The organism is Rubrivivax rivuli (genome assembly GCF_004016505.1).
Lineage (GTDB): Bacteria > Pseudomonadota > Gammaproteobacteria > Burkholderiales > Burkholderiaceae_C > Rubrivivax > Rubrivivax rivuli.
On sequence record NZ_SACR01000003.1, the window covers coordinates 621,794 to 732,874 of the forward strand.

105 protein-coding genes and 2 tRNA genes (1 of these 107 running past the window's edge) are annotated in these 111,081 nt (G+C 70.7%); 56 read left to right on the forward strand and 51 right to left on the reverse strand.

Annotated features, from left to right (window positions below):
• Positions 1-124 precede the first annotated feature (124 nt).
• From EOE66_RS11330 to EOE66_RS11345, 4 genes are all read right to left on the reverse strand, one after another.
• Positions 125-1,273: a branched-chain amino acid ABC transporter substrate-binding protein gene (locus EOE66_RS11330; RefSeq protein WP_128228778.1), complete on the reverse strand. Its 1,149-nt coding sequence runs from the start codon at positions 1,271-1,273 to the stop codon at positions 125-127.
• 164 nt (positions 1,274-1,437) lie between these two features.
• Positions 1,438-2,022: a hypothetical protein gene (locus EOE66_RS11335; protein WP_164885075.1), complete on the reverse strand. Its 585-nt coding sequence runs from the start codon at positions 2,020-2,022 to the stop codon at positions 1,438-1,440.
• A 28-nt stretch (positions 2,023-2,050) separates the two neighbouring features.
• Positions 2,051-2,491 carry a DNA polymerase III subunit chi gene (locus EOE66_RS11340; RefSeq protein ID WP_245479000.1) on the reverse strand — a complete coding sequence of 147 codons (441 nt, stop codon included), beginning with the start codon at positions 2,489-2,491 and terminating at the stop codon, positions 2,051-2,053.
• Between the two features lie 25 nt (positions 2,492-2,516).
• Positions 2,517-3,977 carry a leucyl aminopeptidase gene (locus EOE66_RS11345; protein ID WP_128228780.1) on the reverse strand — a complete coding sequence of 487 codons (1,461 nt, stop codon included), beginning with the start codon at positions 3,975-3,977 and terminating at the stop codon, positions 2,517-2,519.
• Between the two features lie 27 nt (positions 3,978-4,004).
• On the opposite strand from EOE66_RS11345, the gene lptF reads away from it, so the two are divergent.
• The 5 genes from lptF to EOE66_RS11370 are packed head-to-tail and all read left to right on the forward strand — an operon-like array spanning position 4,005 to position 8,774.
• Positions 4,005-5,123, forward strand: coding sequence for an LPS export ABC transporter permease LptF (gene lptF / locus EOE66_RS11350; RefSeq protein ID WP_128228781.1), 1,119 nt, complete (start codon positions 4,005-4,007; stop codon positions 5,121-5,123).
• The gene (gene lptG / locus EOE66_RS11355) at positions 5,120-6,229 is read left to right on the forward strand and encodes an LPS export ABC transporter permease LptG (protein WP_128228782.1); all 1,110 of its coding nucleotides are present in this window, start codon (positions 5,120-5,122) and stop codon (positions 6,227-6,229) included. Before lptF ends, lptG begins: the two co-directional genes overlap by 4 nt.
• Before the next feature lie 27 nt (positions 6,230-6,256).
• Positions 6,257-6,643 (forward strand): sirohydrochlorin chelatase, encoded by a 387-nt coding sequence (locus EOE66_RS11360; RefSeq protein ID WP_128228783.1) that lies wholly within the window; start codon positions 6,257-6,259, stop codon positions 6,641-6,643.
• Positions 6,640-7,596, forward strand: coding sequence for a CysB family HTH-type transcriptional regulator (locus tag EOE66_RS11365; RefSeq protein ID WP_128228784.1), 957 nt, complete (start codon positions 6,640-6,642; stop codon positions 7,594-7,596). The genes EOE66_RS11360 and EOE66_RS11365 overlap by 4 nt, the downstream gene beginning before the upstream one ends.
• A gap of 5 nt (positions 7,597-7,601) precedes the next feature.
• Entirely contained in the window at positions 7,602-8,774 is a 1,173-nt protein-coding gene (locus EOE66_RS11370) for a pyridoxal phosphate-dependent aminotransferase (RefSeq protein ID WP_128228785.1), read from the forward strand.
• A gap of 6 nt (positions 8,775-8,780) precedes the next feature.
• Here EOE66_RS11370 and EOE66_RS11375 read toward each other — a convergent pair whose 3' ends face one another.
• On the reverse strand, positions 8,781-10,889 hold the full coding sequence (locus EOE66_RS11375; protein WP_128228786.1) for a hypothetical protein: 2,109 nt from the start codon (positions 10,887-10,889) through the stop codon (positions 8,781-8,783).
• Between the two features lie 151 nt (positions 10,890-11,040).
• On the reverse strand, positions 11,041-11,826 hold the full coding sequence (locus tag EOE66_RS11380; protein WP_128228787.1) for a class II aldolase/adducin family protein: 786 nt from the start codon (positions 11,824-11,826) through the stop codon (positions 11,041-11,043).
• 105 nt (positions 11,827-11,931) lie between these two features.
• Between EOE66_RS11380 and EOE66_RS11385 the strand changes: the two genes are divergently transcribed.
• The 3 genes from EOE66_RS11385 to EOE66_RS11395 are packed head-to-tail and all read left to right on the forward strand — an operon-like array spanning position 11,932 to position 15,063.
• A complete protein-coding gene (locus EOE66_RS11385) occupies positions 11,932-12,636 on the forward strand; it encodes a Crp/Fnr family transcriptional regulator (protein WP_128228788.1) in 705 nt (234 codons plus the stop codon).
• A gap of 32 nt (positions 12,637-12,668) precedes the next feature.
• Complete coding sequence (locus tag EOE66_RS11390; protein WP_128228789.1) at positions 12,669-13,754, forward strand: phosphotransferase; 1,086 nt, start codon at positions 12,669-12,671, stop codon at positions 13,752-13,754.
• Positions 13,755-13,809: 55 nt separating this feature from the next.
• Positions 13,810-15,063 carry an acyl-CoA dehydrogenase family protein gene (locus tag EOE66_RS11395; protein ID WP_128228790.1) on the forward strand — a complete coding sequence of 418 codons (1,254 nt, stop codon included), beginning with the start codon at positions 13,810-13,812 and terminating at the stop codon, positions 15,061-15,063.
• A gap of 29 nt (positions 15,064-15,092) precedes the next feature.
• Here the strand turns inward: EOE66_RS11395 and EOE66_RS11400 are convergent, their stop codons facing one another.
• A complete protein-coding gene (locus EOE66_RS11400; protein WP_128228791.1) occupies positions 15,093-15,821 on the reverse strand; it encodes a hypothetical protein in 729 nt (242 codons plus the stop codon).
• A 141-nt stretch (positions 15,822-15,962) separates the two neighbouring features.
• Between EOE66_RS11400 and EOE66_RS11405 the strand changes: the two genes are divergently transcribed.
• A tRNA-Arg gene (locus EOE66_RS11405) sits at positions 15,963-16,039 on the forward strand.
• Between the two features lie 34 nt (positions 16,040-16,073).
• Positions 16,074-16,625 carry a hypothetical protein gene (locus EOE66_RS11410; RefSeq protein ID WP_128228792.1) on the forward strand — a complete coding sequence of 184 codons (552 nt, stop codon included), beginning with the start codon at positions 16,074-16,076 and terminating at the stop codon, positions 16,623-16,625.
• A gap of 58 nt (positions 16,626-16,683) precedes the next feature.
• Here EOE66_RS11410 and EOE66_RS11415 read toward each other — a convergent pair.
• Positions 16,684-16,760: transfer RNA gene (locus tag EOE66_RS11415), tRNA-Pro, on the reverse strand.
• A gap of 78 nt (positions 16,761-16,838) precedes the next feature.
• On the opposite strand from EOE66_RS11415, the gene EOE66_RS11420 reads away from it, so the two are divergent.
• On the forward strand, positions 16,839-17,771 hold the full coding sequence (locus tag EOE66_RS11420) for an EamA family transporter (protein ID WP_128228793.1): 933 nt from the start codon (positions 16,839-16,841) through the stop codon (positions 17,769-17,771).
• Positions 17,772-17,867: 96 nt separating this feature from the next.
• Here EOE66_RS11420 and EOE66_RS11425 read toward each other — a convergent pair whose 3' ends face one another.
• Together EOE66_RS11425 and EOE66_RS11430 are read right to left on the reverse strand one after the other, a co-directional pair.
• Positions 17,868-19,598, reverse strand: a complete 1,731-nt coding sequence (locus EOE66_RS11425; RefSeq protein ID WP_128228794.1) for a thiamine pyrophosphate-binding protein — start codon at positions 19,596-19,598, stop codon at positions 17,868-17,870.
• Entirely contained in the window at positions 19,595-20,821 is a 1,227-nt protein-coding gene (locus EOE66_RS11430) for an MFS transporter (protein WP_128228795.1), read from the reverse strand. The genes EOE66_RS11425 and EOE66_RS11430 overlap by 4 nt, the downstream gene beginning before the upstream one ends.
• Positions 20,822-20,884: 63 nt before the next feature.
• Here EOE66_RS11430 and nadA point away from each other — a divergent pair, with 63 nt between their 5' ends.
• The 4 genes from nadA (at position 20,885) to EOE66_RS11450 (ending at position 24,224) form a co-directional block, all read left to right on the forward strand.
• Positions 20,885-22,051: a quinolinate synthase NadA gene (gene nadA / locus EOE66_RS11435; RefSeq protein WP_128228796.1), complete on the forward strand. Its 1,167-nt coding sequence runs from the start codon at positions 20,885-20,887 to the stop codon at positions 22,049-22,051.
• An 87-nt stretch (positions 22,052-22,138) separates the two neighbouring features.
• A complete protein-coding gene (locus EOE66_RS11440) occupies positions 22,139-22,441 on the forward strand; it encodes a late competence development ComFB family protein (protein WP_245479001.1) in 303 nt (100 codons plus the stop codon).
• Positions 22,434-23,153 (forward strand): hypothetical protein, encoded by a 720-nt coding sequence (locus EOE66_RS11445; protein WP_128228797.1) that lies wholly within the window; start codon positions 22,434-22,436, stop codon positions 23,151-23,153. The genes EOE66_RS11440 and EOE66_RS11445 overlap by 8 nt, the downstream gene beginning before the upstream one ends.
• A 9-nt stretch (positions 23,154-23,162) precedes the next feature.
• Positions 23,163-24,224 carry a GGDEF domain-containing protein gene (locus EOE66_RS11450; protein ID WP_128228798.1) on the forward strand — a complete coding sequence of 354 codons (1,062 nt, stop codon included), beginning with the start codon at positions 23,163-23,165 and terminating at the stop codon, positions 24,222-24,224.
• Positions 24,225-24,246: 22 nt separating this feature from the next.
• On the opposite strand, the gene nadB is transcribed toward EOE66_RS11450, so the two are convergent.
• On the reverse strand, positions 24,247-25,941 hold the full coding sequence (gene nadB / locus EOE66_RS11455; protein ID WP_245479023.1) for an L-aspartate oxidase: 1,695 nt from the start codon (positions 25,939-25,941) through the stop codon (positions 24,247-24,249).
• A 107-nt stretch (positions 25,942-26,048) separates the two neighbouring features.
• Between nadB and EOE66_RS11460 the strand changes: the two genes are divergently transcribed.
• Complete coding sequence (locus tag EOE66_RS11460; RefSeq protein ID WP_205702678.1) at positions 26,049-27,335, forward strand: hypothetical protein; 1,287 nt, start codon at positions 26,049-26,051, stop codon at positions 27,333-27,335.
• Between the two features lie 3 nt (positions 27,336-27,338).
• Here EOE66_RS11460 and EOE66_RS11465 read toward each other — a convergent pair whose 3' ends face one another.
• Together EOE66_RS11465 and clpB are read right to left on the reverse strand one after the other, a co-directional pair.
• A complete protein-coding gene (locus EOE66_RS11465) occupies positions 27,339-27,998 on the reverse strand; it encodes a hypothetical protein (RefSeq protein ID WP_128228799.1) in 660 nt (219 codons plus the stop codon).
• 165 nt (positions 27,999-28,163) lie between these two features.
• Positions 28,164-30,752 carry an ATP-dependent chaperone ClpB gene (clpB, locus tag EOE66_RS11470; RefSeq protein WP_128228800.1) on the reverse strand — a complete coding sequence of 863 codons (2,589 nt, stop codon included), beginning with the start codon at positions 30,750-30,752 and terminating at the stop codon, positions 28,164-28,166.
• 144 nt (positions 30,753-30,896) lie between these two features.
• Between clpB and EOE66_RS11475 the strand changes: the two genes are divergently transcribed.
• Complete coding sequence (locus EOE66_RS11475; RefSeq protein WP_128228801.1) at positions 30,897-31,454, forward strand: hypothetical protein; 558 nt, start codon at positions 30,897-30,899, stop codon at positions 31,452-31,454.
• Positions 31,455-31,457: 3 nt separating this feature from the next.
• Here EOE66_RS11475 and EOE66_RS11480 read toward each other — a convergent pair whose 3' ends face one another.
• From EOE66_RS11480 to EOE66_RS11510, 7 genes are read right to left on the reverse strand one after another with little or no spacing between them, the layout of a single operon-like run.
• A complete protein-coding gene (locus tag EOE66_RS11480; RefSeq protein WP_128228802.1) occupies positions 31,458-31,934 on the reverse strand; it encodes a flavin reductase family protein in 477 nt (158 codons plus the stop codon).
• Positions 31,934-32,464, reverse strand: coding sequence for a molybdenum cofactor biosynthesis protein MoaE (locus EOE66_RS11485; protein WP_128228803.1), 531 nt, complete (start codon positions 32,462-32,464; stop codon positions 31,934-31,936). Before EOE66_RS11485 ends, EOE66_RS11480 begins: the two co-directional genes overlap by 1 nt.
• A 14-nt stretch (positions 32,465-32,478) precedes the next feature.
• Entirely contained in the window at positions 32,479-32,730 is a 252-nt protein-coding gene (gene moaD, locus EOE66_RS11490) for a molybdopterin converting factor subunit 1 (RefSeq protein ID WP_128228804.1), read from the reverse strand.
• Complete coding sequence (locus tag EOE66_RS11495; RefSeq protein WP_128228805.1) at positions 32,730-34,004, reverse strand: molybdopterin molybdotransferase MoeA; 1,275 nt, start codon at positions 34,002-34,004, stop codon at positions 32,730-32,732. The genes moaD and EOE66_RS11495 overlap by 1 nt, the downstream gene beginning before the upstream one ends.
• Positions 34,001-35,425, reverse strand: a complete 1,425-nt coding sequence (gene thrC / locus EOE66_RS11500; RefSeq protein ID WP_128228806.1) for a threonine synthase — start codon at positions 35,423-35,425, stop codon at positions 34,001-34,003. Before thrC ends, EOE66_RS11495 begins: the two co-directional genes overlap by 4 nt.
• A complete protein-coding gene (locus EOE66_RS11505) occupies positions 35,422-36,732 on the reverse strand; it encodes a homoserine dehydrogenase (protein WP_128228807.1) in 1,311 nt (436 codons plus the stop codon). Before EOE66_RS11505 ends, thrC begins: the two co-directional genes overlap by 4 nt.
• 39 nt (positions 36,733-36,771) lie before the next feature.
• Positions 36,772-38,004 (reverse strand): pyridoxal phosphate-dependent aminotransferase, encoded by a 1,233-nt coding sequence (locus tag EOE66_RS11510; RefSeq protein ID WP_128228808.1) that lies wholly within the window; start codon positions 38,002-38,004, stop codon positions 36,772-36,774.
• A 96-nt stretch (positions 38,005-38,100) separates the two neighbouring features.
• Here EOE66_RS11510 and EOE66_RS11515 point away from each other — a divergent pair, with 96 nt between their 5' ends.
• The 4 genes from EOE66_RS11515 to EOE66_RS11530 all read left to right on the forward strand — a co-directional run bounded on the left by EOE66_RS11515 (position 38,101) and on the right by EOE66_RS11530 (position 41,447).
• Positions 38,101-38,493, forward strand: a complete 393-nt coding sequence (locus tag EOE66_RS11515) for an Mth938-like domain-containing protein (RefSeq protein ID WP_128228809.1) — start codon at positions 38,101-38,103, stop codon at positions 38,491-38,493.
• Between the two features lie 115 nt (positions 38,494-38,608).
• The gene (locus EOE66_RS11520) at positions 38,609-39,085 is read left to right on the forward strand and encodes a peroxiredoxin (protein ID WP_128228810.1); all 477 of its coding nucleotides are present in this window, start codon (positions 38,609-38,611) and stop codon (positions 39,083-39,085) included.
• 125 nt (positions 39,086-39,210) lie between these two features.
• Positions 39,211-40,944: a PhoH family protein gene (locus tag EOE66_RS11525; protein ID WP_128228811.1), complete on the forward strand. Its 1,734-nt coding sequence runs from the start codon at positions 39,211-39,213 to the stop codon at positions 40,942-40,944.
• Positions 40,941-41,447: a hypothetical protein gene (locus tag EOE66_RS11530; RefSeq protein ID WP_128228812.1), complete on the forward strand. Its 507-nt coding sequence runs from the start codon at positions 40,941-40,943 to the stop codon at positions 41,445-41,447. Before EOE66_RS11525 ends, EOE66_RS11530 begins: the two co-directional genes overlap by 4 nt.
• Here EOE66_RS11530 and EOE66_RS11535 read toward each other — a convergent pair.
• The 3 genes from EOE66_RS11535 to acuI form a co-directional block, all read right to left on the reverse strand.
• Entirely contained in the window at positions 41,402-42,343 is a 942-nt protein-coding gene (locus EOE66_RS11535) for a DNA ligase (RefSeq protein ID WP_245479002.1), read from the reverse strand. The two genes, EOE66_RS11530 and EOE66_RS11535, sit on opposite strands and share 46 nt — an antisense overlap.
• A gap of 117 nt (positions 42,344-42,460) precedes the next feature.
• Complete coding sequence (locus EOE66_RS11540; RefSeq protein ID WP_259376395.1) at positions 42,461-44,428, reverse strand: propionate--CoA ligase; 1,968 nt, start codon at positions 44,426-44,428, stop codon at positions 42,461-42,463.
• Between the two features lie 69 nt (positions 44,429-44,497).
• Positions 44,498-45,487: an acrylyl-CoA reductase (NADPH) gene (acuI, locus tag EOE66_RS11545; protein WP_128228814.1), complete on the reverse strand. Its 990-nt coding sequence runs from the start codon at positions 45,485-45,487 to the stop codon at positions 44,498-44,500.
• A gap of 119 nt (positions 45,488-45,606) precedes the next feature.
• Here acuI and EOE66_RS11550 point away from each other — a divergent pair, with 119 nt between their 5' ends.
• The 7 genes from EOE66_RS11550 (at position 45,607) to EOE66_RS11580 (ending at position 53,463) form a co-directional block, all read left to right on the forward strand.
• Positions 45,607-46,269 carry a C40 family peptidase gene (locus EOE66_RS11550; RefSeq protein ID WP_128228815.1) on the forward strand — a complete coding sequence of 221 codons (663 nt, stop codon included), beginning with the start codon at positions 45,607-45,609 and terminating at the stop codon, positions 46,267-46,269.
• Between the two features lie 27 nt (positions 46,270-46,296).
• Positions 46,297-47,460 (forward strand): GTP 3',8-cyclase MoaA, encoded by a 1,164-nt coding sequence (gene moaA, locus EOE66_RS11555; protein ID WP_128228816.1) that lies wholly within the window; start codon positions 46,297-46,299, stop codon positions 47,458-47,460.
• Positions 47,461-47,662: 202 nt separating this feature from the next.
• On the forward strand, positions 47,663-49,183 hold the full coding sequence (locus EOE66_RS11560; RefSeq protein WP_128228817.1) for an acyl--CoA ligase: 1,521 nt from the start codon (positions 47,663-47,665) through the stop codon (positions 49,181-49,183).
• 127 nt (positions 49,184-49,310) lie between these two features.
• On the forward strand, positions 49,311-50,417 hold the full coding sequence (locus EOE66_RS11565; RefSeq protein WP_128228818.1) for a Bug family tripartite tricarboxylate transporter substrate binding protein: 1,107 nt from the start codon (positions 49,311-49,313) through the stop codon (positions 50,415-50,417).
• A gap of 7 nt (positions 50,418-50,424) precedes the next feature.
• A complete protein-coding gene (locus EOE66_RS11570; protein WP_128228819.1) occupies positions 50,425-50,928 on the forward strand; it encodes a tripartite tricarboxylate transporter TctB family protein in 504 nt (167 codons plus the stop codon).
• A gap of 1 nt (position 50,929) precedes the next feature.
• Positions 50,930-52,447: a tripartite tricarboxylate transporter permease gene (locus EOE66_RS11575; RefSeq protein ID WP_128228820.1), complete on the forward strand. Its 1,518-nt coding sequence runs from the start codon at positions 50,930-50,932 to the stop codon at positions 52,445-52,447.
• The gene (locus tag EOE66_RS11580; protein WP_128228821.1) at positions 52,444-53,463 is read left to right on the forward strand and encodes a 2-dehydropantoate 2-reductase; all 1,020 of its coding nucleotides are present in this window, start codon (positions 52,444-52,446) and stop codon (positions 53,461-53,463) included. Before EOE66_RS11575 ends, EOE66_RS11580 begins: the two co-directional genes overlap by 4 nt.
• 6 nt (positions 53,464-53,469) lie before the next feature.
• On the opposite strand, the gene EOE66_RS11585 is transcribed toward EOE66_RS11580, so the two are convergent.
• The 4 genes from EOE66_RS11585 to EOE66_RS11600 form a co-directional block, all read right to left on the reverse strand.
• Positions 53,470-56,544, reverse strand: coding sequence for an efflux RND transporter permease subunit (locus EOE66_RS11585; RefSeq protein ID WP_128228822.1), 3,075 nt, complete (start codon positions 56,542-56,544; stop codon positions 53,470-53,472).
• The gene (locus EOE66_RS11590) at positions 56,541-57,773 is read right to left on the reverse strand and encodes an efflux RND transporter periplasmic adaptor subunit (RefSeq protein WP_128228823.1); all 1,233 of its coding nucleotides are present in this window, start codon (positions 57,771-57,773) and stop codon (positions 56,541-56,543) included. The genes EOE66_RS11585 and EOE66_RS11590 overlap by 4 nt, the downstream gene beginning before the upstream one ends.
• A gap of 92 nt (positions 57,774-57,865) precedes the next feature.
• Positions 57,866-58,303, reverse strand: coding sequence for a ribonuclease HI (gene rnhA, locus EOE66_RS11595; RefSeq protein ID WP_128228824.1), 438 nt, complete (start codon positions 58,301-58,303; stop codon positions 57,866-57,868).
• Positions 58,300-59,184, reverse strand: a complete 885-nt coding sequence (locus tag EOE66_RS11600; RefSeq protein WP_128228825.1) for a class I SAM-dependent methyltransferase — start codon at positions 59,182-59,184, stop codon at positions 58,300-58,302. The genes rnhA and EOE66_RS11600 overlap by 4 nt, the downstream gene beginning before the upstream one ends.
• Between EOE66_RS11600 and gloB the strand changes: the two genes are divergently transcribed.
• Positions 59,183-59,953: a hydroxyacylglutathione hydrolase gene (gene gloB, locus EOE66_RS11605; RefSeq protein WP_128228826.1), complete on the forward strand. Its 771-nt coding sequence runs from the start codon at positions 59,183-59,185 to the stop codon at positions 59,951-59,953. The two genes, EOE66_RS11600 and gloB, sit on opposite strands and share 2 nt — an antisense overlap.
• Complete coding sequence (locus tag EOE66_RS11610; RefSeq protein ID WP_245479003.1) at positions 59,932-61,620, forward strand: transglycosylase SLT domain-containing protein; 1,689 nt, start codon at positions 59,932-59,934, stop codon at positions 61,618-61,620. The genes gloB and EOE66_RS11610 overlap by 22 nt, the downstream gene beginning before the upstream one ends.
• 7 nt (positions 61,621-61,627) lie before the next feature.
• Here EOE66_RS11610 and EOE66_RS11615 read toward each other — a convergent pair whose 3' ends face one another.
• Positions 61,628-62,131, reverse strand: coding sequence for a DUF1993 domain-containing protein (locus EOE66_RS11615; RefSeq protein WP_128228827.1), 504 nt, complete (start codon positions 62,129-62,131; stop codon positions 61,628-61,630).
• A gap of 117 nt (positions 62,132-62,248) precedes the next feature.
• On the opposite strand from EOE66_RS11615, the gene EOE66_RS11620 reads away from it, so the two are divergent.
• The 5 genes from EOE66_RS11620 to EOE66_RS11640 are packed head-to-tail and all read left to right on the forward strand — an operon-like array spanning position 62,249 to position 66,481.
• Positions 62,249-63,256 carry a D-2-hydroxyacid dehydrogenase family protein gene (locus tag EOE66_RS11620; RefSeq protein ID WP_128228828.1) on the forward strand — a complete coding sequence of 336 codons (1,008 nt, stop codon included), beginning with the start codon at positions 62,249-62,251 and terminating at the stop codon, positions 63,254-63,256.
• Positions 63,257-63,284: 28 nt separating this feature from the next.
• Positions 63,285-64,490: an MFS transporter gene (locus EOE66_RS11625; RefSeq protein ID WP_245479004.1), complete on the forward strand. Its 1,206-nt coding sequence runs from the start codon at positions 63,285-63,287 to the stop codon at positions 64,488-64,490.
• Entirely contained in the window at positions 64,483-65,079 is a 597-nt protein-coding gene (locus tag EOE66_RS11630) for a chromate transporter (RefSeq protein ID WP_128228829.1), read from the forward strand. The genes EOE66_RS11625 and EOE66_RS11630 overlap by 8 nt, the downstream gene beginning before the upstream one ends.
• Positions 65,076-65,654, forward strand: coding sequence for a chromate transporter (locus EOE66_RS11635; protein WP_128228830.1), 579 nt, complete (start codon positions 65,076-65,078; stop codon positions 65,652-65,654). The genes EOE66_RS11630 and EOE66_RS11635 overlap by 4 nt, the downstream gene beginning before the upstream one ends.
• A complete protein-coding gene (locus EOE66_RS11640; RefSeq protein WP_164885076.1) occupies positions 65,651-66,481 on the forward strand; it encodes an alpha/beta hydrolase in 831 nt (276 codons plus the stop codon). The genes EOE66_RS11635 and EOE66_RS11640 overlap by 4 nt, the downstream gene beginning before the upstream one ends.
• Positions 66,482-66,496: 15 nt before the next feature.
• Here EOE66_RS11640 and rlmB read toward each other — a convergent pair whose 3' ends face one another.
• The 4 genes from rlmB to EOE66_RS11660 are packed head-to-tail and all read right to left on the reverse strand — an operon-like array spanning position 66,497 to position 69,183.
• Positions 66,497-67,240: a 23S rRNA (guanosine(2251)-2'-O)-methyltransferase RlmB gene (gene rlmB / locus EOE66_RS11645; RefSeq protein WP_128228831.1), complete on the reverse strand. Its 744-nt coding sequence runs from the start codon at positions 67,238-67,240 to the stop codon at positions 66,497-66,499.
• 46 nt (positions 67,241-67,286) lie between these two features.
• Complete coding sequence (locus EOE66_RS11650; protein WP_128228832.1) at positions 67,287-68,063, reverse strand: acetyltransferase domain-containing protein; 777 nt, start codon at positions 68,061-68,063, stop codon at positions 67,287-67,289.
• A gap of 11 nt (positions 68,064-68,074) precedes the next feature.
• Positions 68,075-68,770 (reverse strand): RES family NAD+ phosphorylase, encoded by a 696-nt coding sequence (locus EOE66_RS11655; protein WP_245479005.1) that lies wholly within the window; start codon positions 68,768-68,770, stop codon positions 68,075-68,077.
• Positions 68,767-69,183: an MbcA/ParS/Xre antitoxin family protein gene (locus EOE66_RS11660; RefSeq protein ID WP_128228833.1), complete on the reverse strand. Its 417-nt coding sequence runs from the start codon at positions 69,181-69,183 to the stop codon at positions 68,767-68,769. The genes EOE66_RS11655 and EOE66_RS11660 overlap by 4 nt, the downstream gene beginning before the upstream one ends.
• Positions 69,184-69,284: 101 nt before the next feature.
• On the opposite strand from EOE66_RS11660, the gene EOE66_RS11665 reads away from it, so the two are divergent.
• Positions 69,285-69,782, forward strand: coding sequence for a thioesterase family protein (locus tag EOE66_RS11665; RefSeq protein WP_205702679.1), 498 nt, complete (start codon positions 69,285-69,287; stop codon positions 69,780-69,782).
• On the opposite strand, the gene EOE66_RS11670 is transcribed toward EOE66_RS11665, so the two are convergent.
• Both EOE66_RS11670 and EOE66_RS11675 read right to left on the reverse strand, forming a co-directional pair.
• Complete coding sequence (locus EOE66_RS11670) at positions 69,767-70,993, reverse strand: MFS transporter (protein ID WP_128228834.1); 1,227 nt, start codon at positions 70,991-70,993, stop codon at positions 69,767-69,769. The two genes, EOE66_RS11665 and EOE66_RS11670, sit on opposite strands and share 16 nt — an antisense overlap.
• Positions 70,983-71,486 (reverse strand): MarR family winged helix-turn-helix transcriptional regulator, encoded by a 504-nt coding sequence (locus tag EOE66_RS11675; RefSeq protein WP_128228835.1) that lies wholly within the window; start codon positions 71,484-71,486, stop codon positions 70,983-70,985. The genes EOE66_RS11670 and EOE66_RS11675 overlap by 11 nt, the downstream gene beginning before the upstream one ends.
• Positions 71,487-71,539: 53 nt before the next feature.
• Here EOE66_RS11675 and EOE66_RS11680 point away from each other — a divergent pair, with 53 nt between their 5' ends.
• The 4 genes from EOE66_RS11680 (at position 71,540) to msrA (ending at position 74,602) form a co-directional block, all read left to right on the forward strand.
• Entirely contained in the window at positions 71,540-72,094 is a 555-nt protein-coding gene (locus EOE66_RS11680; protein WP_128228836.1) for a PaaI family thioesterase, read from the forward strand.
• A 113-nt stretch (positions 72,095-72,207) separates the two neighbouring features.
• Positions 72,208-73,326: a S1C family serine protease gene (locus EOE66_RS11685; RefSeq protein ID WP_128228837.1), complete on the forward strand. Its 1,119-nt coding sequence runs from the start codon at positions 72,208-72,210 to the stop codon at positions 73,324-73,326.
• Positions 73,327-73,418: 92 nt separating this feature from the next.
• Complete coding sequence (gene msrB, locus EOE66_RS11690; RefSeq protein ID WP_128228838.1) at positions 73,419-73,934, forward strand: peptide-methionine (R)-S-oxide reductase MsrB; 516 nt, start codon at positions 73,419-73,421, stop codon at positions 73,932-73,934.
• The gene (gene msrA, locus EOE66_RS11695; RefSeq protein ID WP_205702680.1) at positions 73,931-74,602 is read left to right on the forward strand and encodes a peptide-methionine (S)-S-oxide reductase MsrA; all 672 of its coding nucleotides are present in this window, start codon (positions 73,931-73,933) and stop codon (positions 74,600-74,602) included. The genes msrB and msrA overlap by 4 nt, the downstream gene beginning before the upstream one ends.
• An 18-nt stretch (positions 74,603-74,620) precedes the next feature.
• On the opposite strand, the gene EOE66_RS11700 is transcribed toward msrA, so the two are convergent.
• From EOE66_RS11700 to EOE66_RS11710, 3 genes are all read right to left on the reverse strand, one after another.
• Positions 74,621-75,421, reverse strand: a complete 801-nt coding sequence (locus EOE66_RS11700; RefSeq protein ID WP_128228839.1) for a lysozyme — start codon at positions 75,419-75,421, stop codon at positions 74,621-74,623.
• Positions 75,422-75,520: 99 nt separating this feature from the next.
• On the reverse strand, positions 75,521-77,314 hold the full coding sequence (locus EOE66_RS11705; RefSeq protein ID WP_245479006.1) for a single-stranded-DNA-specific exonuclease RecJ: 1,794 nt from the start codon (positions 77,312-77,314) through the stop codon (positions 75,521-75,523).
• Complete coding sequence (locus EOE66_RS11710) at positions 77,311-78,249, reverse strand: hypothetical protein (RefSeq protein WP_128228840.1); 939 nt, start codon at positions 78,247-78,249, stop codon at positions 77,311-77,313. The genes EOE66_RS11705 and EOE66_RS11710 overlap by 4 nt, the downstream gene beginning before the upstream one ends.
• 117 nt (positions 78,250-78,366) lie before the next feature.
• Here EOE66_RS11710 and EOE66_RS11715 point away from each other — a divergent pair, with 117 nt between their 5' ends.
• The 4 genes from EOE66_RS11715 (at position 78,367) to EOE66_RS11730 (ending at position 82,892) form a co-directional block, all read left to right on the forward strand.
• Entirely contained in the window at positions 78,367-79,620 is a 1,254-nt protein-coding gene (locus tag EOE66_RS11715) for a lipoprotein-releasing ABC transporter permease subunit (RefSeq protein ID WP_128228841.1), read from the forward strand.
• Positions 79,613-80,290, forward strand: coding sequence for an ABC transporter ATP-binding protein (locus EOE66_RS11720; protein ID WP_128228842.1), 678 nt, complete (start codon positions 79,613-79,615; stop codon positions 80,288-80,290). Before EOE66_RS11715 ends, EOE66_RS11720 begins: the two co-directional genes overlap by 8 nt.
• Before the next feature lie 23 nt (positions 80,291-80,313).
• On the forward strand, positions 80,314-81,177 hold the full coding sequence (locus EOE66_RS11725) for a 3',5'-nucleoside bisphosphate phosphatase (RefSeq protein ID WP_128228843.1): 864 nt from the start codon (positions 80,314-80,316) through the stop codon (positions 81,175-81,177).
• A gap of 317 nt (positions 81,178-81,494) precedes the next feature.
• The gene (locus EOE66_RS11730; RefSeq protein WP_128228844.1) at positions 81,495-82,892 is read left to right on the forward strand and encodes a DEAD/DEAH box helicase; all 1,398 of its coding nucleotides are present in this window, start codon (positions 81,495-81,497) and stop codon (positions 82,890-82,892) included.
• 61 nt (positions 82,893-82,953) lie between these two features.
• Here the strand turns inward: EOE66_RS11730 and EOE66_RS11735 are convergent, their stop codons facing one another.
• The 4 genes from EOE66_RS11735 to EOE66_RS11750 all read right to left on the reverse strand — a co-directional run bounded on the left by EOE66_RS11735 (position 82,954) and on the right by EOE66_RS11750 (position 86,787).
• Positions 82,954-83,310, reverse strand: a complete 357-nt coding sequence (locus EOE66_RS11735; protein WP_128228845.1) for an FKBP-type peptidyl-prolyl cis-trans isomerase — start codon at positions 83,308-83,310, stop codon at positions 82,954-82,956.
• A 52-nt stretch (positions 83,311-83,362) separates the two neighbouring features.
• A complete protein-coding gene (locus tag EOE66_RS11740; RefSeq protein WP_128228846.1) occupies positions 83,363-84,715 on the reverse strand; it encodes a PEP-CTERM sorting domain-containing protein in 1,353 nt (450 codons plus the stop codon).
• 168 nt (positions 84,716-84,883) lie between these two features.
• A complete protein-coding gene (gluQRS, locus tag EOE66_RS11745; protein WP_205702689.1) occupies positions 84,884-85,804 on the reverse strand; it encodes a tRNA glutamyl-Q(34) synthetase GluQRS in 921 nt (306 codons plus the stop codon).
• Entirely contained in the window at positions 85,801-86,787 is a 987-nt protein-coding gene (locus EOE66_RS11750; protein WP_128228848.1) for a LysR substrate-binding domain-containing protein, read from the reverse strand. Before EOE66_RS11750 ends, gluQRS begins: the two co-directional genes overlap by 4 nt.
• Positions 86,788-86,908: 121 nt before the next feature.
• Here EOE66_RS11750 and EOE66_RS11755 point away from each other — a divergent pair, with 121 nt between their 5' ends.
• The 4 genes from EOE66_RS11755 to EOE66_RS11770 are packed head-to-tail and all read left to right on the forward strand — an operon-like array spanning position 86,909 to position 90,024.
• A complete protein-coding gene (locus tag EOE66_RS11755) occupies positions 86,909-87,631 on the forward strand; it encodes a pirin family protein (protein WP_128228849.1) in 723 nt (240 codons plus the stop codon).
• A 38-nt stretch (positions 87,632-87,669) separates the two neighbouring features.
• Complete coding sequence (locus EOE66_RS11760; protein ID WP_128228850.1) at positions 87,670-88,221, forward strand: flavodoxin family protein; 552 nt, start codon at positions 87,670-87,672, stop codon at positions 88,219-88,221.
• Positions 88,222-88,276: 55 nt separating this feature from the next.
• Complete coding sequence (locus EOE66_RS11765; RefSeq protein ID WP_128228851.1) at positions 88,277-88,996, forward strand: DUF599 domain-containing protein; 720 nt, start codon at positions 88,277-88,279, stop codon at positions 88,994-88,996.
• A 47-nt stretch (positions 88,997-89,043) separates the two neighbouring features.
• Positions 89,044-90,024 carry a Bug family tripartite tricarboxylate transporter substrate binding protein gene (locus EOE66_RS11770; protein ID WP_128228852.1) on the forward strand — a complete coding sequence of 327 codons (981 nt, stop codon included), beginning with the start codon at positions 89,044-89,046 and terminating at the stop codon, positions 90,022-90,024.
• 27 nt (positions 90,025-90,051) lie between these two features.
• Here the strand turns inward: EOE66_RS11770 and EOE66_RS11775 are convergent, their stop codons facing one another.
• Complete coding sequence (locus tag EOE66_RS11775; protein ID WP_128228853.1) at positions 90,052-90,264, reverse strand: hypothetical protein; 213 nt, start codon at positions 90,262-90,264, stop codon at positions 90,052-90,054.
• Between the two features lie 154 nt (positions 90,265-90,418).
• Here EOE66_RS11775 and EOE66_RS11780 point away from each other — a divergent pair, with 154 nt between their 5' ends.
• From EOE66_RS11780 to EOE66_RS11790, 3 genes are all read left to right on the forward strand, one after another.
• Positions 90,419-91,786 carry a sensor histidine kinase gene (locus EOE66_RS11780; protein ID WP_245479007.1) on the forward strand — a complete coding sequence of 456 codons (1,368 nt, stop codon included), beginning with the start codon at positions 90,419-90,421 and terminating at the stop codon, positions 91,784-91,786.
• 7 nt (positions 91,787-91,793) lie between these two features.
• Positions 91,794-92,567 (forward strand): LytR/AlgR family response regulator transcription factor, encoded by a 774-nt coding sequence (locus EOE66_RS11785; protein ID WP_128228854.1) that lies wholly within the window; start codon positions 91,794-91,796, stop codon positions 92,565-92,567.
• A 95-nt stretch (positions 92,568-92,662) separates the two neighbouring features.
• On the forward strand, positions 92,663-95,374 hold the full coding sequence (locus tag EOE66_RS11790) for a hybrid sensor histidine kinase/response regulator (protein ID WP_128228855.1): 2,712 nt from the start codon (positions 92,663-92,665) through the stop codon (positions 95,372-95,374).
• Positions 95,375-95,393: 19 nt separating this feature from the next.
• On the opposite strand, the gene EOE66_RS11795 is transcribed toward EOE66_RS11790, so the two are convergent.
• Positions 95,394-97,472, reverse strand: coding sequence for a M3 family metallopeptidase (locus tag EOE66_RS11795; protein ID WP_128228856.1), 2,079 nt, complete (start codon positions 97,470-97,472; stop codon positions 95,394-95,396).
• Positions 97,473-97,480: 8 nt separating this feature from the next.
• A complete protein-coding gene (locus EOE66_RS11800; protein WP_128228857.1) occupies positions 97,481-98,287 on the reverse strand; it encodes a hypothetical protein in 807 nt (268 codons plus the stop codon).
• A 179-nt stretch (positions 98,288-98,466) separates the two neighbouring features.
• Here EOE66_RS11800 and EOE66_RS11805 point away from each other — a divergent pair, with 179 nt between their 5' ends.
• The 4 genes from EOE66_RS11805 to EOE66_RS11820 all read left to right on the forward strand — a co-directional run bounded on the left by EOE66_RS11805 (position 98,467) and on the right by EOE66_RS11820 (position 102,762).
• Complete coding sequence (locus EOE66_RS11805) at positions 98,467-99,033, forward strand: YaeQ family protein (protein WP_128228858.1); 567 nt, start codon at positions 98,467-98,469, stop codon at positions 99,031-99,033.
• A gap of 2 nt (positions 99,034-99,035) precedes the next feature.
• Positions 99,036-101,174, forward strand: coding sequence for a prolyl oligopeptidase family serine peptidase (locus EOE66_RS11810; RefSeq protein ID WP_128228859.1), 2,139 nt, complete (start codon positions 99,036-99,038; stop codon positions 101,172-101,174).
• 1 nt (position 101,175) lies between these two features.
• A complete protein-coding gene (gene aat, locus EOE66_RS11815; protein ID WP_128228860.1) occupies positions 101,176-101,913 on the forward strand; it encodes a leucyl/phenylalanyl-tRNA--protein transferase in 738 nt (245 codons plus the stop codon).
• Positions 101,914-101,976: 63 nt separating this feature from the next.
• Positions 101,977-102,762 carry an arginyltransferase gene (locus tag EOE66_RS11820; protein WP_128228861.1) on the forward strand — a complete coding sequence of 262 codons (786 nt, stop codon included), beginning with the start codon at positions 101,977-101,979 and terminating at the stop codon, positions 102,760-102,762.
• 45 nt (positions 102,763-102,807) lie between these two features.
• On the opposite strand, the gene EOE66_RS11825 is transcribed toward EOE66_RS11820, so the two are convergent.
• The 7 genes from EOE66_RS11825 to EOE66_RS11855 form a co-directional block, all read right to left on the reverse strand.
• On the reverse strand, positions 102,808-103,032 hold the full coding sequence (locus tag EOE66_RS11825) for a hypothetical protein (protein WP_128228862.1): 225 nt from the start codon (positions 103,030-103,032) through the stop codon (positions 102,808-102,810).
• Positions 103,033-103,048: 16 nt separating this feature from the next.
• Entirely contained in the window at positions 103,049-103,555 is a 507-nt protein-coding gene (locus tag EOE66_RS11830) for a hypothetical protein (protein WP_128228863.1), read from the reverse strand.
• A 13-nt stretch (positions 103,556-103,568) separates the two neighbouring features.
• Complete coding sequence (locus EOE66_RS11835) at positions 103,569-104,642, reverse strand: hypothetical protein (protein WP_128228864.1); 1,074 nt, start codon at positions 104,640-104,642, stop codon at positions 103,569-103,571.
• A gap of 121 nt (positions 104,643-104,763) precedes the next feature.
• A complete protein-coding gene (locus EOE66_RS11840; protein WP_128228865.1) occupies positions 104,764-107,337 on the reverse strand; it encodes a hypothetical protein in 2,574 nt (857 codons plus the stop codon).
• A gap of 228 nt (positions 107,338-107,565) precedes the next feature.
• Positions 107,566-107,952 (reverse strand): ATP-binding protein, encoded by a 387-nt coding sequence (locus EOE66_RS11845; protein WP_128228866.1) that lies wholly within the window; start codon positions 107,950-107,952, stop codon positions 107,566-107,568.
• 71 nt (positions 107,953-108,023) lie between these two features.
• A complete protein-coding gene (locus EOE66_RS11850; protein ID WP_128228867.1) occupies positions 108,024-109,700 on the reverse strand; it encodes an MBL fold metallo-hydrolase in 1,677 nt (558 codons plus the stop codon).
• Positions 109,697-110,848 carry a CaiB/BaiF CoA transferase family protein gene (locus EOE66_RS11855; protein WP_128228868.1) on the reverse strand — a complete coding sequence of 384 codons (1,152 nt, stop codon included), beginning with the start codon at positions 110,846-110,848 and terminating at the stop codon, positions 109,697-109,699. Before EOE66_RS11855 ends, EOE66_RS11850 begins: the two co-directional genes overlap by 4 nt.
• A 78-nt stretch (positions 110,849-110,926) precedes the next feature.
• On the opposite strand from EOE66_RS11855, the gene EOE66_RS11860 reads away from it, so the two are divergent.
• Positions 110,927-111,081, forward strand: partial view of a hypothetical protein gene (locus EOE66_RS11860; RefSeq protein ID WP_128228869.1) — the beginning only. 634 nt of this gene lie beyond the right edge of the window; the window shows 155 of its 789 coding nt (coding positions 1-155); its start codon is at positions 110,927-110,929; the stop codon falls past the right edge of the window.

Consider the following 111,081-nt stretch of genomic DNA (forward strand, 5'->3'; position numbering starts at 1 on the left):
CACTCGAGAAACCCGCCGCTGGCGGGTTTTTTGTTGCCTGCTTCCTTGGCAGCGCGCTGGGCCGAGCAGGCATGAAAAAGGGGCCCGAAGGCCCCTTTTGCGGGAAACCGGAGACCGGTTGCGCTCAGCGCACCACGCCCATCGATTCCTTGTTGCCGCCCTTGTAGGTGTAAAGGGTCAGCGCGCCGTTCTTGATGTCGCCCTTGGCATCGAAGGCGATGTTGCCGGTGACACCCTTGTACTCGATCTTGGCCAGCACCGGCAGGTACTTCGCCGGCTCGGCCGAACCGGCCTTGACCATGGCGGCAACCATCGTGTTGACAGCGTCGTACACGTACGGCGCGTAGATCTGCACGTCGGCGTTGAACTTGGCCTTGAACTTGGTACGGAAGTCGGCCATGGCCTTGGAGGCTGCGGCGTCCTTGGGATCGATACCACCGGCTTCGGCGCAGACCACCTGACCATCGGCCATGGTGCCGGCAGCCAGCTTGGGCAGTTCGCCCGAGCAGATGCCGTCGCCGCCCATGAACTTGGCGTCGATGCCGAGTTGCTTCATCTGGCGCAGCATCGGGCCGGCCACGGCGTCCATGCCGCCGAAGAAGACGACATCGGGCTTCTTGGCCTTCAGGCTGGTCAAGATGGCGGTGAAGTCGGTGGCCTTGTCGTTGGTGAACTCGCGGCCCACGGTCTTGCCGCCGGCAGCCTTCACGCCCTTCTCGAACTCGTCGGCGACGCCCTGGCCGTAGGCGGTGCGGTCGTCGATGACGGCAATGCTCTTGCCCTTGACTTGCGTCACGGCGTACTTGCCCAGCGTGCCGCCCAGGTGCACGTCGTCAGCCACCACGCGGAAAGCCGTCTTGTAGCCGTTGCGGGTGTACTTGGGGTTGGTGGCGCTGGGGCTGATCTGGGGGATGCCCGCGTCGCTGTAGATCTTCGAGGCCGGGATGGTCGTGCCGCTGTTCAGGTGGCCGATCACGCCGTTGACCTTGCTGTCGACCAGCTTCTGGGCGGCAGCGGTGCCTTGCTTCGGATCACCGGCGTCGTCTTCGGCCAGCAGTTCGAACTTGACCTTCTTGCCGCCGATCGTCACGCCCTTGGCGTTGAGCTCGTCGATGGCCATGCGGGCGCCGTTCTCGTTGTCCTTGCCCAGGTGGGCGATGCCGCCGCTGGTGGGGCCCACGTGGCCGATCTTGACGACCATGTCCTGTGCGAACACCGAGCCGCCCAGCATCAGGGCCGCAGCACCGACGATCACATTGAGCTTGATCTGCATGAAAAAACCTCCGGTTGGAAATGTTGTCGCGTCAGCGAACAGTCGAAAACGCTAGCGAAACACGATAACGCAAAAAACAGGCCCACCCAAGACGGGCTGTTGCTCTGCGCGCCGCTGGAAAGCTGTGCGCCTGAGCCTCAACGCGGTGCACGCAGGCCCCGACATCAGGGTCTGTGCGGAGGCCCGAGCTCGGCAGCCGGCGTCTGCACGGCCTGGCGCTGCAAAGCGCGTCGCACGGCATCGTGCAGCAATTCGTTCAAGGCCGAGGCCAGTTCACCGCGGGCCTCGCGGATCAACCCTTCTGCAGCACGTGCCAGGGCAGGCGCCAGCGCCTCGCGCAGGCGAGCTTCGAGCAGCATGTCCAAGCGCGGCTGCAGTTCGGCCAGGGCCAGCGCCACGAGGGCGTGGGTGTCCACCGGCGGCGCCGGTTCAGGCATCCCCTGTCGTGGCAGGCCAGCGTCCCACATGGCGGCCTCAGCTTCGCCCACGTCGGCGGTTGGCGCGTCGATGCCCTCCCAGCGCACGACGGGTGGGACATCACCCTCGCCGTCCAGGGGCTGCGGCGCGAGCGGTGGCAGGGGCTCGCAAGGACCGGGCGGCATCTCCGGGGGCGAATCGCCTGCCGGGTTGTGCAGACGGGCCGCCTCGTCATCGGCCGCGCCTTCGTCCGGCCCAAGCGGCGGGCCGAACTCGGGGCCGATGTCCAGGGCCGGCACAGCCAGGTCCACCACTTCGGTCAAGGTGGGCACGCGGTCGGCGCTCGGTGGCGCAGCCCAGTCATTCACGGGCAGCCCCTGCGTTGTGGTGCTTGATGGCGAGGCCCGCGGCCTTGTAGCCCCGCCAACGCTGGCGGCCCGCGTCAACCTCGTCGGGGTCGGTGGCCACCACCTCGATCAAGCGCTCCAGCAGGGTCAGATCGCCGGGGGCCTCGGCGCCCAGGTTGAGCACCAGCCGCGGCGCATCGGCCACATGCGCGGTGCCCGAGAGCCAGATAGGGGTGCGCGCCGCGACGGCCGCCCGAGCGCCAGGCACGCGCACGTGCGGGATGAAGTCGCGCTCTTCGAAGGTCCAGAGCGCGCGGTCCAGTTCCCCCAGCAGCGGCTCAGGTGCGGTCACCAGCACGCGGGCGCCCTGCCGCGCGGCCTTGCGCAGCAGGCGGCAGGCGAAGCCGACCGGGTCGGCCACGCCCGTGTGGAACTCGACTTCGTTCAGCGCCACCGCCGCCTTGGGGCCATGCGCGGCGTCAGGCCGCGCGCGCGAGCACGAAGTGCGTCAGCAGCGGCACGGGCCGGCCGGTGGCGCCCTTGGCCGCGCCCGACTTCCAGGCCGTGCCGGCGATGTCGAGGTGGGCCCAGCGCATCGTGCCGGTGAAGCGCTGCAGGAACTTCGCGGCCGTGACCGAGCCGCCGGCACGCGAGCCCACGTTGGCCACGTCGGCGTAGTGGCTCTTCAGGGCCTCGTCGTACTCTTCGTCGAGCGGCATGCGCCAGGCCGGGTCTTGCGCGGCTTCACCGGCGGCCAGCAGTTCGGCCGCGAGCGTCTCGTCGCTGCTGAACAGGCCCGAGCGGTGGTGGCCCAGCGCGATGACGCAGGCACCCGTGAGCGTGGCGATGTCCACCACCACGGCCGGCTTCAGGCGTTCTGCGTAGGTCAGCGCATCGCACAGGATGAGGCGGCCTTCGGCGTCGGTGTTCAGGATCTCGATGGTCTGGCCCGACATGCTCTTGACGACATCGCCCGGCTTCACGGCGCGGCCGCTGGGCATGTTCTCGCAGGCCGGGATGATGCCGATGAGGTTGACCTTGGCCTTGGCCAGGGCCACGGCCTTGAGCGTGCCCAGCACGCTGGCGGCGCCCCCCATGTCGTACTTCATCTCGTCCATCTCGGCAGCGGGCTTCAGGCTGATGCCGCCGGTGTCGAAGGTGATGCCCTTGCCCACCAGCACGATGGGGGCGGCCGTCTTGGCGCCACCGTTGTAGCGCGAGACGATGAACTTCAGCGGCTCGTCCGAGCCCTGGGCCACGGCGAGGAAGGAGCCCATGCCGAGCTTCTCGCAGTCCTTGCGCTCCAGCACCTCGACCTTCAGGCCGTGTTCCTTGCCCAGCTTCTTGGCCTGCTCGGCCAGGAAGGTGGGCGTGCAGTGGTTGCCCGGGCGGTTGGCGCATTCGCGCGCCAGCAGTGTGCCGGCGGCCACGGCCGCGGCGCGCTGCAGCGCGTTGCCGAGCGCGGTAGCTTCGGTCTTGGCGCACAGCAGCGTCACGGCCGTCAGCTTGGGCGCGGGGCCGGCGCTGGGCTTGGTTTCGGTGTACAGGTAGGTGGCGTCGCTGACGGCGGCGACCACGGCTTCGGCTTGGGCGGACGTCCAGGCGCCCGCACCGGCCAGGGCCACGGCCAGCGACTTGCTGCCGCCGGCCTTCAGCAGGCCCACGGCGGCCGTGACGGCCTTGCGCACCGCCTTGGGCGAAGCATCGGCCACGGCGGCGAACACCACGCGAGCGGCCTTCACGCCGGCCACCTGGTGGGCATAGAGCGTCTGGCCGGCCTTGAAGGCGAAATCGCCGCCCTTGGCGGCGGCGGCGAGCGTGGCGGCCAGGGGGGCCTCCAGGCCTTCGGGGGCGGCAGCGCCGGCCACCAGCACCAGCAGCGCGTCGGTGGCCACGCCGGGCAGGCCGGCCGCAGCGGTCACTTGCGTCTTGAAGTCCATAATTACTTTCAACCCGAAAAACGAGAGATGTTATTCGACTCCACCGTCCGTCGTGAGCTCGCGCGGGGCTTCGGCGCCACCCTCGTGGTGATCCTGACCATCGTGCTGACGATGTTCCTGATCCGCACGGTGGGCCAGGCCGCCAGCGGTGCCGTGGCACCGCAGGACGTCGTGCTCTTGCTCGGTTATGTGGCGCTGGGCCACCTGCCCACGATGATGGCGCTGTCCCTGTTCATCGCCGTGGTGGTGACGCTGGGGCGCATGTACCGCGACAGCGAGATGGTGATCTGGTTCGCCAGTGGCGTGAGCCTGTCGCGCTTCGTGCGGCCTGTGCTGCGCACGGCCACGCCGGTGCTGCTGGTCATCGCGGTGCTGATCCTCGTGGTGTGGCCCTGGGGCAACCGCAACAGCCTGGAACTGCGCGACCGCTACCAGCAGCGCAGCGACCTCTCGCGTGTGACGCCCGGCGTCTTCCAGACCAGCAGCGACGGCCGCCGCGTCTTCTTCATCGAACGCGAAAGCACCGACGCGCTGCATGCACGCAACGTCTTCATCCTCTCGCGCCAGGACAACAGCGAGTCGGTGACCTCGGCGCGCGCCGGCCGCCTGGAAAGCAGCGACGACGCCCGCTACCTGGTGCTGGAGCGCGGCCAGCGCAACGACACCGACACCCAGAGCGGCGAACGCACGCTCTCCAGCTTCGAGACCTACCGCGTGCTGGCTGGCGAACGCGCGGTACGTTCGGCCGAATCGCGCCCGCCCCGCGCCGTGCGCACCATCGAGCTCGTGCGCCAGCCCACGCCGCGCCACCAGGGTGAACTCACCTGGCGCTTCGGCCTGCTGCTCGGCGCGGCCAACCTCATCCTGCTGGGCATCGGCCTGGCCGCCACGAACCCTCGGCGCGCGAGCAACTGGAACCTGCTGTTCGCGCTGATGGCCTTCGTCGTCTACTACAACCTGATCACCTTCTCGCAGGCCTGGGTGAGCAGCGGGCGGCTGGGCATGGGCACGGCGCTGGCCCTGCTGCACGGCAGCGCGTTCGCGGCAGCGCTGGCCCTGCTGTGGTGGCGCGACCACGCGGCGGTGTTCAGCCTGCGCCGAAGCACCGCGCCGCGCGCAGCGGTCGCCCAAGGAGCCGCCGCATGAAGACGGTGCGCCGGCTGCTCTACCGCGACATCGTCGCCTCGGTGCTCTTCGTGGCCCTGGCCTTTCTTTCGTTGTTCTTCTTCATCGACCTCGTCGACGAGCTGGAAGGCGTGGGCAAGGGCGGCCGCAGCACCGGGCAGGCGGTCCTGGCCGCGGCACTGGAACTGCCTGGCCACCTCTATGAACTGCTGCCCATCGCGGTGCTGATCGGCACCATCTACTCGCTCTCGCGCATGGCGCAGTCTTCGGAGTTCACCATCCTGCGCACCGGCGGCCTGGGCCCAGGCCGTGCGCTCGGCCTGCTGGCGGTGCTGGGGGTCGTGTTCGGGGTGCTCACGTTTGCCACCGGCGACTACCTGGCCCCGGCCAGCGAGCGCGAAGCCGTGCTGCTGAAGGCGCGCTCGTCGGGCGGCATCGAGTTCGGCGGCGCAGGCGCCTGGCTGAAGGAAAGGCGCCGCACCGACGACGGCGAACACAGCTACTCGGTGAACGTCGCGGGGGCCACGGCCTCGGGGGCGCTGGCCGGCATCCGCATCTTCGAGTTCGATGCCGACGGCCGCCTGGTGGCGCGCATCGAGGCCCGCGAGGGGCGCGTGGGCGACGACGGCCAATGGCTGCTGAGCGATGCGAAGGTGGCGCACTGGCCGCGTGCACGCAGCCCGCAGGCCGAGGTGCGCACGGAACAGCACGCCACGCTGGCCTGGCCGAGTTCGCTGACGGCGGCCGTGGTGGCGGCGGCGGTGCTGCCCGTCAGCACCATGAGCACGCTGGAGCTGTGGCGCTACAGCACCCACCTCAGCGACCAGGAGCAGGCCTCGCAGCAGCACCAGATCCGCTTCTGGCGCAAGGCGCTCTATCCGCTGGCCTGCCTGGTGATGGTGGCGCTGGCCCTGCCCTTCGCCTACATGCACGCGCGCGGCGGCAGCGTCAGCTACAAGGTCTTCGGCGGCATCATGCTGGGCATCAGCTTCGTGCTGCTGAACAACCTCTCGGGCCACATCGGCATGCTGCGCGGCTGGACACCCTGGGTGGCCGCCGCCACGCCCAGCATGGTCTACCTGGCCTTGTCGATGGCCGCCTTCACGTGGCTGGTGAGATACCGCTAGCACCCTGCCCAGGAAAGCCTGCTGCCCATGACCACCGGCCTCATCCTCTTCGCCCACGGCGCCCGCGACCCGCGCTGGGCCGGCCCTTTCGAGGCCGTGGCCGCGCAGGTGCGCGCCCGGGCCCCGGCGGCGGCCGTGCGCCTGGCCTACCTGGAGTTCATGGCGCCCACGCTGCCCGAAGCCGGCGCCGAACTGGCCGCGGCCGGCTGCACCGAAGTGGCGGTGCTGCCGCTCTTCCTGGGCGCGGGCGGCCACGTGCGCAAGGACCTGCCGCTGCTGATGGACGGCCTGCGCAGCGCCCACCCGGGCGTGCAGTTCACGCTGCACCCGGCCGTGGGCGAGATCGACAGCGTGGTGGCCGCGATGGCCGGCGTGGCCCTGCAGGTGATGGCACCCGGGGGCCCGGCGCGATGAACCTGCACCAGTTCCGCTTCGTGCAGGAGGCCGTGAAGCGCGACCTCAACCTCACCGAGACCGCCAAGGCGCTGTTCACCTCGCAGCCCGGCGTCAGCAAGGCCATCCTCGAGCTGGAAGAAGAGCTGGGCGTGGACATCTTCGCGCGCCACGGCAAGCGCCTGAAGCGCGTCACGGAGCCCGGCGCCGAGGTGCTGAAGTCCATCGACATCATCATGCGCGAGATCAACAACCTCAAGCGCATCGGCCAAGAGTTCAGCAAGCAGGACACCGGCACGCTGCGCATCGCCACCACGCACACGCAGGCGCGCTACTTCCTGCCCGAGCCCGTGGCGCTGCTGCGCCGGCGCTACCCGAAGGTGCAGGTGGTGCTGCACCAGGGCATGCCCGAACAGGTGGCGCGCATGCTGATGGACGACGTGGCCGAGATCGGCCTGGCCACCGAGGCGCTGAGCGCCCACCCCGAACTCGTGACCCTGCCCTGCCACGAGTGGCAGCACGCGATGGTGGTGCCCGCCGGCCACCCGCTGGCGGCCGTGGAGCGGCCCACGCTGGAGCAGCTGGCCACCTACCCCCTGGTGCTTTACCAGCCGACGGTGACGGGCCGCACGCGCATCGACCTGGCCTTCGCGCGGGCCCAGCTCAAGCCGCTGGTGGCGCTGGAGGCCATCGACAGCGACGTCATCAAGACCTACGTGCGCCTGGGCCTGGGCGTGGGCATCGTCACCGAACTGGCGATGCGCGGCGAGCCCGCCGACAGCGAGTTGGCCTCGCGCCCGCTGGGCCACCTCTTCGGCAACAACACCACGCGCGTGGCCTTCAAGCGCGGCGCCTACCTGCGCCACTTCGTGCTGGCCTTCGCCGAACTGCTCTCGCCGCGGCTCACGCAAGGCATGGTGCAGCGCGCGATGAGCGGCCCCGCCGGCAGCACGCCGGCCGACTACGAACTCTGAACCCCATGCAAGCCACCGCCGCCTCCGCCGTGACCCCCACCGTGCAAAGCCGCCTGCCCCAGGTGGGCACGACCATCTTCACCGTGATGTCGGCCCTGGCGCAGGAAACCGGCGCGGTGAACCTGGGCCAGGGCTTCCCCGATTTCGACTGCGACCCGGCCCTGCCCGCCCAGGTGGCTGCGGCCATGCAGGAAGGCCTGAACCAGTACCCGCCCATGGCCGGCGTGGCCCCGCTGCGCGAACGCGTGGCCGCCAAGATCGAAGCCCTCTATGGCCACCGCTACGACGCCGGCACCGAGATCACCATCACCGCCGGCGCCACGCAGGCCATCCTGACGGCGGTGCTGTGCTGCGTGCACCCGGGCGACGAGGTCATCGTGCTGGAGCCCTGCTACGACAGCTACGCGCCCAACATCGAACTCGCCGGCGGTACCGTGGTGCGCGTGCCGCTGCAGCCCGGCAGCTTCCGCCCTGATTTCACGCGCATCGCCGCCGCGCTGAGCCCCAAGACGCGGCTGATGATCGTCAACAGCCCGCACAACCCGAGTGCCACGGTGTGGACACGCGCCGAGATGCAGCAGCTCGCCGAGTTGCTGGCCCCCACGCAGACGCTGCTGATCTCCGACGAGGTCTACGAGCACATGGTCTTCGACGGCCAGCCCCACATCAGTGCGGCCAGCATCCCGGCGTTGGCGGCGCGCACGTTCGTCGTCAGCAGCTTCGGCAAGACCTACCACGTCACGGGCTGGAAGGTGGGCTATGTGGCAGCACCGGCCGTGCTGAGCGCCGAGTTCCGCAAGGTGCACCAGTTCAACGTCTTCACCGTCAACACGCCGGTGCAGCACGCGCTGGCGCGCTACATGGCCGACCCCGCGCCCTACCGCGAGTTGCCGGCCTTCTACCAGCGCAAGCGCGATCTCTTCCGCGAGGGCCTGGCGCAAACGCGCCTGAAACCGCTGCACACCCAGGGCAGCTATTTCCAGTTGGTGGACTACAGCGCCGTCAGCAGCCTGCCCGAGGGCGAGTTCTGCCTGTGGCTCACGCGCGAGATGGGCGTGGCCGCCATCCCGCTGTCGGCCTTCTACGCGGGCGGCTTCGAGCAGGGCCTGGCGCGGCTGTGCTTCGCCAAGCGCGACGACACCCTGCAGGAAGCGCTGCGCAGGCTGCAGCGGCTCTGAATCCGCTCAGCGGCGGCGGCTGCGCGCGGGCGGCTCGTCCAGCGGGCCGAAGATGCTGGTGGGGCGGCCCGGGTCCGAGGACAGATCGAAGTCCAGGGGTGCGGTGGCCGAGGTGTCGAGGGCACCACGCTCGCTCTCCAGGGTGAGATAGGGTGCGGGTGCGGTGCTGCCGAAGTCGCTGCCATCGGCCAGCGGCAGCAGCAGGTCGACCTTGCCGGATTCGACAGACTCGCGGTCGAGCAGGTCACGCGCCAGCGAGTAGAGGAACAGCACCTCGCGGTAGGCCGGCAGATCGAAGAGCTCGCCGCGCGACTTGCGGAACAGCAGCGCTTCCAGTTCGGCCATGGCGTCCAGGGGCCGGGGCCACACCTTCTCCAGACGGGGCAGCACCCCCGCGTAGCTGTCCAGGCTGCGGCCGGCGCCGAGGTCGGTGCCCCACTCGGGCGCGTAGGCATTGAAACGCTGGTTGAAGCGCACGCGCGTGCGTTCGTAGTCTTCGCGGTCGCCACGGCGGCGGTGGATTTCCAGCAGCTTCAGGTAGGGCAGCGGGCTGCCGCCGCCGGTGTGGCGCAAGTGCTCCACCAGCAGGTCGATGGCTGCGGCATCCTGGCCCAGCACGACGAAGAACTCGGCCTGCTGCTCCAGGTCGATGAGCTCTTCGATGGAAACGTCGCGCGGCGCTGTGTCGTCGATGCTGGTGCGCTGGGGCAGCAGATCGGTGCGCTCCATCGGCGTGGTGGCCTCCATCGGGGCCGCGGGCGCGGCTGCCCGCACCGGCTGGGCCGTGCGCAGGGGGGCGCCCAGTGCTGCAGCAGGGTTCGCCGAAGGCAGCGCGGGCGACCGGGTGTCGCTGGCGTCCAGCTGCACCGGCGCCGGCCAGGCCGGCCGGGGGCGTGCCGCTGCAGGCGGCGGCACCCGGATCTCGGAAGTGACGAAAGGGATGGGTGCCGTCTGCAGCCGGCTGGGCATGTCGACGTTCGGGGCCGGTGGACCCAGGGGTGCGGCCGTGCCGGCCGCCTCCACGCCGGCCTGCCAGCTGCGCTGCCGTGCGCGCTCGGCGGCGTTCAGGCGCCACGCCATCCAGGCGGCCAAAGCGGTGAGCAGCAGCACCAGGGCCAGCAAAGGCCAGGTCCACCGGCCGGCATCCTCGGCGCGGGTGAGGCGGCTGCGGAGATCGGCTGCAACCTCGCGCCCGGCCTGCACCTCGCTGCGCAGGCTCTTGACCGTCTGCTCCAGCGTGGCGATGCGGGCAGAGGCCACCTGGGCGGCCGAGGCGGCCTCGCGGGCCGCGCTGGCGGCCTGCGCCACAGCCTGCAAGGCCTCGTCCACCGACACCGTGGTGCCTGCAGCCACCACCGGAGCGGCGGCTTCGAGCCGCAGCCTGGGCACTTCGGCCTTGGCTTCGCGGCGGGCGGGTGCGGCGGCCTTGCGCGCCTGGTTCTGCTCGGCGCGGCGCGCGGCCCGCACGCGTTGGGCCTCACGGGCCGATGCGCCGCGTTCCGACCGTGGCGTCACTGCCGCCCGCTTGGCTGCCTCGGTGCGGGCCGGGCGCAGGCGTGCACGCGCTTCGCCAGACGCCGGGGCGGCTTCCGCAGATGCCAGGCGCTCGCCGCCCGCCACGGGGGCACTGGGCGCGGCAAGGTTCAGGTTCTGAGGCAGGGGCTGGGGCGGTGCCGTCGACGTTGGTGCCAGCGGCAGTTGCTCGGCCGGCAAGGCGCCGGCGGTTGGCTCAAGAGGCGGATCGGCCAACACCACGAAGCGGCGGCTGAAGCGCGCCGACGCGCAACCGGCGTTGAGGGTCACGCTCACGACCGGTTCGTCAACGATGCTGTCGGTGGTGACGCGGATGCGCGCACTGTCGCTGCCGGTGGGCTTCAAGGCGGTGTTGACCAGACCTGCCGGCAGCCGCCGGTCGCCCACCACCACCTCGGCGCTGACGCAGGCGGGCTCCAGCACCTCCCCCGGCTGCAGGCGCACCTGCACGCTGAAGTCGAGGGGTCTGCCCAGCACCGCCGAGGCGTTGGTCGCCGAGAGCCCGGCGGCACTGGCCGAAAGGGCCAGCGAAGCGACTGCACCTGCGATGGCGAACGACAGGCAAGATCGCAGAAAGGGCATGCGTCGGACGTGTAGGGAGCGGGGTGTCACGGACCCGAAAGACTCTAGCACGCACCCCTCCGGCGCCCCGTGAGAACTGGGCCAGGTTTTCGTGCCTGTTGACACGCGTTCCAGCGGGGTCGAGGGGGCGGCGCCCGGGCGGGCGCGGGCCTCAGGCGTCGTAGCCCGGCAGCCGGCGGTCAAGACGGCGCAGCAGGCCGGGCCAGACCAGGTTGGCTCCCAGCCCGCGCGTGACTTCGCGGGCCTGCTGCCGCGCCGTGGCGATGATCTCCGGGGCGATGTGCACCAGCGGCCCGCCACCGGCCTGTGCACGCACCTGGATCATGCAGACTGTCTCGAAGAGGTACATCGCCTGGAAGGCCTCGGCCACCGTGGCGCCCACCGTCAGCAGGCCGTGGTTGCGCAGCATGAGGTAGGTCTTGCTGCCGAGGTCGGCCACCAGGCGGGGCTTCTCGTCGTCGCGCAGCGCCACGCCTTCGTAGTCGTGGTAGCCCAGCGACGCCAGCACGAAGATGGACTGCTGCGAGATCGGCAGCACCCCGCCCTGCTGCGCGGAGACCGCGATGCCGTTGGGCGTGTGCACGTGCAGCACGCAGCCGGCGTCGTGCCGCGCCTCGTGAACGGCGCTGTGGATCACGAAGCCGGCGGGGTTCACGTCGAAGGGCGTGTCCTGCAGCTTGCGGCCTTGGGCATCCACCTTCACCAGGCTGCTGGCGGTGATCTCCTCGAACATGAAGCCGTAGGGGTTGATGAGGAACTCGCCGGTGTGCTCGCCATTCAGGCCGGGCACGCGAGCGCTGATGTGCGTGAAGACGAGGTCGTCCCAACCGAACATGGCCACCATGCGGTAGGCCGCGGCAAGGTCGACGCGCGCTTGCCATTCGGCCAGGCTGCAGCTGTCTTTCAGGCAGGGAATGTGAAGGGCTGAACTGGGCATGGCTTAGTCTTCCGGGCTGCGCCGACGCCAGGGCCACGTGCCTGGGTGCGACGGTCGAACAATGCAGCCGCCATCGTCGCGCGGCTGTCGCAACCGGGACAAGCCATGAATACCCCCGTTCTTACACTCGACGAACAGCACAACATCGAATCGGGCGCGTGGTTCAGCAAGCTCTCACCGACGCTACAGCGCGCCATCCTCGCCCGGGCCCATGTGCGGCGCCTGGCCGACGGCGACCCGATGGCCACCCGCGGCACGCCGGCGCAGGAGTGGTGCGGTGTCGCACGCGGCGCGGTGCGCATCAGCTCCGTGGCGTTGTCGGGCAAGCAGATCACGCTGACGTATGTGGAACCGGGCACCTGGTTCGGCGACATCGCGCTCTTCGACGGCCTGCCGCGCACCCACGATGCCGATGCCCATGGCCCGACCACGCTACTCGTGGTGCGCAAGCCCGACTTCAAGGAACTGCTGGCCCAGCACACCGAGCTCTACGAAGCCCTGCTGCGCTTGAACTGCCGGCGCCTGCGGCTGATGTTCGACCAGCTGGAAGACGTCAACACACGCCCCCTGCAGGCGCGGCTGGCGCGCCAGGTGCTGCTGCTGGCCAAGAGCTACGGCATCGCGCAGGGCGAGGAGATCCGCATTGGCCTGGCGTTGGCGCAGGAAGACCTGGCGCAGTTGCTCGGCGCCTCACGCCAGCGCGTCAACCAGGAGCTCAAGGGCTTCGAACGCGAAGGCGCGGTGCGCGTGGAGCCCACGCGACTGGTGGTGCTTTCGCGAGAAAAGCTGATGGCCCTGGCCGACAAGTGAACGTGCCGAACGCAGCCCCCTGAGCAGACACCATGGACCACTACACCGGCACCAAACCCATGGCCGAGAGCCATGCCTTCGACGTGGCGGCCCTGCAGGCCCACCTGCAGCAGCACCTGGGCGGCTTCACGGGCCCGCTCACCGTCGAGCAGTTCAAGGGCGGGCAGAGCAACCCGACCTACAAGCTGCTCACGCCCGCGCGCAGCTACGTGATGCGCACCAAGCCCGGCCCGGCGGCCAAGCTGCTGCCTTCGGCCCACGCCATCGAGCGTGAGTTTCGCGTCATGCGCGGCCTGGCGGGTACGGGCGTACCGGTGCCCGAGATGCACCTGCTGTGCGAAGACGAGGCCGTGATCGGCCGCGCCTTCTACGTCATGGACTTCATGGACGGGCGCGTGCTGTGGGACCAGTCGCTGCCCGGCCTGAGCCCGGCCGAGCGCGGGGCGATCTACGACGAGATGAACCGCGTCATCGCCGCCCTGCACAGCGTGGACGCGGCGGCCGCGGGCCTGGCCGACTACGGCAAGCCTGGCAACTACTTCGAGCGCCAGATCGCGCGCTGGAGCAAGCAGTACCAGGCCAGCATCACCGAGAGCATCCCCGAGATGGACCGCCTCATCGAGTGGCTGCCCGCGCAACTGCCGCCCGGTGCGCGCGACGGCAGCGCGCCCTCGGTGGTGCACGGCGATTTCCGCCTCGACAACCTGATGTTCCACGCCACCGAACCGCGCGTCATCGCGGTGCTCGACTGGGAGCTCAGCACGCTGGGCCACCCGCTGGCCGACTTCAGCTACCACTGCATGGCCTGGCACATCCCGCCGGGTGTGTTCCGTGGCATCGGCGGGCTCGACCACGCGGCCCTGGGCATCCCGTCGGAAGACGACTACATCGCCCGCTACTGCCAACGCACCGGCCGCGGCGACCCGTCGGCGCTGAAGGCCGAGTGGAACTTCTACCTGGCCTACAACCTGTTCCGCCTCGCCAGCATCATGCAGGGCATCGCCAAGCGCGTGGTGGACGGCACCGCCAGCAGCGCACAGGCCCGCGCCAACGGCGCCGCCACCCGCACGCTGGCCGAGATGGCCTGGAAGTTTGCGCAGGCCCATGAACGCCGCTGAGCGCCGCTGAAGGCAGCGCGCGCCGCACAGGACACAACGAAGGAGCAAGACAGCGATGGACTTCAGCTATTCACCCCGCACCCAGGAACTGCAGGCACGCCTGAACGCCTTCATGGCCGAGCACGTCTACCCGGCCGAGCCGGCCTGGCATGCCGAGATCGAGGCCAACACGCGCGCCGGCAAGCGCTGGACGCACCTGGAGACCATCGAGCAGCTCAAGCCCAAGGCGCGGGCCGCCGGGCTGTGGAACCTGTTCCTGCCGCCCAGTGCCGACGGCTCGCACTCCCGTGGCGACGGCAGCAGCGAGTTCGACTTCGGCCTCAGCAACCAGGATTACGCGCCGCTGGCCGAGATCATGGGCGCGGTGCCCTGGAGCAGCGAGGTCTTCAACTGCTCGGCGCCCGACACCGGCAACATGGAAACCATCGCCCGCTACGGCAGCGCCGAGCACAAAGAGCGCTGGCTCAAGCCGCTGCTGAACGGCGAGATCCGCAGTGCCTTCGCGATGACGGAGCCGGCCGTGGCTTCATCGGACGCCACCAACATCGAGGCCGACATCCGCCGTGAAGGCGACGAGTACGTCATCAACGGCCGCAAGTGGTGGACCAGCGGCGCCGGCGACCCGCGCTGCGCCATCTTCATCTTCATGGGCAAGACCGACAAGACCGCGCCGCGCCACTCGCAGCAGAGCATGGTGCTGGTGCCGGCGAACACGCCAGGCATCACCATCCTGCGGCCGCTGACGGTCTTCGGCTACGACGACGCCCCGCACGGCCACATGGAGGTCGACTTCGTCAACGTGCGCGTGCCGGTCAGCAACATCCTGCTGGGCGAAGGCCGCGGTTTCGAGATCGCGCAGGGCCGCCTCGGGCCGGGCCGCATCCACCACTGCATGCGCCTCATCGGCCTGGCCGAACGCGCGCTGAAGCTGATGTGCGAACGCGCCACCCAGCGCGTGGCCTTCGGCAAGCCCATCGCCCAGCAAGGCGTGACGCTGGAGCGCATCGCCGAGGCCCGCTGCAAGATCGACCAGGCCCGCCTGCTCACGCTGAAGGCGGCGTGGATGATGGACAAGGCCGGCAACAAGAGCGCCAAGGCCGAGATCGCGATGATCAAGGTGGTGGCGCCGACGATGGCCACCCAGGTCATCGACTGGGCCATGCAGGCCTTCGGCGGCGCCGGCATGAGCCAGGACACGCCGCTGGCCTACTTCTACACGCTGGCCCGCACGCTGCGTTTTGCAGACGGCCCCGACGAGGTGCACCGCAACGCCATCGCCAAGCTGGAGTTGGGCAAACACGCGGCTTGAAGGCCGCGGGCCTGCGCGCGGCGCGGGCCTTACTTCAGGTGTTCGTCGCCCGGCAGCGCGCTGGATTGCCAGGTGCTGTGCTGCGTGCTCGGGGCGACCGAATCGCTGTGCTCCGCGGCCACCCGCAGCGCCTCGCGCAGCGCAGTTTCGAAGTGGCGCACCCACGCCTGCAGCGTGGCCACGTCGGCGTCGACGACGGCCGTGCGCAGCATCAGGCGGCCGCGGCCGATCATCAGCACCACGGGCACCTCGGGCGCCAGGCGCAGCCCGGCCAGCATCTGCGTGAGCGGGCCTTCGAGCCAGTGCCGCAGCCAGCCCTGCATGCTGGACAGCGCGACGAACTGGTCGCGCAGCAAGGGCATATCGCTGCCCGAGAGCTTGGGGAACATCACCAGCCAGCGCATTTCGGGCGGGGTCTGGTTGTCGATGCGGGTCTGCACACCTTCGACGTACTGCTCGAAGACGGCCTTTTCCATGGCCTCCTGCAGCACGCGGTTCATCACCACCACCTGCAGTTCGGGCGGCAGGCCGAGTTCGGCACGCAGCCGCAGTTCCTGGCCCTGGATGTAGGGCCGGTGCGAGGGGCCCCACTCCAGGCGCCAGGGCGTGGTGCCGAGGCGGCCGTCGATGACGAAACCTTCGTCGTGCACGGCGCGGAATGCGTACTGCTTGGACTTGGCCCAGGGCTGCACGCCATCCCAGCCGTCGGACGGGGCGGCCGAGCCTCCGGAGAACAAGCGCTTGATGCCGTCGAGCATGGTGGGGCGTCCGTGGATGGGCGGGCTGCAGGGCCGATGACCCGGCCCGGGGCGCCTCAGTGTATTCGGCACGCCGGCGCTCCCGCCACCCCGAAGGCCGCATGCGGCACATGGGCAGGCTCCTAGAATCAGCGCCGCTTGCTGCCCGTAGCTCAACTGGATAGAGCAGCTGCCTTCTAAGCAGCAGGTCGGGGGTTCGAGTCCCTCCGGGCAGGCCACACCCCTTGTTGCGCCTGAGCGCCGGAGCCCGCCATGCCCGAAGCCCGCCCCAACCCGCGCCCCGCCGCCGCGGGCGACGACAGCGCCGCCGCCGCGCTGCGCCTGCTGGGCCGCCGCGCCCACCAGCTGCGCGCCACCACGCGGGCGGCCGAGCACTTCAGCGCACAGAGCAGCGAGGCCGACCGCAACACGGGCTCCTGGCTGATGTCCTGCGCGCTGACGATGTCGGAAGAACTTGCCGCCGAGGTCGACGCCCTGGCGCGGCAGCTCAAGGAGCAGCCCAGCGACGTGATGTTCAAGCAGACGGTGTCGCTGCTGCGGGTGCGGGCGCACCAGGTGCACGCCGCCACGCGCGCAGCCGACCACTTCCTCGATGGCGACAGCGCCGAAGACCAGGACACCGGCAGCTGGCTCGTCAGCACTGCGGCCAACCTGGGCCGGCAGCTGGCCGGCGAGGTGGATGACGCCACCGCTGCCGTGCGACGCCCGACCGTGGACAAGGCGAGCATCGAACCGCACGACCCGGTGCTCGCGCGCCGCGTCGCCCAGGCCACGGCCATGCCGGCCGCCCGCGGCGCCACCTGAAGCCCCGAAACAAAACGACCCCGAGGCTTGCGCCACAGGGCCGTGCTGTTCTTCATGATGGTCGGGGCGGCGGGATTCGAACTCGCGACCCTCTGGTCCCAAACCAGATGCGCTACCAGGCTGCGCTACGCCCCGACTGAACCCGCATTGTAGGCGCTAAGCCGAGTCCCCTGGCCCAGCTGCCCCTGCCCCGCCCTGCTCTCTGGCCGCCCGATGCCCTCACCGAACGCCGCCCACCCAGCCCAGGCGCTGCCCGTGCACCGCCTGCCCCCACTGATCCTGGCCTGCCTGGCCGCCACCTGGTTCATCTGGGGCAGCACCTACCTCGCCATCAAGTGGGCGCTGATCAGCTTCCCGCCCTTCCACCAGATGGGCACACGTTTCCTCGTGGCCGGTGCGTTGCTGGCGGCCTGGGTGCGCTGGCGCGGCGCGGCCTGGCCGGACCGTGCCGGGTGGATCAATGCCACCCTGCTGGGCGCGCTGATGCTGGGCGTGGGCTACGGCCTCACGGCGGTGGCCGAACAGACCGTGAGCTCCGGCCTGGTGGTGGCCTTCGTTGCCATCGGCCCGGCACTGCAGGCGGCCTTCGAGTGGCCATACGGCGTGAAGCCCACGCGGCTGGAAGCGCTGGGCATCGCGCTCGGCCTGGTGGGCGTGCTGGGCCTGGCCGTGGGCCAAGGTTTCGGGGCTTCACCGGGCGGGCTGGCCGCGGTGCTGACGGCGTCCGTCGCGTGGAAGCTGGGCAGCGTGTGGAGCGTGCGCGGGCTGCCGCGCGCCTTGGGCGGCCGCAGCCTGGAACTGGCGCCCGGCGGCATGGGCTACGCCAGCCAGATGCTGGCCGGCGGCGTGGTGCTGATGCTGGTGTCGGTGCTGCTGGGCGAGGCGCCACAGTGGCCACCGCACCCGCTGGCGCTCGCGAGCTGGGCCTACCTGGTGGTCTTCGGCTCGATCATCGCGTTCTCGGCCTTCATGCTGTTGCTGGAGCGCACGCGCACGGCCGTCTCGTCGAGCTATGCCTACGTCAACCCGCTGATCGGCCTGGTGCTGGGCGTCACGCTCGGCGGCGAGGTGCTGCACTGGGGCGAGTGGCTGGCAGCCGGCCTCGTCACCGGCAGCGTGGTGCTGATGCTGCGCGGCAGAACATGAGGCCACCACGCTCGCTGGCGCTCGCTGCCCCCCGAGGGGGCGCTTGCAGCGGACCGGCAGAGCCGGATCCGCGCAAGGCCTTGATCGCGTGGCGATTCAGTGGTTGCGCTGCAAGGCAGCGTCCCGGATGGCGCTCAGCGTTGTGCGGCTGGTGATCACGTCCGTGGGCAGCTTCACGTGCAGCAGCGTGGGCACGCCGGCTTCGATGGCCCGCTGCAAGGCCGGCTCGAAACCGGCCGTGGCCTCGATGAACTCGCCCCGCCAGCCAAAGGCGCGCGCCAGCGCCGCGAAATCCGGGTTGTAGAGGTCGCTGCCGCTCACGCGGCCCGGGTACTCGCGCTCCTGGTGCATGCGGATGGTGCCGTAGGTGCCGTTGTCGACCACGATGCTCAGCAGCTTCTTCGCGCCGTAGCCGGTGGCGGTGGCGAGTTCCTGGCCCGTCATCAGGAAATCGCCGTCGCCGGCCAGGTTCACCACCCAGCGCTCGGGGTGCAGCAGCGCCGCGGCAATGGCGGCCGGCACGCCGTAACCCATGGCGCCGCTGGTGGGCGCCAGCTGCGTGCGGCCGTGGTGCTGCAGGCCCGGGTGGCGGCAGTAGCGGTGCAGCCAGCCGCTGTAGTTGCCGGCGCCGTTGGTGTAGACGGTGCTTTCGGGCAGCAGGCGCTGCAGCGTCTTCACCAGCACGGCCATGTCCATGGGGGCCACGGCCGGGGCATCGAGGTTGGCCTCGTAGTCGGCGCGTGCAGCGGCCGCATGCCCGGCCCAGGGCAGGCTGGTGGGCGCGGCCAGGCTTTCCAGCGCCTTGGCGGCGCAAGCCATGCTGCTCTGCATCAGCAGATCGGCGGCGTAGACGCGCCCGAGCTCTTCGGCACCGGCGTGGATGTGCACCAGCTTCTGCGCCGGCCGCGGCGCCTGCAGCAGGGTGTAGCCGCCGGTGGTCATCTCGCCCAGCCGCACGCCCAGGGCGATGACGAGATCGGCCTCGCGAATGCGCGCGGCGAGTTTCGGGTTGATGCCGATGCCCACGTCACCGGCGTAGAGCGGGTGGCGGTTGTCGAAGGTGTCTTGGAAACGCCAGGCGCAGGCCGTGGGCAGCTGCCAGTTCTCGCTGAAACGCTGCAGCGCGGCGGCGGCCTCGGCATCCCAACCCGACCCGCCGGCGATGACGATGGGGCGCTGGGCGGCCATCAGCAGCGAGCGCAGGTCGCGCAGCGGGCCGGGCGCGGGCCAGGCGTGCACCGGCTCCACGCGCGGCAGCACCGGCGCGGCTGTGGGCGTGGTCAGCATGTCTTCGGGCAGCGCCAGCACCACGGGGCCGGGGCGGCCTTGCATGGCGGTGCGGAAGGCGCGCGCCACGTACTCGGGCAGGCGGTCGGCGCTTTCCACCTCGGCCACCCACTTCGCCAGGCCCAGCGTGCCGGGGCTGAACATCTGGCGGTAGTCGATTTCCTGGAAGGCCTCTCGGTCGCGCTGGTCGCTGGCGACCTGGCCGATGAACAGCACCATGGGCGTGCTGTCCTGGAAGGCCGTGTGCACGCCGATGCTGGCGTTGGTGGCGCCCGGGCCGCGCGTCACGAAACAGATGCCGGGCCGGCCGCTCAGCTTGCCCTGGGCCTCGGCCATGAAGGCCGCGCCGCCCTCTTGCCGGCACGCGATAAAGCGGATGTGCTCGCGGTGCTGGTGGAAGCCGTCGAGCACGGCGAGGTAACTCTCGCCGGGCACGCCGAAACAGGTGTCGACGCCCTGGGCGATGAGGGCCTCGACGAGCGCGTGGCCGGCCAGGCGTTGGGGGGCGTCCTGGGGTGTGGGGGTGGCAGCAGCAGTCATCCCGGCACTGTAGCCGCAGCCCGCGAGCGCCCCACACCGAAGGCGCTGATGATCAACGTCGTTTGCAGCGCCGCCAGCACCAGCCACACGCCCAGGTAGGCGCCGTGGTCCATCAGCGCCCCCACGAACAGCGGCACCACGGCCTGGCCGATGTCGAGCCCGCCGTAGACCACGCCGTACACGCGGCCGGTGGCGTTGACCGGTGTCGCGCGCTTGACCAGCATGTCGCGCGAGGGCCCGGCCACGCCGCTGGCCAGACCCATGGCTCCGAAGAGCACCGGCACCCAGGCTCCGGGCAGCGGTGCCAGACCGATCAGCAGCGCGATGCTGGCCGCAACGCCCAAGGCCACGGCCACGACGCGCTCGCAGCGCTCGGGCTGTGCCGCGAGGAAGCCGCCAATCAGCATGCCGCCAGCGCTGCCCAGCATGTAGACCGTGAGGCAGATGGCCACCAGGTGGGCCGGCACGCCGTGCAGTTCTTTCGCGGCCTGCGGCGCGAAGCTCTGCACGATGGACAAGGCACCGGCGAAAAAGAAGAAGAAGCCGAAACACAGCCAGACGGCCGGGGTCTTCAGGAAGGCCAGCGAGCTTTCGCCTGCCGCCGCGCTGCCCGCGGCCGGCCGCGGCATGGGCGCCACGGCCAGCTGGCGGCGGTTCAGCACCATCAGCAGCAGCACCGCGAAGACCAGCGCCGCCGCCACCAGCAGCGCCACGCGCCACGAGTAGGCCAGCGTCAGCGGCACCAGCAGTGCGGGCGCCAGCGCCCAGCCCAGGCTGCCGGTGATGCCGTGCACGCTGTAGGCATGGCCCAGGCGCGTCTTGCCGACCTTGCGGTTGAGCACCGTGTAGTCCACCGGGTGGAAGACACCGTTGCCGGTGCCGGCCAGCACGGCGAAGACGGCGAGCATCGCATAGCTGGTGCTCATCGCGAACCCGACCGCTGCCGCGCCCAGCAGCGCCAGGCCGATGAAAAGCACCGGCCGCGGCCCGTAACGGTCGACCCAGAAACCCGAGAGCGCCTGCACCGCGCAAGAGACGGTGAAAAACACCGTCAGCAGGAAACCCAGCTCGGCGTAGCTGACGCCGAACTCGGTTTTCAACCAGGGGAACAGTGGCGCCAGCAGCAACTGGCTGAAGTGGCTGGTGCCGTGCGCCAACCCGACGAGGCCGATGACGTGGGCGTCCTGGCGCAGGCCGGGCGCGGGCAGGCTGAGGGTCGACATGACGGTGGATGCTAAGCCGGCCCTGCCCGCCCTGCGGATCGGGAGCGGCACTACCATCGCCGGATGAGTTCCACCCCCACCCCAGTGCTGTACGACTTCACCCGGCAAGACGCCAGCGGCAGCAGCTGCACGGCCCAGGCCTGGGCCCAGGTGCCGCCCGCGCTGCAGCCCGCAGAGCGCGCCACGATGAAGTCCCGCGCGGCCGAATTGCTGAAGGCTCGCGGCGCCATGCTGGTGGCGCACTACTACGTCGACGGCGACCTGCAAGACCTGGCGCTGGAAACCGGCGGCATCGTCGCCGATTCGCTGGAAATGGCGCGCTTCGGCCGCGACCACGCCGCCCAGACCCTGGTGGTGGCCGGCGTGCGTTTCATGGGCGAGAGCGCCAAGATCCTCTCGCCCGAGAAGACCGTGCTGATGCCCGACCTGGAGGCCACCTGCAGCCTCGACCTGGGCTGCCCGCCCGACCAGTTCACGGCCTTCTGCGATGCCCACCCCGACCGCACGGTGGTCGTCTACGCCAACACCAGCGCGGCCGTGAAGGCGCGTGCCGACTGGATGGTGACGAGTTCCTGCGCGCTGGCCATCGTCGAACACCTGAAAGCCCAGGGCCAGAAGATCCTGTGGGCGCCCGACCGCCACCTCGGCCGCTACATCCAGGAGCAGACGGGCGCCGACATGCTGCTCTGGAACGGCGCCTGCATCGTGCATGACGAGTTCAAGGGCCTGGAACTCGATCTGCTGCGCCAGCAGCACCCGGGCGCGCTGGTGCTGGTGCACCCCGAATCACCGCAGGCCGTGGTGGCCCAGGCCGACGTGGTGGGCAGCACCAGCCAGCTCCTCAAGGCGGTGGTGGACGGCACGGCGCCGGCCTACATCGTGGCCACCGACAACGGCATCCTGCACCGCATGCGCCAGCTGGCGCCGGGCAAGCGGCTCATCGAGGCGCCCACCGCCGGTAACAGTGCCACCTGCAAGAGCTGCGCGCACTGCCCCTGGATGGCCATGAACGCGCTGCAAGGGCTGGTGGCCTGCCTGGAAGCGGGTGCAGGCACGGCGCGCGGCGCCTACGAGATCCACGTGCCCGAGCCGGTGCGCAGCCAGGCCCTGGGCTGCATCGACCGCATGCTCGACTTCGTGCGCCGAAACCCGGCAGCCGTCGCGCAGCCAGCCCAGCGGCAGGTGGCCGGGCGCGGGGCCGGCCTGGTGCCTGGCATCGGCGCGGCCTGAGTCCGGGGCCGGCCCGCGGTGCCGCTCAAGACCACCCCGGGGCGGCCGATACACCGTCGTGCCCCGCAGCCGGGGCGGAGTTCGACCATGACCACCACGCTGAGCGCCGACTTCACCTCGGTCCGCAACCACAACGAACGCGCCGTCTTCGAGGCGGTGCAGAGCCACGCCGACCGCTATCCGGGCCTGGCGCACAACCCCGAGCTGCTGGCCGACGTGGCCTGCGTGGCGCTGAACCGGCTGGCACCGCGCTACATCCGCCACGAGGTCGACTTCGTTTTCTACCTCAGCGAGCGTGAGCGAGGCGACAGCGAGCGCCAGCTGCTCGACGCCGTCGAGTACGCCTTCGGCTTCGTGCAGGCCCGCACAGCCATGCGGGCGCGTGGCTGAAGACAACACCCCGGCGCTGCAGCGCGCCTGGGCGCTGAGCTACCTCGACGCTTCCGCCTCGCTGGCCCTGGCGCGCACGCTGCAGGGCGCACCGGGCACCGACACGGCCGAGGCGCAACTGCTGGTGGCGCTGGGTGCGGCCCGGCTGGTGGCGGTGCCGGAGGCCCGCGCCGAACTCGAACGCGCGCGGCAGCTGTACACCGCCGCCCCATCGCATCCGCGCGCCGAATGGGGCCAGGCCCTGTGCGACGAGTTCGAGGCCATGCTGCGCCGGCGCGCGGGCGATGTCGAAGGCTCGGCCCAGCTGCAGGCCGAGATCGACGCGCGCCCGGCCGGGCCGCGCAGCGCGATGGACCGCTTCATCGCGCACAACTCGCGCGCCATCACCACCAAGCTGCAAGGGCGCGCCGACGATTCGCTGCGCCACTTGCACGCCGCGCTCGACGCTGCACAGCAGACCGGCTGGCCCGGCCCGGTGATCTCGGCTGGCGTGAACCTGGGCGGGCGCCACCACGATCTCTACAACCTGGAAGACGCGCGCCAGTTCAGCCTGCAAGGTCTGCAGGCCGCCACCGACGCAGGGGCCAAGCTGGCGCAACTGGTGGCCACCAGCAACCTCGTCTACATCCACCACGCACTGGGGGAGCAGCAGGAGGCCCATGCCACGGGTCTCAGCCTGGCCGCCCTGCTGCCCGGCGAGACACCCGAGTAGGTGCTCGACATGACGCCGCCCGTGGCGCTGGGCTGGATGGCCGGCGGCGACCCGGCGCGGGCCGAACAGTTGCTGCGCGAGGTGCAGCACGCCACGGGCCGAGACCCCGCCAACCAGTGGAGCCTGGCCTGGGGCTGGCAGCTGGCGCGCTGCTGCTTGATGCAAGGCCGTGCCGGGGAAGCGCTGGCGGTGGCGCAGCAGGCGCTGCACGCGGCCGATGGCGCAGGGGGTGCCGTTCCCTGCTACGACCTGATGGTGCTGCATCGCACCTTGTCCGAGGCGGCCGAGCAGACCGAGCAGGTCGCGCTAGCCTTGAAGCACCTGCGGGAAGGACAGTCGCTCTACGAGCGCCTGGTGGGCCGCAGCGCGCGTGCGCGCTACATCGCGCTGGATGTCACCCACCAGTTGGCACAGGCGCGGCGCGAGCGTGACGTGGCCGTCGACGGCCGCCGCAGCGTGGAAGACGACCGCCAGCGCCTGAGCGAACTCAACGCCGCGCTGCAGGCGCAGATGGCGGAAACCCAGCGCCTGCACGAGCAGTTGCGCGAACAGGCGCTGCGCGACCCCCTCACGGGCCTGCACAACCGCCGCTACCTCTTCGAGCTGGCACCGGGCCTGCTGGAACGGGCGCGCCGCCAGCAGCAGCCGCTGAGCGTGGTGCTCATCGATCTCGACCACTTCAAGCTGCTCAACGACACCTGCGGCCACGCCGCCGGCGACCTGGTGCTGCAGCGTTTTGCCGCACTGCTGGCGGACACCCTGCGCCGCAGCGACGTGATCTGCCGCCACGGCGGCGAAGAGTTCGTGGCCGTGATGCCCGACACCCAGGCCGACGAGGCCCAGGCGGTGATGGAGCGCCTGCTGCAGACCTTCTCCACCCTGCAGCTCGAGCTGGGCCGCAGGCGCCTGCCACGCGGCACCTTCTCGGCCGGCATCGCGCTCTTCCCGGGCCATGGCAGCACGCTGGAGCAGTTGCTCTCGCGCGCCGACCGCGCGCTCTACGCCGCCAAGCACCAGGGCCGCTCGCGCATCGAACTGGTGCCGCGCGGCGACTTCACCAGCCTGAGCTGAGTGCAGCCGCCGGCGGCGCGGCTCACTCGGCGTCGTCGGCCGCCGCGTTGCGGCTGCGCGCTCGGCGCGTCAGCACGGTGGGGAAGCTCACTGGCAGCGTGGCCGGGAAATCGCGGCTGTAGTGCAGCCCACGGCTTTCGTGCCGGCGCAAGGCGCTCTGCACGATGAGTTCGGCGCACATCACCAGGTTGCGCAGTTCCAGCAGGTCGCGGTTGACGCGGAAGTGCGCGTAGTACTCCAGCGTCTCGCTGCGCAGCAGCTTGATGCGGTGCAGCGCGCGCTCCAGGCGCTTGGTGGTGCGCACGATGCCGACGTAGTTCCACATCAGCAGGCGCAGCTCGTCCCAGTTGTGCGCGATGACGACCTGCTCGTCGGCGTCTTCCACCTGGCTCTCGTCCCAGGCCGGCAGCGGGCCGGCTGCGGGCGCCGGGTCGGCCAGGATGCGCTCGGCACAGGTGCGCCCCAGCACCACGCATTCGAGCAATGAATTGCTGGCCAGCCGGTTGGCGCCATGCAGGCCGGTGTAGGTGGTTTCGCCCACGGCGTACAGGCCCGGCAGGTCGGTGCGGCCGTCGAGGTCGGTGACGACGCCGCCGCAGGTGTAGTGCGCCGCCGGCACCACGGGAATGGGCTGCGTCACGATGTCGATGCCCAGCTTCAGGCAGCGCGCATGGATGGTGGGGAAGTGCTCGCGCAGGAAAGCCTCGCCCTTCTCGGCGACGATGGGCCGGGCGTCGAGCCAGACGTGGTCGAGGCCGTGCTTCTTCATCTCGAAGTCGATGGCGCGGGCGACGATGTCGCGTGGCGCCAGTTCCAGCCTGGCGTCGTGCGCGGCCATGAAGCGTGTGCCGCCGGGGTCGCCGGGGCCGGTGCTGGGCAGCGTGAGGTGGGCGCCCTCGCCGCGCAGCGCCTCGGTGATGAGCAGGCTGCGTTCCTGCGGGTGGTAGAGGCAGGTGGGGTGGAACTGGATGAATTCCATGTTGCCCACACGGCAGCCCGCGCGCCAGGCCATGGCGATGCCGTCGCCGGTGGCGGTGTCGGGGTTGCTGGTGTAGCGGTAGACCTTGCCCACGCCGCCGGTGGCGAGCACCACGGCGCGCGCGGCCAGGGTCTCGACGCGGCGGTGGTCCATGTCGAGTGCATAGACCCCGTAGCAGCGGGTCGGCTCGCTGCGCCGCAGGTGGCGCGAGGTGATCACGTCCACCGCCATCCAGCGTTCGCGCAGCGTGATGTTGGGGTGGGCGCGCGCGCGTTGCAGCAGCGTGTCGTGGATGGCCTTGCCCGTGGCATCGGCCGCGTGCGCGATGCGGCGCACCGCGTGCCCGCCTTCCCGCGTGAGGTGCAGGCCCAGCGGGCCGTCGGCGTCTTCCGAAAACGGCACACCGGCCTCGACCAGCCAGCGCACCGCTGCGGCGCTGTTCTCGGCGATGAAGCGTGCGGTGTGCTCGTCGACGATGCCGGCGCCGGCGTCCTGCGTGTCGCGCACGTGGCTGGCGATGCTGTCGTCGCTGCCCAGCACCCCGACGATGCCGCCCTGCGCCCAGGCGGTGGCACTTTCGTCCAGCTCGCGCTTGGCCAGCACCACCACGGGCATCTGCGCCGCCAGGTGCAGCGCCACGGCCAGCCCGCCCAGGCCCGCGCCCACCACCACCACCGGGGCCTGCGGCGAACCGGGGTCTGCCGTGGGGGGCGCTGCGGCGGTGGACATCGGGGTCATGGTCATCGGGGAGCCTGTGGCAAACGCACGTCAGCGGGGCGCCAATTCTATGGATCTGCCCCCTTTCTGACGATGCAGCACTGCAATGGGGCACCTATGATGATTCGATGAACTCCCACCGCGACGATCCGGCCTGGCAAGACCCCACCCGTGGCTCCGCTGCGGCAGACCGAGACGAGCTGCTCGATCCGCGAACGCAGATCGTCACCGACCGCGAGGCCTACCTTGGGCAAGGTCGGCACGACGTCGGCCGTCGCATCAGCGACGATCAGGTCGAGCTGTTCATCACCGCCGACGTGCCGGGCTCGCTGCAACGCGAATTCGTGCAGCACACGCCCGAGTTCATTGCCCTGCACGACCTGGGCACCAGCGCCGGCATGCGGCTGCTCACCAGCCTGGCCGGTGCCGCGGGCACGCGCGTGCAGCGGCTGTCCATCCGCCGCCAGGGCCACGGCGTCGCGCTGGCGGTGCTGCAGTTCGTGGAGATGCCGCTGGCCGATGGCAGCAGCGTGCGTGTGTACAGCACCGACCTCAATGCCGACGCGCCGACGCGCGCGCAGGTCACCCGTGTGCTGCTGGGCTACAGCCGCCTGGGCGTGCTGCTGGTGGGTGAGGTGCCGCCGCATGCCCTGGCCGGCCAGTTGGGCCCGCTGCACGAACAACTGGTGCGCGGCCCCTGGCCCAACCGCGAACTGCTGATGGTGCCGCTGGGCGGCGGCACGGCCCTGGCTGCGCACGCCGCGCAGCTGGCCGCCGGCAGCACCGTGGCGGTGCAGGTCACGCCGCACGCCGACAAGCCGCGCCAGGCCTGGGCCTACATCGGCGGCGCCTGGAACCGCCAGCACGGCAGCGCCGGCACGCAGCGCACGCTGTCCACCGACATGACGCAGCCCGGCCGCCACGGCAGCGCCGGGCCGGGGCACCCGCCCAACAGTGAAGCGCCCACGCAACCCATGGGCCTGCAACCCCTGCAGAGCACACGCGCCGCTGGCGGGCTGCCGACGATGGCCCCGCCGACACCCATGCCGCGCGTGGGCGGCCCTAACGGCTGGCAGGCCTATGCCGAGCGCTGCCTGCTGATCAAGGGCGCGGTGGCCAGCTGCGTGTTCGACCTGCACAACTCGCAGGCGCTGGCGTCCGCGGGCGGCCCGCCGTCCGCCGAGCGCCTGGCCCAGCAGGGTGCGGTGCTGCTGGGCCAGATGAACGACGCCTCTCGGGCCTTGGGGCTGGGCCCGGCTCGCGCCGAGGCCAGCGTCAGCACCGGCAGCCACCACCTGATCCTGCGGCCGGTACCTGGCCACCCGGGCGTGGCGCTGCACCTGGTGGTGCAGGCCAGCACCGGCAACCTCACGCTGGCGCGCATGCAGCTCGAACGCATCGAGCCGCCGCAGTAAAGCTCAGAAGCTGTAGCCCAGCCCGATGCTGAGCTGCGGGATCGCGCGGATCTTGCCCACGCCGTCGCGCAGCTCCACCAGTTCCTTGTTGATGTTGGCCTGGATGTCGGGCTGCGCCGCCAGCTGGCCACGCGCCACGGCCGTGACGGTGGCGCGGCCGATCGCCGCACCGATGTCGGCCGAGAAACGGAAACCCGAGCCCGTCTGGTGGCCCCAGCCGATGCCGAGGTAGGGCGCGGTCTTCGGGAACTTCACCTGCACGTTCAGGCCGTCGGCCGCGGTGGTGGTGTAGGTGCGGTCGCCGATGGTCAGCGTGCCGCCCGCGCCGCTGGCGTCCAGCGCGATCTTGTAGGCGTTGAAGGCCGCGCCGCCCGTCAGGCGGAAGCTGCCGCTGAACGGGAACCAGTCGGCCAGCAGGGCCGCGCGCTGCAGCTTGTAGTTGCCGGTGTAGCGGATGCCGCTTTCGGTTTCCGTCACGTCGCGCGAGCCCAGCGTGAACACATCGGCGCGCAAGGTGAAGCTGGGGCTGACGGGTTGGGCCAGGCCCAGCCCCACGCCGGGCAAGCCCAGCCCGAGGTAAAGCTCGGTGGCCTGGGCACTGCCGAAGGCAACCAGGCCGAGGGCTGCCACGGCTGTGGAGGTGCGGAGGGAGCGGAGGTTCATGGGCAGGGTCCTGGGGCTGTTGTTGGAGGGACGTGTCTCTCGAAAGACGCCCGCGAGCGTGCACGATACAGGGCCACCCGCGCGTCCCCCGCCTTAACGACCTGTAACCCTGCCGCTTGAGGCCGGGCACGGCGAAGCGCCCGGCCCCGCCGTCTCAAGTGCCCATCAATGCACGATGCGCGAGAAGACGAACTCGCCCGCCTCCACGTCCACCGGGATCACGTCCTTGGGCCCGAAACGCCCCTGCAGGATGAGCTTGCTCACCGGGTTCTCGATGCGCTGCTGGATCGCGCGCTTGAGCGGCCGCGCACCGAACACCGGGTCGAAGCCGACCTTGGCCAGTTCCGCCAGCGCCGCCGGCGATACATCCAGTTTCATCTCCAGCTTCTCCAGCCGCGCTTCCAGCAACTTCAGCTGGATCCTGGCGATGCTCTCGATGTTGCTCTGGTCGAGCGCGTGGAAGACCACCGTCTCGTCGATGCGGTTCAGGAACTCGGGGCGGAAGTGCTGCTTGACCTCGCCCCAGACGGCATCGCGGATGTCGGCCGTGGGCTGGCCGCTCATCTGCATGATCATCTGCGAGCCCAGGTTGCTGGTCATCACGATCACGGTGTTCTTGAAATCGACGGTGCGACCCTGGCCGTCGGTCAAGCGGCCGTCGTCCAGCACCTGCAGCAGCACGTTGAACACGTCGGGGTGGGCCTTCTCCACCTCGTCGAGCAGCAGCACGCTGTAGGGCTTGCGGCGCACGGCCTCGGTCAGCGCCCCGCCTTCGTCGTAGCCGACGTAGCCCGGCGGCGCGCCGATGAGGCGGCTGACGCTGTGCTTCTCCATGTACTCGCTCATGTCGACGCGGATCATGTGGTCCTCGCTGTCGAACAAGAAGCCCGCCAGCGCCTTGCACAGCTCGGTCTTGCCCACGCCCGTGGGGCCCAGGAAAAGAAAGCTGCCCAGCGGCCGGTTGGGGTCGGAGAGCCCCGCGCGTGAACGGCGGATGGCATCGGCCACGGCCACGATGGCCTCGTGCTGGCCCACCACGCGCTCGTGCAGGCGCTCTTCCATCTTCAGCAGCTTGTCGCGCTCGCCCTGCATGAGCTTGCTGACCGGGATGCCCGTGGCGCGGCTCACCACCTCGGCGATCTCCTCGGCGCCCACCATCGTGCGCAGCAGTTGCGGGCGGCCTGCGCCCTTCTTGCCGGTCTCCTTGGCCTGCGCCTCCTTCAGGCGCTTTTCCAGCTCAGGCAGCTTGCCGTACTGCAGCTCGGCGACCTTGTTGAAGTCGCCCTTGCGCTTGAGCTCCTCGATCTGCTGGCGCGTGCGGTCGATCTCTTCCTTGACCTGCGCGCTGCCCTGGGCCGTGGCCTTCTCGCTCTTCCAGATCTCTTCCAGGTCGCGCAACTCGCGCTCCAGGCGCGAGATCTCTTCCTCGATCAGGCCCATGCGCTTGATCGAGGCCTCGTCGGTCTCCTTGCGCACGGCCTCGCGCTCGATCTTCAGCTGGATGAGCCTGCGGTCGAGCTTGTCCATCGCCTCGGGCTTGCTGTCGATCTCGATCTTGATCTTGGCCGCAGCCTCGTCGATGAGGTCGATGGCCTTGTCGGGCAGGAAGCGGTCGGTGATGTAGCGGTGGCTCAGCTCGGCCGCGGCCACGATGGCCGGGTCGGTGATCTCCACGCCATGGTGCACCTCGTACTTCTCCTGCAGCCCGCGGAGGATGGCGACCGTGGCTTCCACGCTGGGTTCTTCCACCAGCACCTTCTGGAAGCGGCGCTCCAGCGCGGCGTCTTTCTCGACGTACTTGCGGTACTCGTTGAGCGTGGTGGCGCCGATGCAGTGCAGCTCGCCACGCGCCAGCGCGGGCTTGAGCATGTTGCCGGCGTCCATCGCGCCTTCGGCCTTGCCCGCGCCCACCATGGTGTGCAGTTCGTCGATGAACAGGATGATGCGGCCCTCGTCCTGGGCCACCTCCTTCAGCACCGACTTCAGGCGCTCTTCGAATTCACCGCGGAACTTGGCGCCGGCCAGCAGGCCGGCCATGTCGAGCACCAGCACACGCTTGTTCTTCAGCGAATCGGGCACCTCGCCGTTGACGATGCGCTGTGCCAGGCCTTCGACGATGGCCGTCTTGCCGACGCCGGGCTCGCCGATGAGCACCGGGTTGTTCTTGCTGCGCCGCTGCAGCACCTGGATGGCGCGGCGGATCTCGTCGTCGCGGCCGATCACCGGGTCGAGCTTGCCCTGGCGCGCGCGCTCGGTGAGGTCGAGCGTGTATTTCTTCAGCGCCTCGCGCTGGCCCTCGGCATCGGCGCTGTCGACGGTCTGCCCGCCGCGCACGGCGAGGATGGCCGCCTCCAGCGTCTTGCGGTTCAGGCCGTGGCCGCGCACGACGGCGCCGATGTCGGCCTTGCTGTCGGCCAGGGCGAGCAGGAACATCTCGCTGGCGATGAATTGATCGCCGGCTTTGCTGGCTTCCTTGTCGGCGGCCTGCAGCAGCTGCACCAGGTCCCGCCCGGGCTGCACCTGTTGGCCACCCTGCACCTGCGGCAGGTGGCGGATCGCGGTTTCCATGGCCGTGGACAGCGCAGCGGTGTTGGCGCCGGCGCGGTCGAGCAGGGCTTTCGGCCCGTCGGGCTGGGCCAGCATGGCCGCGAGCAGGTGCGCAGGCTCGATGTAGGGGTTGTCGCGTGCGACGGCCGCACTCTGGGCGTCGGCCAGGGCTTGCTGGAAAGCGGTGGTGAGCTTGTCGAAACGCATGGGATGGTCCTCCGGGATGCCTCCCACGTGGATGCCAGGCGCGGCATTTCAAGCCTGGCGCGGCCCCGGGCCTTGATGCAGCGCAAGCTGCCCTGCGGCCTGGGGGCTGCGCAGCCGCGGGCCGGCCGCGCAGAATCCGGCCTCATGGGCATTCATCAGATCCAGCTGCGCTACGAGGCCACGGCCGACCGGCTGCTGCTGCAGGTGCGCAGCACGCAGGCCGAGATCTATGCCGCCTGGCTGACGCGGCGGCTGGTGTCGCGGCTGCTGCCGCCCTTCCGGCAGGCCGTCACGGCCAGCAGCCTGCAGACTGTCGCGCCCCACGCGCTGCCCGTGCCCGAAGCGCGGCAGATGCTGGAGCAGGCCGCGCTGCAACGCCCGCTGCCGGGCACGCAGTTCAACCAACTCTTCCAGGTCGACGAACAGTGCCGCCACCCGCTGGGCTCCGAGCCACTGCTGGCCGATGCTGGCGAGCTGCGCCGCGGCCCGGGCGACGAACTGCACCTGGTGCTGCAGGAAACAAGGGGCCGGCAGATCGACCTGGGTCTGACGCCCGAGCTGGCCACCGCGCTGTTGCGCCTGATGGACGGCGCACTCGCGGCGGCCGACTGGGCCTTGGCGGCAGATGCGACCTCAGCCGCGCCCGTGGCCGACGAGCCGACATCGCCCGGGCTCGCGCCGGCCGGCCGCCCGCTCAACTGAGGCTCAGATCACCTCGCCGAGCTGGTGGTAGTGGCCGGAGCGGTAGAGCAGCGGCGCGTGCGCGTGCTCGGTGAAGTGCAGCACGCGGCCGATGTAGAGGCGGTGGTCGCCAGCGTCCTGGCGTGAGACGGTTTCGCACTCGAAGACCGCCACAGCGTCGTTCAACACCGGCGCGCCGTGACCGCCGAGCACCCACTCGCCCTCGCCGAAGCGGTGCTCGTGGCTGCTGGCGAAGCGGCGCGAGAGGCCGATCTGGGCCTCGCCCAGCACGTTCACCGCGAAGCGTGGGTTGTGCTCGAAGGCCGCCAGGCTGGGGCTTTCCAGCCGCAGCGACCACAGCACCAGCGGCGGCTCGAGCGAGAGCGAACTGAAGGAGCTGACCGTGAGGCCGGCCCACTGCCCCCCCTCGCCCACCGTGCTGACGATGGTGACCCCGGTGGTGAAGCGGCCCAGGGCGGTGCGCAAGCGGCGCTTGTCCATCAGGCGCCCGCCGTTGCTGGCAGGGCCGGTGCCGCCGCGGCCGCGTTGTCGGCAGTGATGCCCCAGCGCGCCAGCGCCGCGTCGTCGGCCACGCGGGCATCGACCCAGCGTGCGCCTTCGGCCGTGGTTTCCTTCTTCCAGAACGGGGCCTGGGTCTTCAGGTAGTCCATCAGGAACTCGCAGGCCTGGAAGGCCTGGCCGCGGTGCGCCGAGCTCACCGCCACCAGCACGATCTGGTCGCCCGGCTGCAGCGGGCCCACGCGGTGCACCACGCGCGCGGCACGGATGTCGAAGCGAGCCAGGGCCGCGTCGATCATGGCCTCGATGCTCTTCTCGGTCATGCCGGGGTAGTGTTCGAGCTCCATCGCGCTGACCTCGCCGGCGCCACCGCCGTTGCGGTCGCGCACGGTGCCGATGAAGCTGGCCACGGCGCCCACGGCGGGGTCGCCGGCGCGCAGCGCGGCCACCTCGGCGCCGAGGTCGAAGTCGTGGGTCTGGATGCTGACGCGGGAGAGCGTGTCGTTGGGCATGGGGCGATGCTGCCTCATCCGCCCGTCACGGGCGGAAAGAAGGCCACTTCGGCCCCCTCGGGCACCGGGGTGCTGTCGTCGGCCATGGCCTGGTTGATGGCGCCGCGCAAGGCCCGCCCGCGTGCCAGCACCTCGGCGTGGCGCGAGCTGCTGGCGATGAGCCGATCGCGCAGCGCGCCCAGCGTGGTGCCGGCGGGCAAGTCCACCGTTTCCTGCGGGCCCAGGGCCTCGCGCAAGGCCGCGAAGTAACGCACCTGCACTTTCATCAGCGGTTCACCAGTTCTGCAAGCGGCAGGAAGCGCACGGTACCGCCGCGCACGATGGGCTGGCCGCCCGGGTTGTCGATCAGGCCGTCGGCCCAAACGGCCGAGGTCAGCACGCCGCTGCTCTGGTTGCCGAAGAGCTCCAGGCCGCCAGCGGCATTCAGGCGTGCGCGCAGGAACTCGCGGCGCTTGTCGGGGCGCGGCCAGTCGAAGTCGGCGCGCAGCGGCAGGCCGGCGGGCAGCGCCGGGTCCATGCCCTGCATGGCCCGCAGCGCCGTCGTCACCATCAGCAGGTAGGTGACGAAGGACGAGACGGGGTTGCCGGGCAGGCCGATGAACAGCGCTGAACTGCCGTCTGGGCGCCGAATGCGACCCAGCGCCAGGGGCTTGCCGGGCTTCATCGCGATCTGCCAGTTCTCCAGGCTGCCTTCGGCCTCGGCAGCGGGCTTGAGGTGGTCTTCCTCGCCCACCGAGACGCCACCGCTGGTGATGATGAGGTCGCTGCCCTGTGCAGCCTCGCGCAACGCGGCGCGCGTGGCCGCCAGCGTGTCGCCGACGATGCCGAGGTCCTGCACCTCGCAGCCGCCGGCCTGCAGCAAGCCACGCAGCGTGAACCGGTTGCTGTTGTAGATGGCGCCGGGGCGCAGCGGCTCGCCGGGCATCTGCAACTCGTCCCCCGTGGAGAACACCGCCACGCGCGGCCGGCGCAGCACCTGCAGCGTGCCGGCGCCGACACTGGCCGCCAGGCCCAGGGCCTGCGGGGTGAGGCGCTGGCCGCGCTGCAGCACCACGGCGCCGAGTTGAACGTCTTCGCCGCGGCGACGGATCCACTGGCCGGGGGCGGGCACGGTGCTCACGCGCACCTCACCCCAGCCTTGGCCGTCAGCAGACGGCAGCGCTTCGCACTGCTCCTGCATCACCACCGCATCGGCCCCGGGCGGCACCTGGCCGCCGGTGAAGATGCGCGCGGCCGTGCCCGGCTGCAGCGGCTGGCCCACCTGCCCAGCCGGGATGCGCTGCGCCACGCGCAGCACGGCGCCGGCGGCCGGCACGTCGGCCGTGCGCAGCGCGTAGCCGTCCATCGAGGTGTTGTCCTCGAGCGGCACGTGCAGGCCCGAGCGCACGTCTTCGGCCAGCACGCGGCCCAGGGCGTCGAAGGTGGAGACGGCCTCCACCGCCTGCAGCCGGTGCTCGCTGGCGGCCGCCACCAGGCGGGCCAGCGCTTCGTCCAGGCTCAGCAGCGGGCGGGGCTGACGGGGCGCGGCGGGCGCATTCATGCGAGGGTGTCGGCGGTGCAGTGGGTTTCGATGAGCTGCTTCACGGCCACGGCATCGGGCGCCATCACGACGAAGCGCTTGGGCAGCGCCTCGATGCCAAGCAAAGCGGACGGCGGTTCGGGCTTCACGCCCGTGGCCTCGACGATGGTGGCGGCGAACTTCGCCGGCAGCGCCGTTTCCAGCACCAGCATCGGTACGCCGGACTCACGGTATTCAGCCGCCACCTTCAGGCCGTCGGCCGTGTGGGTGTCGACCAGCGTGCCCGTGGCCTGCCAGGTGCTGCGGATGGTGGCCAGGCGGTCGGCGTGCGTGCTGCGGCCGCTGACGAAGCCGTAGCCGGCGATGCGCGCGAACTCCTCGCGCGTGAGCGTGAAGCCGCCCTCCTTCTGCAGCGCGGTGCCGAAGAGCTGCTGCACCCGTGCGCCATCGCGGCCGAGCAGGTCGAACACGAAACGTTCGAAGTTGCTGGCCTTGCTGATGTCCATGCTCGGGCTGCTGGTCTCGTGCGTCTCGGCCGTGCCGCGCGGGCGGTAGGCGCCGGTACGGAAGAACTCGTCGAGCACGTCGTTCTCGTTGGTGGCCACCACCAGCTTGGCAATCGGCAGGCCCATCATGCGCGCCACGTGGCCGGCGCAGACGTTGCCGAAGTTGCCGCTGGGCACAGCGAAGCTCACGCGCTCGGCGTTGCTCTTCGTCGCCTGGAAGTACCCCGCGAAGTAGTACACCACCTGCGCCAGCAAACGCGCCCAGTTGATGCTGTTGACGGTGCCGATGCGGTAGCGCCGCTTGAAGGCGAGGTCGTTGCTGACGGCCTTGACGATGTCCTGGCAGTCGTCGAACACGCCCTCCACCGCAATGTTGTGGATGTTCTCGTCCTGCAGGCTGAACATCTGCGCCTGCTGGAAGGGGCTCATGCGGCCGTGCGGGCTGAGCATGAAGACGCGCACGCCGCGCTTGCCGCGCATGGCGTACTCGGCCGCGCTGCCGGTGTCGCCGCTGGTCGCGCCCAGGATGTTCAGCTGCTCACCGCGGCGGCCGAGTTCGTACTCGAACAGGTGGCCGAGCAGTTGCATGGCCATGTCCTTGAAGGCCAGCGTGGGGCCGTTGGACAGGGCTTGCAGGCACAGGCCTTCTTCCAGCGGCTTCAGGGGCGTGATCTGCGGCGTGCCGAACACCGCCTCGGTGTAGGTGGCCTGGCACAGGCGCCGCAGGTCGGCAGCCGGGATGTCGTCGATGTAGAGCGACAGGATCTCGAACGCCAGCTCGGCGTACGGCAGGCCGCGCCAGCGCGAAAGCAGGGCCGCATCCACCTGCGGGTAGTGCGTGGGCAGGTAGAGACCGCCATCGGGCGCCAGGCCTTCGAGCAGGATGTCGGAAAAGCCGCGGAGCGTGCTGTCACCGCGCGTGCTGAGGTACTTCAATTCAGTTCCTCTTTCCGGATCTTCACGATCGGCGCCAGCACCGTGGGCAGCGCCTGCATCTGCGCCAGCGCCGCGCTCATGCGGCCTTCCACGGTGTTGTGCGTGAGGATGATGAGGTCGGTCTGTTTCTCGCCCTCGGCGCTTTCACGCTGCAGCACGGCGTCGATGCTGATGTCGTGCTCGGCCAGGATGCCGGTGATGCGCGCCAGCACGCCGGCCTTGTCGGCCACCACCAGGCGCAGGTAGAAAGCGGTCACCACTTCGCTGATGGGCAGCACCGGCGTGTCGTGCAGCTCGCCGGGCTGGAAGGCCAGGTGCGGCACCCGCTGCTCGGGGTCGGCGGTGTGCAGGCGCGTCACGTCCACCAGGTCGGCGATCACGGCACTGGCCGTGGGCTCGCTGCCGGCGCCCTTGCCGTAGTAGAGCGTGGAGCCCACCGCGTCGCCATGCACCACCACGGCGTTCATCGCGCCTTCGACATTGGCGATCAGGCGCGTGGCCGGGATCAGCGTGGGGTGCACACGCAGCTCGATGCCGTGCCCCCGCCGCTTGGTGATGCCCAGTAGCTTGATGCGGTAGCCCAGCTGCTCGGCATAGCGGATGTCCACAGCCTGCAAGGCCGTGATGCCTTCGACATGGGCCTTGTCGAACTGCACCGGCACGCCGAAGGCGATGGCGCTCATGATGGTGGCCTTGTGCGCCGCGTCCACGCCTTCGATGTCGAAGGTCGGGTCGGCCTCGGCATAACCCAGGCGCTGGGCCTCCTGCAGCACGACGCCGAAGTCCAGCCCCTTGCTGCGCATCTCGCTGAGGATGAAGTTGGTGGTGCCGTTGATGATGCCGGCCACCCACTCGATGCGGTTGGCACTCAGCCCCTCGCGCAGCGCCTTGATGATGGGGATGCCACCGGCCACCGCGGCCTCGAAGGCCACGATCACGCCCTGCGCACGCGCCGCCGCGAAGATCTCGCTGCCGTGCACCGCCAGCAGCGCCTTGTTGGCCGTGACCACATGCTTGCCGCGCTGGATGGCTTCCAGCACCAGCTCGCGCGCCAGCGTGGTGCCTCCGATCAGCTCGACCACGATGTCGATGGCCGGGTTGCGCACGATCTCGAAGGGGTCGGCATGCACCGTGGCCGCATCGCCCACGATGCGCTGCGCCGCGGCGGTGTCGCGCCGGCTCACGGCCACGATCTGGATGCCACGGCCCGCACGGCGGCGGATTTCTTCCTGGTTGCGGCGCAGCACCTCGAAAGTGCCGCTGCCCACGGTGCCGATGCCCAAGAGGCCGACCTGGATGGGGTTCATGTGTGCTTCAGTGCGAACGGGAAGAAGGGACGGCGGCGCTCAGACAGCGTGGCGTTTGCGGTAGTGCGCGAGGAAACGGTCGATGCGGCCGATGGCCTCGGTGAGGTCGTCACTGTTGGGCAGGAAGACGAGGCGGAAGTGGTCGGGCTGCGGCCAGTTGAAACCGGTGCCCTGCACGATCAGCACCTTCTCCTCGGCCAGCAGGTCGTAGGCGAACTGCTGGTCGTCGGCGATGGGGTAGAGCTTGGGGTCCAGCCGCGGGAACATGTACAGCGCCGCTTGCGGCTTGACCACGCTCACGCCCGGAATCTGGCTCAGCATGTCGTACGCCAGATCGCGCTGGCGGCACAGCCGGCCGCCGGGCGCCACCAGGTCCTTGATGCTCTGGTAGCCGCCCAGCGCCGTCTGGATGGCCAGCTGCCCCGGCGTGTTGGCGCACAGCCGCATGCTGGCCAGCATGTTCAGGCCTTCGATGTAGTCGCGTGCATGGCGCTTGGGGCCCGACACCACCATCCAGCCCGCGCGGTAGCCGCAGCTGCGGTAGTTCTTGCTGAGGCCGTTGTAGGTGACGCAGAGCACGTCTTCGGCCAGGCTCGCGATGCTGGTGTGCACGGCGCCGTCGTAGAGCGTCTTGTCGTATATCTCGTCGGCAAAGATGATCAGTTGGTGCCGGCGCGCGATCTCGACGATGTCCTGGAGAAGATCCACCGGGTACAGCGCTCCGGTGGGGTTGTTCGGGTTGATGACGACGATGGCCTTGGTGCGCGAACTCACCTTGGCGCGGATGTCGTCCAGGTCGGGCAGCCAGCCCGAGCCTTCGTCGCAACGGTAGTGCACCGGCGTGCCGCCCGACAGCGACACCACGGCCGTGTGCAGCGGGTAGTCGGGCGCGGGGATGAGCACCTCGTCACCCGTGTCGAGCAGCGCGTTCATGCTCATCGCGATCAACTCGCTGGCGCCATTGCCGAGGTAGACGTCGTCCACCGTCACGCCGGCGATCTTCTTTTCCTGCGTGTAGTGCACCACCGCCTTGCGCGGCGCGAACAGGCCCTTGCTGTCGGTGTAGCCCGCCGCCGTCTGGCTGGGCAGGTTGCGGATCATGTCCTGCACGATCTCGTCCGGCGGCATCAAACCGAAGGCGGCCACGTTGCCGATGTTCAGCTTGATGATCTTCTGGCCTTCTTCTTCCATCTGCCGCGCCTTGTCGAGCACGGGGCCGCGGATGTCGTAGCCGACGTTGGCGAGCTTGGCAGACTTGGCGATCGGCTTCATGGTGGGCGGCTCGGGCAGACGGCACGTGCCTGCGAGGGCGCGGCACGGCGTGGGGCTGACGGAACCTAGAATTATCCCGCATGAAATTCGAGCGCCATGAAGTTCCAGCCTGACACCGCCAGCGGCGTCAACCTCGTCACCCGGCAGGAGCCGGGGCGCCTGTGGGTGGGCACCACGCCCCACACGCAGAGCGTGCTCGTGCCCTGGGAGGGTGAGGTGCTGCCCTGGGGCGCCAGCCGCCCCGAAGAGCTGACCGAGGCGCACTTCGCGCAGATCGCCGCGCTGCGGCCCGAGGTGGTGATCTTCGGCAGCGGCGAGCGCCTGCGCTTCGTCTCGCCAGCGCTGCTGCGGCCGCTGATCGAGCTGCGCATCGGTGTCGAGACCATGGACACACCCGCCGCCTGCCGCACCTACAACGTGCTGGTCAGCGAACACCGCCGCGCACTGGCGGCGCTGCTGCTCTCACCGCCCGCGCCACCCTCGGCATGAGGGTGCACCGCAGGGGGCCCGGTCAGAGACCCGACGCGGAGACTTTATAATTCGGGATTGAGCCGGCTTGACTGGAGGAGCCGGCTTCCCCCCGTGCAGTGCGAGAAAACAGTCCATGACGCCTGTCATCAACAAGTCCCTACCGGAATTCGAAGCCTTGGCCACGGGCGGCGTGAAGTTCACGCCCCAGTCGCACATCGGCAAGGCGGTGGTGCTGTACTTCTACCCGAAGGACAACACCCCCGGCTGCACCACCGAAGCGATGCAGTTCCGTGACCAGCACAAGGACTTCATCAAGGCCGGTGCGGTGGTGTTCGGCGTCTCGCGCGACAACATGGCCAGCCACGAGAAGTTCAAGCAGAACCTCGAGCTGCCTTTCGAGTTGATCGCCGACACCGAAGAGAAGCTCTGCCACATGTTCGGCGTGGTCAAGAACAAGATCATGTACGGCAAGAAGGTCAAGGGCATCGAACGCAGCACCTTCCTCATCGACGCCGAAGGCGTGATGCGCGCCGAGTGGCGCGGCATCAAGGTGGCCGGGCACGTCGACGAAGTGCTCAAGGCCGTGAAGGCGCTCAAGAAGGCCGCTTGATCGCCACGCCCCCCTGCCTGCGAACGCGGCACACCGGCCGCGATGCAGAACCGGTCCCCCACGACGAAGCCGCACAGCAGCCTGTGCGGCTTTTTGCTTTCTTCTTCTGAACCGCTGTCACACCCATGCCCCTGCCCAAGCCGCCCGCGAAAAAAGGTGACCTGCTGCGCTCTGCCGACTACGAGGCGCAAGCCGCGCCGCGGGCCGACAAGCGAGCGCTGAAGACACGCAGCGCCGAAGCGCCGGCACAGGCCACGCTGGAACTGCTGGACACCGCGCCGCCGGCCACCGCCGCGCGCGCACCTGCCGCCAAGCCCGCCAGACTTGCCAAGGCGCCAGCCGCCGTGCCCGCGCAGGCCGTGGCCGCCCCTGTCGGTGCGCCTGCGGCCGCCACGGGCTATGCCCCGCTGGCCCGCACGGCCGCCCCGGCGCCGCGCGCGCGCAAGCCGCGCAGCACGGGCCCGGCCAAGCTCTTCGTGCTGGACACCAACGTGCTGATGCACGACCCGATGTCGCTCTTCCGCTTCGAGGAGCACGACGTCTTCCTGCCCATGATCACGCTGGAAGAACTCGACGGCCACAAGAAGGGCATGAGCGAGGTGGCGCGCAGCGTGCGCCAGGTCAGCCGCGAGCTCGATGCACTGGCCGCCCTGGCCGCCAAGGACGGGCAGATGGATGCCCAGGCCGGCATCCCCCTGGCCGGCACCGGCCACCGCGAGGCCGGCGGCAAGCTCTACTTCCAGACCACCTTCCTCGACTTCAAGCTGCCCCCGGGCCTGCCCCAAGGCAAGGCCGACAACCAGATCCTGGGCGTGGTGCAGAGCCTGCGCGAGCAGCAGCCGGGCCGCGAGATCGTGCTGGTGTCGAAAGACATCAACATGCGCGTGAAGGCGCGCGCCCTGGGCCTGCCCGCCGAAGACTATTTCAACGACAAGACGCTGGAAGACGGCGACCTGCTCTACACCGGCGTGCTGCCGCTGCCGGCCGACTTCTGGGACCGCCATGGCAAGACCATGGAGAGCTGGCAGCAGGGTGGCCACACCTACTACCGCATCAGCGGTCCGCTGGTGCCGGCGCTGATGATCAACCAGTTCGTCTTCCTGGAAGTGCCGGGCGCGCCCTCGCTCTACGCGCGCGTGGCCGAGATCACCGGCAAGACGGCGGTGCTCAAGACGCTGCGCGACTACACGCACGGCAAGAACTCGGTGTGGGGCGTGACGGCACGCAACCGCGAGCAGAACTTCGCGCTGAACCTGCTGATGGACCCGGAGTGCGACTTCATCACCCTCACCGGCACGGCCGGCACCGGCAAGACACTGATGACGCTGGCCTCGGGCCTGAGCCAGGTGCTGGACGAGCGCCGCTACAGCGAGATCATCGTCACGCGCGTGACGGTGCCCGTGGGTGACGACATCGGCTTCCTGCCCGGCAACGAAGAAGAGAAGATGGGCCCCTGGATGGGCGCGCTCGACGACAACCTGGAAGTGCTGGCGCGCAGCGACGGCAGCGCCGGCGAGTGGGGCCGCGCGGCCACCAACGACCTGGTGCGCAGCAAGATCAAGATCAAGAGCCTGAACTTCATGCGCGGGCGCACCTTCCTGAACAAGTTCGTCATCATCGACGAGGCGCAGAACCTCACGCCCAAGCAGATGAAGACGCTGATCACGCGCGCCGGCCCCGGCACCAAGATCGTGTGCCTGGGCAACCTCGCGCAGATCGACACGCCCTACCTCACCGAAGGCAGCAGCGGCCTGACCTACGCGGTCGACCGCTTCAAGGGCTGGCCGCACGGCGGCCACGTGACGCTGGCGCGCGGCGAACGTTCGCGGCTGGCGGATTTCGCGTCCGACGTGCTGTGAACCCGGCGGGGCGGCTCACCCGGGCCACCCTGCTGGCCGCCTTGCTGTTCACGCTGCTGCTCGGCGCCTGTGCCACGCTGCCGCCCGCTGCGGGCACCACGCGCGCGCAGGTGCTGCAGTTGTGGGGCCCGCCCACGGCCGAACACGCGCTGCCCGGCGGCGTGCAACGCCTGGAGTACGCCAGCGGCCCCTACGGCCGCACGACGTGGATGTTCGACCTCGACGCCAGCGGCCGCCTGCAGCAAGCCCGCCAGGTGCTGAACGAGGCCGAGTTCCAGGCCGTGATGGCTCTGCCCGGCCTTCGCGCGGCCGAGGTGCGCCAGCGCCTGGGCACGCCGGGCGAGGTGCGTCCCCTGGGCTGGCGCGGTGGTGAGGTCTGGGGCTGGCGCTACCCCACCAACGACTGCCTGTGGTTCGAGATCAGCTTCAGCGCCGAGGGGCGTGTGCAGGGCGGTGGCTACGGCGCCGACCCGCGCTGCGACACACCGGCCGACCGCGACTGATCGCCCGCACCGGCCGCCGATGCCGGATCACGCACGCGCAGGAAACTCGCGAAACGCGGCAGGCCGCTCTCGGTGTAGCCGCGGTGGCGGTAGCTCACCACGCTGCCCGGCGGGGGTGGTGCCTCTCGTTCGGCATCGCTGAAGCCCGTGCCCAGCAGGAACTGCCGGCCGGTCGGCGTCTGCACCCGCAGCGCGCCCATGCGGCCGGCGTGGCGGCCGCGGCCGGGCACGGCGGCCAGCACCACGGCCTCGGCGTCGTGCTCGGGTTTCAGCTTCTGCAGCACCGCGCTGCGGCCGGTGGTGTAGAGCGCGTCGGCGCGGTGCAGCATCAGGCCCTCGCCTCCTTCGGCCACCACCGCTTCCAACCAGCGCTGCAACCCGGCGCGCGTGGCCACGCGGCGCTGCTCCACGGCCTGGAAGTGCGGTGCGTCCACCTCCTGCCCCAGGCTGGCCAGGCGCTCGTAGCGCGCGCTGAAGGGCCCGGGCACGCCAGGCAGGTCGAAGGCCAGGTAGCGGATGTGCTGCCATTCGGCCTGGCGCGGGGCGGCGCGACGCACGGCGCCTGACAGATCCTCGAAGCGCCTGCGGCCGGCCCAGAGTTCGCCATCCAGCGCCACCGCCGGCAGGCGCTGCGTGAACCACGCGGGGGCCGCAATGGCCAGGCCACTGCGGGTGCGCAGGGTATGGCCGTCCCACACCGCGCGCACGCCGTCGTACTTCTCGCTCACGAGGAAGCCGGCGGGGTCGATGTCGGGGGCGGCCTCCACGGCCAGCAGCAGGCCCGGCGGCCGGGGTGCGGCGGCGGCCGGCTCGGCAGCGAGGCCGGCCGCGGGCGCGGCCATGAACGCAGCCGCTCGGGCCAGCCAGTGGCGGCGGGTGCAAAGGCTGGGGTGCATGACGGGCCTCAGGCTGTGGAAAGGCCCTCAGTCTTCCGCCGCAGAACCCGCACCACCATCGCCCGCGCGGGCGCCTGCCGGGGGCCCCCGGCGGAGGGGGCCCTCAGACCTGCGCACTCAACGCACCGCGACGAGATCCTTGATCTGCTGCACCGTGCTCGGGTCTTCGATGGTCGTGAGGTCTCCGGCCTCGCGGCCTTCGCACACGGCCTGGATCACGCGGCGCAGCATCTTGCCCGAGCGCGTTTTTGGCAGCGCCGTCACGAAGCGCACACGCGCCGGCCGCGCCACGGCGCCGAGCTGGCTCTCCACCACCTTCATCAGCTCACCTTCGAGCTGCAGCGCGCCCTCGGGCGTGGCGGCGCGGGCCGTGTCCTTCAGCACCGCGAAGGCCATCGCCACCTGGCCCTTGAGCTGGTCGGCCACGCCCACCACGGCCACCTCGGCCACGGCGGCGTGGCTGGAGAGGCTCTCTTCGATCTCGCGCGTGCCCAGCCGGTGGCCGGCGACGTTGATCACGTCGTCGGTGCGGCCCAGGATGAAGTAGTAGCCCTCTTCGTCGCGGATGCCCCAGTCGAAGGTGCTGTAGACCATCTTGCCCGGCACGCTCTTCCAGTAGGTGTTGACGAAACGCGCGTCGTCGCGCCACACGGTCTGCATGAAGCCGGGCGGCAGCGGGCCTTCGATGACCACCACGCCCTTCTGGTGGGGCTGCGTCAGCTCTTCGCCGGTCTGCTCGTCGAGCAGCTTGACGTCGTAGCCCGGCATGGCGATGCCGGGGCTGCCGAAGCGGCTTTCCTTGCGCTCCACGCCGTTGGCGATGGTCAGGATGGGCCAGCCGCTTTCGGTCTGCCAGTAGTTGTCGATGATGGGAACGCCCAAGGCGCCCGAGATCCAGCTGGCGGTGGGCTCGTCCAGCGGCTCGCCGGCCAGGAAGAGCGCACGAAGGCTGGAGAGGTCGTGTTTCTTCAGCGCAGCCGGGTCCTGCTTCTTCAACACGCGCACGGCGGTGGGGGCCGAGAACATCGCCGTCACCTTGTACTTCTCGACCAGGCTCCACCAGATGGCGGCATCGGGCTCGCCGTTCATGCCGCGGATGGGCAGGCCTTCGTAGAGGATGGTGGCCATGCCGTGCAGCAGCGGGCCGTAGACGATGTAGCTGTGGCCCACCACCCAGCCGATGTCGCTGGTGCTGAAGTAGGTTTCGCCGGGCTGGCCGAGGAAGATCTGCTCCATGCTGGCCGCCAGCGCCACGGCATAACCGCCAGTGTCGCGCTGCACGCCCTTGGGCCGGCCGGTGGTACCGCTGGTGTAGATGGTGTAGCTGATGGCGGTGCTGTCCAGCCACACCACGGGCACCTGCGCGCCGCGGTGCTGTTCGCGCAGCGCGGTGTAGTCGAGGTCGCGGCCTTCGGTCATGGGCATGGGCGCGAGACCGCGGTTGACCATCAGCACCTGCGGCACCTTGTGGGCCGAGAGCTTCAGCGCTTCATCCAGCAAAGGCTTGTAGGGCACCACCTTGCCGGCGCGGCTGCCGGCGTCGGCGCTGACCACCATCACCGGCTCGGCGTCTTCGATGCGGCTGGCCAGGCTGACGCTGGCAAAGCCGCCGAACACCACCGAGTGCACCGCGCCGATGCGCGTGCAGGCCAGCATGGCGAACACGGCCTCGGGGATCATGGGCATGTAGATCAGCACGCGGTCGCCCTGCTTCACGCCCTGGGCCTGCAGGATGGCGGCCATGCCCATCACTTCGGCCTGCAGTTCGCGGTAGCTGTAGGCGCGCTCTTGCCCGACCTCGGTGCTCACCCACACCAGCGCGTTCTGATCGCCGCGCGTGGCCACGTGGCGGTCCACCGCGTTGTGGCACAGGTTGGTGGTGCCGCCCTCGAACCAGCGCGTGAAGGGCGGGTTGTCGTTGTTGCACACCCGCGTGAAGGGCGTGTGCCATTCGATGCGCTGCGCCTGCTCGGCCCAGTAGGCCTCGCGGTCGGCGAGAGAACGTTGGTGCAGTTCGGCGTAAGTCGAGCGCTCGGCCATGCGGTGTCTCCGGTTCGTGGCGCGGGGTGGGCCCCGTCGTGACACCGCATTCTCGGCCGCGCGCTTGCGCAGCGCTGACACCGCCCGGGGCCGGTGCAGACGCCCCCTGGCGAATCAGGAAACGCGCACCACCACGCGCCCGCGCACCTGCCCCGCCATCAGGCGCTGTGCCGCGGCTGGCGCGTCTTCCAGCGCGATCTCTTGCACCATCGTCTCCAGCAGCGCCGGGTCGAGGTCGCGTGCCAGCCGTGCCCAGGACTGCTCGCGCAAGGGCCGCGGAGCCATCACGCTGTCGATGCCCGCCAGCGTCACGCCGCGCAGGATGAAGGGCATCACCGTGCCCGGCAGGTCGTGGCCCTGGGCCAGGCCGCAGGCAGCCACCACGCCGCCGTAGCGCGTCTGCGCCAGCGCGTTGACCAGCGTGTGGCTGCCCACGGCGTCCACCACGGCGGCCCAGCGCTCTTTCTGCAGTGGCTTGCCCGGCGCGGCCAGTTCGGCGCGGTCGATGACGCCGGCGGCGCCGAGCTTCAGCAGGTAGTCGGCCTCTGCGGGTTTGCCGGTGGCCGCGATGACGAGGTGGCCCAGGCGCGCCAGCAGCGCGATGGCCACGCTGCCCACGCCGCCCGTGGCGCCCGTGACCAGCACCTCGCCCGCGCCAGGAGCCAGGCCATGGCGCTCCAGCGCCAGCACGCAGAGCATGGCGGTGTAGCCGGCGGTGCCGATGGCCATGGCCTGGCGCGGCGTGAAGGCCGCTGGCAGGCGCACCAGCCAGTCGCCCTTCAAGCGTGCGCGCTCAGCCAGGCAACCCCAGTGGGTTTCGCCCACGCCCCAGCCGTTGTGTACGAAAGTGTCACCGGCCTGCCAGTCCGGATGCTCGCTGGCCAGCACGGTGCCGGCGCCGTCGATGCCCGGCACCATGGGCCACAGGCGCACCACGGGCGACTTGTTCGTCAGCGCCAGCCCGTCCTTGAAGTTCAGCGTGGAATGGCTGAGCTGAACCAGCACCATGCCGGGGCCGGCTGGCGGCAGGCGGCTTTCGTCCAGCGTGGTGACACCGGCACGGAAGCCGGCCTCGTCTTTTTCAAGCAGCAGGGCTTTGAACATGGCGTAACAGCAAGGGTGACGGGGGCTGCGATGCTGCCATGCCCTGCCCGAGACCGCCGCCGGCGGCCCGGGGCCGCGCCGGTTGACGCCCGCGCCTGCACTGCTATCCTGCCGCGCCCATGCCCTTCCGCCCGCTGCCCCCAGCCCCGCCGCCCCGCCTCGCGCCGCTGCGCGCGGCTTGGCTGCGTCGGGCCACGGCGGGCGCGCTGGTCGCGGCGGCCTGCGGCGCCTGGGCGCAGACCACGCCGGCCCCGGCCCCCCCGCCGCCGCCAACGCCTGCGGGCGACGCCGTGCTGCACCTCCTGCAGGAACGGGGCCTGGTGCCCGAGGCCGGCAAGATCGAGAACAGCCCGATCGTCCAGCAGATGCGCGACAGCGCCACCGAGATGGTGCTGACGGCGATGAACTTCCTGGGCGTGCGCTACGTGCGCGGCGGCAACACGGCCGAGCAGGGCTTCGATTGCAGCGGCTTCACGCGCTACGTCTTCGAACGCAGCCTGGGCCTGGTGCTCCCGCGCCGGGCCGACGAGCAGGCCAAGATCGCCGGCCTGCTGAGCGTCAAGCAGGAAGAACTCAAGCCCGGCGACCTCGTCTTCTTCAACACCATGCGCCGCGCCTTCTCGCACGTGGGCATCTACGTCGGCGAGGGCAAGTTCATCCACGCCCCGCGGGCCGGTGCCGAGGTGCGCATCGAAGACATGCGCCAGGCCTACTGGGCCAAGCGCTTCAACGGCGCGCGCCGCGCCGAAGTACCCACTGTCGAAACCCCGGCAGCGCGCTGAGCCGCTGCCAGCCGCCACAATGGCGGCATGGGCGAGAACGTGATTCCGAGCGTGATTCCATTGGCCGACCTGCGCTACGCCGCAGCCGTGCCCCGCATCCCCGAAACGGGCTTCGACACCACCGGCCTGCTGGCCGACCGCCTGGGCCGGCCGCTGCGCGACCTGCGCATCAGCGTGACGGACCGCTGCAACTTCCGGTGCAGCTACTGCATGCCGAAGGACGTGTTCGACAGCCAGTACAAGTTCCTGCCCCAGAGCAGCCTGCTGAGCTTCGAGGAGATCACGCGCACGGCGCGGCTTTTCGTCGCCCACGGCGTGAGCAAGCTGCGGCTGACCGGTGGTGAGCCGCTGCTGCGCAAGCACATCGAGGTGCTGATCGGCCAACTGGCCGAGCTTCGCACGCCCGAAGGCGAGCCGCTGGACATCACGCTCACCACCAACGGCTCGCTGCTGGAACGCAAGGCCGCGGCGCTGCGTGCGGCCGGGCTGCGGCGCGTGACCGTCAGCCTCGACGCGCTGGACGACACCATCTTCCAGCGCATGAACGACGTCGATTTCCCCGTGGCCGACGTGCTGCAGGGCATCGAGGCGGCGCTGGCCGCGGGCCTGGCACCGATCAAGATCAACATGGTGGTCAAGCGCGGCACCAATTGCCACGAGATCGTGCCGCTGGCGAGCCACGTGCGTGAGCGCTACGGCCCGGGCGTGGTGCTGCGTTTCATCGAGTACATGGACGTCGGCGCCACCAACGGCTGGCGCATGGACGAGGTGCTGCCCTCGGCCCAGGTGGTGCAGCGGCTGCACGAGGTGTTTCCGCTGGAGCCGATGGAGGCCAGCGCACCGGGCGAGACCGCCCAGCGCTGGCGCTACCGCGACGGCGGTGGCGAGATCGGCGTCATCAGCAGCGTGACGCAGGCCTTCTGCGGCGATTGCAACCGCGCGCGCCTGTCCACCGAGGGCAAGCTCTTCCTGTGTCTCTTCGCCAGCCGCGGGCACGACCTGCGCGCCCTGCTGCGCGGCACCCAGGCCGACGGCCAGCCCTACACCGACGCGCAGATCGCCCGCGCCATCGGCCTGGTGTGGAGCGAACGCGACGACCGTTACTCCCAGTTGCGCAGCGCCCTGCCGGCCGCTCCCGCAGACAGCGGCAGTGGCGAGCGCCGCGTGGAGATGCACTACATCGGCGGCTGACATGCCGCGCGGCTGTTGTGTCCAAGACAAATCCGGGCGAACCCGGATGAACGCGCCCCCCCGGGATCCCGTATAACCACACTCAGCGAACCGACACCCCACCAGCAGCACAGGGCGCGGCAGGCTCAGCCTCCGCGCCCTGTGCTGCTTGAAGCGTTCGCAACGCTGGTCTTGTTCTCGAACCGCAGCCGAGCCGAAAGCGATGGAACCGTCTCTCATCCGCATGCTGTCCACCGCCGCCGACGACGCCGTGGCCCTCACCGCACCGGGCCGGCCTGCGCTCACCCATGGCGGCCTGCGCGCGTTGGTGCAGCGCACGCTGGACACGCTGAACGGCTTGGGCATCGGCCGCAACGACCGCGTGGCCATCGTGCCGGCCAACGGCCCCGAGATGGCCAGCTGCTTCCTCAGCGCTGCCTGTGGCGTGACCACGGCGCCGCTGAATCCGGCCTACCGCGCCGACGAGTTCGAGTTCTACCTCTCGGACCTGAACGCCAAGGCGCTGATCGTCGAGCACGACAGCGCCTCGCCGGCCATCGAGGTGGCGCAGAAACTCGGCGTGCGCCTGATCGACCTGCATGGCGGCAGCGCGGCAGGCGACTTCACGCTGCAACCGCGCGATGGCGGCACGGCCGCCACCCCAGCGGCGCAAGGCGGTCTGGCCCAGCCCGGCGACATCTCGATGGTGCTGCACACCAGCGGCACCACCTCGCGGCCGAAGATCGTGCCGCTGAGCCAGCGCAACCTGTGCGCCTCGGCGCGCAACATCGCCGCCACGCTGCAGTTCACGCCCGCCGACCGCGGGCTGAACATCATGCCGCTGTTCCACATCCACGGCCTGATCGCCGGCGTGCTGGCGCCTCTGGCCGCGGGCTCGCAGGTGTATTGCACACCGGGCTTCAACGCGCTGAAGTTCTTCGGCTGGATGGACGAGGCCAAACCCACCTGGTACACGGCCGTGCCGACCATGCACCAGGCCATCCTCAGCCGTGCCGGCAAGAACGCCGAGGTCATTGCGCGCCACCCTCTGCGCTTCATCCGCAGCAGCAGCAGCAGCATGCCGCCGCAGGTGATCCGCGAACTCGAGGAAGTGTTCAAGGCGCCGCTGATCGAGAGCTACGGCATGACGGAAGCCTGCCACCAGATGGCCAGCAACCCGCTGCCGCCGGCCGTGCGCAAGCCCGGCAGCGTGGGCCTGGCTGCGGGGCCCGAGGTGGGCATCATGGGCGACGACGGCACGCTGCTGCCGCGCGGCGAGATCGGCGAGATCGTCATCCGCGGCGACAACGTCACCGCAGGCTACGAGAGCAACCCCAAGGCCAACGCCGAGGCCTACACCAACGGCTGGTTCCGCACCGGCGACCAGGGCGTGATGGACGCCGAGGGTTATGTCAGCCTCACCGGCCGGCTGAAGGAAATCATCAACCGCGGCGGCGAGAAGGTCAGCCCGCGCGAGGTGGACGAGATCCTCATGGACCACCCGGCCGTGGCGCAGGTGGTGTGCTTCGGCATGCCCCACCCCAAGCTCGGTGAAGAGGTGGCCGCAGCCGTGGTGCTGCGCGAAGGCCAGAGCGCCACCGAACGTGAATTGCAAGACTTCGTCGGCCAGCGGGCCGCCGACTTCAAGGTGCCCAAGAAGATCCTCCTGATGGAAGAGATTCCCAAGGGCGCCACCGGCAAGCTGCAACGCATCGGCCTGGCGGCCAAGCTCGGGCTGGCCTGAACCTCTTTCTGCAGTATCTCGAGATGAAGCTGTACCTGTTTTCCCTTCGTTCGCCGCCCATGACCTGAACCCCAGGCAGGTGGTGTTTCTTTCTGCATGTGACTTCCCTCTGAATCTAGGAGACGACATGAGTAGGACCGCACCCCGCAGTACGCTGTTCCACCCGGCCCCAGTGGCCGGCCGCGCCCCCCAGGCGCTGATCGCTGCGCGCACCCGCAGTGCGCTGCGTGCCACGCAACGAGTTCGGCAGGCCAGCATCGCCCTGCTGCTGGGCGCCACCGCACTGCTCGCCAGCCCCTGGGCCCGGGCCTGGGAACCGGCCAAGCCGGTAGAGTTCGTGGTGCCCGCCGGCACCGGCGGCGGCGCCGACCAGATGGCCCGCTTCATCCAGGGCGTGGTGGCCAAGAACAACCTGATGAAGCAGCCCATCGTGGTGGTGAACCGCTCGGGCGGCGCTGGCGCCGAGGGCTTCCTCGATGTCAAGGGCGACAAGGGCAACCCGCACAAGATCATCATCACGCTGAGCAACCTGTTCACCACGCCGCTGGCGACCGGGGTGCCCTTCAACTGGCGCGACATGACGCCCGTCAGCATGCTGGCGCTCGACCAGTTCGTGCTGTGGGTCAACGAAGAATCGCCGCACAAGACCGCCAAGCAGTTCTTCGACGCGCTGAAGGCCGGCCCCGACCGCGGCCTGAAGATGGGCGGCACCGGCAGTAAGCAGGAAGACCAGATCATCACCGTGCTGCTCGAGAAGGCCGCCGGCAAGAAGATCACCTACATCCCCTTCAAGGGCGGCGGCGACGTGGCGGTGCAGCTCGTGGGCAAGCACATCGACGCCACGGTGAACAACCCCATCGAGGCCGAAAGCCACTGGCGTGCCGGCAAGCTGCGCCCGCTGTGCGTGTTCGACAAGGTCAAGATGCCCTACCCGGCCAAGCTCACGGCGACGCAGGGCTGGGGCGACATCCCGCCCTGCGCCACCGCCGGCATTCCGGCCGAGTACGTGATGCTGCGCGGCATCTTCATGCCCCCGGGCGTGACGCCGGATCAGCAGAAGTTCTACGTCGACCTGATGGCCAAGGTGCGTGCGCTGCCCGAGTGGAAAGAGTTCATGAACAAGGGCGCCTTCAACCAGACGGCGCTCAGTGGCCAGGCCTACTTCGACTGGCTGGGCAAGAACGAGCAGATGCACCGCGAGCTGATGCGCGAAGCCGGCTTCCTGGCACGCTGAGGCACCCATGCAAGACACCGACAACACCGGCGACGCCATCGGCGTCCGCTGGCCGGAGCTGCTCGTCGCCGTGTTCCTGCTGGCGCTGGGCGTGGTGGTCATCGTCGACAGCCTGCGCGTGGGCACGGGCTGGGCCGACGATGGCCCGCAATCGGGCTATTTCCCGTTCTACATCGGTCTGGCGCTGGCCGGCGCCAGCGGCTGGACAGCCTTCAAGCAGCTGATGCGCTGGCGCACCGTGGAGGTGTTCGCCGAGCGCGAGCAGCTGCGCAGCGTGCTGGCCATCCTGCTGCCGATGGTGGTGTACGTGGCGGGCGTGGCCTTCCTCGGCATCTACGTCTCTTCCTTCGTGCTCATCGGCTACTTCATGCTGCGCCACGGCAAGCACGGCTGGCCGCTGACGCTGGGGGTCTCGGTCGGCGTACCGGCCTTTTTCTACGGCGTGTTCGAGCGCTGGTTCCTGGTGCCGCTGCCCAAGGGCCCGCTCGAAGCCCTGATCGGGGTGGCCTGACATGGACGAGATTCAAAGCCTGGTGCAGGGCTTCGGCATCGCGATGACCTGGCAGAACCTCGTGTTCATGCTGGTGGGCATCACGCTGGGCGTGCTGATCGGCGTGCTGCCCGGCCTGGGCGGCGCCAACGGCGTGGCCATCCTGCTGCCGTTGACCTTCAGCATGAACCCCACCTCGGCCATCATCATGCTGAGCTGCATCTACTGGGGTGCGCTGTTCGGCGGGGCCATCACCTCCATCCTGTTCAACATCCCGGGTGAACCCTGGAGCGTGGCCACCACCTTCGACGGCTACCCCATGGCACAGCAGGGCCGCGCGGCGCAGGCGCTCACGGCGGCTTTCACCAGCAGCTTCGTGGGCGCCATCTTCGCGGTGCTGCTCATCACCTTCCTGGCGCCGCTGCTCGCCAAGTTCGCGCTGAAGTTCGGGCCGGCGGAGTTCTTCGCGGTGCAGTTGCTGACCTTCTGCAGCTTCGTGGGCATGAGCAAGGAGCCACCTGCCAAGACCATCGCCGCGATGATGCTGGGCTTCGCGCTGGCCGCCGTGGGCCTGGACGCGGTGACCGGCACGCTGCGCATGACCTTCGACGTGCCCGAGCTGCTCAAGGGCTTCGACTTCCTGATCGCGGTGATCGGCCTCTTCGGCATCGGCGAGATCCTGCTGACGATGGAAGAAGGCCTGTCCTTCAAGGGCAAGAGCGCGAAGATCAACTTCAAGGTCGTCTGGCAGACCTGGGGCGAGCTGATCAAGCACTGGAAGCTCTTCCTGCGCAGCGTGGCCGTGGGTTGCTGGATGGGCATCACGCCCGGCGGCGCCACGCCGGCCAGCTTCATGAGCTATGGCATGGCGCGGCGCATGTCGAAGGAGCCCAACGAGTTCGGCAAGGGCCGCATCGAAGGCGTGGTGGCGCCCGAGACCGCGGCCCACGCCGCGGGCACGAGCGCGCTGCTGCCGATGCTGACGCTCGGCATCCCCGGCTCGCCCACCGCGGCGGTGCTGCTGGGCGGCCTGCTGATCTGGGGCCTGCAGCCCGGGCCCATGCTCTTCGTCGAGCAGAAGGAGTTCGTCTGGGGCCTGATCGCCAGCATGTACATCGGCAACATCGTGGGCCTGATCGTCGTGCTGACCACGGTGCCCTGGTGGGCGGCCATCCTGCGCATCCCGTTCTCGATCATCGGGCCGGTGATCATCGTCATCTGTGCCATCGGCGCCTACACGGTGCACAGCTCGATGTTCGACGTCATCCTGATGCTGGTGTTCGGTGTGCTGGGCTACCTCTTCAAGAAGCTGAAGTACCCGATGGCGCCTTTGGTGCTGGCGCTGGTGCTGGGTGACATGGCCGAGAGCAGCTTCCGCCAGGCCATGCTGCTCAGCCAGGGCTCGCTGGGCATCTTCTGGGGCAACCCGCTGGCCGGCAGCATCACGACGCTGGCGCTGGTGATGCTGGTGTGGCCGATGATCGGGGCCCTGAAGAACTACTACCGGGCGCGCGAGGCCGCGCCGAGGACCGCTGCATGAAGATCGCCGTAGTCGGCGCCGGCGCGATCGGGGGCTACCTCGGTGCGCGTCTGGCGCGTTCGGGGCAGGAAGTCACCTTCATCGCCCGCAACCGCAACCTGGAGGCCATCAACGCGCACGGCTTCAAGTTGATTCTTGAAGACGGCAGCGAAGAACACACGCCCGCTGGCCCCAACCTGCGCGCCGTGCAGCGCTACGCCGATGCCGGCCCGCAGGACGTGGTGCTGATCACCGTGAAGGCGCACCAGGTGAAAGACCTGCTCCCTGATCTGCGCGGCCTCTTCGGGCCCGACACGGTGGTCGTCACCATGATCAACGGCGTGCCCTGGTGGTACTTCCACAAGCTGGCCGGCCCCTACGAGGGCCGCAGCCTGGAGAGCCTGGACCCGGGCGGCCTGATCGCCGCGAACATCGAGCCCGAACGCCTCATCGGCAGCGTGGTCTACCCGGCCAGTGAGCTGGTGGCGCCGGGCGTGGTGAAGCTGATCGAGGGCAACCGCTTCAGCCTGGGCGAGCTCGATGGCAGCCGCAGCGAGCGCATCGAGGCCTTGAGCAAGGCCATGATGGGCGCGGGCTTCAAGAGCCCGGTCTCGCGCGACATCCGCAGCGAGATCTGGGTCAAGCTCTGGGGCAACCTCACCTTCAACCCGATCTCGGCGCTGACCCACGCCACGCTGGAAGACATCTGCCGCTATGGCCCCACGCGCGAGCTGGCTGCGGCCATGATGCGCGAGGCCCAGGCCGTGGGCGAGAAGCTCGGCGTGGCCTTCAAGATCAGCCTGGAGCAGCGCATCGCCGGCGCGGAAGCGGTGGGCGCGCACAAGACCAGCATGCTGCAGGACGTGGAAGCCGGCCGTGCGCTGGAACTGGAAGCGCTGGTGGGCTCGGTGGTCGAGCTCGGGCGCATCACCGAGACACCCACGCCGGTGATCAGCGCCATGCATGCCACCGTCAGCCTGCTGCAGCGCACGCTGGCCGCACAGCAGGGGCGGCTGAAGGTGCAGGCCGCGGCCTGACGCCCTTCAGCGGGCCGGCCTGGCGTCGTCCAAGGCCGGCGTGGTGATCTCGCCCGGGATGCCCTTGCGCGCGAACAGCGTGTAGACCGTGGGCACGACGAAGATGGTGAGCAGCGTGCCCACCGACATGCCGCCCACGATCACCCAGCCGATCTGCTGCCGGCTCTCGGCCCCCGCCCCGCTGGCCAATGCGAGCGGCAGCGCGCCCAGCACCATCGCGCCAGTGGTCATCAGGATGGGCCGCAGGCGCAGCGCGCTGGCCTCGGTCACGGCCTCCATCACGCTGCGGCCCTGCTGGCGCAGCTGGTTGCTGAACTCCACGATCAGGATGCCGTGCTTGGTGATCAGCCCGATCAGCGTGATGAGGCCGATCTGCGAGAACACGTTCAGGGTGCCGCCCGTCAGCTGCATGGCCGCGAAGGCGCCCACCATGCTCAGGGGCACGGCCAGCAGGATGACGAAGGGGTCGATGAAGCTCTCGAACTGCGCCGCCAGCACCAGGAAGATGAACAGCAGCGCCAGCACGAAGACCAGGCCCAGGGCGCCCGAGCTCGCCTTGAACTCGCGGCTGACGCCGTTGAGCTCGGTGGCGTAGCCCTGCGGCAACAGGCGCGCCGCGGTCTCGTCCATGAACTTCAGCGCCTCGCCCTGCGTGTAGCCGGGCGCGAGATCGGCCGTGAGGCTGACGCTGCGACGCTGGTTGAAGTGGTTCAGTTCGCGCGGACTCACGGCCTCGCGCACCTTCACCAGGCTGGACAGCGGCACCATGGTGTCGTTGCGGCCGCGCACGAAGATCTTCTCGATGTCTTCGGGCGTGGTGCGGCCGCTGGCTGCGGTCTGCACCAGCACGTCGTACTGGTCGGCGTCGCGCTTGTACCGCGTGACGACGCGGCCGCCGAGCATGGTCTCCACCGTGCGCGCCACCGTGTCCACACCGATGCCGAGATCGGCCGCGCGCGCGCGGTCGACGTCCATGAAGACCTCGGGCTTGTTGAGCTGCAGGTCGCTGTCGGGCTGCACGATGCCGGGGTTCTTCTGCATCTCGGCGATGAACTGCTGCGCCACGCGGGCCATGTTGGCGTAGCTGTCGCCGCTGACCAGCACCACGTTCAGGCCGCGCTCGCGGAAGCCCTGGCCCAGGCTGGCCGGCGTGACAGGGAAGGCGCTGATGCCGGGCAGCGCGCCCAGCTTGGGCAGCATGTCGCGCTGCAGCTCGCGCGTGCTGCGCGTGCGCTGCTCCCAATCCACCGTGCGCATCACGCCGAAGGCGGTGCTGACCTGGCCCCCTCCCACGAAGAGGAAGCGACGGTCGAACTCCGGGTACTGGCTGCCGATGCTCTCTATGGCGTCGAGGTAGCGCGCGGTGTATTCCAAGGTCGCGCCGTCGGGCGCGCGGATGGGCATGGCGATCACGCCGCGGTCTTCATAGGGCGCCAGTTCGCTCTTCGTGATGCTGAACAGCCACCAGCTCGTGCCTGCGCTGGCCAGCATCAGGCCCACGATCAACCAGCGGCGCTGCAGCGTCCAGCCCAGCGCGCGGGCGTAGCCGGCCGACAGGCCCGTCAGCAGCCGCTCCATGAAGCGGTCGAAACGCCCGGGCTCGGGCACGTGGCGCAGCAGCTTGCTGCACATCATGGGCGTGAGGGTCAGCGCGACGAAACCGCTGACCAGCACCGCGCCCGCCAGCGTCAGCGCGAACTCGCCCACCAGCCGCCCCGTGCGCCCGGGCGTGAAGGCCAGCGGCGCAAACACGGCGGCCAGCGTCAACGTCATCGCAATCACCGCGAAGCTGATCTCGCGGATGCCCTTGATCGCGGCCTGGAAGGGCGCCATGCCTTCCTCGATGTGGCGGTAGATGTTCTCCAGCACCACGATGGCGTCGTCCACCACCAGGCCGATGGCCAGCACCAACGCCAGCAGCGTGAGCGTGTTGATGGTGAAGCCCGCCAGCGCGATGAGCGAGAACGCGCCGATCAGGCTGACCGGGATGGTGACCAGCGGGATGACCGAGGCGCGCAGCGTGCGCAGGAAAACGAAGACCACCAGCGCCACCAGCACCACGGCCTCGATGACGGTGGTGTAGACGGCCTTGATGCTGCGGTCGATGAAGACCGAGTTGTCGTTGGCCTGCACCACCGTCACGCTGGGCGGCAGGTCGCGCTGGATCTGCGGCATCAGCGCCTTCACGCCGGCGGCCACCTCCAGCGGGTTGGCGGTGGCGTTGCGGATCACGCCCGTGCTCACGCTGGGCACGCCGTTCAGGCGCACGCGGCTGCGTTCGCTGGCGGCGGCCTCTTCCACGCGCGCCACGTCGCGCAGGCGCACGGTGTAGCCCCCCACGGTGCGCAAGGCCACCTGGTTGAACTCGGCCACCGTGTTGAGGTCGGTGCGCGCGGTGACGCTGAACTCGCGCTGCCGGCTTTCGATGCGGCCGGCCGGCACCTCCAGGTTCTGGCGGCGCAGCGCGTCTTCCACGTCCTGCACTGTCAGCTTGTAGGCGGCGAGCTTGTCGGGGTCGAGCCACACGCGCATGGCGTAGCGCCGGTCGCCGCCCATCTGCACGTCGGCCACGCCGGGCACGGTCTGCAGGCGCGGCTTGACCACGCGGTTGATCAGGTCGGTGAGCTCCAGCGGCCCCATGGTCTCGCTGGTGTAGGCCAGCCAGATGGTGGGCGAAGCGTCGGCCTCGACCTTGCTGATGACGGGCTCGTCCGCAGCCTCGGGCAGGCGCCCGCGCACGCGGGCGACACGGTCGCGCACCTCGGCGGCGGCCGTGTCGGGGTCTTTGCTCAGGCGGAAGCGCACCGTGATCTGGCTGCTCTCGGTGCGCGAGATCGAGGTCATGATGTCGACGCCGTCGATGCCCGCGATGCTGTCTTCCAGCGGCTTGGTGACCTGGCTCTCGATGACCTCGCTGGAGGCGCCCTGCAGCCGCGTGCTGACGTTGACCAACGGCTCGTCGATGCGCGGGTACTCGCGCACCGTCAGTTCCTGGAAGGACACCAGCCCCACCAGCACCAGCAGCAGCGACATCACGCAAGCCAGCACCGGCCGGCGGATGGAGGTTTCCGAGAGCTTCATGCGCCCTTCCCCGCGGCGCCCGAGGGCGCGCCGGGCCTGGCACCCGAGGCCGCACCCGAGGCCGGCCGTGCCGGCGCACCGGCGCGGCTGAGGTCGATCACACGCACCGGCACCGCATCACCCCGCAGCAGGCGCGCGTGGCCCGCGGTGACGACCATGTCGCCAGGCTGCAGGCCTTCCAGCACCTCCACGCGGCCGGGCTGGCGCAGGCCCAGGCGGGCCTCGACGCGGCGCGCGACCTTCTTGCCATCGGGCCCGTCGGCCACCTTGAACAGCAGCTGCCGGCCGCCGAAAGGCACCAACGCCTCTTCAGGCACCACCACCGCGCCTTCACGCACCGCGAACACCACGCGTGGCCGCGCGAACATGCCGGGCTTGAGCAACGCGCCCGGGTTTTCAACCTGCGCCAGCACCTGCAAGGCGCGGCCGTTGGCATCCACGACGGAATCGATGGCCTGCAAGCGGCCCTTGAAGCTGCGGCCGGGCAGCGCGTCCACCGCCACGTCCACCGGCTGGCCGGGGCGCAGGCGGTCGATCACACGCTCGGGCAGCGCGAACTGCACCTTCATCGAGCCCAGGTCCTCCAGGTTCACGAGATCGGCGCCGTCCTTCACGTAGTCGCCCACGTCCACCAGGCCGATGCCGGCGGTGGCATCGAACGGGGCCAGCACCTTCAGGCGCGCCAACTGCGCGCGCGACAGCGCCACCTGGGCCTCGGCCACATCGAGCGCGGCCTGGTTCTGGTCAACGGCGCTCTGGCTCACGAAGCCCTGGCCCAGCAGCTCGCGGCTGCGCTGCAGGTTGGTGCGTGCGATGGCGGCCTGGGCCTCGCTCTGCTTGAGCTGGGCCTGCTGCAGGGTGTCGTCCAGCTGCACCAGCAACTGGCCGCGCTTGACGCGCTGGCCGTCGCTGAAACCCAGCTTGACGATGCGGCCGCTGACCTCGGGCCGCAGCATCACGCCCTGGTTCGAACGCAGCGAACCGACGGCGCTGATCTCGTCGGTGAGACGGGCACTCACGGCAGGCGCCACCTCCACGGCGGCCGGGCCGCCAGGGCCCCCGGGTCCGCCAGGCCGACCACCGCCGCCAGCGGGCGCACCGGTGCTCGGGCCCTGCGCGGCGGCCGAGGCTGCGGGAGTGTTCTTCGGGGTGGCGTTCTGCCACCACCAGGCCAGGCCACCGGCGGCGGCCAGGCCCACCACGGCCACGGCCGTATGCAATGTCTTCACAGAAGTCTCGGGTGCTGCAAGCAACCAAGGACTGTAGCTTTTTCAGCCCCACGCTGCCTGGGGGCACAACCCGCAAGGGGGGCCTCGGCGCCTCAGCGCAAGACCGAGTCCACGCCCTGGTTGGCCAGGCGGTCGGCGCGTTCGTTGCCGGGGTCGCCAGCGTGGCCCTTCACCCAGCGCCATTCCACCTGGTGCGCGGCGTTCAGCGCGTCCAGGCGCTGCCAGAGTTCGACGTTCTTCACCGGCTTCTTGTCGGCCGTGGTCCAGCCGCGCTTCTTCCAGCCGTGGATCCAGGTGGTGATGCCGTCCTTCACGTAGCTGCTGTCGGTGTAGATGGTGACCTTGCAGCGCGTCTTCAGCGAGGCCAGGGCCTCGATCACCGCGGTGAGTTCCATGCGGTTGTTGGTGGTGAGCGGCTCGCCGCCAAACATCTCCTTTTCGTGCACGCCGCTGCGCAGCCACGCGCCCCAGCCGCCGGGGCCGGGGTTGCCGCGGCAGGCGCCGTCGGCATAGATCAACACTTCAGTCATCGCTCCAGGTCTCGCTCGGGCGCAGGCCCATCCATCGCAGGGGCGCGCATTGTGGCCGGGTCGCGCCGCGCCACCACGGCCGGTGCGGCATGGGCCTTGCGCTTGTCCTGCCGCGCCAGGCCCACCAGGCGCATGCCGCGCACGCGCTTGACGGCCACCACGAAGTACACGCTGCCCAGCACCGGCCACCAGCGGTCGCCGACACGGTCCATCCATTCAAAACGGTCCAGCCACTTCTGGCTGTGGAAAGGTGGTCGCCAGCAGCCGAAGCGCCCAGCCTCGACCTCGAAACCCAGCAGCCGCAGCCAATCACGCAGCCGCCAGTAGCCGATGAACTCACCGGCACGCGGCAGGTAGAGGCTGCGTTGCCGCCCCAGGCCCAGCCCGCGCTTCATGCGCCCGGCGCGTTGGCGCAGACCCCACAGGCTGGCCGGGTTGAAGCCGGCGATGACGACACGGCCCTCGGGCACCAGCACCCGCTCCACCTCGCGCAGCGTGTGGTGCGGGTCGCGGGCCAGCTCCAGCGCGTGCGGCAGCACCACGAGGTCGATGCTGTTGTCGGGGAAAGGCAGCGCGTCGAATTCGCAGTGCAGCGCCACGGGCTCGTGGCCGGCCTGCGTGGTGAGCAGGCTGTCGTCGACGGGCGGCACGTCGAGCGCAAAGCTTTCGGGCACATGCATGGAGTCGCTGGCCACCCAGCGATGGGGCATGCGGTTGGCGCGCAGGCCGTCGAGTTCCGGCAGGCCCAGCTGCAGTGCGTGAAAGCCGAAGGCGTCGGTCACGGCGTGATCCAATCGCTCCTGTTCCCACGCCAGGAGGTAGTGCCCGGGCGCGGTCCGCAGCCAGGCCCCCAACTCTAGAATCGACTCGTCTCGCGTCATGAATCTTTCAGCGCTGCCCGCCTTCGCCGACAACTACATCTGGATGCTTCACGACGGCACGCAGGCCGTGGTGGTGGACCCGGGCGACGCGGCACCGGTGCTGCAGGCGCTTGACGCGCAAGGCCTGCAGCTCGCGGGCATTCTAGTGACGCACCACCACCCCGATCACACCGGCGGCATCGAGGCTTTGCGCCCGCGGCTGATGGGGCCCGTGTGGGGCCCGGCGCGCGAGCGCATTCCTGCACCCTTCACGCCGCTGGCCGGTGGCGACCGCATCTCGGTGCTCGGCCTGACCTTCGAAGTGATGGACGTGCCCGGCCACACCGCCGGACACATCGCTTACGCACAGCAAGGCGATGGCGAGACGCCGCTGCTCTTCTGCGGCGACACGCTCTTTTCGGCCGGTTGCGGACGTCTGTTTGAAGGCACGCCGGCGCAGATGCACCACTCGCTGTCGCAACTGGCCGCCTTGCCTGCCGGCACGCAGGTGTGCTGCACCCACGAATACACGCTTTCCAACCTGAAGTTTGCCGCGGCCGTGGAACCTGAGAACCGCGAACGCGCTCAGTACCAGGCGCGCTGCGAAGCGCTGCGCGCACAGGGCCTGCCCACGCTGCCTTCCAGCATCGGCCTGGAACGCCAGATCAACCCCTTCCTGCGCTGCGAGGTGCCCGCCGTGGTGAACGCGGCGCGTGCCGAAGGCGCGGCCAACGACGACAGCGTCAGCGTGCTGGCCGCCCTGCGCGAATGGAAGAACCGTTTCCGATGATGACCTTCAAGCTCACCCACCTGCCCTTGCTCGTCGCGGCGCTGCTGCTCTCGGCCTGCGCCAGCCTCGTGCCGCCCCCGGCCGAGGTGCCCGCCCCGGCCCCCGAGCCCGCCCCCGTGGTGGCCACCCCCGTGGCGCTGCCGCCGGCAGCCCCGGCCGCCAGCGGCCCGTTGCTGGCACAGAGCGGCCCGCTCGCCCCCCTGCCCCCGCCCACCACGGGCCGCATTGAAAGCACGCAAGACAGCGAGCGTGGCGATCTGTGGGAGCGTGTGCGCGGCGGCTTCGCGATGGCCGACATCGACAACGATCTCGTGCGCAAGTGGGAGAACTGGTACGCCCGCGACCCGGCCTACGTCACGCGCATGACCACGCGCGGCGGCCGCTACCTCTTCCACATCGTTGAAGAAGTGCAGCGCCGCGGCCTGCCCACCGAGCTGGCCTTGCTGCCTTTCATCGAGAGCGCCTTCAACCCACAGGCGCAGTCGCACGCGCGGGCCATGGGCATGTGGCAGTTCATGCCGGCCACGGGCAAGGATTTCGAGCTGCGCCAGAACCTCTTCCGCGACGACCGCCGCGACGTGCTGGCCAGCACGCGCGCCGCGCTGGACTACCTGGAACGACTCAACGGCCTGTTCAGCGACTGGCACCTCGCGCTGGCGGCCTACAACTGGGGCCAGGGCAATGTCTCGCGCGCCATCGAGCGCAACCGCCGCAGCGGCAAGGTCGCTGACTACGAGTCGCTGCGCATGCCCATCGAAACCCGCGAGTACGTGCCCAAGCTGCAGGCCGTGAAGAACATCGTGCTGCGGCCCGAGGCCTTCGGCCTGAGCCTGCCGCCGCTGGAGAACCACCCCTTCTTCTTGAGCGTGCCCATCGAGCGCGACATCGACGTGGCGCTGGCCGCGCAGCTGGCCGGGCTGGAGCTCGACGAGTTCGAGCAGCTCAACCCGCAGATGAACAAGCCGGTCATCCTGGCCGCCGGCACGCCGCAGGTGCTGCTGCCCTACGACAACGCCAACCGCTTCGTGCGCGCGCTGCAGGCCCACCGCGGCGCCCTGGCCACCTGGACGGCCTGGGTGGCCCCGCGCACGCTGAAGCCGGCCGACGCTGCCCGCCTGATCGGCATGAGCGAAGACGAACTGCGCCAGGCCAACCGCATCCCCAAGGGCATGCTGGTGAAGGCCGGCTCCACGCTGCTGGTGCCGCGCGACGACGACGACGACGACGTGGCCGAGCACATCGCCCACAACGGCCTGCTGGCGCTGACGCCCGAGGGCCGGCCGATGCGCAAGATCAGCTTCAAGGCCGGCCGCAAGGGCGACAGCGTGGCCGCCGTGGCGCGCCGCTACCGAGTGAGCCCGGCCCAGGTGGCGCAGTGGAACGGCGTCAGCAGCCAGGCGCGCTTCAAGGCCGGGCAGACCATCACGGTGGAAGTGCGCGCCACGCCGGCACGCCGCGCGGTGGCCAGCAACAGCAAGAAGCCGGCGGTGGCCGCCACCGCCAAGGCCCCGCGCAAGCCGACGCGCGCCGCGAAGGCCGCGCCGGCAGCCAAGTCGACCAAGGCCCCCACCAAGACGGCCACCAAGAACGTGGCCAACCGCCCGGGAACGGCCACCGCCGGCCCGCGCAAGCCGCCGGTGGCCTCAGCCCAGCATCCGGCGCGCTGAGCCTCGCTCAGCCGAGGAAATCGCGCTTGCCGATGTCCACGCCGGCCTGGCGCAAGAGCGCGTAGGTCATGCTGGCGTGGAAGTACAGGTTGGGCAGCACGAAGTGCTTGAGGTAGCCCTCGCCGGTGAAGCGCAGCGGGTCGCCACTGCGCATGGGCAGCACGATCTCCTTGTCTTCGGTGCCGTCGATCTGCGCGGCGTTGAAGCTCTCCACATAGGCGATGGCCTTGCGGATGCGCGCGCGCAGGTCGTCGAGCGTGGCCTCGGTGTCGTCCCACTTCGGCACCTCCTGCCCGGCCAGGCGCGCCATGCAGCCCTTGACGCCATCGGTGGCGATCTGGATCTGCCGCGTGAAGGGCAGCATGTCGGGCGCCAGGCGCAGCGTGAGGTAGTTGTTGGGGTCGAACTTGCGCGCTTCGGCGTGGGCCTGTGCCTTGTCCAGCCAGACCAGCATGGCCGAGAAGGTGCGCAGGAAGATCGGCGCGCTGGCCGAGTGCATGGTGATGCTCATCTGTGGTTCTCCGGGTTCAAGGTGCCCGCGGGGCACCGGCGCGGCGCATGCTAGCCCTGCTGCGCTGACGCTGCAGGCGCAGCGCCTGAAACGGGCAGAATCGACGGCATCGCTGCCATGAACATCATCATCCTCGACGATTACCAGGACGCCGTGCGCAAGCTCGATTGCGCCAAGCTCCTGGAACCGCTGAACGCCAAGGTCTTCACCAACACCGTCAAGGGCATCGGCCAGCTCAGCGTGCGGCTGCGCGATGCCGACGTGCTGGTGCTGATCCGCGAACGCACGCATTTCCCGAAGGCGCTGCTGGAGAAGCTGCCGCGCCTGAAGCTGATCTCGCAGACCGGCCGCGTGGGCAGCCACATCGACGTGCCCACCTGCACGCGCATGGGCATCGCCGTGGCCGAGGGCGTGGGCTCGCCGGTGGCGCCGGCCGAGTTGACCTGGGCGCTCATCATGGCCAGCATGCGGCGGCTGCCACAGTACATCGGCAACCTCAAGCACGGCGCCTGGCAGCAGAGCGGGCTGAAGGCGGCCTCGATGCCGCCGAACTTCGCCATCGGCATGGTGCTGCGCGGCAAGACGCTGGGCATCTGGGGCTACGGCAAGATCGGCCAGATGGTGGCCGGCTACGGCAAGGCCTTCGGCATGCAGGTGCAGGTGTGGGGCAGCGAAAACTCGCGCGCCCGCGCCGTGGCCGACGGCCACACCGCCGCCGAGAGCTGCGAGGCCTTCTTCGAGACCTGCGACGTGCTGAGCCTGCACCTGCGCCTGAGCGACGCCACGCGCGGCATCGTGCGGCTCGATGCGCTCAGCCGCATGAAGCCCACCGCGCTGATCGTCAACACCTCGCGCGCCGAACTCATCGAAGAGAACGCGCTGGTGGCGGCGCTGAACCGCGGCCGCCCCGGCATGGCGGCGGTGGACGTGTTCGAGAGCGAACCCATCCTGCAAGGCCACCCGCTGCTGCGCCTGGAAAACGCCGTCTGCACGCCGCACCTGGGCTACGTGGAGCAGGACAGCTACGAAACCTACTTCGGCGCGGCCTTCCGCAACGTCATCAACTTCATCAACAACGAGCCCACCAACCTGGTGAACCCCGAAGCATTGAAGGTGCTTCGTTGAAGGTTCGCGTTGAGGGTGCTGCGCTCCGGTGACAGCGCCCTGGGTCTCGGCCAGCCGGGCCCTGATGGCCGGCAACTTCGCCATCGGCTGTGGCGTGATGGTGGTGGCCGGCTCGCTGAACGACCTCTCGGCCTCGCTGCAGGTCTCGGCCGCGGTGGCCGGGCAACTCATCACCGCCGGCGCCGTGGCCATGGGCCTGGGCGCGCCGCTGCTGGTGGCGGTGCTGGCGCGTTTCGACCGCCGCTGGCTGCTGACGGCCGCGCTGCTGTGGTTTGCTGCGGGCAACGCCCTCTCGGCGCTGATGCCGAATTACGCCGCGCTGTTGCCGGTGCGCGCGCTGGCCGTGCTGGGCGCCGCGGTCTTCACGCCGCAGGCCGCCGCCGCCATCAATGTGCTGGCCCCGCCCGAGCAGCGCGGGCGCGCCATCACCACGGTGTTTCTCGGCTGGAGTCTCAGCTCGGTGCTGGGCATGCCCATGCACAGCTACATCGGCGAAGCCGCAGGCTGGCGCTGGGCTTTTGCGATGGTGGCGCTGCTGTCGATGGCGGCGGCCTGGGGCGTGTGGCGCACCGTGCCCGAAGGCGTGAAGCCCCCCACGCTGAACTGGGCCAGCTGGGGCCGCGTGCTCACGCACCCGCTGCTGATGGGCATGGTGGGCGTCACGCTGCTGAGCGCCGCCGGGCAGTTCACTCTGTTCAGTTACTTCGCACCCTACTACCGGCAGGTGCTCGGCGCCAACGCCACGCAGGTGAGCCTGCTCTTCTTCTGGTTCGGCGCCTTCGGGCTGCTGGGCAACGTGCTGCTCAGCCGCTGGATAGACCGCCTGGGTGCGGCGCGCTGCGTGCACATCGCGCTGGTGCTGATGCTGGTCTCGCTGGCGGCCTGGCCGCTGACGGGGCCGACCGGCGGCGCGCTGCTGCTGGGCGGGCTCTTCGGCGGTGTGCTGGGCATGGGCGCGGTGCTGGTGCCGTGGGCCCTGGGCTGCTTCTCCTGCAACTCGGCGCAGCAGGCGCGGCTGTCGCAGGCCTCGGCGGCCTACGCGCCGGCCACGCTGGCGCTGAACACCTCGGCCATCTACGGCGGGCAGGCCATCGGTGCGGCCGGCGGTGGCGCGCTGCTGGCCACGCAGGGCTTCGGCCCGCTGCCGTGGGCCGGGCTGGCCTGGCTGGTGGTGGCCTTGGTGCTGAGCGTGTGGGTGGCACGGCGGCTGCGGGCGCAGGGCGGCCATGTCTGAGGCCCCGCCTGCAGCGCTGAACGCGCCGGCCTCGCCGCGCGCGCTGTTCTGGGCCTGCACCCGCCTGGCGCTGCAGGGCTTCGGCGGCGTGCTGCCGGTGGCGCAGCGCGAACTGGTGGAGAGGCTGCGCTGGCTGAGCCGCGAAGACTTCATGGCGCTGCTCAGCCTGGCGCAAGTGCTGCCCGGCCCGAACATCGTGAACCTGGCGCTGATGATCGGCGACCGCCACTTCGGCGCGCGCGGCGCCGCCGCGGCGCTGGCCGGCATCCTGGCCGCGCCGCTGGCCGTGGTGCTGGTGCTGGCCGTGCTGGCGCAGCAGGCGGCGCACTGGCCGGCGCTGCAGGGGGCGCTGCGCGGCATGGGCATCGTGGCGGCGGGGCTGATCCTCGCCACGGTGTGGCGCCTGGCCAAGACCTTGCGCGGCAACGCCCTGGGCCTGCCGCTGTGCGGGGCCTTGGTGCTGGCCACGGTGGGCGCCATCGCAGGGCTGCGCTGGCCGCTGGTGGCGGTGGTGCTGGGCCTGGGCGGGCTGGCCGTGGGCCGGGCCTACCAGCTGGCGCGGCGTGCGGCCACGCAGGGCCGCGCATGAGCGGCCTGCCGCCGTTGTTGCAGGACTGGCTGGTGGGGACCGCGCCCCTGTCAGCCTGGGAGCTGCTGGGGCTCTTCACGCACTTCCTCATGCTCTCCTTGCTGGCCGTGGGCGGCGCGCTGACCACCGCGCCCGACATGCAGCGCTACCTGGTGCACGAGCAGGGCTGGCTCAACGACACGCAGTTCACCGCCGGCGTGGCGCTGGCACAGGCCGCGCCCGGGCCCAACGTGCTCTTCGTGGCGGTGCTGGGTTTCCAGGTGGCGGGCCTGGCCGGCGTGCTGGCCACGCTGACGGGCACGCTGCTGCCCAGCACGGTGCTGGCGCTGTCGGCGACGCGCTGGTCGGCGCGGCACGCGCAATCGCCGGCGCTGCAGGCCTTCACCACCGGCATGGCGCCGCTGACGCTGGGTCTGCTGCTGGCCACGGCCGCGGTGCTGCTGCAGCCGGTGGGCCTCAGCCTGCCCGCCGGCCTGCTGCTGGCCGCCACGGTGGCCTGGATGCTGGGCACGAAGCGCAGCCCGCTGTGGCCCATCGGCGCAGGTGCGCTGTGCGGCGCCCTGGGGTGGGTGTGAGCACCGCCGCCAGCCCTTCGGCCGCGCGGCGCTGGGGGCGCCGTGCCGCGCTGGCCGCAGCGGCCGTGTCAGGGCTCTGGGCCTTGCTGGTGGCGCTGCTGTGGTGGCGCCAGGAGGCCCTGCTCTTCCACCCGCGCCCGCTGCCGGCGGAACACCGCTTCGAGGTGCCGGCCGACGCGCACGAGGTGTGGGTGGACGTGCCCGGCGCCCGCCTGCACGCGCTGCACCTGCGCCTGCCGCAGCCGCGCGGCGTGGTCTTCTTCCTGCACGGCAACGCCGGCAACCTCGACACCTGGTTCGTCAACACCGGCTTCTACCGCGCGCAGAACCTCGATCTCTTCATGCTGGACTACCGCGGCTTCGGCAAGAGCAGCGGCCGCATCGAAAGCGAAGCGCAGCTGATGGCCGACGTGCGCGCGGCTTGGGCGCAGATCGCCCCGATGTACGCCGGCCGGCAGCGCGTGTTCTACGGCCGCTCGCTGGGCACGGGCCTCGCTGCGCAGCTGGCCGCCGAACTGCAACCCGAGCTGACGGTGCTGGTCTCGCCCTACTTCAGCATGGCGGCGCTGGCGACCGAGAAGTACCCCTGGGTGCCCGGTTCGGCGCTGCGCTACCCGCTGCGCACCGACCTCGCGCTGCCGCGCGTGCAAGGCCGCGTGTGGATGGCGCACGGCGGGCGTGACACGCTCATTCCGCCCGATCACGCGCAACGCCTGCAGACCGTGCAGCCGCGCGCCGAGCTGCTGCTGGTGCCCGAGGCCGGGCACGGCGACATCCACCAGCACCAGCGCTACCTGGATGCGCTGGCGGCGGCCCTGTCTCGCTGACGGGCAGCGCTTAACTCAGCCGGGCCGTTGGCTGCGCTGGCGCAGCGCCTCGTACAGGCACACGCCCGCGGCCACGCTGACGTTGAGGCTCTCCACCGCCCCGGCCATGGGGATGCGCACGAGCTCGTCGCAGGTCTTGCGCGTGAGCTGGCGCAGACCGTCGCCCTCGGCGCCCAGCACCAGGGCCACGGGGCCGGTGAGGTCGAGGTCGTACAGCGTCTGCTCGGCATCGTCGCTGGTGCCGATGACGCGGATGTCGCGCTCCTTCAGCTCGTTCAGCGTGCGCGCCAGGTTGGTCACCATCAGGTAGGGCACGGTCTCGGCGGCGCCGCTGGCCACCTTGGCCACGGTGGCGTTCAGGCCTACGGCGTGGTCTTTGGGCGCCACCACGGCGTGGGCACCGGCCCCATCGGCCACGCGCAGGCAGGCGCCGAGGTTGTGCGGGTCGGTCACGCCGTCGAGCACCAGCACCAGCGGCGGGCCCTGCACTTCTTCCAGCACTTCATCCAGCGAGTGGCGCGCCGGCAGCGCGTTCACGCGCGCCACCACGCCCTGGTGGCGCGTGCCGCCGGCCAGTGCGGTGAGCGCGGCGTCGTCGCTCTCCACCAGCTTCATGCCGGCATCGCGCGCGCGCTCCACGAACTGCCGCATGCGGCCGTCGCGCCGGCTGGCGTCGACGTGAATCTCGGTGATGGACTGCGGTGCGGTCTTCAGCCGCACGGTGACGGCATGGAAACCGAAGAGGACTTTGCTGCTCACGGGGGGCCCTGGAGAAAGTGATGTGCCCGGCCGGGCGGCGCCGATGTTAGCCCTGGCCCCGCAGCGCGACCCAGGCGCTCAGCGCGCCGATGAACACCGGCTGGTGCAGCATGTAGAAGCTCAGTGACCAGCGCCCCAGCACCGCCAGCGGGCGCAGCACGGCCGGCACGGTGCCGGCCAGCACGCCGCGGCGGTGCTGCATCAGCCACTGGCCGGCGGCCAGGCCCCACAGCATCACGCCCAGCCAGGGCAGCACGGGCACGTAGTCTTCGGTGAAGGGCTTGCGCGTGACCAGGCCGACCCAGTTCGTCCAGCGGGTCTCGAAGAACGGGTGCTGCACCAAGTGGGGCAAGGCCAGCGCCAGCGCACCCAGCCCCCACAGCGCCGCCGGCGAGACGGCCGACAGCGGCGCCAGCAGCCGCAGCAGCAGGAGCATCACCGCCACGCCGTGCAGCACGCCGAAGCTGATCCAGCTGCTCGGGAACATCAGCGCCGAGCCTGCACTCACCAGCAGCGCACAGCCGGCCACCTGGGCCCAGCGGCGCCAGAAACGGGCGCCAAACAGCGCCCCGAACTGCCAGCCGCGCGGCGCGCCGTGCAGGGCCACTGCCTGGCCCAGCCCCGCGCACAGCAGGAAGAGGCTGACGATGGCGGTGCGCTGCGTGGTCCAGAAGGGGTCGCGGGTGAAGAACTGGCGCGGCTCCCAGAGGCCGAAGTGGTTGAGGTCGAAGCACAAGTGGAAGACGGCCATCCACACGATGGCCAGGCCGCGCAGCGCGTCCAGGCGGTCGAAGCGCTCGGGCGCGTCGGGCAGGTTCGGCATGATGTTTCGCTTCACTCGGTCTTCTCGTAGACGTCGGTGAAGGCGCTGCCGTTCCACGCGTACAGCAGGTAGGCCGCGTGCAGGCAGGCGCGCGCGCCGCGGGGGCTGAAGAGGCCGGCGCACTGCCCGCGCGGGTGGCGCACGCTGCGATAGGCCACGCCCAGCGAACCGGCCGAGCGCAGGCGCGCGCCCAGGGCCTGCGCGGCGCTGTAGTCGTCGGGGTCGTACACCGCGTCAGGCACGGCGCCGGCCGGGCGCAGGTCGTGCAGGCGGGCGTCGAGCGCCACGTGGTACAGGCGCATGGGCAGGTGCATGGGCCCCTGCCGCGTGGCGCTGAGGAAGCGCGCGTGGTGGTGGCGCGTTTCGGCCACCGCGGTGGCGCGCTCTCGCGCGGCGTAGAACACGCCCCAGTGCCCGGCCGAGAAGCGGCTGCCCTGGGTGTTGACGTGCGTGAAGGCGGCCATGATGGGCCCGCTGCCCGGCCCGAACAGCCGCTGCTCGGGCGGCACCAGCGCGATGTGGCCGAGTTCGTCGCGGCTGCGCTCGTTGGTCAGGGCTTCCAGCGCGTAGAGGGCGTCGAAGTCGGCGGCATCGGCCACGCGGTCGAAGAGCGTGATGGCCGGGTAGCGCGTGGGCACGATGCGGCAGGCCTGCGTCCACTGGATGCGCCGCAGCACGGGCGCGCCGGCGGCCACGGCCACGGTCAAGCCCAGCCCCCGCCACGCACGCCGTCGAGGTAGCGGCGCACGACGTTCAGATCGCTGACATTGCCTGCCAGCATGCGCTGCAGCGCGCTGCCGCCGCCGAAGGGGGCCGCGCTGTTGGGCTGGCGCACCCAGGCGTCTGCCGCGGCGGCCTCGGGCAGCAGGATCTGCAGGCTCTTGTAGATGCCCAGCAGGTTGCTCAGGCGTTCGAGCGTGTCGCGCGGGAGCGCGGCCTTCTCGGGATGCTTGCGCCAGGCGAAGAAAGTGGAGCGCGGGGGCTGCCCCAGCAGCACGAGTTGTTCGTCCACACTCAGACCCCAGGCTTCGGCGATGCGCACGAAGGCCCGCAGGCCGGCGGCGGACATCTGCGCGGCACTGGGCGCCGGCGCGGCGCGGGGGGCAAGCACGGCACTCATGGCGCATCCCTTCTCAGACATTTTTGCCATGATAGTCCACAACCAGACTTCAAGCCACCGCAGGCCCGAGCCGGTACGCAAGCCGCCTGCACAATGACAAGGTGAGCACGCCCACCCCCTCCGCGCCAGCGCTGCGCAGCCCCGACGAACAGGCCCGGCTCGACGCCGCGCTGGTCGAACTCTTCGAACACAAGATCGCCTTCAACGCCGTGCTGGGCCTGAAGGTGGAGAGCGTGCAACCTGGCGACGTGCGCGCGCGCTTCGACATGCGGCCCGAACTCGTGGGCCACTACAGCTACGGCCGCCTGCACGGCGGCGTGATCTCGGCCATGCTGGATGCCATGGGCGGGCTGGCGCTGATGGTGGGCATCGCCGAGCGCCACCCTCACGACAACATGCTGCAGGTGATGCAGCGCTTCTCGAAGATGGGCACCATCGACCTGCGCGTCGACTTCCTGCGCCAGGGCCTGGGCCGGCACTTCGTGGCGACGGCCGAGGTCACGCGCCTGGGCGGGCGCATCGGCAGCACGCAGATGCGCCTGGTCAACGACGAGGGCACCCTCATCGCCACCGGCGCCGCCGCCTACGTGGTGGCCTGAAGCACGCGCGGCCGCGGGGCCGCTTCACGGATCGGCAGGTGGATCAAGGCCGCGGCGAAGGCCAGCGCCGCATCGGCCCACAGCACCAGGTCGTAGGCCTGCGTGGCGGCGAACACCTGCCCGCCCAGCCAGGCGCCGAGAAAGCCGCCGATCTGGTGCGTGAGCATCACCACGCCGAAGAGCATGGCCATGTTGGCCGGCCCGAAGAACTTGGCCACCAGCCCGGCCGTGGGCGGCACGGTGCTGAGGAAGGTGACGCCCATCACGGCCGAGAACACCAGCATCACCAGCGCCGTCTTGGGCGCCAGCAGGAAGAGCAGCACCGCCACGCCACGCACCGTGTACACCAGCGCCAGCAGCGACTTCATGCGCCAGCGGCCCACGGCCCAGCCCATGGCCAGGCTGCCGACGATGTTGAAGAGCCCCAGCAATGCAAGAGACCACGCCGCCACCTGCGTGGACAGCCCGCACTGCGCCACCAGGCCCGGCAGGTGCGTGGCAAGAAAGGCGACATGGAAGCCGGAGACGAAGAAGCCTGCGGCCAGCAGCCGGAAACCCGGCAAGGCCAGCGCCTGCCGCAAGGCCTGCTTCACCGGCAACGGCGGCGCCACGGGCGCCGAGCCCGCCGGCGCCGCGGTGCCACGCAGCACCCAGGCGGCCGGCAGCGCGAGCAGCACCAGCAGGCCCATCAGCTGCATGGCCGACATCCAGCCCACGCTGGTGATGAGCAGCGCCGCCACCGGCGCCAGCGCGAACTGGCCGAAGGAGCCGCCCGCGTTCACCACCCCGGTGGCGAGGCCGCGCTTGTCGGCCGGCACCAGGCGTGTGGTGGCCGCCATCAGCACCGAGGGCCCGGCCATGCCGGCGCCGCCCGCGCTGAGCACACCGATGGCGAAGATCAGACCCGCCGTGGTGCTCATCAGCGGCGTGAGGAAGGTGCCCAGCGCCACCAGGCAGCAGCCCACCACCAGCACGGGCGCGGCGCCGTGACGATCGGCCAGCGCGCCGGCAAAAGGCTGCGTGAGGCCCCACCACAGCTGACCGAAGGCGAAAGCCAGGCTGATGCTGGCAATGCCCAGGCCGGTGGCGGTGTTGAGGTTGCCTAGGAAGAGCCCCATGGTCTGGCGCGTGCCCATGGTCAGCGCGAAGGTGCCGGCCGCGGCCAGCAGCACCAGCGCCAGGGCGGGTTGCCAGCGGCGATCAGCGTTCATCGGGGTCCTCCTCGTCGGCGGCCAGCAGCAGCGCCGTGCATTCGTCGAGCAGGGCGTGCAGCGCCACCACGCGCGCCGGGCCCAGGGTCTGGTTGATGCGTTCCTGCGATTGCCGCCAGCGCCGCTGCGCTTGCTCGCGCAGGGCGACGCCGGCCGGCGTGGCCACCACCAGGCGGCTGCGTGCGTCGGGGCCGGCATTCAGCAGCACCCAGCCGGCTTCGATCAGGGGGCGCAGGTTGCGTGTGAGGGTGGAAGCGTCGAGCCCCAGGGCCCGCGCCAGGGCGCCGGGCTGCAGCGGACCGAGCTTGACCACATGCGAGAGCAAGGCGTACTGCGAACCCTTGAGGCCGAGGCTGCGCACGTCCTCGTCGTACCAGCGCGAAACGGCGCGGCTGAGCCGGCGCAGTTTGAGGTTCGTGCAGCCGCGGGGGGCCGGCGCAGCCTCGGCAAGGGTCGGCGCCGCGGCGTGGGTGTGGCGGTGGAGGCTGGGCATGGTCCATCAATTGTATCTACAATGATTGCATCTGCAACTGTTGATGTTCGATCATGAGCTACCACTCCCCTCTCGACAGCGCCGCCGCCTGGCGCGACCAGGAAGCCCAGGTGCGCGCCCGCCTGGCGGCCGGCCCCGGCCCGGGCGTCGCCAGGCGCGAACAGGTGGCCGGCCTGACGGGCCTGCAGCAGATGCAGGCGGCACTGGAGGGCGAGTTGCCGCACGCCAGCATCGGCCGCACGATGAACTTCGTGATCATCGACATTGCGCCTGGCCGCGCCGTGTTCCAGGGCACGCCGACGCAGGCGCACCTCAACCCCATGGGCACGGTGCACGGCGGCTGGTACGCCACGCTGCTGGACAGTGCCGTGGGTTGCGCCGTGCACACCATGATGCCGGTGGGCCGCGCCTACACCACGGCCGAGCTCAGCGTGAACCTGGTGCGGGGCGCCACGCCGGACGGCGAACCGCTGCGCGCCATCGGACAGGTGATCCACTGCGGGCGTCAGCTCGCCACGGCCGAGGGGCGCATCGTCGACGCCAGCGGCAAGGTCTACGCGCACGCCACCACCACCTGCCTGGTGTTCGACCTGCCGAAGCCGGCCTGAGGCCCGGCGGCTTTCCAGCCCCACGGGCGGCTGGCCCCCTTGCAGCCCGGCGGGGCAACCCCATCTGGCAGCATCCGGGCCTTGCCCGCTGCCCGCGCCGTGCCGCCTGCACCATGACCCTGCCCGCCTTCCTGAAGAGCCGCCCCCTGGCCCTGGCCGCCGCTGCACTGGCCGGCGCGGCTGCAGCCTTCCTGGCTGTGCCCTCGCTGGTGCAGAGCAAGGCCGACGTGGCACCGCGCGCCGTCACGCCCCGCGGCCCGCTGGGCGCCGACGAGCTGTCCAACATCGAGATCTTCAAGAAGACCTCGCCCAGCGTGGTGCACATCACCAGCCTGGGCGTGCAGCGTGACGTCTTCAGCATGAACGTGCAGCAGGTGCCGCGCGGCACGGGCACCGGCTTCGTGTGGGACGGCGAGGGCCACATCGTCACCAACTACCACGTCATCCAGGGCGCGAACGCGGCCCGCGTGACGCTGGCCGACCAGAGCAGCTACGACGCCAGGCTCGTGGGCCAGTTCCCGGACCGCGACCTCGCCGTGCTGCGCATCGACGCGCCGAAGGAGAAGCTGCCCCCCATCGCCATGGGCAGCAGCCGCGAGCTGCTCGTGGGCCAGCGCGTCTACGCCATCGGCAACCCGTTCGGCCTGGACCAGACGCTCACCATCGGCGTCATCAGCGCGCTGAACCGCGAGATCGAGAGCTTCAACAACCGCAGCATCCGCGGCGTGATCCAGACCGACGCGGCCATCAACCCCGGCAACTCGGGCGGCCCGCTGCTCGATTCGGCCGGGCGCCTGATCGGCGTGAACACGCAGATCGCCAGCCCCAGCGGCGCCAGCGCCGGCATCGGCTTCGCCATCCCGGCCGACGAGGTGAATCGCATCGTGCCGCGGCTGATCCGCGACGGGCGTTTCGTGCGGCCGGCCATCGGCGTCTCGGCCGGGCCGCCCAACCTGCAGCGCGCGCTGAAGCTGCCGCAGGGCGTGGTGATCGTGCAGGTGGGCAACGGCTCGCCGGCAGCCAAGGCCGGGCTGCAGCCCTTCCGGCGCGGCAACCGCGGCGAGGTGGTGGGTGGCGACGTCATCACTGCCATCAACGACGAGCCGGTGAAAGACCTGGACGACATGCTCAGCGTGCTGGAGCGTCGCCAGCCAGGCGAGACCGTGGCGCTGACCGTGTGGCGCGACGGCCGCACGCGCAAGCAGAACCTGGTGCTGGCCGCACCGGAGTAACCCAGCGCTGCTCTGACAGAAAACGCGGGCCGACCCGACTGATGGGCCTGACGCCCGGCGCCGCCGCGCGCAGTTTGCTTGAAGGACCCGACATGACCCGCCGCCATTGGATGAACCTGCTGCGCACCTGGGGCCTGGGCGCTGGCGCGGCCACGGCCGCGGGCAGCGCCAGCGTGGCCGCGCCCGCGGCACCTGCAGCGGCCCCTGCGCGCAGCGACCGCGTGCAACTCAGCGCAGCCGAATGGCGCCAACGCCTGAACGCCGCGCAGTTCGACGTGCTGCGCGAGGAGGGCACCGAGCCCCCGCACAGCAGCCCGCTGAACGCGGAGAAGCGCGCCGGCACCTACCAGTGCGCCGGCTGCGCGCTGCCGCTCTTCAGCAGCAGCGCGAAGTACGAAAGCGGCACCGGCTGGCCGAGCTTCCACACCCCGCTGCCGCAGGCGCTGGGCATGCGCACCGACTACAAGCTGCTCTTGCCGCGCACCGAGTACCACTGCGCGCGCTGCGGCGGGCACCAGGGCCATGTCTTCAGCGACGGCCCGCGCCCCAGCGGCCTGCGCTATTGCAACAACGGCGTGGCGCTGCGTTTCGTGCCGGAGGCGGCATGAAGGCGCACCGCTGGCCGAGGGCGGCCTGGGCTGCCGCAGCCGCCGCCGCACTGCTGCTGGGCGGCATGGCCAGCTGGGTGGCCGCGCAGGGCCGGGAGCCGGCCCCGCCCGCCGCCGATGCCCAGCCGGCCGTGCCTGCGGGCCTGGCGGTGGCCACCTTCGCCGGGGGCTGCTTCTGGTGCGTGGAGGCCGATTTCGACAAGGTGCCTGGCGTGGTGTCCACCACCTCGGGCTACACCGGTGGCACGGTGGCGCGGCCCCGCTACGAAGACGTGGCGGCACAGCGCACAGGCCATGCCGAGGTGGTGCGCATCGTCTTCGACCCGCGCCAGGTGCGCTACGAGCAACTGCTGGTCGTCTACTGGCGCAGCATCGACCCGACGACGAAAGACCGCCAGTTCTGTGATGCGGGCAGCCCCTACCGCACGGCCATCTTCACGCACGACGCGGCGCAGGCCGCCGCCGCGCAGGCCTCGCTGCAGGCGCTGCAGAAGGACAAGCCCTTCGCCGCGCCCATCGTCACCACCATCGAGCCCGCAGGCGCCTTCTACGAGGCTGAGGACTACCACCAGGACTACTACAAGAAGAACCCGGTGCGTTACCGGTACTACCGGGCCAGCTGCGGCCGAGACGCCCGGCTGAAGGAGCTCTGGGGCGCGCAGCGTTGAAGGGCCGGACCGCCCGCTTCAGCGGCGGGCCGGTGCGGGCTTCTTCGCAGCTGCTTTCCTGGCAGGCGCCTTCTTGGCAGGCGTCTTTTTGGCAGGCGCCTTCTTGGCGGCCGCCTTCGTGGGCTTCACGGCCTTCTTGGCCACCGCCTTCTTGGCGGGCGCCTTCTTGACGGCGGCCTTCTTGGGCCGGTCGCCTTCGGGCGCCTCGGGCACCGGCAGCACTTCCATCTTTTCCGCGCGGCCGCGCGTCACCAGGCCCAGCTCGCCCGCGGCGCGCCAGTCTTCGCCGAGGAACATCGCGCGCTCGGCACGCCGGCGCCGCGTGAGGCCGCGCAGTGCGGTCAGCACGCCCTTCACGCGCGCCTTGTCCCACACCAGAAACTGCTCGGCCGCCGCCGCGATGTCGCCCTGGTTCAGGCGGCGCAGCAGCGTCGACGCCGCGAGATTGCCTTCACCGATGTTGTAGAGCAGCGCGATCAGCGCGCCGAACTGGCCGTCGTTCAACGGCACCTTGCACAAGCGCGACACGACGGCAGCGCGTGGAATCAGATCGCCGGCCAGCAGCGCCTCGGCCTGCGCGCGCGTGATGCCGCCCGGGTACAACGCCTTGGCCCGCGCGCGGTTGGCGCTGCCCTTGAGCTGCACGCCGCCTTCGGTGATGGCGTGGCCCCAGCCGATGGTCCACACATCCGCCGGGCAGAGGTAGGGGTCGATGAGCACGGTGCTCGGGTCGCCATCGGGGATGCCCTCGAAGGCCTTGATGAGATCGACAGCCTGGGCAGGCACGTCACGCAAGGGGGCACGCTGGACGCTGGGCATGGGGCTCTCCGGCTGGGCGATGAAAGGACCGGTCCAGTATCCGGCGTGCATCGGCCGGCTTCCATCCCCACAACCTGCGGGCCGTGCCTCGGCAGAGGTTCAGCCTCCGGCGGCCGCCTCCACCACCATCTGCACGCGCTGGCGGCCGTTCCATTCGTCCAGGCTCAGGCGGAAGGCCAGGCGCGCGCTGTCGGGCAGCAGTTCGGTGCGGCCGAACCAGATGGCGTCGCGCTCCTGCCCGGCGTGGCGCAGGCGCAGCTTGAGGTGCTTGTCCTGGAGCAAGCGCTGCTGCACCACCTGCACCTCGTCACAGAAGAGCGGCGCTTCGAAACCCTGGCCCCAGACCTGCGCGTCGAGCACGGCCACGGTCTGCGGGTTGAACCACTCCACGGCCAGAGGGCCGTCGGTGCGCAGCGTGCGCGTGAGCGTGGCGCGGTCCAGCCACTCTTCGGCCACACGCTGCAGCGCGGCGCCGAAGCGGCGCACGGCGGCATCGCTCGGGTCTTGTTCGTCGTCGGCCAGCGTGCACCCGGCGGCCATGGCGTGGCCACCGAAACGCAGCAGCAGCCCGGGCTCGCGCTTGGCCACCAGGTCCAGCGCATCGCGCAGGTGGAAGCCCGGGATGCTGCGGCCCGAGCCCTTCAGCCGCCCGTCAGCGCCACGCGCAAACACAAAGGTCGGCCGGTGCAGCCGGTCCTTCACGCGGCCGGCGACGATGCCGACCACCCCTTCATGGAAGGTCTCGTCGAACAGCGTCACGGCCGGCGGCGTGGCGGTGGTGCCGGCGGCATCGGTGTCGAAGGTGGCCAGCGTGCGTTCGGCCAGCTCGCGCATGCCGCTTTCCACCTCGCGGCGTTCGCGGTTGATGGCGTCGAGCTGCTGGGCCAGTTCGGCGGCGCGCACCGCGTCATCGGTCAACAGGCATTCGATGCCCAGCGTCATGTCGGCCAAGCGGCCCGCCGCGTTGATGCGCGGGCCCAGAGCGAAGCCGAAATCGAACCCCGCCGCGCGGGCCGGCTCGCGGCCTGCGGCCTTGAACAAAGCCGCGATGCCGGGCTGCATGCGCCCGCTGCGGATGCGCTTCAGGCCCTGCGCCACCAGGCGGCGGTTGTTGGCGTCGAGCTTCACCACGTCGGCCACGGTGCCCAGGGCCACCAGGTCGAGAAGGCTGTCCAGGCGCGGCTGCTCGCGGCCTTCATAAACGCCCTGGGCACGCTGCTCGGCGCGCGTGGCCAGCAGCACATAGAACATCACGCCGACACCGGCGATGGCCTTGCTCTCGAAGCCGCAGCCCGGCTGGTTGGGGTTGGCGATGACGTCGGCGTCGGGCAGCGAGACCACGCCGTCGACGACGGCCGGCAGGTGGTGGTCGGTCACCAGCACCTGCATGCCGGCGGCGCGCGCATGCGCCACGCCGGCGTGGCTGGCGATGCCGTTGTCCACCGTCACCAGCACTTCGGGGGCGAGGCCGCCGCTCCGGAAGGCCTGGGCGCGCGCCAAGTCCACGATGGCCGGCGTGAGACCGTAGCCGTGCACGGCGCGGTCGGGCACCACGTAGGCCAGTTCGCTGCGCTGCGCGCCCAGCAGCGCCAGGCCGCGCAAGGCCACGGCGCAGGCGGTGGCGCCGTCGCAGTCGTAATCGGCCACCACGCAGAGGCGGCGGCGCTCGGCAATGGCCCGCGCCAGCAGGCGGCCGGCCTCCACAGCGCCCTTCATCGTGGCCGGCGGCAGCAGGCGGGCCAGGCTGTCGTCCAGCTCTTCAGGCTGGCGCACACCCCGCGCGGCCAGCAGGCGGGCCAGCAGCGGATGCACGCCGGCCTGTTCCAGCGCATAGGCCGCGCGCGGCGGCGCTTCGCGTTGCACCAGGGCGGGTGATGCGGTCGGCGCGGTCACAGCGTCTCCAGCACGCTGAGGGGCGTGGGCGGGCTGAAGCGGCGGCGCAGGCGCGGCCACCAGCCGCCGCCGGCCGCGCCGTGGTTCTCCAGCCGCACCCAGGCGTTTTCGCCACACAGTGTCAGGGCCACGGGTTCGCCCTGTTCGGCGCGGCGCTGCAGGCCGGCGATGGGGCCCTCGTCCAGCGTCGCCCAGGCCTGGCACCAGGCCGGCCAGTTGTCGGCCAGGGCCGGGCCGCGCAGCCGCTCGTCGACGGTGGGCAGGTTCGGCGCCTCGGGCTGGGCCACGCCACAGCCGCTGAGCCAGAAGCTGTTGACGGGCAAGAGGCCGCGCGCCGCGCGCTCGTCGTTCAGCGGGTGCGTGTACAGCAGCATCTGCACCTCGCTCTGCAGGCGGCGCATGCGGCGGGCCTCGGGCGCGGCACCCAGCCAGGCGTCGACGTTGCGGCCGATCGCGCGGTCGATGGAGGCGGTGGGCAGGCCGGCCAGGCTCTCGTGCGCCAGGTACCAGCGGCTGGCGTGGCCGTAGTGCAGCGCGTAGCCCTCGCTGGTGAAGAGCGGGCTCACCGCTTCGAAAAAGGCGCGCGAGGCGCTGTCGTCCAGCATCAGCCCTGCGGGGTCGATCAGGCTGACCTGCTCGGTACCCAGGTGCCAGTGTGCGGGCGTGAGCAGGCCCCAGGCGAGATCGGCGGTGTCGATGCCATCGGCCCGCGCCGCGCGCGCGGCCCAGGGCAGCAGGCCGGCACCGCCCTGCCAGCCGAGGGCCAGGGCCAGGGCGCGTTCGTGCGGGGGCGAGAAATTCCAGGCATCGGCGCTGTCGCGCTGCACCTCGGCACAGCGGCCCAGCAGCGCCTGCAGGTGGGGCAGCGGCAGCGTGGCCGCGGCCTGGCGGCCCGCCTCGGACAGCGGCGCCGCGAAGGGGATCAACAGGTGCATGCCCGCATTATCCGGGCCGCCCTGCCCTGGCCTTGCGCGCATCCGGCCCTTGGGCGTGAGCACGGAGCCTGCGACCACCCCTCGGCTAGCATGCACGCCCCATGACCCCCCTGCGCCATGAACCTTCCTTTTGAGTGGCAGATCGGCTGGCGCTACACACGCGCCGGCCGCGCCGGGCGCCGCAACGGCTTCATCAGCTTCATCAGCTTCGTCTCGATGCTTGGCATCGCCCTGGGCGTCGCGGCGCTCATCATCGTGCTGAGCGTGATGAACGGCTTCCAGAAGGAAGTGCGCGACCGCATGCTGAGCATCATTCCGCACGTCGAGCTGATGGACATCGCCGGCAACGGCCTGGCCGACTGGCAAGCCGTGGCGAACAAGGCCCGCGAGGACAAGCGCGTCATCGGCGCGGCGCCCTACGTCAGTACACAAGCCCTGGTGGGCCGCGGCGAAGAGATGCGTGGCGCGGTGATCCGCGGCGTAGAACCCGGCGTCGAAGGCCAGGTCACCGATATCGGCCGCACCGAAGCCGCCACGCTGGCACGCCTGCAGCCCGGCGCCTGGAACGTTGTGATGGGGGCCGAGATGGCGCGCCTGCTGCGGGCGCGCATCGGCGACAAGGTCACCGTGGTGGCGCCTGGCGGTCAGGTCACGCCCGCGGGCGTGGTGCCGCGCCTGAAGCAGGTCACGCTGGTGGGCACTTTCGAATCGGGCCACTACGAGTACGACAGCGCCATGGCGCTGCTGCACATCGAAGACGCGCAGCGCCTCTTCCAGCTGGCCGGCCCCAGCGGCGTGCAGCTGCGCCTGGCCGACGTGCAGAGCGCGCGCACCGTGGCCGGTGAGATCGCGCTGCGCATGGGCGGCGAGGTGCTGGTGCGCGACTGGACACGCACCAACCGCAACTGGTTCGACGCCGTGCAGATCGAGAAGCGGCTGATGTTCATCATCCTCACGCTCATCGTCGCGGTGGCGGCCTTCAACCTGGTGAGCACGCTGGTGATGACGGTGACCGACAAGCGCGCCGACATCGCCATCCTGCGCACCCTGGGCGCCAGCCCGGGCAGCATCATGGGCGTGTTCATGGTGCAGGGTGCAACCAGCGGCGTCATCGGCACCTTGGGCGGCAGCCTGCTGGGGCTGCTGGTGGCCTACAACGTCGACGTCATCGTGCCGGCCATCGAGCAGGCCTTGGGCATGGCCTTCCTGCCGGGCAGCATCTACGTCATCAGCCGCATGCCGAGTGAACCGATGGCCGCCGACATCGTGCCGGTGCTGGTGATCTCGCTGTTGCTGTCCTTCGTGGCGACCATCTACCCGAGCTGGCGCGCGAGCCGCGTGAACCCGGCGGAGGCGCTGCGTTATGAGTGAGCATGTCGTGTTGCAGGCCACCGCCCTGCACAAGCGCTACACCGAAGGACACGGCGACGACGCGCTCGACGTGCACGTGCTGCGCGGCGTGAGCCTCACGGTGCGGCGCGGGCAGACGCTGGCCATCGTCGGTGCCTCGGGCTCGGGCAAGAGCACGCTGCTGCACCTGCTGGGCGGGCTGGACGCGCCCACCGAAGGCCGCGTCGAACTGATGGGCCGCGATCTCGCCGAGATGAACCCGGCCGAACAAGGCCGCTGGCGCAACCAGCACCTGGGCTTCGTCTACCAGTTCCACCACCTGCTGCCCGAGTTCAGCGCGCTGGACAACGTGGCCATGCCGCTGCGCATCCGCCGCCTGCCGCAGGTGCAGGCGCGTCAACGTGCGCAGGCCATGCTGGCGCGCGTGGGCCTGGCGGCGCGCACGGCGCACCACCCCTCGCAGCTCTCGGGCGGGGAACGCCAGCGCGTGGCCATCGCGCGGGCCCTGGTCACGCAGCCGGCCTGCGTGCTGGCCGACGAGCCCACCGGCAACCTCGACCGCGGCACCGCCGACGGCGTCTTTCAGCTGATGATGGAACTGGCGCGTGAGCACGGCACCGCCTTCGTGGTGGTGACGCACGACCCCACGCTCGCCGCCCGCTGCGCGGAGACCCTCAACCTGTCGCGCTGAGCCCGGCTTCCTACAATGCCGGCGTGCACTTGCTCAACGCCGACCTCCACAGCCATTCCAACGTTTCAGACGGCACGCTGAGCCCCGAAGATCTGGCGCAACGTGCGCAAGAGCGCGGTGTGGAGCTCTGGGCCTTGACCGACCACGACGAACTCGGCGGCCAGCGGCGCGCGCGCGAAGCCGCGCTCGATCTCGGCATGGGCTACCTCACCGGCGTGGAGATCTCGGTGAGCTTCCTGCACCAGACCGTGCACATCGTCGGCCTGGGTTTCGACGCCGACGATGAAGCGCTGCAGGCCGGCCTGGCCGCCACGCGCGGCGGGCGCCTGCAGCGCGCGCACGAGATGGCCGCAGGGCTGGCCAAGGTGGGCATCCACGGCGCCTTCGAAGGCGCGCTGCGCTACGTGGGCAACCCCGACCTGATCTCGCGCACGCACTTCGCGCGTTTCCTCGTGGAAGCCGGCCACTGCCCCGACACCCACAGCGTCTTCCGCCGCTACCTCACCGAGGGCCTCCCGGGTTATGTGCCCACACGCTGGGCCACGCTGCGCGACGCCGTCGGCTGGATCACCGAAGCAGGCGGCATCGCCGTCATCGCGCACCCCGGACGCTACCGCTTCACGCCCACCGAGGAGTACGCGCTCTTCACCGAGTTCATCGGCCACGGCGGCCGCGGCGTGGAGGTGATGACGGGCAGCCACAGCGCGGCCGAGCACATCCGCTACGCCGACACGGCCATCGAGTTCGGCCTGCTGGCCAGCCGCGGCAGCGATTTCCACTCGCCCACCGAGAGCCGCACCGACCTGGGCGCCCTGCCCGACCTGCCCGGCCGCCTGACGCCGGTGTGGCAGGCGCTGGCCGCACGCGTGCACGGCAACGTGGGCTGACGCACACAAGGCTTCCGTAAAAACCCGAATCCGGGATAGAATCGCAGGCTGCGCCGAAAACGCTGGTTCCTCAAGAGCCTTCCGAAGCGGCCAGATCGTTCATCCCCTTCGGCCTCTTGCCACTCAAGCGCTGACTTCCAGGTCAGCACCGCGGTGCGCTTCTCACGGGTCGGCGGCGATGCCGTCGCACGACCTCCCGGTGCCCCTCTTCGTGGGCTTTCAAGCCGGGGTCCTCCAGCGACTTCACCTGCGCGGTCTTCCCTGACGGAAGCCCGCGGCGGCGCGTTTTCGCGCGCTGTTTTTCTGCGAGAGAGATGATGAGTTTCGAAGCCCTGAACCTGAACGAACTGCTGGTGCGTGCCCTGAGCGCCGCCGGTTACACCGAACCCACCTCGGTGCAAGCCGAAGCCATTCCGCCCGCGCTGGCCTGCCGCGACCTGATGGTCAGCAGCCGCACCGGCAGCGGCAAGACCGCCAGCTTCATGCTGCCCGCGCTGATGCGCGTGCTGGCCGCCCGCGACAAGGCCGCCGCCGAGCGCAAGGCCGCCCCGCCGGTGGAAGCCGCGCCGGAACGTGCCGAGCGCCCTGACCGCGGCCCGCGCGGCTTCGGCGCCCGCAACCCCGGCTTCCAGGGCGGCAAGCCCAGCGGCCCGCGCGTGCTGGTGCTGGCCCCCACGCGTGAACTGGCGCTGCAGGTGGCCAAGGCCGCCAGCGACTATGGCCGCTACGTGCCCGGCCTGCGTGTGGCCACTGTCGTCGGCGGCGTGCCTTACGGCGCGCAGCTGGCCGCACTGCGCGGCCCGCTGGACATCCTGATCGCCACCCCCGGCCGCCTGATCGACCACCTCGGTTCGGGCAAGTGCCGCCTCGACCAGATCGAGATGCTGGTGCTCGACGAAGCCGACCGCATGCTGGACATGGGCTTCATCGACGACATCCGCCTGATCACCGAAGCCACGCCGGCCCAGCGCCAGACGGTGATGTACAGCGCCACCTTCAGCGGCAACGTCGGCCGCCTGGCGCAAGACCTGCTGCGCGACCCGCAGCGCATCGAGGCCACCTCGCAGACCGAGAGCCACGCCGACATCGAGCAGCGCCTGCACTGGGCCGACGATTTCGAGCACAAGAACGCCCTGCTCGACCACATCCTCACCGAGCGTGATCTCGACCAGGCCGTGGTCTTCACCAGCACCCAGCGTGACGCCGACTGGCTGGCCGACCGCCTGCACGAGATGGGCCACAGCGTGGCCAGCCTGCACGGCGGCATGCCGCAAGGCCGCCGCAACCGCGTGCTGCAGGGCCTGCGCAGCAAGCACCTGCGTGTGCTGGTCGCCACCGACGTGGCCGCACGCGGCATCGACGTGCCGACCATCAGCCACGTCATCAACTACGGCCTGCCGATGAAGGAAGAGGACTACGTGCACCGCATCGGCCGCACCGGCCGTGCCGGCCGTTCGGGCCTGGCGGTGACGCTGGCCGAGCGCCGCGACAGCGGCATGATCCACCGCATCCAGCGCTACACCACGCAGCGCATGCCGGTGGCCGTGATCGAAGGCCTGGAGCCCAAGCGCGCCGAGCCGCCCAAACCCTTCGACCGCCCGATGCGCCCGGGTGGCAAGCCCGCCGGCAAGAGCTTCGGCCCGCGCCCGGCCGGCAAGCCTTTCAAGCCGGCTGGCAAAACCTTCAGCAAAGCGGGTCCCCGCCCGGCACGCTGAACGTCGGCCAAGGCCAAAACAAAGGCGCCCCGCGGGGCGCCTTTTTCATGGCCGCCAGGCTTCAAACACCCAGCAGGTCGACCTCGAACACGAGCGTCGCGTTCGGCGGAATCACGCCGCCGGCGCCGCGCGCGCCGTACCCCAGGTCGGCCGGGATCGTCAGCACGCGCGTGCCGCCCACCTTCATGCCCTGCACGCCTTCGTCCCAGCCCCGGATGACCTGGCCCTGGCCCAGGCCGAACATGAAGGGCTGGCCGCGGTCCTTGCTGCTGTCGAACTTCTTGCCGCGGTTGTCGGCTGCCGTCGGGTCGTACAGCCAGCCGGTGTAGTGCACGCGCACGCGCTGGCCGGCAACGGCCTCTTCGCCGCTGCCGACTACGGTGTCTTCGATCTGCAGGCCGCTGGGGGTGGTGGTCATGGTGTTCACGCAGAGTTTGCAAAGGCCGCGATGATGCCAGCCCTGGACTGCTTCAGCCGGCCCGGCGCTGGCGCACGCGCCAGCCCAGGGCCAGCAAGGCCAGGGCCCACATCGAGGCCGTGGCCGGCTCGGGCACCGCGGTGGTGAAGCCGAGCTGGTAGCTGGCCACCATCTGCAGCAGCACGGCATCGCCCGGGGCGATGCCCAGCTCGGCCGCGGCGATCTCGTCCGCACCGAACTGCATCGGGTCCTGCCCGGTCAGCGAGCCGAAGAGCGTCAGCGCGCTGAGGTAGGAGCCGTGCACGCTGGCGTGCGTGCCGTCGTTGAACCACAGGTCGATCAGGCCATCGGTGGCGGCATCGGGCGCGTACATGTCACGCGTGGCGAAGCCCGCCTGCACAGCCGTCAGAAAGGCCTGCCCCACCGGCACCACGCCCGTGATGCCGCCGCTGCCATCGGCGCCCGCAAAGGCCGCCACCGTGGCCATGGCGGCCGTCATCTCGGTGGTCATGGCCTCCAGCGTCGGGAAGTAGCTGGGCGCCGGTTCGTTGGTGTAGATCGCGTTGCCGGTGCGGGGGTCGGGGAAGGGCGAGGTGCCCGGCGGGTTGATCAGGTTGGGCCGCGCCCAGGTCTGCTGCAGGTAGACCTGGGTGGCCGCGTTGGCATTCGTGTTGGCCGGGATGTTGCGCGTGGTGTTGTTCGTGCAGAAAGATCCGCCACCGGCCGCCTGGCAGGCGGCCACGCTGCCGTGGATGGCCGTGAACATCGCCTGCTCGGTGTAGCTCAGCGCGTTGCCCTGGTGGATCCAGTCCTCGATGCGGTCGACATAGGCCTGCACCGAGGGGAAGTTCGAGGCCAGCGCCACGCCGTTGACCGTGCGCGGCCCCAGGGCCTCGTCGCTCTGCTCCTGCAGCACCACCTTGTCCCAGCGCTGGCTGCCGATGTTGCCGCGCAGGTCCCAGTTGCTGTTGGCGGTGTTGAGGAAATGCCCGCGCAGCGAAGCCGCGTTGCGCGTGGTGAGCGCCACGTCGTAGTCCAGCCCCGCCTGCACCGTCAGCTGCTTGAAGATGCCCGGCACTCCGCCCCAACCCACCGTCTGCGAATGCGGCGAGAAGGAGTTGAACTCGCGCCCGGTGGCCGGGTTGAGGATGCCCACCGGGTAGGAATTGGTGCCGGTCAGGTTGGTGAACGGCGCACCACCGGCGAAGGGCAGCGCCGGGTCGATGCCGCCGTGCAGCGGCCCTTGAGGCCGCGTGAGGTCGCGCACGTTGGCGGCGTTGTAGGTCAGCACCGGGTCGAGCCGGGCGAAGGTGTAGCTGTTGCCCACGAACAGCACCGTGGTGGGCTGCGCCCACGTGGCCTGGCTGGCGGCCAGCAAGGCCAAGGCGGGGAGGAGTTTCTTCATGCGGCAGGTCTCCAGGGCTTTGTTGTGTGCTTGGCGGCGCAAGGCCAGGTGGCCCGCCGGGTGGGGCGGATTCTTCCTCGCCAAGCCCTGCGCCGCATGCGGGCTTGCCTCAACAGACGCCGCCCGCCCGAAAGGGCAGCACTGGCGCCGGCAGCGGCGGGATCAGGCCTAGAGCCGAGGGCTTCCCCAGGCCTGGGCCCAGGCCGGCAGGGCGTGCGCGAGCCACAGCGCCGGCGTGGGCGCCTGCACCAAAGGCAGGCCCAGCACCGCCGCTGCAGACTGCAATGCGGCCACGGGGTCGTGCAGGTCCAAGGGCTTGGCACCGTTCTGCTTGCTGAGCTTGCGGCCGTCGCCCGCCAGCACCAGCGGCGTGTGCAGGTAGGCCGGCGTGGGCAGTCCCAGGGCGCGCTGCAGCAGGATCTGCCGCGCGGTGTTGTCGGCCAGGTCTTCGCCGCGCACCACGTGCGTCACGCCCTGCGCCGCGTCGTCCACGACCACGGCCAGCTGGTAGGCCCACAGGCCGTCGGCGCGGCGCAGCACGCAGTCGCCCACAGCCTGCGCCACGTCCTGCTGCTGCGCGCCCAGGCGGCGGTCTTGCCAGGCCACCACGCCTTCGGCGCGCAGCCGCCAGGCGCGGGCCGGGCGGCCGCCCAGGCCCCCGCGCTCGGGGCGGCAGGTGCCGGGGTAGACACGCTCGGCCTCGGGCGTGTGCGGCAGGCCCTGGGCCAGCCAGTAGGCATCGATGTCCTTGCGCGTGCAGGCGCAGGGATAGGCGGCAGCGCGGTCCTGCAAGCGCTGCAGCGCCTGCGCGTAGGCGGCACCGCGGGTGGACTGCCACAGCGGCGCTTCGTCGGGCACCAGCCCGCACTGCGCCAGCTGCTGCAGGATGTGCTCGGCGGCGCCCGGTACGCAACGTGGCGTGTCCACGTCTTCGATGCGCACCAGCCAACGGCCGCCGTGCGCTCGGGCATCGAGCCAGCTGGCGAGTGCGGCCACCAGCGAGCCGGCGTGCAGCGGCCCAGTGGGCGACGGTGCGAAACGGCCGCACGCGCCGCCGGTTGCGCCGCCGGTTGTGCCGCCTGTCCTCAGCACAACGGGCCGGCGTGGCGCTCCAGCAGCGCGCGCCGCGTAGTGGGGCTTTCCAGCTGCTGCAGCCACCACTGCAAGGCGCGGCCCAGGCCGGCGGTGCCGCCGCGCTCGGCGCGCCAGGCGTAGTGCATCTGCGCCACCGTGGGCGCGCGCGCCGTTTCCTTCTGCACCAGCGTGCCGGCCTCCAGGTGCGGGCGCGCCAGCGGCTCGGGGATGAAGCCACAGCCCAGGCAGCGCAGCAGGGCTTCGGCCTTCATGCGCATGTTGGGCACGGTGAGCACGTCCTGCCCCGGCAGCAGGTTGACGGTGGCCGGCGCCAGGCGCTGCGCGGTGTCGGCCACGGCCACGGCGCGGTGGTGCACGAGCTCGGCATCGGCCAGCGGGCCCTCGCGGCTGGCAAGCGGGTGATGCGGGGCCATGCAGAAGACGAAGGGCACCTCGCCCAGCAGGCGCAGCTCGATGCCACCTGGGTTGGCATGTCCCGCCGAGACCCCGATGGCCAGGTCGACCTGCCCCGTGACCAGCGCCTCCCAGGTGCCGGTGAGCACGTCGGTGCGCAGCCGGATGCGCGTGCCCGGGGCCTGGCGCTCGGTGCTGCCTTCGCGCAGCTCGCGCACGTCGCAGAAGGCCTGCACCAGCTCGAACAGGGTCGGCACCGAGAGGATGTCTTCCACGCTGATGGACAGCTGCGTCTCCCAGCCGCTGGCCACGCGGCGCACGCGGTTGGCCACGGCGTCCATCTCCTGCAGCAGGCGGCGGCCTTCCACCAGCAGCTCGGTGCCGGCGGCCGTGAGCTGGGCCTGGCGCGAGCTGCGGTCGAAGAGCAGCACGTCGAGCGCCTCTTCCAGTTGGCGCACGCTGTAGGTCAGGGCCGAGGGCACCTTGCCCAGCTCGCGCGCGGCGGCGGCAAAGCTGCCGGTGCGCGCGATGGCGTCCATCATCGCCAGGGCGTCGGGTGTGAGGGCGCTGCTGCGGTCGGGCATGGCTTCATCTTATTTGAACGGCGCCGACAAGCCCACACAGCCCGCTGCGCAGGGGCCCTCTCTACATTGGTTGCATGGCGGATCGACAGCATCTGCCGCAGCCCTGAAGGAACCCCCGACCATGATCACCCTGCGCAAGTCGGCCGAACGCGGTTATGCAGACCACGGTTGGCTCAAGAGTTTTCACAGCTTCAGCTTCGCCGACTACTACGACCCGCGCCACATGGGCGTGGGCAACCTGCGCGTCATCAACGAAGACCGCATCGCCCCGGGCACGGGCTTCGGCACGCACGGCCACCGGGACATGGAGATCGTCAGCTACGTGCTCGACGGCGCGCTCGCGCACAAGGACAGCATGGGCAATGGCGAGGCCGGTGGCGCGAACGCGGGCGTCATCCGCCCCGGCGACGTGCAGCGCATGAGCGCCGGCACGGGCGTGCGCCACAGCGAGTTCAACCATGCGCAGGACAGCGCCACGCACTTCCTGCAGATCTGGATCCTGCCGGAGAAGACGGGCATCGAGCCCGGCTACGAGCAGAAGCACTTCAGCGCCGAGAGCAAGCGCGGGCGCCTTGTCACCGTGGCCGCGCGCGACGGCCGCGACGGCGCGGTGACCCTCCACGCCGACGCAGCCATCCACGCCGGCCTCTTCACGGGCGGAGAGCGCGCTGAACTCGCGCTGAACCCACGCCGCATCACCTACGTGCACGTGGTGCGCGGCGCGCTGCGTGTCAACGACCGCGCCTTGAAGGCCGGCGATGCGGCCCGGCTCGACCAGGAAACGCAACTCGTGCTCGAAGGCGGCGAAGACGCCGAAGTGCTGGTCTTCGACCTCGCTCCCTGAACAACCCCTCACCCAACCCGAACCCTGAAGGACACCCCATGAGCCAGATCGTCATCGTTTTCCACAGCGGCTACGGCCACACCAAGAAAGTCGCCGAGGCCGTGGCCGAAGGCAGCGGCGGCACGCTGTTGGCCATCGACGCCGAAGGCAACCTGCCCGAAGGCGGCTGGGAACAGCTGCAGGCCGCCAAGACCATCGTCTTCGGCTCGCCCACCTACATGGGCAGCGTGAGCTGGCAGTTCAAGAAGTTCGCCGATGCCAGCAGCAAGGCCTGGTTCACCGGCCAGTGGAAGGACAAGCTCGCCGCCGGCTTCACCAACAGCGCCAGCATGAACGGCGACAAGCTCAGCACCCTGCACTACCTGTTCACGCTGAGCCAGCAGCACGGCATGTTCTGGGTGGGCACGGGCATGATGCCCAGCAACAGCAAGGCCGCCACGCGCAACGACCTCAACTACGTGGCCAGCAGTTCGGGCCTGATGACGACGACGCCGTCCGACGCCTCGGTCGACGAGATGGTGCCGGGCGACATCGCCACGGCCAAGGCCTTTGGCGTGCGCGTGGCAGCGGCCACGGCCAAGCTCATCTGAGGCCGGTCAGGGCGGCCCTGCGGGGCCGCCGGCCGCGGGCGCTACAGTCGCCCGCGTGGACACCTTGCTTGCGTTGTGGCGTGTGCTGCCCTGGCCCGACTGGGTGGCGCTCGGGATGTTGGCGGCCGCCTGGGTGGGCTACGCGCACTTCGCACGGGTGCGGGCCACGGCACAGCCTTCGCTGCTGGCGTTGACCAACCGCGAACGCACCCGCTGGATGCTGCAGACCACCTGGCGCGAGAACCGGGTGATCGACGGCGTGGTGGTGCAGAACCTCTCCACCAGCCCCAGCTTCTTCGCCAGCACCACCATCCTCATCATCGGCGGCCTGCTGGCCGTGCTGTCGGCCACCGACAAGGCCAGCGAGCTGGTGCGCGAGATCCCCTTTGCCGCACGCACCACGCTGCTGGTCTTCGACCTCAAGGTGGTGCTGCTGCTGGGCATCTTCGTGCACGCCTTCTTCCGCTTCACCTGGAGCCTGCGCCAGTACACCTTCGGCGCGCTGCTGGTGGCCTCGGCCCCCCCGCACGACCGCTACAACAGCGACGAAGAGCGTGAAGCCTTCGCGCTGCGCGCCGGCCGGGTGATGGGCCTGGCCGCCGAGACCTTCAACGACGGCCTGCGCGCCTACTACTTCAGCTTCGCCGCAGTGGCCTGGTTCTTCTCGCCCTGGGCCATGATCGCGGGCAGCGCCGCGGTGGTGGTCATCCTCTACCGCCGCGAGTTCCATTCCGATGTGCTGGCCGTGTTGCGCAGCGACACGCCCGGCCCCTGACGCCCTGCCCCGAGCATTCGACAAGCACCCGAACAGGAGGTTTCCCCATGCGCACCCCCACCCCCCGCCGCGCCGTGCTGGGCGCCCTGGCTGCCGCCACGCTGGCCCTGGCTGCCGGCCCGGCGCTGGCGCAGAGCAAGACGTTGAAGATCCTGGTCGGCTTCCCGGCCGGCGGCGGCACCGACGCCATCGCCCGCGTGCTGGCCGAGAAGCTGAAGGACGAGCTGAGCGTCACCGTCATCGTGGAGAACAAGCCCGGCGCCGGCGGCCAGCTGGCGGCGCAGGCGCTGAAGGCGGCACCCGCCGACGGCAGCACGCTCTTCATCACGCACGACCACACCGTGAGCGTGCTGCCGCTGGTGTCGAAGACGCCGGGCTTCGACCCCGCGAAGGACTTCACCCCCGTGGCCGGCTTTGCGAGCTTCGTCAACGGCTTCGCCGTGTCGCCGGGCACACCGGCCAAGAGCCTGGCCGAGTACGTGGCCTGGGTGAAGGCCAACGGCCAGGGCAAGGGCGTGGTGGGCGTGCCGGCGCCGGCCTCCACGCCCGAATTCATGGTCAAGCTGCTGGGCGGGCAGTACCAGCTCGATCTGGTGCCGGCGCCCTACCGCGGCAGCGCGCCCATGATGGCCGACATGCTGGGCAACCAGATCGCCGCCGGCATCGGCTCGGTGCCTGATTTCATCGAGAACCACAAGGCCGGGCGCATCCGCCTGCTGGCCGTGGGCGGCACCACGCGCCAGGCCGTGCTCCCCGACGTGCCCACGCTGGCCGAACTGGGCATGGGCGGCTTCGAGGCCCTGCCCTACTACGGCTTCTTCGCACCGGCGGGCACGCCCAAGGCCGTGGTGGACGCCTTCGGCGCGGCGCTGGCCAAGGTGCTGCAGCAAGCCGAAGTCAGAACGCGCCTCACGGCCCTGGGGCTGAGCGTGGAGTTCATGGACGCGGGCGCGCTGGCGGCACGCGAGCGCGCGTACACGAAGAGCTGGGCCGAGATCATCCGCAAGACAGGCTTCCAGCCGCTCTGAGCGGCCGAGGCACGCGCAGGCCGCCGCTCAGCGCGGCGGCGGCGGGTCCTTCATGAGCATCCACGCCGCCAGCAGGCCGAAGGCCACGTTCAGCAGCGCCACGCCACCCACCAGCAGCAAGCCCAGGGTGTTCAGCGGCAGCGCGCGCAGCGCGTAGCCGCACACCGAAGAGAGCACGTTGAACATCACCATCTGCCAGAAGAGCAGACGGCGCGGTTGCCAGAGGCGGCTGAGTTGCATGGGGCCGGTCGAAGTGCAGCTGTGGCGCGGGCGCGCAGCTTAGCGCAGCCCACAGAGGCCTTTTCGTGCCCCGGCCCGTGGGCTTGATCCGCCGGAGCCGGGCCTTGGTCGCAGCCCTGCGCAAGGGCCACGAGGGCGGTTAGGCTGCGCACCCATGGCACTGTCTTCCTCCACTGCCGCGGGCACCGTGCCGCATCCGGGCGCGGCAACGGCAGCGGCTGCGGCAGCATCCGCGCCCATGCTGCACCCGCTGGACGCCGAACTGCCCGTGGCACTGACGGGCAGCGCCCACGGCTGGTTCACCCGCTACCGCCGCTACCCGGTGTTCAGCGCGCCCTGGGTGCGCGGCCGCATCGGCGTTTTCGCGCTCGTGCTGCTGGTGGCGCTGCTGCTGACCGCCTCACCCCTGGTGGCGCGCCAGCCGCTGGCGGAGGCACCGCTGGGGGCGCTGGCGCAGCTGGCGGTGCAACTCTTCGCGCCGCTGCTCATCGGGCCGCTGCTGGGCCTGTGGGTGCGCCGCCAGGGCTGGCCCGAAACCCTGGAGCGCAACGCGCTGGCCGCGGCCGTGGCCACCGCGGTGCTGGCCCTGCTGGCCTTCCACCAGTTCGGCAGCGAGCCTTTGAAGCAGGCCATCGCCGAGGCCACAGGCGCCGTCGATGAAAGCGGCAAGCGCAAGCGCGTGGCGGTTTCCATCGGCATCAGCATGAGCGCGCCCCCGGTGCTGCCGGCCTCTGCACCGGGCACGGCCGGCCGGGCCGAGGAAGACATCCCGCTGAGCGCGATGACCCGCTTCAGCAACGGCGTCACCAGCGCGCTCTTCAGCTTCTGGATGGCCGGTGGCGTGGCGCTGTGGGGCTGGCGCCGTGAGCGGCAGGGCCTGGCAGCGCTGGCGCGCGAGCAGGAGCTCGAACGCGCACAGGCCCAGCGCCGCGAGGCCGAGCTGCGCCTGAGCGTGCTGGCCGCGCAGGTGGAGCCGCACTTCCTCTTCAACACGCTGGCCGGCGTGCGCAGCGCCATCGCCACCGACCCGGCGCGGGCCAGCGAAATGATCGACCACCTCGTCGACTACCTGCGTGCGGCCATCCCGCGGCTGCGCAGCAGCGGCGACACCGACGCCACGCTGGGCGCGCAGCTGGAAATCGTGCGCGCCTACCTGGGCCTGATGTCGGCGCGCATGCCGCGCCTGAGCTGGGCCGTGCAGGCCGACGATGACCTGCTGGCTCTGCGCTGCCCCCCGCTGATGCTGATCTCGCTGGCCGAGAACGCCGTCAAGCACGGTGCCGAACCCAAGGTGGGCCCGGTGCGCGTGCAGGTCATCGCGCAGCGCCGCAGCGACGGCGGCCTGGAGGTGACGGTGGCCGACGACGGCGCCGGCTTCGGCGCCAGCGTGGGCGGCAGCGGCCTGGGCCTGAGCAACATCCGCGAGCGGCTGCGCCAGATCCACGGCGACGCCGCTGCCCTGGTCCTGAAGGCCCTGCCCGACGGCGGCGTGGCCGCCACCCTCAGCCTGCCCCCGGAGTGAGCCTGCGATGCCCACCGCCCTGATCGCCGACGACGAAGACCTGCCCCGCGCCGAGCTGCGCCGCATGCTGGCCAGCGCCTGGCCCGAGCTGCAGGTGGTGGCCGAGTGCGAAGACGGGCCGGGTGCCGTGGAAGCCCTGGAACTGCACGCGCCGCAGATCGCCTTCCTCGACATCCGCATGCCGGGCATGAACGGGCTGGATGTCGCGCGGGCCGCCAGCGGGCGCTGCCACACCGTCTTCACCACCGCCTACGACAGCCACGCGGTGGCCGCCTTCGACGCCGGCGCGGTGGACTACCTGCTCAAGCCCGTGAACGCCGAGCGCCTGGCGCAGGCGGTGCAGCGCCTGCAGCAGCGCCTGCGCGGCCCGGCCCCGGTGCCCGACATCCAGCAGCTGCTGCAGCACCTGGCCGGCCGCCTGCAGGGCGCGAGCGGGGCCGAGAGCGGCGGCGCGCCGCGCCTGCGCTGGCTGAGCGCCAGCGTGGGCGACACCATCAAGATGTTCGCCATCGACGAGGTGCTGTTCTTCCAGAGCGACGAGAAATACACGCGCGTCGTCACGGCGAACGACGAAGCCCACGTGCGCAAGCCGCTGCGCGAGATCGCCGACGGCCTGGACCCCGAGGTCTTCTGGCAGGTGCACCGCGGCGCCATCGTGCGCGCCAGCGCCATCGCCCGCGCCCAGCGCGACGAACTCGGCCGCATCACGCTGCACCTGCGCCAGCACGCCGAGACGCTGGCGGTGAGCCAGGCCTGGGCCTGGCGCTTCAAGCCGATGTAGGGCGCGGGAGCCCTTTTCGAGCGGCTGGGCACGCGCCGCGCGATACTGTGCGGGCAGCAGCCCCCCGCCACACCCGCGTGTGAGCCCTCCGCGAGATGCCACCGCCCGAGCCCCAAGACCTGCCCGCCGCCACACCGGCCGCCGACCTGGCCCAGGCCCTGCTAGCAGCGGCGCCGACCGCGCTGCTGCACGTCGACGCCACAGGCCTTGTGCAGTATGCCAACGCGGCTGCACACGCGCTGTGCGAAGCCACGCTTGCGCCCGGCCTGCCCCTGGCGGCGCTGTGCCGGGACGAACGGGACGCCGAAGTCCTGCTGGGCCCGCAGCCCGTGCAGCGGGCCTTGGCGCGCAGCGGCAGTGCCGGGCGCTGGCTCGACGCGCACAGCCAGCCGCTGCCGGGTGGCGGCTGGGTGCTGGCGCTGCAACCAGCTTCGGGCCCCACGGCCGTGGCTGGCGACAACTCGCTGGCCGAGGCGCAGTCGGCGCTGGCCCTGGCCGTCGACCTCGGCAACATCGCCGTCTGGCGGCACGACCTGGCCACGCAGCGCATGCACTACAACGCCCAGGCCTACCGCGTGCTGGACATCCCGCCGCGGCCCGAGGGCCTGTCCATCGACGAGGTGCGCGAGTTCATCCACCCCGACGACCTGCCGCGCGTGCTGGCCTCGGCCCAGCGGGCCCTGCAGGTGCCTGGGCCCACCGACATGGAGGCACGCTACCGCCGTGCCGATGGCAGCTGGCGCCAGGTGATGACGCGGCGCGTGCTGCAGCGCGATGCGCTCGGCCAGCCGCAGGCCTTCATCGGCGTGGCGATGGACGTGACGGCGCAGCACGAAGAGCAGCGCCAGGCCGCCGAGACGAAGCGCCGCTTCGCGCTGGCCACCGAGGCCGCCGGCATCGGCTACTGGATGGCCGAGCGCAACGCCACCCCGACCTGGAACGCGCCGATGCGCGCGATGTTCGCGCTGCCCCCCGGCGAGCCCCCCCTGACGCTCGGCGCATGGTTGACGCGCTGCGTGCACCCCGATGACCGGGCCGAGGTGCAGCAGCACTTCGAGGCCTGGCTGCGCAGCCGCGAACCCAGCCACGACCTCACGCTGCGCGCCCTGCGCCCCGATGGCAGCGTGCGACACCTGGCCACCCACACCCGCATCGAGCGTGAGACCGACCCGCCGGTGATGTTCGGCATCATCATCGACCTCACCGAGCGTCGCAGCGCCGAGCAGGCCCTGCGCGCAGCCGAGGAGAGCGTGGCCCTGGCGGCGCGCGGCGCCGGCCTTGGCGCCTGGCAGCTCGACCTGGACACCGGCGAAGCCACCTGGGACAGCCAGATGTGGCGGCTGCGCGGCCGCCAGCCCGAGGCGCGTGCCATGAGCGAGGCCGAACGCGCCGAGTGCGTGCACCCCGACGACCGCGTCTGGCTCTACCCGAAGCTGAACGAGACCTTCGCCCGTGGCGACGCCTTCGAGAACGAGTTCCGCGTCGTCTGGCCCGACGGGCAGGTGCGCTGGCTGGCCTCGCGCTCGGTGGAGATCAGCACGGGCAGCAGCCGCCGCCGCATCGGCCTGAACTGGGACATCACCGACAAGCGCAATGCCGAGGCCGCCCGCCGCGACCGCGAGATCGCCTTGGGCGAAAGCCGCGCCAAGAGCCGCTTCCTGGCGCGCATGAGCCACGAACTGCGCACCCCGCTGAACGCTGTGCTGGGCTTCGCGCAACTGCTGCTGGCCGAGGAAGCAGGTCCCGAAGCGGGCCACGATGCACGCACCCAGGCACGCCGGCGACGGGTGGAGCACATCCGCTCTGCGGGGCAGCACCTGCTGGCGCTGATCAACGACGTGCTCGACCTCTCCAGCCTGGAAAGCGGCGAACTGCGCATCGCGCTGCAGCCCGTGGCCCTGGCGCCGCTGGTGGCGCAGACGCTGCCCATGCTGGGCGACCTGCGCGAGCAGCATGGCGTGCAGCTGCACCTGGGCACGCTGGAAGGCAGTGTGCTGGCCGACGCCACGCGGCTGCGCCAGGCCCTGCTGAACCTGCTGACCAACGCCATCAAGTACAACCGGCGAGGCGGCAGCGTGCGCATCGAGGCCGTGGCCCGCGGGCGACTGCGCGTGCTGCGCGTGAAGGACACCGGCCGCGGCCTGGACGCAGAGCAGCTTCGCCACCTCTTCGAGCCCTTCAACCGCCTGGGCCGGCGCAACGAAGGGCCCGACGCCATCGAGGGCTCGGGCATCGGCCTGGCCATCGTGAAGGCGCTGCTCGAACGCATGGGTGGCAGCGTGCACGTGGAGAGCGAGCCGGGCGTGGGCAGCACCTTCGAGCTGCATCTGGCCGACGGGCAGTGGGCCCCCGATCAGAGCCCGGAGGAAGCCGAGCTGGCGCCCCCGCCGGCGCCAGCCGCGGCCCCCGCTGCCGCATCGGCACGCGCCACCTTGCTCTACATCGAGGACAACCCCGTCAACGCCTTGATCATCCGCGAGCTGCTGCAGCGCCGGCCCGACCTGCACCTGCACGTGGCCGAGGACGGCGCCCGCGGGCTCCAGCAGGCCGCCGCCCTGGTGCCCGACCTGGTGTTGCTGGACATGCAGCTGCCCGACATGGACGGCTTCGAGGTGCTGCGCCGCCTGCGCGCCCAGGCGGCGTTGGCGCAGGTGCCGGTGATCGCGCTGTCGGCCAACGCCATGCCCGAGGACATCGAGCGTGCGCTGGCCGCCGGCATGAGCGATTACTGGACCAAGCCGCTGGACTTCACGGCCTTCCTCGCCTCGCTGGAAGCGCTGTTCGGGCCGCCAGCGTCCGCCGCCTGAAAGCCCTGCAGCCCACGGGCTAGGCGGGCTGCAGCAGCCCCTTCTTCTTCAGCAGCGGCTGTACCGTCGCGGCCCGGCCGCGGAAGGCCGCGTAGGCCGCTCCAGGCTCCAGGCTGTTGCCGCTGCTGTAGATGTAACGGTGCAGGGCCTGCGCCACCTGCGGGTCGAAGGCGCTGCCGGCTTCGGTGAAGGCCTCGAAGCCGTCGGCATCGAGCACTTCGGCCCAGAGGTAGACGTAGTAGCCGGCGGCGTAGCTGCTGCCCGCGAACAGGTGCTGGAAGTGCACCAGCCGGTGGTTCAGGCCCACGCCATGCGGCAGGCCGGCGCGCTGCAGCAGATCGGCCTCCCAGGCGCACACATCGGCAGGCGGCTCGGCATCGCCCAGCGAGTGGATGGCCAGGTCGGCCATCGCGCTGGCGGTGTAGCGCACGGTCTCGTAGCCCTGGTTGAACTGCTGCGCGCGCTGCAGGCGCTGCAGCAGTTCGGCCGGGATGGGCTCGCCGGTCTCGAAGTGCCGGGCGTGGCGCTGCAGCACCTCGGGCTCGTTGATCCAGTGCTCGAAGATCTGCGAGGGCAGCTCGACGAAATCGCGCAGCACCTGGGTGCCCGAGAGGCGTTCGTAGGTCACGTTGCTCAGCAGGCCGTGCAGGCCGTGGCCGAATTCGTGGAAGAGCGTGCGCGCGTCGTCCAGGCTCAGCAGCGTGGGGGCGCCGGGGCTGCCCTTGGCGAAGTTGTTGTTGTTCAGGATCACCGGCACTTGCGCCTCGTCCACGCCGCCCGGCGTCGCGTTGCGGTGCTGCCAGCGCAGGTTGCTCATCCAGGCGCCGCTGCGCTTGGTGGGCCGCGCGAAGTTGTCCTGCAGAAAGAGTCCCTGCAGCCGCCCTTCACGGTCGTAGACCTCGTAGGCCTTGACGTCGGGGTGGTAGACCGGGATGTCGGCCCGGGCCTGGAAGCGCAGGCCGAAGAGACGCTCGGCGCAGTCAAAGGCCGCGGCCACCACGCGGCCCAGCTCGAAATAGGGTTTGACCTCGGCGTCGTCGACCGCGTAGCGCGCACGGCGCACCTTCTCGGCCCAGTAGCGCCAGTCCCAGGGCTCGATCTCGACCACGGCCGCGCCCCCGCCTTCGGCCTGCATCTGCTGCAGCAAGGCCTGGCGCTCGCGCTCCACGGCCTGCAGTGCGCGGGGCCACACCTCGCCCAGCAGGCCCTGCACGGCCTTGCGCGTGCCGGCCATGGTGTCGGTGAGCGCGTGGTCGGCGTAGCAGGCGTGGCCGTGCAGCGCTGCCTGCTCGCGGCGCAGGCGCAGGATGTCGCGCACCACCTCGCGGTTGTCGTGCTCGCCGGCATGCTCGCCGCGGCTGGTCCAGGCGCGCCAGGCCAGCTCGCGCAGGTCACGGCGGGTGCTGAAGGTCAGGAAAGGCACCACCAGCGAGCGCGAGAGCGTGATCACGTGGCCCGGCAGCCCACGGTCGGCCGCCGCCTGGGCGGCGTTGGCCCGCACGAAGTCGGGCAGGCCGGCCAGCGCAGCCTCGTCGGGCAGTGCCAGCGTCCAGCTGCTTTCGTCGTGCAGAACGTTCTGCGCGAATCGCGTGGTCAGCTGCGCCAGCTGCTGCATCACCTGCGCGTGGCGGGCCTGGGCCTCGGGTGCGAGCTGGGCGCCGGCGCGCACGAAGTCGGTGTGCACGCGGTCGAGCAGGCGCTGCTGCTCGGCACTCAGGCCCAGCGTTTCCCGTCTTGCATGCAGCGCGGCCACGCGGGCGAAGAGCTTCGCGTCGTTGTAGACGGCGCTGTGGTGGGCGGCCATCGGCGCTGCCATCTCGCGCTGCACGGCCTGCAAGGCCGGGCTGGTGGCCGAGCTGTTGAGGTTGCTGAAGGTGGCGGCGATGCGCCCGAGCTGCCGGCCTGCGCGGTCGAAGGCGGCCAGCGTGTTCTCGAAGCTCGGCGCGGCGGCCTGTGCGGCGATGGCGGCGAGCTCTTCCCGGTGCTGCTGCATCGCCGCCTGCAGCGCTGGCGGGAAGTGCGCCGCTTGCAAGGCCTGGAAAGGCGGCAGGCCGTGCGGGGTGTGCCAGGGCTGCAGCAGCGGGTTGGGCTCGCTCATCGGTCGCCTCACTTGCCGTTGCGGATGGCGATCTCGTCTTCCTCGCGGTAGCGGCGGTCGCTGCAGTTGGCGATCCAGGCGGTGTCGTCGGCCTTGATCTTGTCGCGCTCGGCGTTGAGTTCGGCGTTGCGCTTGTTCCACGCGTCGGCGCGGTTGTTCAGCGCGGTGACCTTGGCGTTGTAGCCCTCCACCACACCCTTGGTGTCGGCCTCCAGCGCGGTGGCCTCGGTGCGCAGGGCGGCCAGGGCCTCGTTGAGCTCCTTGCTTTCCTTGGCGAAGTTCGCGCGGCGGCGGTCGGTGTTGGGACCGGGGCGCGGGTTGCTGTCGTTGAAGTCGGCCACCGTCTTGTTGAAGGTCTCGAGCTTGGTCTTGTGCTCGTTGAAGCGCGCGCTCAAGGCCTCGCTCTTGCCGCGCTGGCCTTCCAGCGCGTCGCGTGCCACCTTCACGGCCTCGCGGTCGGTCTCGATGGCCTTGCGCTCGGCTTCCATGGGCGCGCGCTGGCCGTCCAGCGTCTCCAGGCGCTTGGCGATGGTGTCGCGCTCGGCCAGGCAGGCGCGCAACTCGTCGCGCGTGAGGATGGGGCCGCTGTTGGCGACCACCGTGCCGCCCAGCGACTTCGTGCCCGCCTGCGCACCGGCGCTGGGGGCTGGCGTGGCGGCCGGTTTGGCCGTGCTGGTCTTGGCCGGTGCGGCGGGCTTGGCTGCCGCAGGCTTGGCGGGGGCCGCCGGCTTCGCCGGGGCTGCAGGGGTCTGGGCGGGGGCGGTGCCCGCAAACGCCAGGCAAACGCCGGCGAGCACGAGGGTCTGGACCTTCATCGTCTTTCCTTGGATGTTCATTGCCGGGCGCGCCGGCCAGGGTGCGAATGATGCCACCCGGCCGCGGCCGGCCGCCGCTGTGGCACAGTGCTCGGCTTTGCGCCCCTGCGGCGCCGGAAGCCTGCCTTGCCGAAACCGCCCGCCGTGACTTGCCGCCAACCCCAGCGCGGAGCCCGCTGATGGCCATCAAGGCCACCGTGCACAAGGCGACGCTGCAGATCGCCGACATGGATCGCAACCTCTACGCCACCCACCAGGTGACGCTGGCGCGCGAGCCCTCCGAAACCGACGAACGCATGATGGTGCGGCTGCTGGCCTATGCGCTGCACGTGCCGGCCGACGACCACGACGGGGCGCTGGCCTTCGCGCGCGGCGCCGCCGATGCCGAGGAGCCCGACCTCTGGCAGCACAGCCTCTCGGGCGAGGTGCGGCAGTGGATCGAGGTCGGCCAGCCCGACGAGCGCCGCCTCGTGCGCGCCGCCGGCCGGGCCGACCGCGTGCTGCTCTACACCTACAGCAGCGCGGCCCACATCTGGTGGGCCGGCGTGCAGAACAAGCTGACAAGGCTGAACAACCTGTGGGTGTGGCAGTTGCCCGCCGCGCAGAGCCAGGCCCTGGCCGAACTGGCCGCCCGCAGCATGCAGCTGCAGGTGACGGTGCAGGACGGGCAGGTCTGGATAGGGAACAACGAACGCAGTGTTGAAGTCCACCCCGCCCCGCTGAAGGCGCCCACCTCGAAGTACTGAGCATGAAACTCCATCAACTCTTCCCTGCGCTGGCCTTGGGCCTTGCGCTGAGCCAAGCCGCCATGTCCCAGACCCCGCAGACCTCGCCCACGGCCACCGACCCCTACCTCTGGCTCGAAGACGTGCAGGGCGAGAAGGCGCTGGCGTGGGTGCGCGAGCGCAATGCCGAAAGCGAAGGCCTGCTGCAGGCGCGCCCGGGCTTCGACAAGCTCAAGACCAGCCTGCGCGAGGTGCTCGACAGCCGTGAGCAGATTCCCTACGTCACGCGCCGCGGCGACTGGCTCTACAACTTCTGGCGCGACGCGGCCAACCCGCGCGGCCTGTGGCGCCGCACCACGTTGGCCGAGTACCGCAAGCCGCAGCCGAAGTGGGAGACGGTGATCGACGTCGATGCCCTGGGCAAGGCCGAGAAGGAGAACTGGGTCTGGAGCCGCAGCAGCTGCCTGGGCCCCGACTACCGCCGCTGCCTGATCGCGCTGTCGCGCGGCGGCGCCGACGCCACGGTGGTGCGCGAGTTCGACACCGTCACCAAGACCTTCATCGAAGGCGGCTTCACGCTGCCCGAAGCCAAGAGCAACGTCGAGTGGATCGACGAGAACAACATCTATGTCGGCACCGATTTCGGCGCCGGCTCGCTCACCGATTCGGGCTACCCGCGCGTCGTCAAGCAGTGGAAGCGCGGCACGCCGCTGGCCAGCGCCGTCACGGTCTTCGAGGGCGAGGCGAAGGACGTGGCCGCCTACGTCAGCGTCGACAAGACGCCGGGCTTCGAGCGCACGCTGATGGGTCGCGCCGTCACCTTCTACAGCGACGAGCTCTTCCTGCTGCAGGGCGGCAAGCCGGTGCGCATCGACAAGCCCGCCGACGCCAAGCTGAGCTTCTGGCGCGAGTTCGTGCTGATCGAGCTGCGCAGCGACTGGACCATCGGCAAACGCACCTGGCCGCGCGGAGCCCTGCTGGCGGGCAATGCGGCGGCTTACCTCAAGGGTGAGCGCCGCTTCGACGCCATCTTCCTGCCCAGCGCCACGCGTTCGCTGGCGAGCTTCGGCGCCACCAAGAGCAAGCTGCTGCTGGACGTGCTGGACAACGTGGCCACCCGCATCGAAGAGTGGCAGCCCGCCACGCAGCCCGGCACCAAGGGCTGGCGCAAGCGCGACGTGAAGGCCCCCTACCCCGGCAGCCTGGGCGTGACGCCGCTGCACGACCCGCTGCTGAAGGACGACCCGCTGGCCGAGGCCTACTTCATGAACGTGGCCGATTTCCTGCAGCCCGACACGCTGCAGCTCGGCCGCACCGGCAGCGATGCGCGCGAGGTGCTGAAGTCGCGCCCCAGCTTCTATGACGCCACCGGCATGCGCGCCGAGCAGCGTTTCGCCACCAGCAAGGACGGCACCAAGGTGCCCTACTTCGTAATCTGGCCCAAGGGCGCGAAGGCCGATGGCAAGAACCCGACGCTGCTCTACGGTTACGGCGGCTTCGAGGTCTCGCTCACGCCCTGGTACTCGGGCGGCATCGGCCGCGCCTGGACGGGCCAGGGCGGCGTCTACGTGCTGGCCAACATCCGCGGCGGCGGCGAGTTCGGCCCGGGTTGGCACCAGGGCGCCATCCTCGCCAGCAAGCAGAAGAGCTACGACGACTTCGCCGCCGTGGCCGAAGACCTCATCGCCCAGAAGATCACCAGCCCGCAGCACCTGGGCATCCAGGGCGGCAGCAACGGCGGCCTGCTGGTGGGCGCGGTGATGGTGCAGCGGCCCGAGCTGTTCAATGCCGTGGTCTGCCAGGTGCCGCTGCTGGACATGCAGCGTTTCCACAAGCTGCTGGCCGGCGCCAGCTGGATGGCCGAGTACGGCAACCCCGACAAGCCGGAAGACTGGGCCTTCATCTCGAAGTACAGCCCCTACCAGAACGTGAAGCCGGGCGTGAAGATGCCCAAGGTGCTGTTCACCACCAGCACGCGCGACGACCGCGTGCACCCCGGCCACGCCCGCAAGATGGCCGCGAAGATGCGCGAGCAAGGCCACCCGCTGCTGTACTGGGAGAACATCGAAGGCGGCCACGGCGGCGCGGCCGACAACGGCCAGCGCGCGCAGATGATGGCGCTGGAGTACACCTTCCTCTGGATGCAGTTGGCCGGGAAGTGACTTGATCCCGTGGCTCGAGCCCGGCCAGCCCCTGCCCCCCGCCAGCACGGCGCTGGGGCCGGACAGCGATGCGCCTGGGCTCGTGGCCGCGGGTGGGGGTCTGGCGCCTGAGCGGCTGGAAGAGGCCTACCGCAGCGGGCTCTTCCCCTGGTACAGCGCCGGCCAGCCGGTGCTGTGGTGGAGCCCCGAGCCGCGCATGGTGCTGCCCACGGCGGCCTTCAGGCTCAGCCACAGCCTGAAGAAGACGCTGCGCCGCTTCCGGCGCACGCCGGGTTGCGAGATCCGCTTCGACAGCGCCTTCGAGGCCGTCATCCAGGCCTGCGCCGGCACGCCGCGCGAAGGCCAGGACGGCACCTGGATCGTGCCGGCCATGGTGGCCGCCTACACCGCCTGGCACCGCGCCGGGCGCGTGCACAGCGTGGAGACCTGGGTCGACGGGCAGCTCGTGGGCGGCCTGTACTTCGTGGCCATCGGTCGCATGTGTTTCGGCGAATCGATGTTCGCGCACCGCACGGACGCTTCGAAGATCGCGCTGGCCGCCTTCGTCGCCGCCGCGCGCGCGCGCGGCGTGGCGCTCATCGACTGCCAGCAGAACACGCGGCACCTGGCCAGCTTCGGCGCGCACGAAATCCCGCGCCGTGAATTCCTGGCCCACGTCACCGCAGCCGCGGGGTCGGCAGAGGTGCAGCCCTGGGCCTATGATGAAGCGGCTTGGCGGCTGCTGGACGAAGCGGCCTGATGCCGCCAAAAGCCGCTCCACCCCGGCGCCCACTGCCTGAGCCTCGCCGCTGAAACCCCGCCCGTGACGCACCCCCAGGAACTGCCGCTGCGGTCCTTGCAGTTCTATGCAACGGCCCCCTATCCCTGCAGCTACCTGCCCGACCGGCAGGCGCGTTCGCAGGTGGCCACGCCCAGCCACCTGATCCACGCCGACACCTATTCGGGCCTGGTGGCCAACGGTTTCCGGCGCAGCGGCCTGTTCACCTACCGCCCCTACTGCGACGGCTGCCGCGCCTGCGTGCCGCTGCGCGTGCCGGTGGCCGGCTTCACGCCCACGCGCAGCCAGCGCCGCTCGGTCAAGCAGCACCAGGGCCTGAAGGCGCGTGTGCTGCGCCTGGGCTTCGTGCCCGAGCACTACCAGCTCTACCTGCGCTACCAATCCGGCCGCCACAGTGGCGGCGGCATGGACCACGACAGCGTCGACCAGTACACGCAGTTCCTGCTGCAGAGCCGTGTCAACAGCCGCATGGTCGAGTTCCGCGAGCCGGCCGGCGATGACGGCCTGCCCGGCGCGCTGAAGATGGTGTCCATCCTCGACGTGCTGAGCGACGGCATCTCCGCCGTCTACACCTTCTACGAACCCGAGCCCCACACCAGCTACGGCACCTACAGCGTGATGTGGCAGATCGAGCAGACGCGCCAGCTCAAGCTGCCGCACGTCTACCTGGGTTACTGGATCGCGCAGAGCCCGAAGATGGCCTACAAGCAGCAGTTCCGCCCGCACCAGCTGCTGGTGGACGGCCGCTGGCAAGCCGAGGCCGAGGTGAGGTCTGCCGATGCTGCGGCGGCCCACCGCGGCGGCGTCTAGCGCTTCTCGCCGCTCTCGGCCGCTCCCGGCCGGCGCAGCGACTTGTCAGCCGGCGTTTTGCGCCGGCGCTGGCGCGGCCGGCGGGCCGGCATGCAGCTCGTCCAAGCCGATCGGCTTGACCTCGGCGATGGGCTGCCAGTCCGGCAGCTCCAGGATGTCGGCCATCGGCTCCCAGGTCCGGTCCTCGCAGTCGACGACGGGCGCGTCGGCAGCACCTGCACCCATCTCGGCGTTGGCGGCGGTCTGGGCGCGCTCGGTCCAGTGGCTCATGGTGCAGGCTCCGTGTTCAGGGCCGCTGCGAGCGCGGGCCCCAGTGGCCGGCAGGCCATTGCGGCACCTCCGGCCGCGCCAGGCCCGTGCGCCCGCGCGCGGGTTCGGCCAGGCCCAGCGCATCGATCTCGCGCTCCAGTTCCGGCGGCGCCAGCGGCGGGCCGGGCAGGCGCGCGCGCACCCTCTCGTAGACCATCAGAAGCCGCGCGGCGCTGCTGAGTTCGCGTACGGCGAGCAACTCGCCGATCCAGTCGAGACGTGCATCCTGGTCCCAGCGCGGGCCAAGTGCGGTGCACAGGTCGGTGAACAGCGCGATGCCGTGCTGGTCGGTGATGCCCAGCCGTTGCGCGCGCTGCACGCAGTGGCGCACGAAGCGCAGGCCCTTGGCCGTGGCCAGCAGCGCTTCATGCTCGGGGAACACGCCAGCCACATGCGCGGCCAGGCGGCGCAGGTACTCCTCGAACACCGGCTCGCGCAGCGCATGCAGCTGGGCGCGGCGGATCTTCAGGTGCGCTTGCGGCATCGGGCGCTGGGCTTCAGGGCGTGCGCGGCGAGACCGTCAGGCCCACGACCACCGGCCCGGACGCCACCTCGTCGGAAAACGCATACAGGTACCACGTCTGCTGCACGCCGGTGAAGCCGCGCAGTTCGCGCAGGTCGATCGCGAAGCTGCCGGTTCCCACGGGACGCGTGCCGTTGTGGTCGATGGGATCGTGCACCGGCAGCACCAGCCGCCACACCGAAGGGCCGCCGCCCACGTCGCCCACCGCCACCAGCGTGACCGGCACCACCGCCTGCGGCAGCGCCGGCGGCGCCCCCGTCCCGGCGGCGCGGGCGGCGGCTGCGAACTGGGCGTGGATCTCCTCGGTGCCCGGCCGCGGCGGGCCGGGCGGCAGCAGGTGGCGCCGCAGCAGTGGCAGCCGGAAGGCGCCGCGCAGCACGCAGGGCGCACCGGCATCGAGCACGCACACCCGCGGGGCCGTCAGCTGCAGGCCGGTCTTGGACGGCACGGCCGGCGTCTGCGCGCCGCGCTGCTGCGGCAGCGGCCCGCCGGGCGCGGGCACCAGCGCCGGCACGCGCGTGCGGTTGGCGGCTTCCTGCTGGTAGCGTTCCACCGCCGGGTCGGGCGGGCGCGCGCTGGTGAGCTCGATCAGGCGCGGCGGTGTCAGCTCGTCGAGCAGGATCATCCGCGCCAGGTAGCGGCCCGGCTCCCAGGGCAGGTTCAGGCGTTCGCGCAGGTCGATCGTGTAGGCGTCGTTGCCCACCGCGTCCTGCACCGGCGCCGAGCGGTCGATCGGCGGCAGCGGCGCGGTCTCGTCCTCGATCGGCGGCACTGCCGCGGCGGCCACCGTGATGTTGTTGTCCAGGTCGGTGGCCAGCACGACGGCGAAGCGCTCGTAGGGGCGGTCGCGGAACGAGCGGCTGTCGCCCACGTGGAGCGCCTGCGTCGGCAGCGACTCTCGGGTCTCGAGCGGCACCCGCGTCGGCGCATCGAACAGCAGCACGTTGCGGCGTGCCGCCTCCAGCGGCGCGGCCACCTGCCGCCGCGTGCGCTCGGGGTCGGACCAGAAGTCGGCGTCGTCGAGCTGCAGCGGGCCGGTCTGGGTCATCGTGGCGCCTCCATGCGGCCTGGTCGGGGCACCGGGGCCGATGCATGCGGCCAGCGCGGCTGCCAGGCAAGCGGCCAGCGCGGCAGCGCGGGCGGTTTGGTGCACGTGGGGGCTCCCGTGGTCAAGTGAGTTCCTTTCCGCGCAGGATGTCCTGGCACTGCGGGCAAAAGCTCATGCGGCGCCGGCTGCTGTCGTCGCGGCCGCCCGAGCCGTACAGGAAGCACTTGCAGGCCTGGCTCGTGGTCCAGTTGAACGGGTCGGTGCCCTTCTGCGCGTCGCTCAGGCCGTAGGCGCAGTGGCCGCCGTTGTGCCCGTGGCCCGTGTAGTAGTGGCCGAGCGTGCCGTTGTGGGGGTAGACGGCATCGGCCTCGTCGATCTTCTTGGCCGCCGGGATGCCCGGAACGCCATGCGCCGGCGCCGCCAGGCCCAGGCGGTGCGCCCCTTCGTGCATGACGGTCTCGCTCACGCACTCGGGCGCTGCCGGGCCCTCGGTGCCCAGCTTGATCACGACCCAGGGGTTGTTGGCGTTGCCATTGATCTTCACCTGGTGCTCGAACTTGAAGTACACGTCGATGGGGCACTGCGTGTCGCTCAGCGCCCCGGCCAGGCTGCCCGGGTCGTCGGGGTTGACGGCGGGCAGGTCGACCGCGATGCGCTGCGCGTGGCTGCGGCCCATGTTCACGGTGGCGGCCCAGTCCAGCGGCCCGGTGCGGCAGGCGCCGGCGGCCGTCAGTCCGAGGTGCTTGTACAACTGCGGCGCGGCGGTGCCCATCTGGTTCTGGATGTGCGCCCGCACGGCGTCGAAGCGTGCGTTGCGGTTGGCGTTGCCGCCGAAGCCGGTGATGCGGAACCGGAGCTCGAAGCCGTGCGGCCGGACCTTCGCGTCGGTCCACAGGCTGGCCAGCCAGGCGTTGATGGCGGACTTGGCGGCGCCATCCAGCGTGGTGGGCGTGTTGCCGATCAGCGGGTTCTTGAACACCACCGTGCAGGGCGCCGGGTTCTGCGTGAGCTCCTCGATGCGCAGGCGGCGGTCCTTGCTGGTGCCGTCGATCGTGGGGTCGTCCACGTCGGTTTCGAAGTCGTAATCGGCCGGGCCCTGGTAGTCGGTCGGCCGCGCGATGTTGGCCGTCCACTTGAGCGCGATGATGGTGTCGGCCGCAGCCCGCGTGCGGTTGGCCGAGACCGGGTGCCACACACAGCTGCTGGAGACGGTGGTGGCCAGGTCGAGGTCGGCTTCGGCCGTGGTGGTGGTGATCGTGCGCTCGCGGTCAGGGTGCCCCTTGCTGGCGCCGTCGCTGACGAAGATGTCATCGCACAGCAGCACGGTCATGCAGCGCGACCCCTTGCCGTTGTCGAAGGCCTTCGGCGGCGTCTGCATCGTCAGCCGCGTCAGCAGGTAGCGCTTGTCCGGCCCGCTGGTCTGGCCGAAGAACTCGCGGGGCAGCACCGAGCCCTTGCCCGCGGTGGTGGCCTCGAGCTCGGTGAACGAGAAGCTCTTGTGGATCTCGTACTCGGTGAAGGTGGTCAGGCCCGAGTCGGTGATGACGGTGCGCCCGGCGGCCGGGAAGTCGCGCATGCTGACGCCGCCCACGACGCGCGTGTTCATGACCATGAAGTCGGGCGCCATCAGTTCGTACCAGCGCTTGCGCCAGTTGGTGAAGGTCAGCGTCGGGCCGTTGCAGGCCGGCGTGCTGCCGAGCGACACCGTGCAGGTGTCACCCCCGGCCAGACCGAGCGCGAGCTTGAACTTGCCCACGCCCCCGGCGAGCGCCAGGTCCACCTTGCCGGTGTATTCCCACTGCGCGTCGGTGGCAGCCTCCTTCACGGCAGCACGGCTGAGCAGGTTGAGCCCGTCGGCCAGTTCGGTCTTGGGGGTGTTGCGCAGGCTCTTCTTGCCGCCGGGGCCGCTGAAGACGACCTTCACGTACACGTAGATGCCCGCCTGCCCCAGCGGCTTGGTGATGGTGTTGCCCGAGGTGGGGTCGCGGTCGCCGTCCACGCCGACGGTCACCTCCACCGTGTCGCCCAGGCCGTCGGTGCCCTTGAGCGCCGGGTCGGCGTCCATGTTGACCCACTGGATGATCTGGCCGTCGCCCGGCCGCTTGGGCTTCACGAACTCGGGCGTGAAGTTGACGCGGCCGGTGGACTTCAGCTCGCGCAGCTTGCCGTTCTGCGCAGCCGGCACACCGATGAACTCGTACGGGTCCAGCGCTTCCAGCGTGAAGGGCTTGCCGGCCTCGAGCTTGAACTCCAGCGTTGCCGGGTCATCGCCCTCGGTCACGAGGTTGCTGCCGGTCTGCGCGCCGCCCTGCATCACCTTGAACTTGAAGTTCTTCAGCGGCTTGGTGTCGTCCTCGTTGCGCGTGGTGAGCTTGGCCTTGCGCGGCCAGACGTGGATCTCGTCGTCGAGCTTGTACTCCTCGCCGTCGGCAATGGCCTTGTAGGTGACGACATAGTGCGTCTTGTCGTCGGGCACCAGCGGCGGCACGTACTTGGCGGTGGCCGCCTTGCCCGCGCGGGCGCGCGGGTCGGCCACCACGGCGCCGTCGATACGATGCTTCTCGGCGCCGTCGTGGTAGACGACGAAGGTCACCGACGAGCCGGCGGGCTTGCCCTGCTTGAGCAGACAGATGAGGCCGATTTCCGATTCCGTTTCGGCGGCGACCTTCTTGCACTCGTAAGTGTGACGCGGCATGCAGACTCCGGCGACGTGGGTGCGAGCTGCGGCGGCGCAGCGTGCGGGCGTCATCCGGACGACGCAACCACCGCTTGATCTTAGCCCGCTGGCGGTTGCCAGGGTAGTGCCCGGCAGGCCCCTGCGCCGGCAGGCAGGGCTGCACAGCAGACGCCCGCCCCTTCGTGCCCCCGCTCGATCGGCAGCATGCAGGGCTAGGCCAGCCCCCTCTGCCGCGCTGCAGGGCATTCAGCACTGGGGCCTGGGTCGCGCGATGCTGCCGGGCCGCGCGCGCAACGGCCCAGGCCGCACCTGGATCCAGGGCCGGGTTCGGGACTGCCGCGCGATCGATGGCGGCAGCGCCGTCATGGACCGGCCCGTGTGGAGCAGGTTCAGGCGCAGGTGGCGGCTGAGGAACCGCAACCGATGCAGCAGCCTGCACGCGCGCTCGGCCTTGCGCATGGCGTTCACCGGTTCGGCCAGGATGGCGAAGACGACGCTCTTGCCGGTGCCGGGCTGCCCCTGGAAGTGCATGCACTGGCGCCTCTCGACGAAGCCCAGGCCCGCCTGCGCCAGCACCCGGTTGCGAACGGGGCGGGGCTGAGAGCTGAAGTCGTAGAGCGAGACGGCCGACAACGTGAAGCCGGCTCACCCTGAAGCCGACAGTGCCCTGCACCGAGGGGTGCAGGGACTTCGAGCGCACGAGACTAGCGTTCGGCTGCCGCCCAGCGCTGCTGGCCATCCACCGCCGCACGGCCCTCGGCCTGCAGCTTCAGCAGGTGCGCCAGCAACGAACGCTGCGCCACGCCGTGCAAGGCCACCGGCACGTCGTCGTAGACCGTGCCCACCAGTTCAGCCAGCGTGCCAGGGCCGGCCTGCTGCAGGCCCTGCGCCACCTTGGCCTCGCGCTTCAGGCGGTGGGCGATCAGGGCGCGCAGCACCGCGTGCGGTTCGGCCACCAGGTAGCCGTGGCCCGGGGCCAGCCAGTCCAGCGGCGCTTGCAGCAGTTCGTGCAGCGAGGCGAGGTAGACCGCCATGTCGCCATCGGGCGGGTTGATGACCACCGTGCTGCCCTGCATGACGTGGTCGCCGGTGAATAGCAGGCGTTCTTCTTCCAGCAGGTAGCACAGGTGGTTGCTGGCATGGCCCGGCGTGTGCCACACGCGCAGCGTGGCGCCCTCGCCGCAAGCGATGCGTTCGCCGTGCTGCGGCACGTGGTCGGGGCGGAAGGTCTCGTCCTGCCAGGCCGGGTGGTCGGCCACGCGGCCCCACACCGGCGCGCCCGTGGCGGCGGCCAGCGCGGCGGCACCGGGCGAATGGTCGCGGTGGGTGTGCGTGACGAGGATGCGTTCCAGCCGCCCGCCGCGCTCGGCCAGCGCCGCCAGCAGGGCCTGCAGGTGCGGTGCGCTCTCGGGGCCGGGGTCGATGGCCGTCCAGCCGCTGCCCGCTGCGCCGCCGCCCACCAGGTAGGTGTTGGTGCCCGGCCCCGTCATCGGGCCCGGGTTGGGCGCGGTGATGCGCAGCACGCGCGGCGACAGCGCCACCACGCGGCCGGCCACCAGCGTGGCGTGGGCCTCGCCGTGGCCCTGCGGGTCTAGCCGGCCGATCTCGGCATAAGGCAACTCGTGCGGCAGCACCACGCCCGGGCCGCGGGCCGTGAGCGCGCGGCGCGGCTCCACCAGCGGCACGGCGCCGCGCGCGGCGCGCTCGGCCATGGCGGCCAACGCAGCATCGACATCGCGGTAGCCGCCCAGTTCCTTCAGCAACTCGCGCGTCACCGGCAGCAGCTTCAGCCCCAGCGCCTGGTCCAGCGCCTGCGCCGGGCGCAGCCACATCAGCGCCACGGCCTCGCCGTGGTCCACCTCGGCCTGCTGGCCGGCCGGGGCGCGCACGGCGAAGAAACGCGTGTCGAAGCGCTTGGGCGCGCCGCGCGGCGTGAGCCAGTGCGCGGCGTAGACCAGGCCTCGCAGATCGGGCTGCACACCGGTGGCCTGGCAGAAATCGAAGAAGCTGGCTTCACCCGACTGCAGGCGGTCGCGCCAGGGGTGCAGCGCAGCGAGGTCGGGCGCGCCCGTGGCCAGCAGCAGGCCGGCTTCCTCGAAGGTCTCGCGCACCGCGGCGATGAAGTAATCGAGCCCGCCGGCCGCGACGCCCAGCTGTGCGCTGGCTTCGGCGTCGCCGGGCCCCAGGCACAGCGCATGCGCGGCGTGGTCGCGTGCATCGAGCTGGCCGCCGGGGAAGACGGCGGCGCCGCTGCGCTGGTCGCCGTCGCGCTCGGCGCGGCGCAGCATCAGCACTTCCACGCCTTCGGCGGCATCGCGCAGCAGCAGCAGCGAGGCCGAGGGTCGCGTGCCGGGCGGCGGTTCGTAGGACGGGGCGTTCATCGCAATGCTCCAGCCGCGCGCAGCGCGGCGATCTCGGTCTCGGAAAAGCCGGCCTCTTGCAGCAGCGTTTCGCCATCGGCGCCGATGGCCGGCGGCGGGCGCAGCGGCCCGGCGGGCGTGCGGCTGAAGCGCGGGGCCGGCGCCGGCTGCACCAGGCCGCCGACCGTGGCGAAGGCACTGCGCGCCAGCGCATGCGGGTGCGTGGCGGCCTCTTCGAAGCTCAGCACGGGCGCAAAACACACGTCGCGGCCTTCCAGCCGTTCGCACCATGCGCTGCGGCTGTGCTGCTTCACGGCCGCGGCGATGGCTGCGCGCATAGCAGGCCACAGGCGGCGGTCGTGCTGACCGTGCACGAAAGCGTAGTCCAGGCCCAGCGCTTCGGCCAGTTGGGCGAAGAACTTGGGCTCCAGCGCCGCCAGGGCGATGTGCTGGCCGTCGGCGGTTTCGTAGGTGTCGTAGAACGGCGCGCCGCCGTCCAACAAGTTCTGGCCTCGCTCGGCCCGCCAGCCGCCAGCGCCCTGCAGGCCCCAGAAGAGGGACGCCAGCGAAGCCGCGCCGTCGACCATGGCCGCGTCCACCACCTGCCCCAGGCCCGAGCGCTGGCGCTCGAACAGCGCGGCCAGCACGCCGAAGGCCAGATACAGCGCGCCGCCGCCGTAATCGCCCACCAGGTTCAGCGGCGGCACGGGTTTGCCGCCAGCCGGGCCGATGGCGTGCAGCACGCCGGTGAGCGCGATGTAGTTCAGGTCGTGCCCGGCCGTCTGCGCCAGCGGGCCGGTCTGGCCGTAGCCCGTCATGCGGCCGTAGACCAGGCCCGGGTTCAGCGCGTGGCAGTCGGCCGGGCCGAGGCCGAGTTTCTCGGTGACGCCAGGGCGCAGGCCTTCCAGCAGCACGTCGGCGCGTTCGATGAGGCGCAGCGCAGCGGCGCGGCCGGCGGGCTGTTTCAGGTCGAGCGCGATGCTGCGCCGGCCGCGGGCGTTGATGTCGCGCTCGGGCGGCAGGTCCAGGCCCAGGCCGCTGGCCTCGGGGCGGTCGATGCGCAGCACTTCGGCGCCCAGGTCGGCCAGCAGCATGCCGGCCAGCGGCACGGGGCCGATGGCGGCGAGTTCGATGACACGGAGGCCTTGCAGCGGCCCGGCAACTTGCATGGTGGGGGAGTGTGCCGCAGCGCGCCGCGGCCTACAGTTCGAACGCCCTGCCCCAACCCAGGCCCCCAGGAGACGCGCATGCCCCCACCCCCCGCCGGCCGCCGCCATGTGGAAGACGCCCGCCCGCTGCCCGTGTTCGCGGGTGCGCTGCGCGACGAACTGCAGGAACACGCGCTGCAGCGCGCCGACTTCTTCTTCTACTTCGTGGTCACGATGAAGATCGTGGTGGCCGA

Excerpts from the sequence above, each read along its gene's own strand:
- EOE66_RS11850 (WP_128228867.1), bottom strand. The coding sequence starts at position 109,700 with ATGAACGCCCCGTCCTACGAACCGCCGCCCGGCACGCGACCCTCGGCC.
- EOE66_RS11425 (WP_128228794.1), bottom strand. The coding sequence starts at position 19,598 with ATGACTGCTGCTGCCACCCCCACACCCCAGGACGCCCCCCAACGCCTG.
- EOE66_RS11670 (WP_128228834.1), bottom strand. The coding sequence starts at position 70,993 with ATGAACGCTGATCGCCGCTGGCAACCCGCCCTGGCGCTGGTGCTGCTG.
- EOE66_RS11440 (WP_245479001.1), top strand. The coding sequence starts at position 22,139 with ATGACCACCACGCTGAGCGCCGACTTCACCTCGGTCCGCAACCACAAC.
- EOE66_RS11630 (WP_128228829.1), top strand. The coding sequence starts at position 64,483 with ATGTCTGAGGCCCCGCCTGCAGCGCTGAACGCGCCGGCCTCGCCGCGC.
- moaA (WP_128228816.1), top strand. The coding sequence starts at position 46,297 with ATGGGCGAGAACGTGATTCCGAGCGTGATTCCATTGGCCGACCTGCGC.
- EOE66_RS11420 (WP_128228793.1), top strand. The coding sequence starts at position 16,839 with ATGCCCTCACCGAACGCCGCCCACCCAGCCCAGGCGCTGCCCGTGCAC.
- EOE66_RS11835 (WP_128228864.1), bottom strand. The coding sequence starts at position 104,642 with ATGACCCAGACCGGCCCGCTGCAGCTCGACGACGCCGACTTCTGGTCC.
- EOE66_RS11810 (WP_128228859.1), top strand. The coding sequence starts at position 99,036 with ATGAAACTCCATCAACTCTTCCCTGCGCTGGCCTTGGGCCTTGCGCTG.
- EOE66_RS11585 (WP_128228822.1), bottom strand. The coding sequence starts at position 56,544 with ATGAAGCTCTCGGAAACCTCCATCCGCCGGCCGGTGCTGGCTTGCGTG.
- acuI (WP_128228814.1), bottom strand. The coding sequence starts at position 45,487 with ATGTTCAAAGCCCTGCTGCTTGAAAAAGACGAGGCCGGCTTCCGTGCC.
- rnhA (WP_128228824.1), bottom strand. The coding sequence starts at position 58,303 with ATGACTGAAGTGTTGATCTATGCCGACGGCGCCTGCCGCGGCAACCCC.
- EOE66_RS11370 (WP_128228785.1), top strand. The coding sequence starts at position 7,602 with ATGCAAGCCACCGCCGCCTCCGCCGTGACCCCCACCGTGCAAAGCCGC.
- EOE66_RS11360 (WP_128228783.1), top strand. The coding sequence starts at position 6,257 with ATGACCACCGGCCTCATCCTCTTCGCCCACGGCGCCCGCGACCCGCGC.
- nadB (WP_245479023.1), bottom strand. The coding sequence starts at position 25,941 with ATGACCCCGATGTCCACCGCCGCAGCGCCCCCCACGGCAGACCCCGGT.
- EOE66_RS11615 (WP_128228827.1), bottom strand. The coding sequence starts at position 62,131 with ATGAGCATCACCATGCACTCGGCCAGCGCGCCGATCTTCCTGCGCACC.
- EOE66_RS11345 (WP_128228780.1), bottom strand. The coding sequence starts at position 3,977 with ATGGACTTCAAGACGCAAGTGACCGCTGCGGCCGGCCTGCCCGGCGTG.
- EOE66_RS11785 (WP_128228854.1), top strand. The coding sequence starts at position 91,794 with ATGCCCACCGCCCTGATCGCCGACGACGAAGACCTGCCCCGCGCCGAG.
- EOE66_RS11770 (WP_128228852.1), top strand. The coding sequence starts at position 89,044 with ATGCGCACCCCCACCCCCCGCCGCGCCGTGCTGGGCGCCCTGGCTGCC.
- EOE66_RS11380 (WP_128228787.1), bottom strand. The coding sequence starts at position 11,826 with ATGCCCAGTTCAGCCCTTCACATTCCCTGCCTGAAAGACAGCTGCAGC.
- EOE66_RS11805 (WP_128228858.1), top strand. The coding sequence starts at position 98,467 with ATGGCCATCAAGGCCACCGTGCACAAGGCGACGCTGCAGATCGCCGAC.
- EOE66_RS11400 (WP_128228791.1), bottom strand. The coding sequence starts at position 15,821 with ATGCTCGACGGCATCAAGCGCTTGTTCTCCGGAGGCTCGGCCGCCCCG.
- EOE66_RS11620 (WP_128228828.1), top strand. The coding sequence starts at position 62,249 with ATGAACATCATCATCCTCGACGATTACCAGGACGCCGTGCGCAAGCTC.
- EOE66_RS11410 (WP_128228792.1), top strand. The coding sequence starts at position 16,074 with ATGCCCGAAGCCCGCCCCAACCCGCGCCCCGCCGCCGCGGGCGACGAC.
- EOE66_RS11520 (WP_128228810.1), top strand. The coding sequence starts at position 38,609 with ATGACGCCTGTCATCAACAAGTCCCTACCGGAATTCGAAGCCTTGGCC.
- EOE66_RS11775 (WP_128228853.1), bottom strand. The coding sequence starts at position 90,264 with ATGCAACTCAGCCGCCTCTGGCAACCGCGCCGTCTGCTCTTCTGGCAG.
- EOE66_RS11735 (WP_128228845.1), bottom strand. The coding sequence starts at position 83,310 with ATGACCACCACCCCCAGCGGCCTGCAGATCGAAGACACCGTAGTCGGC.
- EOE66_RS11525 (WP_128228811.1), top strand. The coding sequence starts at position 39,211 with ATGCCCCTGCCCAAGCCGCCCGCGAAAAAAGGTGACCTGCTGCGCTCT.
- EOE66_RS11720 (WP_128228842.1), top strand. The coding sequence starts at position 79,613 with ATGAGTGAGCATGTCGTGTTGCAGGCCACCGCCCTGCACAAGCGCTAC.
- EOE66_RS11635 (WP_128228830.1), top strand. The coding sequence starts at position 65,076 with ATGAGCGGCCTGCCGCCGTTGTTGCAGGACTGGCTGGTGGGGACCGCG.
- EOE66_RS11780 (WP_245479007.1), top strand. The coding sequence starts at position 90,419 with ATGGCACTGTCTTCCTCCACTGCCGCGGGCACCGTGCCGCATCCGGGC.
- nadA (WP_128228796.1), top strand. The coding sequence starts at position 20,885 with ATGAGTTCCACCCCCACCCCAGTGCTGTACGACTTCACCCGGCAAGAC.
- EOE66_RS11755 (WP_128228849.1), top strand. The coding sequence starts at position 86,909 with ATGATCACCCTGCGCAAGTCGGCCGAACGCGGTTATGCAGACCACGGT.
- EOE66_RS11650 (WP_128228832.1), bottom strand. The coding sequence starts at position 68,063 with ATGCCGAACCTGCCCGACGCGCCCGAGCGCTTCGACCGCCTGGACGCG.
- EOE66_RS11330 (WP_128228778.1), bottom strand. The coding sequence starts at position 1,273 with ATGCAGATCAAGCTCAATGTGATCGTCGGTGCTGCGGCCCTGATGCTG.
- EOE66_RS11675 (WP_128228835.1), bottom strand. The coding sequence starts at position 71,486 with ATGCCCAGCCTCCACCGCCACACCCACGCCGCGGCGCCGACCCTTGCC.
- EOE66_RS11510 (WP_128228808.1), bottom strand. The coding sequence starts at position 38,004 with ATGAAGCCGATCGCCAAGTCTGCCAAGCTCGCCAACGTCGGCTACGAC.
- EOE66_RS11560 (WP_128228817.1), top strand. The coding sequence starts at position 47,663 with ATGGAACCGTCTCTCATCCGCATGCTGTCCACCGCCGCCGACGACGCC.
- EOE66_RS11485 (WP_128228803.1), bottom strand. The coding sequence starts at position 32,464 with ATGCCCAACGACACGCTCTCCCGCGTCAGCATCCAGACCCACGACTTC.
- EOE66_RS11660 (WP_128228833.1), bottom strand. The coding sequence starts at position 69,183 with ATGAGTGCCGTGCTTGCCCCCCGCGCCGCGCCGGCGCCCAGTGCCGCG.
- EOE66_RS11480 (WP_128228802.1), bottom strand. The coding sequence starts at position 31,934 with ATGGACAAGCGCCGCTTGCGCACCGCCCTGGGCCGCTTCACCACCGGG.
- EOE66_RS11600 (WP_128228825.1), bottom strand. The coding sequence starts at position 59,184 with ATGACGCGAGACGAGTCGATTCTAGAGTTGGGGGCCTGGCTGCGGACC.
- EOE66_RS11375 (WP_128228786.1), bottom strand. The coding sequence starts at position 10,889 with ATGCCCTTTCTGCGATCTTGCCTGTCGTTCGCCATCGCAGGTGCAGTC.
- EOE66_RS11700 (WP_128228839.1), bottom strand. The coding sequence starts at position 75,421 with ATGCCCAGCGTCCAGCGTGCCCCCTTGCGTGACGTGCCTGCCCAGGCT.
- EOE66_RS11475 (WP_128228801.1), top strand. The coding sequence starts at position 30,897 with ATGGGCATTCATCAGATCCAGCTGCGCTACGAGGCCACGGCCGACCGG.
- EOE66_RS11460 (WP_205702678.1), top strand. The coding sequence starts at position 26,049 with ATGAACTCCCACCGCGACGATCCGGCCTGGCAAGACCCCACCCGTGGC.
- EOE66_RS11800 (WP_128228857.1), bottom strand. The coding sequence starts at position 98,287 with ATGAAGGTCCAGACCCTCGTGCTCGCCGGCGTTTGCCTGGCGTTTGCG.
- EOE66_RS11535 (WP_245479002.1), bottom strand. The coding sequence starts at position 42,343 with ATGCACCCCAGCCTTTGCACCCGCCGCCACTGGCTGGCCCGAGCGGCT.
- EOE66_RS11505 (WP_128228807.1), bottom strand. The coding sequence starts at position 36,732 with ATGAACCCCATCCAGGTCGGCCTCTTGGGCATCGGCACCGTGGGCAGC.
- msrA (WP_205702680.1), top strand. The coding sequence starts at position 73,931 with ATGAAGGCGCACCGCTGGCCGAGGGCGGCCTGGGCTGCCGCAGCCGCC.
- clpB (WP_128228800.1), bottom strand. The coding sequence starts at position 30,752 with ATGCGTTTCGACAAGCTCACCACCGCTTTCCAGCAAGCCCTGGCCGAC.
- EOE66_RS11385 (WP_128228788.1), top strand. The coding sequence starts at position 11,932 with ATGAATACCCCCGTTCTTACACTCGACGAACAGCACAACATCGAATCG.
- lptG (WP_128228782.1), top strand. The coding sequence starts at position 5,120 with ATGAAGACGGTGCGCCGGCTGCTCTACCGCGACATCGTCGCCTCGGTG.
- EOE66_RS11855 (WP_128228868.1), bottom strand. The coding sequence starts at position 110,848 with ATGCAAGTTGCCGGGCCGCTGCAAGGCCTCCGTGTCATCGAACTCGCC.
- EOE66_RS11390 (WP_128228789.1), top strand. The coding sequence starts at position 12,669 with ATGGACCACTACACCGGCACCAAACCCATGGCCGAGAGCCATGCCTTC.
- EOE66_RS11795 (WP_128228856.1), bottom strand. The coding sequence starts at position 97,472 with ATGAGCGAGCCCAACCCGCTGCTGCAGCCCTGGCACACCCCGCACGGC.
- EOE66_RS11685 (WP_128228837.1), top strand. The coding sequence starts at position 72,208 with ATGACCCTGCCCGCCTTCCTGAAGAGCCGCCCCCTGGCCCTGGCCGCC.
- EOE66_RS11750 (WP_128228848.1), bottom strand. The coding sequence starts at position 86,787 with ATGCCCGACCGCAGCAGCGCCCTCACACCCGACGCCCTGGCGATGATG.
- EOE66_RS11550 (WP_128228815.1), top strand. The coding sequence starts at position 45,607 with ATGCCCTTCCGCCCGCTGCCCCCAGCCCCGCCGCCCCGCCTCGCGCCG.
- EOE66_RS11610 (WP_245479003.1), top strand. The coding sequence starts at position 59,932 with ATGGAAGAACCGTTTCCGATGATGACCTTCAAGCTCACCCACCTGCCC.
- msrB (WP_128228838.1), top strand. The coding sequence starts at position 73,419 with ATGACCCGCCGCCATTGGATGAACCTGCTGCGCACCTGGGGCCTGGGC.
- EOE66_RS11830 (WP_128228863.1), bottom strand. The coding sequence starts at position 103,555 with ATGCCGCAAGCGCACCTGAAGATCCGCCGCGCCCAGCTGCATGCGCTG.
- lptF (WP_128228781.1), top strand. The coding sequence starts at position 4,005 with ATGTTATTCGACTCCACCGTCCGTCGTGAGCTCGCGCGGGGCTTCGGC.
- EOE66_RS11365 (WP_128228784.1), top strand. The coding sequence starts at position 6,640 with ATGAACCTGCACCAGTTCCGCTTCGTGCAGGAGGCCGTGAAGCGCGAC.
- EOE66_RS11395 (WP_128228790.1), top strand. The coding sequence starts at position 13,810 with ATGGACTTCAGCTATTCACCCCGCACCCAGGAACTGCAGGCACGCCTG.
- EOE66_RS11430 (WP_128228795.1), bottom strand. The coding sequence starts at position 20,821 with ATGTCGACCCTCAGCCTGCCCGCGCCCGGCCTGCGCCAGGACGCCCAC.
- moaD (WP_128228804.1), bottom strand. The coding sequence starts at position 32,730 with ATGAAAGTGCAGGTGCGTTACTTCGCGGCCTTGCGCGAGGCCCTGGGC.
- EOE66_RS11680 (WP_128228836.1), top strand. The coding sequence starts at position 71,540 with ATGAGCTACCACTCCCCTCTCGACAGCGCCGCCGCCTGGCGCGACCAG.
- EOE66_RS11730 (WP_128228844.1), top strand. The coding sequence starts at position 81,495 with ATGAGTTTCGAAGCCCTGAACCTGAACGAACTGCTGGTGCGTGCCCTG.
- gloB (WP_128228826.1), top strand. The coding sequence starts at position 59,183 with ATGAATCTTTCAGCGCTGCCCGCCTTCGCCGACAACTACATCTGGATG.
- EOE66_RS11580 (WP_128228821.1), top strand. The coding sequence starts at position 52,444 with ATGAAGATCGCCGTAGTCGGCGCCGGCGCGATCGGGGGCTACCTCGGT.
- EOE66_RS11450 (WP_128228798.1), top strand. The coding sequence starts at position 23,163 with ATGACGCCGCCCGTGGCGCTGGGCTGGATGGCCGGCGGCGACCCGGCG.
- EOE66_RS11515 (WP_128228809.1), top strand. The coding sequence starts at position 38,101 with ATGAAGTTCCAGCCTGACACCGCCAGCGGCGTCAACCTCGTCACCCGG.
- EOE66_RS11760 (WP_128228850.1), top strand. The coding sequence starts at position 87,670 with ATGAGCCAGATCGTCATCGTTTTCCACAGCGGCTACGGCCACACCAAG.
- EOE66_RS11495 (WP_128228805.1), bottom strand. The coding sequence starts at position 34,004 with ATGAATGCGCCCGCCGCGCCCCGTCAGCCCCGCCCGCTGCTGAGCCTG.
- EOE66_RS11570 (WP_128228819.1), top strand. The coding sequence starts at position 50,425 with ATGCAAGACACCGACAACACCGGCGACGCCATCGGCGTCCGCTGGCCG.
- EOE66_RS11740 (WP_128228846.1), bottom strand. The coding sequence starts at position 84,715 with ATGAAGAAACTCCTCCCCGCCTTGGCCTTGCTGGCCGCCAGCCAGGCC.
- EOE66_RS11715 (WP_128228841.1), top strand. The coding sequence starts at position 78,367 with ATGAACCTTCCTTTTGAGTGGCAGATCGGCTGGCGCTACACACGCGCC.
- EOE66_RS11710 (WP_128228840.1), bottom strand. The coding sequence starts at position 78,249 with ATGCACCTGTTGATCCCCTTCGCGGCGCCGCTGTCCGAGGCGGGCCGC.
- EOE66_RS11465 (WP_128228799.1), bottom strand. The coding sequence starts at position 27,998 with ATGAACCTCCGCTCCCTCCGCACCTCCACAGCCGTGGCAGCCCTCGGC.
- EOE66_RS11825 (WP_128228862.1), bottom strand. The coding sequence starts at position 103,032 with ATGAGCCACTGGACCGAGCGCGCCCAGACCGCCGCCAACGCCGAGATG.
- EOE66_RS11840 (WP_128228865.1), bottom strand. The coding sequence starts at position 107,337 with ATGCCGCGTCACACTTACGAGTGCAAGAAGGTCGCCGCCGAAACGGAA.
- EOE66_RS11565 (WP_128228818.1), top strand. The coding sequence starts at position 49,311 with ATGAGTAGGACCGCACCCCGCAGTACGCTGTTCCACCCGGCCCCAGTG.
- EOE66_RS11575 (WP_128228820.1), top strand. The coding sequence starts at position 50,930 with ATGGACGAGATTCAAAGCCTGGTGCAGGGCTTCGGCATCGCGATGACC.
- EOE66_RS11790 (WP_128228855.1), top strand. The coding sequence starts at position 92,663 with ATGCCACCGCCCGAGCCCCAAGACCTGCCCGCCGCCACACCGGCCGCC.